Origin of the sequence: Arthrobacter sp. zg-Y895 (assembly GCF_020731025.1) — a bacterium.
Lineage (GTDB): Bacteria > Actinomycetota > Actinomycetes > Actinomycetales > Micrococcaceae > Arthrobacter_B.
Genome location: NZ_JAJFZY010000003.1, coordinates 913757 through 1019433, shown reverse-complemented (window position 1 = coordinate 1019433; position 105677 = coordinate 913757). Strand labels below are relative to the sequence as shown.

Sequence of the window (105677 nt, the reverse complement as noted above, 5' to 3'; positions counted from 1 at the left end):
CTAAATTCGAAACCGGCTAAAAAAACCGTCCCATACCCACGGGGTGGGCGGAAACGGCCTGTTCAACCAATCAAAATAAATTGGTATCAATAAACTTGGCACACTATTGAGTTCTCAAACAACAGACGCAATCCGAAAATACTCGGGAAAACAATGTTTTCCTTTTCTTCTTCGCTGCAATGTTTTATATCTTATTCCATTCCGGCGTTATTTGCAATTCGCGGTTTCCCTTGTCGGGAGCCCGTGAGAAGCGTTTTACGCCGTTCCGGACCCAGCATCCAACGGAGTCTTTTCCACCGGCCCTGCAAAGGGCGCGCACTGGTTGGACTCTGTTTTTTGTTGGGGTTTGGCCGCCATGCTCGGGCGCTTTTCCAGCGTCCCGGCCGCGGCGACTTAGAAAACTTTACACACGTTTGCCCCCAGCTGCAAATCGGATTCGGGGTGACTCCGGACACGCATTTCCCGCCCGATTCCGGCGTCGTTTCCGGCGCCTTCCCGCAGTGATCAAACGGCCGCCCGGCCCGGGTTCTCACGGCAGGCCCTGCCCTATCCGGGCGGCAGCAGGGTTTCCTCCAGCCCCGCCAGCCCGGAGGCAGCTGCCTCATCCGTGATGACAGTGACCCGCGGATGCAGCTGGAGGATGGAGGCCGGGCAATCAACACTCACCGGCCCGGTCAGCGCCCGCGCCAGGATTCCTGCCTTCTCCCCGCCACGGACCAACAGCAGCAGGTGCCTGGCACGGCGGATGGTCCCCAGCCCCTGGGTAATGCAGAACTGCGGAACCTCCCCCATAGAAGGGAAGAACCGGGCGTTGGCCCTGCGCGTGGTTTCGGACAAGCGCTGCACACGGGTACGCGAATCCAAGGATGAGCCGGGCTCATTGAAGGCCAAATGGCCGTTATGCCCAATCCCCAGCAGCTGAAGGTCCACTCCCCCGGCACTTTCCAGCCGGCGTTCGAAGGCTTCGGCCGCTTCGAAGGGGTCCTCCGCACTGCCATCCGGTACGGCCACACAGCGCGGGCTTAGTCCGAGCGGGCGCGTGACCTCCCTGTCTATGACGGCGGCATAGGACTGCTCACTGCCGGCCGGCAGCCCGACATACTCATCCAGGGCAAACGCCCGCACACGGGACAGGTCCGGTTCATGCTCCGCCAGCGCCCGGTACACCGGCAGGGGCGAGGACCCCGTGGCCAGCCCGAGCACGGCATCCGGGCGGTCCCGAACCAGCACCTCTATAAAGGAGGCACCAAGCGCGCCCAGCCCGGCGGCGTCGGGCACCGTATATAGGGCGAGACTCAATGCGGCACCCTGGGGACGTTGCCGACCCTATATAGGGCGGGAAAATCGGGACTCAATGAGGGTTCGCTTCGCAGGCACGGCAGCACGGGAAGCGCAGGGGATGCTGTCCGGGCTGCTGCCTTTACCTGCATAGCTGGGGAACGCTGCATGGGCACACTCCTGATCCGGCGGGTTTTCCAGTATGGCTCCGTACCCGGAATATGGCTCTACGCCCCGGAACTACACCCGGAATCCGCTGCGAGTCGAGGCCCGGAATTTTCGGGTAGACTGGTTCCCGGCCCCTCATGTGGTGTCATCCTGTGAACTCCCCCAGGACCGGAAGGTAGCAAGGGTAAGCGGGCTCTGGCAGGTGCATGGGGGGTCTTTAATTTTTTTTGAGGAAGTGGAGTTTCCACCGTGCCTGCCGCCGGAGGAAAAACCGTCAGTGCCAACCGATAGGCTTCTATCTGTGAGTACAGCCCTTTACCGCCGCTACCGTCCCGAGAGTTTCGCAGACGTGATCGGCCAGGAGCACGTCACGGAGCCGCTGATGGCGGCCCTGCAAAAGAACCGCGTGAACCACGCGTACCTCTTCTCCGGCCCGCGCGGCTGCGGCAAAACAACCTCTGCGCGCATCCTTGCCCGCTGCCTTAACTGTGCCGAGGGCCCCACCCCGGTCCCCTGCGGCAAGTGCGACAGCTGCGTTGAGCTGGCCCGCGACGGCTCCGGCAGCCTCGATGTCATTGAGATTGACGCGGCCAGCCACGGCGGCGTCGACGACGCCCGCGACCTCCGGGAGCGCGCCACCTTCGCCCCGGTCCGGGACCGCTACAAGATCTTCATCATCGACGAGGCCCATATGGTCACGTCCGCCGGCTTCAACGCCCTGCTGAAGATCGTGGAAGAGCCGCCGGAGCACATCAAGTTCATCTTCGCCACCACGGAGCCGGACAAGGTTATTGGAACCATCCGCTCCCGCACGCACCACTACCCCTTCCGCCTCGTTCCGCCGGAACCGCTGCTGGCTTACCTTGAGAAGCTCTGCGCGCAGGAGAACGTAGCGGTCGCCCCGGGCGTCCTTTCCCTGGTGATCCGCGCCGGCGGCGGGTCCGTGCGTGACACCCTTTCCGTCCTTGACCAGCTCATGGCCGGTGCCGGCCCCGACGGCCTGGACTACGAACTGGCCGTCTCGCTGCTGGGTTACACCCCGGTGTCGCTGCTCGACGACGTCGTCGACGCCGTTGCCGCCGCAGACGCAGCTACCGTATTCCGCGCCGTGGACCGTGTCATCCAGACCGGCCAGGATCCCCGCCGGTTTGTCGAAGACCTGCTGGAACGCTTCCGGGACCTGATTATCGTCAACGCCATGCCGGACAGCGCATCCACCGTGCTCCGCGGCATGCCGGAAGACCAGATCAACCGGATGCAGACCCAGGCCACCCAACTGGGCAGCAGCGAACTATCCCGCGCCGCAGACATCACCAACACTGCCTTGACCGAGATGACCGGCGCCACGTCGCCGCGGCTGCACCTCGAATTGCTCTGCGCCCGTATTCTGCTTCCGGCCGCAGACCAGGCCGAACGCGGGACGGCCGCACGGGTGGACCGATTGGAGCGCCGGCTCAGTTATGCAGGCGATCCCACCGAGGCAATGGGCCGCGCCGCAGCTGCAGCGTCTCCGGTGAACACCATTCCCGCGGCCGCACCCACGGCTTCGCAGGCGGCCGCTTCAGCTCCTGCCGTGGACGAAGCTCCGGCATCTCCCCGGGGAATCGACTTTGCGGCAACGCCCGCCCCGGATGCAGCAGCAGCAACTCCTGCCGCACCGGCAGCCTCCAGCCAGGACAACAAGCCCGCCGGAAGTTCCCTGGACTGGGGCGGTACGTGGTCCACTCCGGCGCAGACGCCTTCCCCGGCGGACGCCCCTGCCGCTTCAAGCGCCGCGCCCGCAGCGGGATCCAACGGTTCCCGCCCTGCCTCCGGCGGACCGTCGCAGCCCGCGCAGTCGCAGCAGCCGTCGTCCCAGCCAGCCCAGCAGGCACCGGCACAGCAGGCCGCCCAGCCCGCGCCGGCACAGCAGGCGCAGCAGGCACCGGCGCAGCCGGCCCAGCCGCAGCAGCGGCAGGCTCCGGCCGGCGGTCCCGCTTCGGCTCCAGCTGGCGGAAGCGGACAGATCGAAATGATCCGCCGTGCCTGGCCGGAAATCATGGATGCCCTGACCAGCATCCGCCGTGCCACCTGGCTGAACGTCAGCAAAAACTCCAGCCCGCGCGCCTTTGACGGCAAGGTGCTTGAACTTGCCTTCACCAACCCCGGCGCTGCCACCAACTTCAACCGCCCTGACCATTTGGAGAACCTGCGCAAGGCGATCCATCAGGTCCTGGCGCTGGACTGCCAGATCAATCCGATCCATGACAGCTCGGCGTCAGCGGGTGAGTCGGGCCCAAAAGCCGATAGCCGGCAAGCGCCGGCATCCGCACCGGCCGCCAAGGCACCGGTAGTTCAGGCACAACCGGTTCAGGCGCCTCCGGCGCAGGCGCCTGCCGCCCAAGGTCCGTCGGTGCAGGATGGCCGAAGCACCACGGCTGCTGTCGCTCCTTCCAGCGAAACCGCTAAGGTGACCGGCGTTGCTTCCGATGCCCCGGACTCGCGTGCAGCTTCGGCTTCGGCCCCGGGTTCGGCCCCGAAGGCACCTGTGGCAGCGGCAGCGGAGCCAGCGAACCGAGCAGTTCCGACGCAGCAGGCTCAGGCCGTTGCGGCACCGGTGGACGCACCCGCAGCTGTTACCCCGTCCGCGCCCGTTTCCCCCAACGAACCGGCGGCACCAGACGCACCGGTCAACGCGGCTTCGGCTGCCCTCCGGCGCCGCGCCGGCAATTCCAACGGCGGCGGAACTCCGTCCACCGGTCCGGGCCATGCCGCCCGCGGTACCTCCGGCCGGAACGGCAACGCCAGCGCCACTGCCGGCGCACGGACTGCAGGGCGATCAGCCGGAAACCGTCCTTCCGATGAGCCCTGGCCGGACGAGCCCAGCGATCCGTTCAACGATGCGCCCGAAAGCAACGCGTGGGAAACCGCCGAGGCACCCGTGGACGTGTACTCCGGCGGGCACCTCTCGGACTCCGAATGGGCAAGCACCGACTGGGCCGGCACCGGGTCCAGCACCCGACCGGCCGGCGGAAACTCCGCGGCGGATAGCCGGGCCGGCGGCGGACAGACCTCCCCGTCGTCAGCCGTACCCGCGGGTGCCCCGCGGGCTGCGGCACCGGCGTCGGCACCCGCGTCGACCGCCCCCACGGGCCTGACCGCCCGGCGCGGAACCACGACGGCGCCGGGTCAGGACCGGGGTGCAGCAGCACCAGGCGTCCGGACATCCGTTCCGCCGACGACGACGTCCCCCGCCGGCGGTGCTCCCAACCAGCCGCTGAGCCGTTACCAGAAGCTCCTCAATGAAGCTGCCCAGCGCGGCGGCGGAGCCCCCGTCCGGGGGAGCCGCCCAGTAGACTCGACCTACGTCGAAGATGTTCCCAGCGCGGATGACATCACGCTTGAGGATTCCGGTCTGGTGGGGCGTAAGGCGATCGAACGGATTCTGGGCGGGCGACTGATCGAGGAACGCAGCCTGGACGGCCGCTGACCAGCGCTGGTCCCCCGCAAGACGCCCGCTCCGGGGCCCGCAGCATGCGGAAAACCCCGGTAACAGCCAGCTATAAACGCAGTTCAACCCAGCAGAGAAGGTTACGTGTACGAAGGTGCCGTTCAGGAACTCATCGATGAACTAGGCCGTCTTCCCGGCGTCGGGCCCAAGTCCGCCCAGCGCATCGCGTTCCACATCCTCGAATCCGATCCCGATGACATGAAGAAGCTGGCCACGGCCATTGTCACGGTCAAGGACCGGGTGAAGTTCTGCAGTGTCTGCGGCAACGTCACGGAGCAGGAAACCTGCACCATCTGCAGGGACCCGCGGCGGGACCCGACGATGATCTGCGTGGTCGAAGAGTCCAAGGACGTGATTGCGGTGGAGCGTACGCGGTCCTTCCGCGGCCGCTACCACGTGCTGGGCGGCGCCATTAATCCGATTGCCGGCATCGGTCCGGACCAGCTGCGCATCCGGGAGCTGCTCAGCCGGCTGTCGGATGAGCAGATCTCGGAAATCATCATCGCCACCGACCCGAACCTCGAGGGTGAAGCCACGGCCACTTATTTGGTGCGGATGCTCAAGACCCTGGGCATCAAGGTCACGCGCCTGGCCTCCGGCCTGCCCGTCGGCGGAGACCTGGAATACGCGGACGAAATCACCCTCGGCCGCGCCTTTGAGGGTCGTCGGAGCATGTCCTAAGCGGGGACGCCCGCAGGACCCCTAGGCGAGTAGGGCCCTAGGCAATCCGCGTTCCGGCAGCGAGCTTGCGGACCGGCGTCCGCAGCCTGCGCCGGCCCAGGAAAACCAGCGCCGCAGCCAGCGCAGCCTGGAGTGTGAGCCCCAGCGGCCAGATCGGCGGCACGTCGGGTTCGCCGGCCTCCCGGACCTCGCCGTTGATGCACCGCATGCTGTAGTCCGGTCCGGCCTGGGCCAGGCGCACCACGGAGCTGATCCCCTCCATCACTCCGCTGGAGGTGTATCCGTTCTCGTCCCGTTCCGACGTGACGGGAATCGAATCGGCCACCACCACGAAGGGGTTGGCCGCAAGGATCCACGCAATTCGCTCCGTGTGTGCCACGGTCACATCCATTAACGGACCCGAACAGGTGTATTCGTCCATGCCGTCGCCGGTGTAGCCGTAATAGGTCTGGCTGTTGGCCTTGACGGTCTCCTCGGTCAGGAAGCCGCTCAACCCGAACGCGATCAGGGTGCCCAGCCCCAGCAGGGCCACCAGCATGTAGGTAACCACAATGGAGAACAGCGGACGGGCAGCCAGGGCGGAAACGCCAACCCCCACCGCGCAGACAATCCCCAGCTCCACGGCCAGCATAACGAGTGCCACCACGGCCGAGAGCGGCTGGACACCGCCCAGGGCCAGGGCCCACAGCAGGAAGGGAATGCTGGCCATGAGGAACCCCATGGACGCCAGCCAGGACGCCAGCCACTTTCCGGCTAGGATCTGGCCGGGGCGCAGTAGGGTGACCTGCAGGATGGCCAGTGTTCCGGCGGCACGGTCGCCGTTGACGGCATTGGCTGAGAGCGCCGGTGCCAGCAGCAGTCCGAAGAACAGGATGAAGCCAACCATCAGCTCGTAGAGCACCGGGCCCTGCGGCCCCAGGGTGGCGGAGGAACTCAGGGCCGTCAGGGTGGCCACCAGCCCGATCACCACAAACCAGACAACCAACAGCACATACCAGCTGCGGGAGCGCAGCCGCTGCTTCATCTCCAGTGCGAAAACGGAACGCACCCCGCGCCAATAGCCGAGCGCCGGGGCATCAGGGGTAAGGGTCTGCGTACTCATCCGCGATCAGCGTCCAAACTCATGTAGGTCTCCTCCAGGGCACCGCCGGCGGGCGCAAAGGCCGTAACGGCAACGTCGGCCAGCACCAGGGACCGCAGCAGCTCGGCCGCGGCGGCTTCCCCCGCCAACCGGACCTGGATCTCCGGCCGGCCGGCGCCGCCCTGCTGGCGATAAGGGATGCCGCGTTCGTCCACCTGCCGCAGCAGCGAACCGGTGTTCAGGGAGCGGATGGCGTACCAGCGTTCCTGCGCATCGGCGTCGGCAAGTGATTGGGTCTTCACCGTCTCGCCACGGGCCACGAAGACTGCCCGATCCACCATTTCGTCCAGTTCCGAGAGCACATGCGAAGACACCACCACGGTTTTGCCTTCGCCAGCGAGCCGGCGCAGCAGCACCCGAAGGTCCACCCGGGATCCCGGATCGAGCCCCGACGCCGGTTCATCCAACAACAGGACAGACGGGTCATGGATCAGTGCACGGGCCAGGCTCAGCCGCTGCTGCTGGCCGCGGGAAAACACGCGTGCCGGCTTGTCCGCGAAGTCGGTGAGATGAACGGTTTCCAGCAGCTCGGCCGCCCGCTGTCCGGCCAACGAGCGCTCCATGCCGTAGAGGCCGCCCACCGTCACCAGGATTTCCCGCGCCGTCAGGGACCCCCAGGTGCCCAGGGTGTCCGGCATCCAGCCGATCCCCGCACGCACCCGGCGCGGGTCCACCAATGGGTCGAATCCGTTGATCCGCACCGATCCGGCGTCGGGGGCCAGCAGGGAAGCCAGGATCAGCAGCAGGGTGGTCTTCCCGGAGCCGTTCGGACCGATCAACGCAGTGACCTCGCCGGCGGGCGCGGTGAAGTCCATGTTGCGGATCGCTGCGACATTTCCGAAGCTGCGCTGAATTCCTTCGGCGACCACGCCGGCGCCAGTGACGGCTCTCTTCCCCATGTCGCCCACCATAGGGGCCGGCGTCGCACACCGCGCCCGGACTCGCCGGTGGCGGTAGGTTACGCACCTGTATTTCGGGACTTCCCGACGGCGGCGATAGACTTTCTGGACGGACGAAAGTGAGTAGTGCCGCCCGCTTTTCCGGGGGAACAGTTCGAAGCCGCGTCGAAGATGCCGGGCACCGCAGCCACAATGAAACTTGAGAAAGTGTACGCATGAGCCTGATAGTGCAGAAATTCGGCGGTTCCTCCGTAGCGGACGCCGACGGTATCAAGCGCGTGGCCAAACGCGTGGTGGATACCCATGCCGCCGGAAACGAAGTGGTGGTTGTCGTCTCCGCCATGGGCGACAGCACCGACGAGCTGCTGGACCTGGCCGGCCAGATCACCTCGCTGAACAATGCCCGGGAAATGGACATGCTGCTCAGCGCCGGGGAGCGTATCTCGATGGCACTGCTGGCCATGGCCATTAACCAGCTCGGCGGCTCCGCGCAGTCCTTCACCGGCAGCCAAGCCGGCATGATCACCGATGCGATCCACGGCAAAGCCCGGATCATCGATGTATCCCCGCACCGCATCAAGACCGCCATCGAGCGCGGCGACATCGCCATCGTTGCCGGTTTCCAGGGTGTAAGCCAGGACAGTCACGACATCACGACCCTGGGCCGGGGCGGTTCGGACACCACTGCGGTGGCCCTGGCCGCGGCGCTCGAGGCCGACGTCTGCGAGATCTACACCGACGTTGACGGCGTGTACACCGCCGATCCGCGGGTGGTTTCAAGCGCCCAGAAGATCGAGAAGATTTCCAGCGAGGAAATGCTGGAGTTGGCCGCTTCCGGCGCCAAGATCCTGCACCTGCGCTGCGTGGAATATGCCCGCCGCTTCGGCGTTCCCCTGCACGTCCGCTCGTCCTTCAGCTCACACGAGGGAACCTGGGTTCTGCCCAGCCCCGATGACAAGATCAAGATTCAAGAGGGAGAACCCTTGGAACAGCCCATCATCTCCGGCGTTGCCCACGACCGTTCCGAAGCCAAGGTCACAGTGGTGGGTGTTCCGGACATCCCCGGCAAGGCCGCGGAAATCTTCGGCATCGTCGCCGGCGCCAACTCCAACATCGACATGATCGTGCAGAACGTGTCCACCCAGGGGTCGGGCCGGACGGACATCTCCTTCACGCTGCCCATCATTGACGGCAAGGAAGCCATCGATGCGCTGAACGCCGCGAAGGCCGAAGTCGGCTTCGACTCCATCGACTACGACGAGCAGATCGGCAAGCTCTCCCTCATCGGCGCCGGCATGCGCTCCAACCCGGGCGTCTCGCACCGCTTCTTCGAGGCCCTGCACCATGCCGGAGTGAACATCGACATGATCTCCACCTCCGAGATCCGCATCTCCGTGGTCACCAGCGCCAAGCTGCTGGACAGCGCAGTACGCGCGGTGCACGCTGCCTTCGGGCTCGACGGCGACAGCGAGGCCACGGTGTACGGCGGCACCGGGCGCTAGGGCCGCTTAGGCAAAATCGGGCAGCAAAGAGGCCGGCACCCACACGGTGCCGGCCTCTGGCGTATCCGGAGCTTATTCGGGGCCTATTCAGGCTTGCGCGAGACGATGTAGCTGCTGCCGTCGGCCCGGGTCACGGTTTCCCACATCGCCTTCTCCTGCGCCTGCTGCTCCTTGAGCAGCGCCTGGTTCTCCTCCGTCATCGGATGGTCCAGCGACCCCTGCTGCGCGGGTCCGAAGATCAGCCGCACCTTGCCCGTGGTCCGCATGAACCAGGTTACAAAGCTTTCCTTCTCAACCATGCTGCACCTTTCCGACGGGCATTGCTGCTCCTATCGTACTAACGATCAGCGCGCCAACCGTTGGCGGCGTTGGGCAGGGCGACGGCGGCACCGCCTAGGCGAACACCTCCCGTGCGGCGGCGATGACGGCGTCGGGCCGGTCGGCAGCCACAAAATGGTTGGCCCCGGACAGGTAGTCGACCTCCAAGTCGTCGCAGAACTGTTCGTAGCCGTGCACAAAGCCGGCCTGCATACCGGGATCGTCGTTGCCGATAAGGACGCGCGTCCGCGTGGCCAGCCGGGTGTTTCGGTAGGCCCCGCGCATGATCCGCACGCCTTCGGGATTGATGAACTGCCGGTACAGTGCCGATCCGGCGCGGGACCGGGCAGGGTCCGCATAACGGCCGGCGAATAGGTCGAGGTCCTGCTCCGTGAACGATCCCGCGGCCGAGAAGTCCGCAAGGACCCTCCGCACCAGAGCCGGGCGCAGCAGCGCGGCTCCGATAACCGGCACGGCCACCACGTTGTGCCGGACATGCCGAAGGATGGTCAGCACCATGCGGATGTCGAAGTCGAAGTACGGAGGGGGAATGCTCAGTGAAAGGTGTGCCGAAACCCGATCCGGGTTGCGGAGGCAGACCTGATAGGTGACCAACGAGCCCCAGTCATGCGAGAGAACGCCGACCTTCTCAAGACCCAGGGCATCCAGCAATCCCAGAAAGTCAGCGGCCAGCTGATCCCGCCCGTAACCAGTGCCGGGCGCATCCGTCCAGCCGGCCCCGCGCCCATCCGGGCAGATCACCCGGTGGTTCTCGGCGAGCGGGCCGATGATCCGGTGCCATTGCCACCAGTGCTCGGGAAAGCCGTGCAGGAGCACCAGGGGAGGGCCCTGCCCGGCCTCGGCGACATGGACGTTCAGGCCGCCGGCATTAACCGTGCGATGTGTCACCCCGTCGAGCCGGGGCTGGCTATCCAGTGTTGTTTTCATGCTCCGACGCTACTGCGGACATAGTGGAATGTCACTACGTTTCTAGTTTATTTTCACTATGTCTATAGTGAGGGTATGGAGTCACCCCGAAACCGCGCCCTCGATGCCGCCATTGATCTGGTGGGCACCCAGGGCCTGCGAGCCCTCACTCACGGCCGCGTGGATGCCGCTGCGGAACTTCCGCGCGGCTCGACATCGAACTATTTCCGCACCCGCGCACAGTTGCTGGCCGGAGTCCTGGGGCGTATCGCCGAGCGGGAAATGGGCGGCATCTCCGGCGCGTTCGCAGCCGGAACCCCGGCGGAACTGATCGATAGCCTGGGAACCCTGATCGAAACGACCACCGGTCCCCTGCGGGTGCTGACCACGGCCCGGCTGGCCGTTTTCCTCGAAGCCAGCCGCGACCCGCAGCTTCAGGAGGTGGCTTCCGGCGGGCGGCAGGCGATGCGCGCAGTCATCGCGGACGCCTTTGAACGGCTCGGCGCCGCCGAGCCCGGCCGGCTCAGCGACGCAGTAGTGGCCTGCTGCGAGGGCCTGATCCTGCATCGGATCACCCGGGGCGACACCACCGACCCACGTGCGGTCTTCGCAGCCATCCTGGCCGGGAAGTTTCCCGGCTCCGACTCCTGACAACTCCCGTGGAGTGCCGTTGCACGGCACCCGGAAAACAACCAGAGGACGTAGGCTGCGGCGCCGGCTGTCCGGGATAATGGAACGGTGATTGCTCCCGCCCACCCCACCGTCCTCAGCGAGGACCAATGGCTGCCGCGGCAGTCCGCGCACGAAGAACGCGTCCGGCCCTTCACCGAAGGATTCCTGGCGCGGCGCTCGGCCGGGCGGAAGCACCCGGTGGAGGACTTCCTCTTCACCTACTATTCCCAGAAACCCGGCCAGCTGCTGCGCTGGCACCCGGGCGCCGGCGTCGTTCTCACCGGCCCGTCCGCACTGGAACGCACCGGCTGGAAGTTCTACCGGACACTGACGGAAGCGGAACGGGACGCCGCGGGGATCGACGCCGAAACACCCGCTGTCACTGTGGATACCGAGGGGTTCGCGGCGGTGCGCGGTGACGCCCTGGGGTTCACCACCATGCTGCTTTCCCGCACTGCCGCGCGGAAGCCGGTGCTGGGATGCTTCGGCATGCACGAGTGGGCCATGGCCTACAAGTCGGAAGACAACGGCATCCGGCACGATTACCTGCAGCTGCGGCTCGGCGCCGACGGGACGGACGAGCTGGTGGAGCGCAGCCGGATCCGCTGCACCCACTTCGATGCCTTCCGGTTCTACACACCGGAAGCAGTGCCCCTGAACGAGCTCACGCCCACCCGCGAGAACCAGCGGGAGCTGGAACAGCCCGGTTGCCTGCACGCCAACATGGACCTGTACAAATGGGCCTACAAACTGGTGCCGCTGCTCCCCAGCGAGGTGGTTATGGACGCCTTCGAGCTGTCCTGGCGCATCCGGGAAATGGACATGTGTGCCTCCCCTTACGACCTGGCCGATTGGGGTTACACCCCGATTGCGGTGGAAACTCCGGCCGGCCGGGCGCAGTACGCAGCCGCACAACGCGGCTTCGCCGAGGAATCGCAGCAGTTGCGGGCGCACATCCTGAGCCTGCTGGAACCCTTTGGAGGTCAGCTATGCAACCAGAACCGACCGGCCGGGTTATCCGCACCGGACCCGAGTCCTACGACCTGATTCTTCACCGCAGCTTTCCCGAACCGGCTGCGGCCGTGTGGCCCAGTTTTACCAACCCCGGCCTGACAGCCCAGTGGTTCGGCCGCTGGGAAGGAACCCCTGGCAGGGGCGGCACCGTTGACCTGCAGCTGCTCTTCGAAGAGGGCCTGCCGTGGAGCCGGGTCCGGATAGCGGAGTGCGTCTCTCCGGAACTTCTGCGCCTGCTGGTCGAGGATGAATTCGGCAGCTGGGACCTGGAGATCCGCCTCCGGGACGAACCGGCCGGCACCGCACTGGATTTTATCCACCACTTGGAGGATCCGCAGGCCGCCTCAAGCATCGGCCCGGGCTGGGAATACTACCTGGACCACCTGATGGCCGCCCGCAGCGGCGGCCCGGCTCCGGACTTCGAGGACTACTTCCCAAGCCAGGAAGCCTACTTCGCGGCCTCCGCAGAGGCCGCCGCGGATTCGCCCGACCCTGCTTGACAGGGTTGGCTAGGCTGGTGGCTCCGCTACCAATGGAGGCCGTTCAGTGCGCAACATTCGAGGAATAGCATTAGTCCCCATGCTGCTGTGCACCGCTGTCCTGTTGGCAGCCTGCGGCGCCGATTCCGGCCGTTCGACGGATTCCCGGGAATCAACAGGCTCCCCCAGTGAGTCAACGACGGCACCGACCTCGCCCGTCGGCCCGCCCACACCGATCGGCTCCCCTACCCCGACCCCCGGGACCGGCGGGGCCTCGGCGGAGGCGCCGGTCTCGCTGACCGTGGAGTTCAGCGCGGACGGGACAACGCCGAGCAGCACGTGGACGCTGCAGTGCGACGGCGCCGAGCCGCGGGAAGGCTCGACCGTACCGGATCCTGCCGGTGCCTGTGCCGTGCTTGCCGAACAGGGGGCAGCCGCCCTCGCGGAGCCGGCAGCGGACTTGATGTGCACCCAGGAGATCCGCGGCATGCAGCGCGCACACGTCACCGGCATGGTTCGCGGCGAGGCCGTGGACACAACCTTCTCGCTGACTGACGGCTGCCAGATTTCGCGCTGGGAGCGGCTTACCGCCCTGCTGGGCCCGGCGGACGGCTCCCTCTAGCTACCGGCGCACGCTTTCCCGGCGGGTCAGGATCACCAACGTGCAAATGGGACCCAGCACGGGAAATATCAGGCAGAAGAGAAGCAGTCCAAGCCGCTCCCCGGCAGTGACTGCGCTCGAGCGGGCCAGGCGGATGACCGCCCACACCAGTAAAAGCAGCAGCACTGCGGCGATGCCGGAAACCAGGAGTGTATCGGCGGCCGGGATGGTCGGGTTGGCACCGTCATTCATGAGCTGCCCCCGCTCCGCTGGGCTCCTGCGCTGCCGGCCGGTCCCGTTTGCGCCGCACATGCACCTGCTTGCGTATCCGGGCAACCACGTCGCCGCTGCCGTCGGTCACGTCCACCGAAAACCATTCGAGGACCTTCTCCCCGCCCGCGGCCTGCTTGCGCAGCCGTTCGACGTCGGCCGGGTCCAGGACAAACTCGGCCCGCACCTCGCCCTTTCCCGGCTTCAGGAACTCAATCTCCGCTGCACGGTCCCAGACCACGTGGTCACGGCCGAGGTGGTGGAGCAGCATCATCATCCAGAACGGGTCCGTCATGGCGAACAGGGAGCCGCCGAAATGAACGCCGGCCACGTTCTTGTTCCACCAGTAGGACCGCAGCCGCACAGAGACACCCAGGTACTCAGGGTCCAGTCGGGTGATTCGAATGCCGGTAAAGGCAAAGGGCGGCCATACGTTCATTAGCCGGCGAACCGTGGCCGGGCTTGCTTGTAGGAGTCTCACGGCCCCACTCTAACCAGAGGTAATCCAGCTCACACAACGGCCGCAATCTGCACCTGATCCTGCACCCCATGGCCTATTATTGAATAAGCATGCTTAGTATTCTTCCGGACAACGGAGTTCCGGACCGACTGAAAGCGCAAAAATGTCTATAGAAGCAAAGGACCAATATCTCTGGGCACGCGGGATCCTCGAGTCCGACGACGCCGAGTACATGCACTGCGGCGAACCCATGCAGCCCCGGGACAGCCGGCAGCTGTCCATCTTCGAACCGATCACTGTGGAATCCATGCCGCAGGAACCGGTCGATGTACAGCTGGAAACCACCGTGCTCCGCTGCGTCTGCGGCTTCCAGCTGGAGATCCCGGCCTAGGCCCGGAGTCGTCACCGTAACGCAGGTAACGCGGCTAGAATGGCAAGTGCAAGCTCGCGGAGCGCTGAATCAGCGTGAGACGGCAAGGTCCGCGGCCACCCATCTCGTTTAGAGGAGCTGCCGGATGCCCCGGATCGTTGTTGACGTTATGCCCAAGCCTGAAATCCTTGATCCGCAGGGCAAAGCCATTGCAGGGGCACTCCCCCGCCTGGGACTGACCGGCTTCGCCGGAGTCCGCCAGGGCAAGCGCTTCGAGCTCACCGTAGACGGAGACGTCACCCCCGAAATCCTGGAGCAGGCCCGCACCGCCGCCGCCACACTGCTCTCCAACCCCGTGATCGAAGACGTCACCCGCGTTGAAGTAATCCCGGAGGCCTGATCTTGAGTACCCCCCTGATCGGCGACTTTTCCGTTGCCCCCGAGAACGACGCGCTCCGCGCGGTCCGGGTGGGTGTCATCACCTTCCCCGGCACCTTGGATGACCGCGACGCCGCCCGCGCCGTGACCATCGCCGGCGGCACCGCCGTCGGGCTCTGGCACGCCGAAGCCAATCTGCAGTCAGTGGACGCCGTAATCATCCCCGGCGGGTTCTCCTACGGGGACTACCTGCGCGCCGGCGCGATTGCCCGCTTCGCACCGCTCATGGACAAGGTAGTGGACGCCGCAGCCGGCGGCATGCCCGTACTGGGCATCTGCAACGGCTTCCAGATCCTCACCGAGGCGCACCTTCTGCCCGGTTCCATGATCAAGAACAACCACCTCCGGTTCTCCTGCGCGGACCAGCTGCTGCGGGTGGAAAACAGCAGCACCGCCTGGACCTCCGCCTACGAACCCGGTGCCGGCATGGTGGTTCCGCTGAAAAACCAGGACGGACAGTACGTCGCGGACGAGAAGACGCTGGACGAGCTGGAAGGTGAAGGCCGGGTGGTCTTCCGCTACGACGGCGGGAACCCCAACGGGTCCCGCCGCGGCATCGCCGGCATTTCCAACGCCGCAGGAAACGTCGTCGGGCTGATGCCCCACCCTGAACACGCCGTCGAACCCGGATTCGGCCCGGATTCCTCCGCCTACGGCGAGGTAGGCCTGGGCTACGGCACCGACGGGCTGCGCATCTTCAGCTCTGTACTCAACTCGCTCGTTGCCGGAGGCAAGTCATGACCGTTTCCCCCAGTGCTGCCGCTGAGCAGAAGAAGTTCCGCATCGACACCGTTGAGCACGCCGCTGCCACCCCGGACACGGAACTGCCCTGGGCCGAGCTCGGCCTGAAGGAAGACGAATTCCACCGCGTCGTGGAGATCCTGGGCCGCCGCCCCACCGCGGCGGAACTGGCCATGTACTCGGTGATGTGGTCCGAGCACTGCTCGTATAAGTCCTCCAAGGTGCATTTGAAGCAGTTCGGTGACAAGGTCACCGACAAAATGAAGGAACACCTGCTGGTGGGCATCGGCGAGAACGCCGGCGTCGTGGACATCGGTGAAGGCTGGGCCGTGACCTTCAAGGTCGAATCCCATAACCACCCGTCCTTCGTGGAGCCCTACCAGGGGGCGGCCACCGGCGTCGGCGGCATTGTCCGCGACATCATCTCCATGGGTGCCCGCCCGGTGGCCGTGATGGATCCGCTGCGCTTCGGTGCCATCGACCACCCGGACACTGCCCGCCTGGTGCACGGCATCGTCTCCGGCATCGGCGGCTACGGCAACTCCCTGGGCCTGCCGAACATCGGCGGGGAACTGGTCTTCGACTCCGTCTACCAGGGCAACCCGCTGGTCAACGCCCTGGCTGTGGGCGTAATGCGCCACGAGGACATCCGCCTGGCCAACGCCTCCGGCGCCGGCAACAAGGTGGTGCTCTTCGGCGCCCGTACCGGCGGCGACGGCATCGGCGGCGCGTCCGTGCTGGCCTCCGAATCCTTCGACGCGGACAAGCCTTCCAAGCGTCCCGCCGTCCAGGTGGGCGATCCGTTCGCGGAGAAGGTGCTCATCGAGTGCTGCCTGGAACTGTTCAAGTCCTCCGTGGTGGAAGGTATCCAGGACCTGGGCGCGGCCGGCATTTCCTGCGCGACGTCGGAACTTGCCTCCAACGGCGACGGCGGCATGCACGTGGAACTGACCAACGTGCTGCTGCGCGACCCCACCCTGACTCCGGGCGAGATCCTGATGTCCGAGTCCCAGGAACGCATGATGGCCGTGGTGACGCCGGAGAACGTGGAAGCGTTCGAGGCGATCATGGACAAGTGGAACGTGGAGTACTCCTGGCTCGGCGAGGTCACCGGCACCGGCCGGCTGATCATCGACTGGGACGGCGAGACCATTGTGGACGTGGATCCGCGCACGGTGGCGCATGAGGGACCGGTGTACCAGCGCCCCATGGCCCGCCCGGCCGCACAGGACAGCATCGAGGCCGACTCCTTCAATGCGGAACGGCCCTTCGGCAGCGCCGCGGTCAAGGACGCCATCCTGGAACTCATGGCCTCGCCGAACATGTGCGACAAGTCCTGGGTCACCAACCAGTACGACCGCTACGTGCAGGGCAACACCGCCCTGGCCATGCCGGACGACGCCGGCGTGGTCCGCGTGGATGAAACCACCGGACTGGGCGTCGCCATTTCCACCGATGCCAATGGCCGCTACTCCTACCTCAACCCGTACGAGGGCGCGAAGCTGGCCCTGGCCGAGTCCTACCGCAACGTGTCCACCGCCGGCGCAAAGCCGCTGGCGGTCACCGACTGCCTGAACTTCGGCTCCCCGGAGGACCCCGAGGTCATGTGGCAGTTCGCCGAGTCCGTACGCGGACTGGCCGACGGCTGCCGCGAACTCGGCGTGCCTGTCACCGGCGGCAACGTCTCGCTCTACAACCAGACCGGCGGCGTCGCCATCCATCCCACCCCCGTGGTGGGCGTGCTGGGCGTGTTCGACGACGTCGCCCGGCGCACGCCGTCGGGCTGGCGGCAGGACGGCCAGGCCATTTACCTGATGGGCACCACGCAGGACGAGCTGGACGGTTCCGAATACGCGAACCTGCGCGGCCACCTGGGCGGACAGCCGCCGAAGGTGGACCTGCAGGCGGAGAAACTGCTCGGGGAACTGCTGGTCAATGCCTCCCGCGACGGAATGATCGACGCCGCGCATGACCTCTCCGAGGGCGGCCTCGCCGCCGCACTGTCCGAAATGGCCCTGCGCTTCGGCGTCGGTGCTCGGATCGGCCTTGGCGAAGTCTGCGAACGCGACGGAGTGGACCTGTTCACCCTGCTGTTCTCCGAGTCCCAGGCCCGCGCCGTCGTCGCGGTGGCCCGCAGCGAAGAGGTCCGGTTCAAGGACATGTGCTCGGCGCGCGGCTTCGCTCATGCCCGGATCGGCGTGGTGGATACCGAGATCGGTGCCCTGGACTTCCAGAGCAACTTCACTCTGCCCCTCGATGAGCTGAAGGCTGCGCACGAAGGGACCCTGCCGAAGCACTTCGGGTAGTATCCCGCGGCTGCACGGGCCCGCGGATATTCCGCCGGGCCCGTGTAGGCTCCTCAGGCATGGACAAGATCTACCGAACGCAGCAGGTCCGCCAGGTTGGCGGAGTACTAAGCCTGGCGGCGGGCGCCGTCCCACTGATTTTGAACCTGCCGTATTTGTTCAGCGGGGATGACCGGCTGACGGCCGGCCTCACCGTCGCGGCCGGGCTGCTGGCAGCAGGCATCGGGGTGTGGTTGCTGGCGGGGGCCCGCAGCCGGGGCAAGGAACAGGTGCTGACTGCGGACCGGGGACGAGTCAAGTTCATGGCGGCGACCGCTGTGCTGTGCGCAGTACTGCTCATCATTTCGTTGCTGCTGCTCCAGCAGCCCACGACGTCCACCGGACTGTTCGGACTCCTCCTGGCGAACTCGTTTCGGATGCTCTTCGTACCTGTTGGCCGCCAAACCAGGTAGTCCCCCGCGCGTCCGGACCGCCGAATGAAGCAAAACCCGGAAGTACGTGCAAAATTAGCTCGTGAGCATAATCCCCGAGAACTTGGCAGCAGACGCCGGCATTCCCACGCAGCGCCTGACGCTGGACCTGATGACCGTGGCGGAAGTGGACGCCCTCATCATCCAGACGCGCCACCCGGACTGGGCGGAGGACTTCCCGCAGCCCACCGACTACGACGCCGCCCGCCAGTTCTTCGAGGCCGGATTGCTCGGTCCCGCTGCGGCAACGTTCGGCACCCGCCTGATCCGGGAAACATCCACCACGCTGGTGGTGGGAACCATCGGCTTCGCCGGCCTGCCCGATGAAGGCACGGTGGAAGTCAGCTACAACGTTGCGCCCTCCCGCCAGGGCCAGGGCTACGCCACTGAAGCGTTGCTGGCGTTGGCCCGGTTTGCGCTCACCCACCCGGAGGTGGACGCCATTATTGCCTACACGGAGCCGGGCAACGACGCGTCCCAATCCCTGCTCCTGAGCGCGGGCTTTATGCCGGAAGAGGAAAACGGCCTCACCCTGAAGTTCATCCTCCGGAGGGATCAGCTCCCGGAGGCCAGCCGGTAGGCAGCTGCGAAGTACCGGTTGGTGTAGAACTGCTGGACCCTCACGTTGACGGCGTTCGCTGCACCCACCAGCCGGTTGCCTGGACGGCTGTAGGCGGCGATCCGGAAATACAACCGGCCCTCCTCGTCGAGTTCGGCATAAAAGCCTTCTTCGCCTCGCTCCGGGTGTCCAGCCAAAGTCCCGTAGCCAAAACCGCAGCGCTGTCCGCGGACCGGTCCGCCGTCGTCGTCGACCACCGCTTCCGCTGCCCAGATCACCCGGCACGGCGCGTAGTAGCGCACCCGCCAGAACCCGACGCCGGACGCCATGTCGACACCGGGGACGGCGCGGGGCGTGCCGGGGGGCACATACAGCCCCGCCCGGCGATGCAGGTCCCAGTCCAGCAGCCCGTTGGTGAGGCGGAGGAACCCGGCCTGCGGGTCGGCCACCTCCAGTTCTTCCTTGCGCAGCACCAGCCGGTAACCCGCAGGCCAGCGGTCCGTCATCGGCGCCGGATACGGCCGCTCGGTAAACCCCTGCTCCGCGTAGGTGAAGCCGGTGTTGCCCCTCATCCGCCCGCCAGGCCCTTCCACTCGAGTGATTCCCGATCTTTTCGCGGCAGCGACGCCACCACCAGGTCATAGGAGTCCTCCACCAGGTCCCGGATCATTCCGTGCGGCAGGCCGGAGGCAACTTCCACCTGGTTCCAGTGCGTCTTGTTCATGTGCCAGGCGCCCGTGATTTCCGGATGGGCGGCTCGCAGCTGGAGCGCCAGTTCCGGTTCGCACTTCAGGCTGATCATCAGGGGCTCGCCGGCTAGGGCGGCAAGGGCAAACATTTTCGCTTTGCCGCCGGCCGCCCGCACCTTGAACACCGAGGACTCCGGACCGAAAGGGAAATCTTCAAACGCTCCGGGCAGGGACAGGCACAATCGTTTAAGCTCACCCGCATCCATGTGGACAGCCTAGCGCTGCCGTCCGTGCGGTGGCACTGCCGCCGCCCATGGGTGGCAGGATGGGAGGAACAGGTAGGAAAGCTGCGGGCATGCCGGCAGCGGAGCGAAGGACAAAACGGTTTGAACCACAACAACCGCAGTACCGGCACCGTCAGCCAGGCCGCCGAGCGCGCCGCCGATTCCACGGCCTTCGAGCGGTTCGCCCGGGTGGGCTACGTGGCAAGCGGGATCGTGCACATTGTCATCGGCGCGATCGCCCTGCAGATCAACGCCGGAGGATCCGGCAACGCGGACACCAGCGGAGCCGTAGCCGCTGTGGCCAAACAGCCCGCCGGGTACGTGCTCCTCTGGTTCTGCTTCCTCGGCTGCTACGCCCTGGCACTGTTCCAGCTCAGCCGCATCTTCCTTGCCGGACAGCAGCTGAAGGACACGGAGCTCTGGAAGGACCGGGCCAGCAACGCCGGACAGGTGCTCGTTTACGGGGCCATCGGAACCATTTTCGCTTCGTTCTCCCTGGGCCGCGGCAGCAACGACGGCAGCTCTTCCTCGGTCAGCTGGACCGCCCGCCTGCTGGCGGTACCAGCGGGCCAATGGATTCTGGGCCTCGCCGGACTGGTTGTGGTGGGTGTAGGCGGCTACTTCATTTTCAAGGGAGCCACCCGCCGCTTCCGCCGGAACCTCACCGGCGTCCCCGGCGGGCTCTGGTCAAAGGCCGTGGATATCACCGGCGTGGCCGGCTTTATCGCCAAGGGAGTGTCGCTTGGCATCCTGGGGGCACTGCTCACCCTGGCCGCCGTGCAGGCGGATCCGGAGGAGTCCACCGGCCTCGACGGTGCGCTGCATACGCTGCGGGACCAGCCCTTCGGCATGGTGGCGCTGGCCGCGGTGGGTGTCGGTCTGATGCTTTACGGGCTGTACATGGGAATCATCCGCGCCCGGTTCGCCAAACTCTAGAGCCCGAAGCGCGGTGCTTCAATCACCGGGCAGGCGTCCATAACGACGTCGAGCCCTGCCGCTGCTGCACGCGCGGCTGCCGCTTCGTCCACCACGCCGAGCTGCATCCAGACAGCCTTGGCGCCGACTTCGATGGCCTGGTCCACAATGTCACCCACGCGGGCGGAATTCACGAAACAATCGACCACGTCGATGCTTCCCGGGATTTCGCTGAGCCGGCGGTAACCCTTGTTGCCGTGCACGTCATCGCCCTTCAGGCTCACGGGAATGATCTCCATGCCCAGATGGTCCTGGACAAAGCGGGAGACGCCGACGGCGGGGCGGAGCGGGTTATTGGACAACCCCACGATCGCCCACCGGGCCGGCTTGTTCCGGAGCAACCGCTCGATTACCGCAGGGTCGTTGACGTGTGCGCTGCTGTCACCGTTGAACTGGAACATCTGCCGTCCTTTGCCGAGCCCGAAGATTGGGCTTCAGCTTACGCCCGGGGCGGCCTAGCTCAGGAAAGACTCGATGGCATCGGTCAGGGCCGCGTCGGGGACACCGCCGGTATCCGATTCCAGCAGCAGGAACTCCCCCGAGTCCAAGGCCTCGGCGGTCTGGCGTGCCAGGTCCTGGGTATCGTCGCCGCTGCCGCTGCCGGCCATCACGAGAACGGGGATGCGGACGCCGGCGAGGCCCTCAATCTCGGTCTGCAGGACCATCAGTTCGTCCTCCCCGTCAGCGAGGGACAGGGTGGGTTCCAGGGCCACCACCCGGCTGACCACCGTGGATTCCTCGGCGGCCCTCAGGGCCAGGAATGCCCCTTCATCAAACCCGTAAAGGTCGGTTGTTCCTCCCGCCACTTGGAGGACAGCCAGCAGGTCATCAACGTCCGACTCCGCGGTGTATTCCTCGCCCATGCCGCTTTCCCCGATACCCCGGCGGTCATAGGTGTAGACCGTGTGGTTTTTCGAGAGGGCGTCCGCCAGGACCACCGTCGCGGGGCTGCTGCGGTGCGCCAGCAAGGGTCCCACAATCGCCAGCGGCGGGCCGCTGCCCTGCCGGGACCACGCAATGGGTGTTCCATCGGCGGACATCACGATTCCGGAGGCACCCGAAGCTGATTCCATGGCCGGCTCCCTGCTGGTTGGGGGTAGGAAGATGCTGGAGAGCTGATGGGCCCGCCTTAACGCACCGTGTTCCAAAATTAGGAGCCGACGGCGCGCGAGGTCAATGCCCGCAGGCGGCAGGTGCACGGAAGTGCCGCAGACGGCAGGACCGGCGACGGCGCCGAACATTTCCTTATGTGAACGGGCGCACCTGCCCGGGCTTGTCGGATCCGCGGATCCGGCGTTTAGTAGTCCTTGACCATCCCGAGCGGCTGAGAGACCTGGATCGATGAAGCCGCAGCAACCCTGGTTGCCGCATTTCCTCCTTGAGAGGCGGCAATAACGAGGCTGGTGTCGCAGGAAGCCGTTATCCCGGCTCAGGACACTTTCCGTAGGGTGCTACTGCCAGGTTCGATGGAGCGTTCCTATGACTGCAGTATTGCCCTCTTCCACGTCCACCCCGCCTTCGCGCACCGGACGGCCCGCCCCCAACGGGGCAGCCCTGCCGGTGCGATTCGCCGGGCTCAGCCGCAGTTTCGGCACCGGCCCGGATGAACACGTTGTCCTTCGGGACATTACCTTTGACATCCATCCCGGCGAGGTGCTGGCCATCCTCGGCCCCAGCGGCTGCGGCAAGTCCACGCTGCTGCGTGCAGCTGCCGGCCTGGATCTTCCGACGTCCGGCAGTGTCCTGATTGACGGCAGTACCGTCAACGGAATCGATGACCGCTGCGCCGTCGCCTTCCAGGAACCGCGGCTGCTGCCGTGGCAGACCCTGCAGGCCAACATTGCGATCGGACTCCCGAAGTCCGCGAGCGCCAGCCGGGGGAAGGCCAAAGTTGCCGAGCTCCTGGACCTGGTGGGCCTGTCCGCCTTCGCCAAGCACCGGCCGCGGGCGGTTTCCGGAGGCATGGCCCAACGGACTTCCCTGGCCCGTGCCCTCGCCCGGGAACCCGGCGTTTTGCTGCTCGATGAACCCTTTGGCGCCCTGGACGCGCTGACCCGGCTGAAGATGCAGGACCTACTGCTCACCCTGCACCGGGCTGCGCCTGCCACCGTGCTGCTGGTTACCCACGACGTAGATGAAGCCCTGCAGCTGGCGGACCGCATCATTGTCCTCGGCCCCGAGGACACTGCTCCCGGCGCCACCATCACCGAGGTTGTCACCGTCCCCGGCCGTCGGCCCCGGGACCGCGCCTCGGCGGAGCTGGCCCGAATGCGCGGCGAGCTCCTCGCCCTGCTCGGCGTAGAGCGCCACTAGCCCTCCCACGCCTCCCAGGCCCTTCGCAACGGGCACCGCCCCGCCCCGTCAGGGCAGGCACCCCGCTGCCCTCTCCACACGCACACCCTAACTGCGCTTTTGCGCACCCTCCTCCCGTAAGGAACCATCATGAACAGCCGTTCCCACCTGTCCCGTCCGTCCCGCCTCCCCCGCCGGACGCCCCGCATGCTCGCCGCCGTCGCGGCTGCCGCCGCGCTCGCCCTCACCGGATGCGTTGCCGGGGAAGACACCACCGGCGCCTCCGCCGTAGAGGAGGCCGACGGCGGGACGCTCACGCTCGACTTCGCCACGTATAACCCGCTGAGCCTGATCATCAAGGACCAGGGCTGGCTGGAGGACGCTTTGGCCGATGACGGGGTCGCGGTGGAATGGGTCCAGTCCGCCGGCTCCAACAAGGCCAACGAGAACCTGCGTTCGGGTGCGATCGACGTCGGCTCCACCGCTGGTTCGGCCGCCTTGCTCAACCGGGCCAACGGCTCCCCGATCAAGGTGATTGACGTCTTCTCCCAGCCCGAATGGTCGGCCCTGGTGGTCGGTCCCGATTCCGACATCAGCTCGGTAGCCGATCTGGCAGGCAAATCCGTGGCCGCAACCAAGGGCACCGACCCCTACTTCTTCCTGGTCCAGGCGCTGGACGAGGCAGGGCTGAGCCTCTCCGACATCACCGTGGAGCAGTTGCAGCATGCCGACGGCCGCGCTGCACTGGAGAACGGGTCAGTGGATGCCTGGGCCGGACTGGATCCGATCATGGCCGGAGCCGAGCAGAACGGTTCCCGCCTGGCCTACCGCAACCTGGACTTCAATACCTACGGGCTCCTCGCAGCGAACGAGTCCTTCCTGTCGGAAGACCCCGAGCAGGCGCAGGCCGTGGTCAACGCGTACGAAAAGGCCCGTGCCTGGGCGGCAGCAAATCCCGGTGAAACCGCGCAGATCCTGGCCGACGTGGCCGGGCTGGACCCCGCCGTCGCCCAAACGGTGATCGGCGAGCGCAGCAACCTTGACGTAGATCCCGCACCCGGGGAAGCCCAGCGCAGCGTCCTGGCGAAGATCGGCCCCACGTTGGTGGAGACCGGTGACGTGGCCAGCCAGGAGCAGGTCGACGACGCCCTGGCCAGTCTCCTCGATGACTCCTATGTGCGGAACGCAGATCCGGATTCACTGGGAGCCTCCTCATGAGCACCCCGGCCACGTCCACGGCTCCGGCCCCAGCCCGCACCCACACCCGCAAAGCCTCCCTTCGAACACCGGCAGCTTCAAAGGCCACTTGGCCGGACCGACGGCTTCCCCGGCTCGGACTGGGCCTGTTCGTCCCGGTGCTGCTGCTCGCGGCCTGGCATCTCACCTCAACCACCGGCGTCTTCAGCGCCGTGCAGCTTCCCTCCCCCGCGGCGGTCTATTCCGCTGCCGCGGACCTGGTGCAGCGCGGCCAACTGGTTGGCCACATCGCCATCTCCACCCAGCGGGTGCTGACCGGCTTTGCCATCGGTTCCGCCCTGGGACTGATCCTTGGCGCCCTGCTGGGCCTGTCCCGGCTGGCCGATGCCCTGCTGGGCCCGGTCATCGGAGCCCTCCGGGCGGTTCCCTCCCTGGCATGGGTACCGCTGCTGATCCTCTGGATGAAAATCGGCGAGGATTCCAAGATCACGCTGATCACCATCGGCGCGTTCTTTCCGGTCTTCACCACCGTTGCGCTGGCCCTGCGCCACGTGGACCGGAACCTGGTGGAGGCAGCCCGCGCCTTCGGGCTCCGCGGCGTGAAGCTGCTGACCACCGTGCAGTTGCCGGCCGTGGTACCGGCCGTTTTCTCCGGCCTGCGGCTCGCACTCGCCCAGTCCTGGCTGTTCCTGGTTGCGGCGGAACTGATTGCGTCCTCGATGGGGCTCGGCTTCCTGCTGATGGACTCGCAGAACAACGGCCGGACCGACCGCATGTTCCTGGCCATCATCACACTGGCCGTCATCGGCAAAGCCACCGATGCCCTGCTGGGAATCGCGGAGAGGAAGGCGGTGCGGAAATGGGCCTGATCTCCGTACTGGCCGCCGCTGGGACCTCCCCGGACCCTGTCACCGAAACCGAACGTATTGCATTCTGGGAGTCTGCGGCCCGCCGCCTGCAGTGGGACGAGCCCTGGCATACCGCCCATTCCTTCCAAAGGCCGCAGCGTCTCAGCGGCACAGAGGTCCCGGAAGCAGAGGCGGAGTACACCGTTCCGAGTATCGAGTGGTTTGCCGGGGGCCGCCTGAATGCCGCCGTGAACTGCGTGGACCGGCACATGGCAGCCGGGCACGGCAGCCGGGTTGCCCTCCACTTCGAGGGCGAACCCGGAGACCGCCGCTCCGTCACCTACGCCGAACTGCTGCAGCAGGTCTGCCGTGCCGCCAACGCCCTGCAGGCCCTGGGCGTAGGCGCCGGTGACCGGGTGGTGATCTATCTGCCCGTCCTCGTCGAGACCATTGTCATCACCCTGGCCTGCGCACGGATCGGGGCAGTGCACTCGCTGGTGTTCGGCGGGTTCTCCGCCGAGGCGCTGAAGTTCCGCGTCCGGGACACCGGTGCGAAACTGCTGGTCACCACGGACGGCCAGTACCGACGCGGCAGTGCCGTACCAGTGAAGGACAATGCGGATGCAGCCGTCGCCGATGCCGCCTCCGTTGAGCACGTCCTGGTGATCCGGCGGACCGGATCTCCGGTTCGCTGGGTGCACGGCCGCGATGTGTGGTGGCACGAGAGCGTGGACACGGCGTCGGACGTCCATGAAGCCGGCACGTTCGACGCCGAGTCGCCGCTGTTCATCATTTACACCTCCGGCACCACCGGCCGGCCGAAGGGCCTGGTCCACACCACCGGCGGCTACCTGACCCAGGCCGCACAGAGCTACGACTACCTCTTCAGCCATCCGGACCCCGCCCAGCGGTCAGCCGACGTGCACTGGTGCACCGCGGACCTGGCGTGGGTCACTGCGCACACCTATGAGATCTACGGACCCCTCGCCAACGGCGCCACCCAGGTGATCTTCGAAGGCACCCCGGACACCCCGCACCCGGGCCGGCACCTTGAAATCATCGAACGCTACGGGGTCACCAGCTACTACACGGCCCCCACCCTGGTGCGTTCCCTGATGGGGTGGTTTCCCGACGGCGTCCCGCCGCGCTATGACCTCTCCTCGATCCGCCTGCTCGGCACCGTCGGCGAAGCGGTGAACCCGGAGGCCTGGCGCTGGTTCCGGGAGCAGTTCGGCCGGGGCGAGGTTCCGATGCTGGATACCTGGTGGCAGTCCGAAACGGGTGCCGCCATCCTCACCCCGCGGCCCACCGACCGCACGTTTAAACCCGGCTGCGCCTCGCGCCCCATGCCCGGAGTCGGCACCCGGGTAGTGGACGGCAACGGGTCCCCGGTCCCGCCGAATACCCAGGGCCTCATTGTCGTGGACCGGCCCGGACCCGGCATGGCCCGCACGGTATGGGGAGACCCGCAGCGCTATCTCGATTCCTACTGGCGGCAGTACGCACGGCAGGGATGGTTCCTGGCGGGCGACGGCGCCCGCTCCGACCCCGACGGCGACACCTGGATCCTGGGACGGGTGGACGACGTGCTGAATGTTTCCGGGCACCGGCTCTCCACCATCGAAATCGAATCTGCCCTGGTGTCCCACCCCTGGGTGGTCGAAGCCGGCGTCTGCCCGGTTACCGATTCCCGCACCGGGCACGCAGTCGTTGCCTTCGTGGTGCTCACGGAGGCAGCGGAGGCCGCACGCGCCGGCGACGTGCTGCGGGCCCACGTGGCCGGGGAGATCGGACCGATAGCCCGGCCCGCCGCCGTCGTTGTGGTTCCCGATGTGCCCAAGACGCGCTCCGGAAAGATCCTGCGCCGCCTGCTGGCCGAGCTGTTTGAGGGCGCACCGCTGGGCGACACCAGCAGCCTCCAGAACGAGCCGTGCATCGCGCCGATCAGGGCAATTTGCGCGGCTCGGCGCGAAGGGACGGCCTAATGCTTCCTGGTCAGCGTGATCCGGTCCATCACCACGGAACCGCCCATTTCCTCCTGGACCCGCAGGAATTCCGTGGGCGAGACTTCCAGGACCATGGTCCCGGGGCGGGGAACCAGCAGGTCCTCGTGTCCGCCGTCCATCAGTTCCAGCAGCAGCTGGGTGGCCTCGGCCTGGGACATCGCCTTAGTGAAAGCGATCGTGTGGGTGGCAGCGGCACGCCGGTAGCCGGTTTCAATCACGATTACGTACTCGTCCATCGCCCGCCACCCTCGCTTCGGTCCGCCGGCAGATCCGTGCGCCCAGCCGGCACCCGCCTGCTCCCCATTGTTTGCCTGCACTCACCAAGTTTTCAACGGTTCCCCCGTTTCCAGCCCTCTCCACTCCCAAGGAAGGAGCACTCAGCTTATGAGTGAACACCAATTCGGATTCCGCACGCGCGCCCTGCACGCCGGCGGGACCCCCGATGCCCTCCACGGTGCGCGCGCCGTTCCCATCTACCAGTCGACCTCGTTTGTCTTCAAGGACACGGACGACGCCGCCAATCTGTTCTCGCTGCAGAAGTACGGCAGCATCTACTCGCGGATCGGCAACCCCACGGTGGCTGCCTTCGAGGAGCGCATCGCATCGCTGGAGGGCGGGATCGGGGCGGTGGCGACGGCGTCGGGCATGTCCGCGGAATTCATCACCTTCGCCGCGCTCTGCTCCGCCGGGGACCACATCGTGGCGTCGGCCCAGCTGTACGGCGGCACCTTCACCCAGCTGGACGTGACCCTGCGCCGGTTCGGGATTGACACCACTTTCGTGGCCGGCACCGACCCGGCTGACTATGCCGCGGCCGTACAGGAAAACACCAAGGCCGTCTACGCCGAGGTGGTGGCCAATCCCAGCGGCGAAGTAACGGACATCGAGGCCCTGGCCCGGGTGGCGCACGACGCCGGGGTGCCGCTGATCCTCGACGCCACTCTCAGCACCCCCTATCTGGTGCAGCCCTTCACCCACGGCGCGGACATCGTCATCCATTCCGCCACCAAGTTCCTGGGCGGACACGGCACCACCCTGGGCGGCGTCGTCGTGGAGAGCGGCCGGTTTAACTGGGGCAACGGTAAATTTCCGGCCATGACGGAGCCGGTGCCCAGCTACGGAAACATTTCCTGGTGGGGGAATTTCGGCGAATACGGGTTCCTGACCAAACTGCGCTCCGAACAGCTGAGGGACATCGGCCCCTCCCTCAGCGCCACCTCGGCTTTTGCCCTCCTGCAGGGAGTGGAGACGCTGGCGCAGCGGCTGGATGAGCACCTGCGCAACGCCCAGGCGGTGGCCGAATGGCTGGAGGCGGATCCCCGGGTGTCCTGGGTCAGTTACGCAGGGCTGCCCTCACATCCGCATTACGCGCGGGCCCGGAAGTATCTGCCCAAGGGACCCGGATCGGTGTTCAGCTTCGGCGTCCGGGGCGGCCGTGCCGCGGGGCAGGCGTTCATTGAGGCGCTCCAGCTGGCCTCGCATCTGGCGAACGTGGGCGATTCCCGCACGTTGGTGATCCATCCCGGGTCCACCACGCACCAACAGCTCTCGCCGGAGCAGCTTCGCAGTGCAGGAGTACCCGAGGACCTGATCCGGATTTCCGTTGGCCTTGAGGACCTGGAGGACATTCTCTGGGACCTGGACCAGGCATTGTCGGTGGCCTGCGGGGACGCGGGCAGCCAGAGAGTTTCCGCCGCCGTACCCGTCCTCGAGGAGGCCGCCCATGTCCGCTGACACTGCTGCGCAGGTTCGTTCCTGGATTGGACCAACGGCGCCGGAACGGCTGGCGTTGCTGCGCTCGGCCGAATCCATCGCCATTGTCGGTGCGTCGGCCAAGGCCTCCCGGGCGTCCTACTTCGTTGCCACCTATCTGCTCTCCTCCTCGCGGTACCGGGTCTATTTCGTGAACCCGGCAGTGAAGGAGATCCTGGGCCGGCCGGTGTTTCCCTCGCTGGCGGACCTCCCGGAGGCGCCGGACATCGTGGACGTGTTCCGCCGCCACGAGGACCTGCCCTCAGTGCTGGCCGAGGCCCGGACGGCCGGCGCGAAAACGCTGTGGCTGCAACTGGGATCCTGGCACGAGGAGGTGGCCCGGGACGCCGAACAATCCGGATTAAAGGTGGTGATGGACCGCTGCGTAAAGATCGAGCATGCGCGCTTCCACGGCGGCTTGAACCTGGCCGGCTTTAATACCGGGGTGATCTCCTCAAAACGGCAGCTGACCGCGCAGTGACCGTGCCGGCGCTGAACGCCTAGCGGTCCCGGCCGGACTGGCCGCTGCCGTGGGAGTTGGCCCCGCCATTGCCCCGGCCGTTTCCCGGGCCCGAGTCCTGGCGTGATGATCCACGGTCACCGGCGGGATCCGCTCCGGCTCGCTTGGAGTCTTGTCCCCGGCCTGCGGCATTGGGGTTCCCGTGAAGGTCGTCGCCGCGAGGCGGGTCCGGAACAATTGCTTTGCCGCCCCCAATGCCCGGAAGCGGCGGGTTGCCCGGCTCCACGCCCGGAGCGGGGACGATAGCCGGGGTCGGCGCCGGTTCCGGCTCCGGAGCGGGGACGGGCACAGGTACCGGGACGGCTTCCACGATCGGCGCGGGCTCCGGTGCCGGAACGGCAGCAGGGGGCAGCGGATCCGTGACGGCCTCCGGGGCGGCGGGCTCGGCTCGTTCCAGCGTGGGCGTTTCCGGGGTGAAGGTGACCTCGGGAGTCGGATCCGCTCGGATCAGGAAGTCAGGGTTGGCCGCCACGCCGCCTGCACCGACGGCCATGGCCCCGATCAGGGCTGCACCGAGAATCATGCCGCGGCCGCGCCGAGCCCGGGGGCGAAGCGGCACGGGGTTGCCGGCAAAAAGGGCAGCCAGCTCTCCGTCCGGTTCCGGCGCGGGGACGCGGGACTGCATGCGCAGCGCGAGCAGCTGCTCAACCAGCTCGGGGGACTCCTCCACGCCGGCTTCCGCCAGGAGGCCGCGGACGTGGAGCGTGTCCTGCGCTTCAGGATGCTCGTTCATTGTCCGGTACCTCCTTCCGTTCGAGTTGGTTCTTGAGTACGCCCAGTGCGCGGCGCTGAAGCTGCTTGACCGCTCCGGCACTGCGTCCCATGATCTTCGCCGATTCTTCAATGGAAAGATCGGCCACTACACGCAGAAGCAGGACTTCCTGTTGCTGCGCCGTGAGCCCTTCCAGCAGTGCTGCGGCTCCGGCATCGGCGCCGAGCACGCTTTCCTCGGCGGATTCTGCTTCACGGCGGTCCAGCTCCGGATCAAACACGGCCATCACCGGCTCACGCTCGCGCCGTCGAACGTCGTCCACCATGCGGGCGTGGGCGACGGAGAAAGCGAAGGTCCGGGCGCCGCGGAGCCCTCCCTTAAGCGTGTCCAGCTTGGAGAACAGTGTCAGGAAGACTTCCTGCGTGAGCGCTTCGGGGTCGTCGCACCCCTTGGAGCGGAGGTAGCCGAGGATGCCGGGCGCGAAGTCGTCGTAGATTTCCCGCAAAGCCGCCGGTTTTCGGGCACGCGCATCACGGAGCGTTTGCTCAGTAAGCGGTGCAGGCACGGCGGATTCACTTTCCTGGGAAGCGGGAGTGGTCCAAATGCTACCGTGTCCGTCGCCGTTGACATGCGTGCAACGGCCGCACCGATGCTCGTTGGGGGGATAAGCCTCGGCGCGGCCGTTACAAACAGGTAATCGTGAACGGGTAGGAAAAGGTTACGCACCACGCGGAAAATCTTTTCAGCGCCGGTCTCCCGGACCTAGTGCGCCTCCACAATCCGCGCATTTCCGGCAAAACGGCGGTTCTTCAACACCGGGAGGAACTGGCGGACGTCGTCGATCCGCTGACGGGTGACGTCTGCCGTCACCACCGCCTCACGCTCGTCCTCCAGCGCCGCCTGCGGCACTCCCATGGGGTCCAAAATGACGGAGTGGCCCACGGTATGCCGGCTGGAGGTACCGGCCGCCGCGACCCACAGGGTGTTTTCGATGGCGCGGGCCTTGAGCAGGGTTTCCCAGTGGTCGATCTTGTGCTCGCCCTTGAACCAGGCCGCCGGCACAGCCAGCAGATCTGCGTCCAGGTCGGCGAGCGCCCGGGCCAGCTCCGGGAAGCGCAGGTCATAGCAGGTCATGACCCCCACCCGGAGGTCCCCTACCTGCATAACCTTCACGCCGCCGTCGCCCGGTTTGATCCGGGTCGATTCGGCGTAGGAGAACGCGTCGTAGAGGTGCAGCTTGCGGTACGTGTCCACAATCCGTCCGGTCGCATCGATGAGGACCAGGGTGTTGAAGGGCCGTTCCTCACCGCTGGACTCATAGCCGCCGGCGATCACCGCGATCTCCAGCTCGGCGGCGAGCAGGGACAGCTGGGAGACAAAAGTGGTCCAGGAGGCGTCGACGGCGGCGGCCAGGGTTCCTTCCACCTTCCCGATGCTGAACATGGATTCCTCGGGGAAAATGATCAGCTCCGATCCCTCGGCGCGTGCCTTGCCGGCCAGGGAGCGCATGGTGTCCAGGTTCTCCCGGACCCCACCGGCGGGGCTGAACTGACCGACGCTGACTTTCACGGGAAACCACCTTCACTTCGGGCTGGGTTGCTCCCAGCCTAGAGCAGGTCAGCGTTGTTCTGCAGGATCCTCCGTGAAGCGGGAGATCGGTGACGGGTGCCGCAGCCGCACCAATCCCGGCCGCTATCCGCCGTCCTGGGTGGCCCAGAACTGCAGTATGGTCCGGGTGACCTCCTTCGGAGCCACGAGCAGCGGCGCGACGTGTCCACCACCTGCCACAGGAACGAATTGACCGGCAGGCAACGAACGGGCCGCCTGTTCCGCCTCCCCGGCGTCGTTCATGGCATCATCCCGGCCGGCCATCAACAGTGTCGGCACCTGCAGCCGAGGCAGGACCGGGCGGAGGTCCGGACGGCGAAGCATCAGCGAGCGCATAGCCCAGTACTTGCCCCGCCTGTCGCCGCGTTGAAAGGCGGCGGCAACAATTGAAGCAGCTGAAGGCGCGCTCGCGGCGGCTCCTGGCCCAACCAGTGCTTCCACCACCGTTTTGCTAAACGGTCCCGGCCCCAGAATCCGGTACAGCCGGACGAGGAGTGCGGTCTTCCGGCGGTCGGCCGCTGGCAGCGGATAAGCCGGGGTGCCGATGGCCGTCAAGGTCCTGATGCGGGCGGGAAAACCATCCGCCAGGAGTATGCCCACGTGTCCGCCCCAGGCGTTGCCCACCCAATCGACCGGGGCGGCAACCTGCAGGGCGTCCATCACCTGCACCGCCGCTGTGGCGCAGTCCTGCAGGGAATAGAACCTTCGGGGACCTGGACTGTCTCCATGACCGGGACCGTCCACCAGGAACAGCTCGCGCCCGTCCCCCAGCTCTTGGGTGACGAGGTCAAAAGTCTCTGAATCAACGAACATGCTGTGCCACAGGAACACCGGCGGGCCCACGCCGATCCGGCGGATTTTGATGGGGGCCAACAGCCGTAGGGACCACGGTTGACGTTGTTTTCGTATCCACGCCCGCCTCCTAAGAACGGATCCTTGGAATGCTTCGGATTCCGAAGCTTGTGCCCTAGACTTTCCACCATGTCACTGCCGCCGTCAAGAGGTTCCGCTACCGAAAATCCGAACCGAAGGCGGCTCCCCGTCGGCCAGCTCCTGGTCCGCCTCCTGGCCGAATTCCGACGTGTTCTGCTGGAAGAGGCAGACCGGCACGGATACGGGGATCTCCGCCCCGCCCACCTGCAGATCACCGGCAATATAGGCACGAAGGGAATCCGTCTGACGGCCCTCGCAGCAAGGGCGCAGCTCAGCCTCGCCGCCACATCGGAACTGGTGAATGAGCTGCAGAGTCTCGGATACCTGATGCGCAAGCCCGACCCCGCGGACGCACGGGCAAAACTGATCCTGCCAACCCCGCGGGGGCTGCAGCTGCTCCGCGACGCGTCGGACAAGGTTCGTGAACTGGAACAACTGTGGGGAACATACGCCGGCGAGCAACACTTCGAAGCGGCGATGTGGACTCTCCAGGACATCCTGGACGCTACTAGACGGCGGGACGGGAACGGATAGACCGAGCGGCGGCGGGCGTCGAGGCGTATCCCCTCCGCTCCCCTAGACTTGGGCCGCATGGATGAAATCACTGCCCCCGTTGACCTCGGCTCGCCTGCCGGGGTGCTGAATCCGGCAGCCGTGGGCTTTGCCCGCAGCGCCCTGCACCGTCCCGTGGTTCCCTCCGGCGCCAAGGGCGGTTGGCGGACCAAGCGCTGGGAGTACTGGGGCATCCTCACGCCCGAACTTGCCGTCGGCCTGACCATTGCCCACCTGGATTACGCCTCCACCCTGCAGCTGTACGTGTTCGAACGCAGCACGGGCAAGGAGACCAGCCTTGAGCCGCTGAAGATCCTGCCCTCCTACGCGGATGTCTCCCTGCCGGATACGCTGCCGCCGCTCACTGCCTTCGGCGCCTTTGGCGGTGCCGGCCTGCGTTTCCACGACGCCGACGGCGGCACCCGCCTGCAGGCCTCGTCGCCGCGGATCACCGCAGACCTGTTCGCCGAAGCGGACGGGGATGTCCTCGGCGTGGTGGTGCCGTGGTCAGCGAGCCGGTACCAGTACACGCTGAAGGACGTCGCCCGCCGGGTTTCGGGCACCGTCACCGTGGACGGGCGCGAGTATCCTGTCGGCGGAGAAGACTCGTTTGCCGTGCTGGACCGCGGCCGCGGACGCTGGCCGTACTCGCAGCGCTGGAACTGGGGTGTCGGCTCGGGCACGGTGGACGGCACCCGGCTGGGACTGCAGGTCGGCGGAAAGTGGACCGCCAACACGCCGGCCACGGAGAACGCCCTGATCGTGGACGGGCAGCTGCACCATTACGACGGCGAACTGGAGTTTGAGTACGATCTCGCCGATCCGGCGTCGACCTGGCGGGTGCACGGACCGTGGGTCGATGCCACTCTCACCCCGTTCCACCGTCGCACCGCGGCAACGAACGCCGTCGTGATCAGCGCCCGGACCTGGCAGGCCTTCGGCACCTGGAGTGGAACGGCCCGCACCCCGGACGGCACCGAGTATTCCCTGAACGGGCTGGGCGGGTGGATCGAGGAGGCCCGGAACCGCTGGTAGACGCACGAAAGGCCCCCAGCCTCAAGGGCTGGGGGCCTTCCGTGCGTGGCGGCGTTACTCGTTGATGAGGTCCCGCACCACGATGGTCTGGTCGCGGTCCGGACCCACGCCGATGGCGGAGAACCGGGTGCCGGACATCTTTTCCAGCGCCAGCACGTAGTTCCGGGCGTTGTCCGGGAGGTCCTCAAGGGTCTTGGCCCCGGTGATGTCCTCGGTCCAGCCGTCAAAGTACTCGAAGATCGGCTTGGCGTGGTGGAAGTCGGTCTGCGTCATCGGCATCTCGTCGAACCGCACACCGTCGACGTCGTACGCCACGCACACCGGGATCTTCTCGATGCCGGTCAGCACATCCAGCTTGGTCACGAAGTAGTCCGTGAAGCCGTTGACGCGGGAAGCGTGGCGGGCCAGGACGGCGTCGTACCAGCCGCAGCGGCGCGGGCGGCCGGTGTTCACACCGAACTCGCCGCCGGTCTTCTGCAGGTACAGGCCCATGTCATCAAACAGTTCGGTGGGGAACGGGCCGGCACCGACGCGGGTGGTGTAGGCCTTGATGATGCCCACGGAGCGGGTGATCCGGGTGGGGCCGATACCCGAGCCCACGGACGCGCCGCCCGCGGTCGGATTGGAGGACGTGACAAACGGGTAGGTGCCGTGGTCCACGTCCAGGAACGTGGCCTGGCCGCCCTCCATGAGGATGACCTTGCCCTCGTCCAGGGCGGAGTTCAGCTCATAGGTGGAGTCGATGACCATGGGACGCAGCCGGTCCGCGTAGGAAAGGAAGTACTGGACCACCTCTTCGGCGTCGATATCGCGGCGGTTGTAGACCTTCAGCAGCAGCTGGTTCTTCTGCTTCAGTGAGCCTTCGACCTTCTGGCGCAGGATGGACTCGTCAAAGATGTCCTGGACACGGATACCCAGCCGGGCCACCTTGTCCATGTAGGCCGGGCCGATGCCGCGTCCGGTGGTGCCGATGGCACGCTTGCCCAGGAAGCGCTCGGTGACCTTGTCCATTACCTGGTGGAACGGGGCCACCAGGTGGGCGTTGGCGGAAATCCGGAGCTTGGACGTATCCGCACCGCGGGATTCGAGGCCGTCGATCTCGGCGAAGAGAGCCTCAAGGTTCACCACGCAGCCGTTGCCGATCACCGGAATCGCGTTGGGGCTGAGGATGCCTGCGGGCAGCAGCTTGAGTTCGTATTTTTCACCGCCGACGACGACGGTGTGGCCGGCATTGTTTCCGCCGTTGGGTTTGACGACGTAATCGACGCGGCCGCCGAGCAGGTCGGTGGCCTTACCTTTACCTTCGTCGCCCCACTGGGCGCCGACGATGACAATAGCTGGCATGGGATCCTCCCCCATTAGATACGGGACGGAGCTGCTTGGTTGCAGATCCGCTACCGTGCATGAGAACGCCCCTGAACTCGCGTCTCCTGCCTTACGGCGTACCTCGGCGCAAGTTGCGGGGCTCTTACCTGCCAAGTTTAGCCGATCATGCTGTTGCTCACTTGAAAATACGCTGCAGGGGCATCTATCTGCGGTGCTTCGCAGGTAGCGTAGCCAAATGGACCGATTACGCGGCTACATTGCAGGGCTGGGCACTGCCTCCGGCACAAGGCTGGTGGTTGGGCACTGGCTCGATTCCCCGCTGGGCGCTTTCACCGACGTGATGGCCGAGGACGACGCCGGCGTGCGGACGCTGCTGGCCCCGTCCGAGGCTGCGGCCCGGTATATCGGCGAAACCTACAATTTCGACCGGACCGTGGTGGCACCCGTGGACGCAGTCCTTTCTCCGGAGGCGCTCCGGGTGGCCGCAGGACCGCTGCGGCTGGAGGTCGTGTTGGGGCCGGTGACCTTCCTGGGCCGGGTATTGGAGCATGTGCCGGGTCCGCTGGCCGTGGCTCCGTGGTGGCTTCGGCTGATCAATCCCGTCGCCAAGCTGCTGGCTCCGGGCGTGCTGACCGCCGGATCGGCGGGCGGCGGGCGGCGGGAGTTCTACGGCGTCCGGTCCATCCGTTCGCTGGTGTCCGCTACCGCCGCGTGGGACGGCGCCGATCTGGGCGGGCTGCGTCCAGTCGAACCGCCCGTAAACTTCGGCTTCAGTTCCGTTCCGGCTGCCCCTCGGATTGTCGCCGTCACCACCACCATCCTGCCCTGAGTGCAGGTTTCCGACTTGGATTTCCGGATGCTTCCTGGAATCCCTGCGTTGGGGCTGCCTCCGCTCCCTCTGACCCTGCGCTTTGTCGGGGCTCCTGCGCTTTGTCCGGGACCCTGCGCTTTGTCCGGGACCCTGCGCTTTGTCCGGGTCCTGCGCTTTGTCCGGACTCCTGCACTTTGTCCGAATCCCCGCGCCGCGCAGCGAAGGGATCCGGACAAACCGAAGGGATTGGGACATAGCGGAGGGATTTGACGGGATTCGGCGCCATTCGATGCCAGCCCGGTCCATTTCTGTCCGACGAAGCTGTTGCATGCAGGCAACCTTTGCCCCGGCGAACTAATACGGGTTCGGCGGACCCAATTTCGTACGGAGGGGGAGCGTACCGATTCCGCGCTCCATACGCTTTCAAAGTCATCCAATACCTGGATGCCCTTCTTTACTCAGAAAGCAGGGAATCACATGAAAAAGACGACAACGGGCCTCGCTCTGACCGCCCTCACCGGATTCGGGCTCCTTTCGGCAACACCCGCGCTGGCCGCACAGCCACCGGTGCCGCCGCCTCCACCCATGCCGTACGCCAACTGCACCGAGGCAGCAGCGGACGGCGTCTACAACATCCCCTCCACGCACCCGCGCTACGGCGCCTGGCTGGACAACGACATGGACGGTATCGGATGTGAGGATTCCTCCCGGCCCATGCCCCAGCCGCAGGGTCATATGGACAGCAACGGGACCTGGATTCCGTCTTATGTGGAACCAATGCCCGCCCAGGTAGGCAGGGTGCCCGCCGGCGGCGCCAACACCGGCATCACGCAGGAGCCGGAGGAGTCCAGCGCCGGAGTCCTCGCCCTTGGCGGCGGCCTGGTGCTCGCGGCGGCAGCAGGCGGCACCTTCATGGTGCGGCGGCGGCTCGCCGGACAGGAATAAGCAGAAACAGGCAAGCAGGTAAACATGGGGAACACTCAGCGCGGCCGCCGCAGAAGCCTTGGTTTGGCTGCGGCGGCCGCACTTCTCTTTGCAGGGGCCGGCAGCGCCGGGCCCGTAGGCGTTCGCGACGCTGCAGCAACAACAGCACTTGCCCCGGCTCCCGTTCCCGGTGCCCTCAGCTCCCCGGCGCCAGGCGCGCCAGCACCAACCGGTACCGAAACAGCTGTCCCGGTGCCCGCTCCGTCGTCTGCGCCGACGACAATGCCCGCCGCGCCCGCGGCTCCAAGTGTGGGAATGCCGGAATCCGCACCGGCGACGTTGCGCATCCCATCCATCGGGGCATCGTCGAGACTTATCCGCCTGGGCCTGGACGACGACGGCGCGCTGCAGGTCCCTCCGGGCAAAGCGGGTTCACCTGCCGGCTGGTACGAGCATTCCCCGACCCCGGGTGAACCGGGTCCGGCCGTGCTGCTGGGCCATGTGAATGCCGAGGGAGGCGGGCCCGGGATTTTCGCCGACCTCCGCCGGCTCTCCCCCGGCGACCGGATTGAAGTTGTCCGGGAAGACGGCAGCACGGCCGTTTTCACGGTGCGCAGCGGCGAGCAGTATCCCAAGGACAACTTCCCCACGTCGCAGGTGTACGGCAACACTGCCGGGCCGGAACTCCGCCTGATTACCTGCGATGGCTACGATCCGAAAACCGGGCACTTTGATGACAATTTCGTGGTGTACGCCGCGATGGTTCCCTGAAGCTGCACTGCCTTCCCCCTGCACTGCCGTCCTCCTGCACTGCCTTCCTGCTGCACTAGGGTCGTGGGTAACAGCGGCTCCGTTAGCGGAACAGTCAGGACGGTGCAGAGTTTCAGGGGGAAATAATGGGTAAACCGGCTTTTCGTTTCGGCGGTGCCCAAGGAAGGCCAAAGAATAAGCGGAAAATTGCGCGGCGTGAGGCATCGTCTTTTTTGGCCGCACTGATCTGCCTGGTGCTGGGCGGCTTTTCCCTCCAATGGGACATCACCGATGTCCGGGATGACGAGCGCCTTCTTGCAGAGGGCCTGCAGGCTCAGGGCGTTGTTATGCGCACTTACGAGGAGCGGCGCGGAACAGCACGGTACGGGTACAACGAGACCGTGGCTTCGATCATTTATTCACCCTCCAATGGGAACGAAGTCCTAATCACCCATACGGTGCGGAAGGCACCAACCGAGGGCCTTGAGGACCAAGAGGTAACCCTGTTCTACAACCCGGCTGACCCGTCCGAAGCTGTTGTCGAAGAATGGCGTGACGGGTACGACTGGATGACCGCGGGGGCAGTCCTGTTTTTGGCCGGGGGTGCCTTCACCGTGGGGGCAGGTACGCGCTCGTATATCAGGGGGCGCCGGAAGCCGGCGGGCCAACCGCTCTAAATCAGGTTTCGGTGCTGCGGACCGGCTGGCGCAGCACCGTCCGCAGCTTCTCGGGAGCGGCCCGCCGCGGGTCGCTGAGGTACACCTCGTGGTGGTCGCCGTTGAACGTCAGTCCGCGCTCGGGCATCCAGGAGTCGTGCAGCCGGGCCAGGACCGGGCCCTCGGCGTCGTAGGGCCCGACAAAAAGGATCTGCGCCGCGAGACCCTCCGTGAGCGTCAGCAACCGGACATCTTCCAACCCGGGAACCTTCTTCTTGGCGGCAACCGAGGCAACAGCCGCGTCCACCATCTCCGGGGTGATCCACTCCGGCTGCGCAATGAGCATGGTCCAGTCCCAGGCGCTTTTGTCGCGGCGGACAAAGGCCGCCGGGTCCTCGGCACGCCACAGTCCTTCCAGCGGACCGACGGTAAAGTCCGCCTCCAGCTCATCCTTCGAGGCGAACTTCAGTGAATACGCCACCGGATAAAGGCATTCGAGGGCACGGGTGTATTCGGGCGAGGTGTTGGGGTCACCGTGTCCGTCTACGGCGAGGTAGTGCATGATCGGCACGTCCACCAGCGTGAAGTCCCGGCCGCCGGGCGAATAGAGCTCGGGGTAGGAGCGTTTCAGGTCGAACTTTTCCATGCGCTGTCCACCTTTCGAGCGGCTTTCCAGCGTAGGCGGATGCGCCCGGATACCGGGAGGCCCGGCCCCGCAAGGGCATCCCGGCAGGGCCAAAAAGCAACCGCAGGCACAAAGAACGGCGGCCCCCGGAACCCCGGGGAACCGCCGTCGTTGTGGTGAGTCCGGAAGCCTACAGGCTTTCGATAGCTGCCTTGGCCTGCGGATCGGAATCGTCCAGGAACTTCCGGATCCGGTCTACTTCCTCGGTCTCCCCGATGGCCGCCGCCGCCCGGCCCAGCGCGTACAGCGAGCGCAGGAACCCGCGGTTGGGCACGTGCGACCACGGGATGGGGCCAATGCCGCGCCAGCCGGCACGGCGCAGGGAATCCAGTCCGCGGTGGTAGCCCACCCGGGCGTAGGCGTAGGACTCGACATTCCGGCCCTCCTCGAACGCCTCATCCGCGAGCGCGGCCCACACCTGCGAGGAGGTGGGGAACTGCGCTGCGAGGTCCACCGGTTCGTCACCGGCATCGAGGCGGGCGACGACGTCGGTCTCCTCGGGCAGATAGGTGGCGTCGGGGCCGAGGAGGTTCTTGCGGAATTCGTCTGACATTAGAGTGCCTTACCTGCCGATCCAAGGTTCTGTGCTGCTTCCACCACGCGGGCGGCCATGCCCTTTTCGGCGGCGGCACCCCAGACGCGCGGGTCGTACTGCTTCTTGTTGCCTACTTCGCCGTCCACCTTCAGCACGCCGTCGTAGTTGCGCAGCATGTGGTCCGCCACCGGGCGGGTGTAGGCGTACTGGGTGTCGGTGTCGATGTTCATTTTGACGACGCCGTAGGACACTGCGTCGGCGATCTCCTGGGCGGAGGAACCCGAGCCGCCGTGGAAGACGAGGTCGAACGGGCGGTCCTTGCCGATGGACCCGCCCACCGCGTCCTGGATTTCCTTAAGGATTTCCGGGCGCAGCTTCACGCCGCCGGGCTTGTACACGCCGTGGACGTTGCCGAAGGTCAGGGCAGTGATGTAGCGGCCCTTGCTGCCGTCACCGAGGGCTTCGATGGTGGCCATGCCGTCCTGGACGGTGGTGTAGAGCTTGTCGTTGATGGCGTTTTCCACACCGTCTTCTTCACCGCCGACGGTGCCGATCTCTACCTCGAGGATGATCTTGGCGGCCGCCGTGCGGGCCAGCAGTTCCTGGGCGATGCGCAGGTTGTCTTCGAGGGTTTCAGCCGAGCCGTCCCACATGTGCGAGTTGAAGATCGGGTCCTCACCGCGCTTGACGGCGGCTTCGGAGGCGGCCAGCAGCGGCAGGACGAAGTCGTCCAGTTTGTCCTTGGGGCAGTGGTCGGTGTGCAGCGCAATGTTCACGTTGTAGCTCTTGGCCACTTCCTTAGCGTAGGCAGCGAACGCGAGGGAGCCGGCGACCATGTTCTTCACCGAAGCGCCGGACCAGTAGGCCGCACCGCCGGTGGATACCTGCACAATGCCGTCCGAACCTGCTTCGGCGAAACCTGCGAGCGCGGCGTTGAGCGTCTGCGAGGAGGTGACGTTGACTGCCGGATACGCGAAGCCCCCTGCCTTGGCTCGGTCGATCATCTCGGCATAAATCTCCGGGGTTGCAATAGGCATGCTGACTCCAAGGTCGATACGGCAGGGCCTTCAGCCCTCGTTGGCTCCTTACATCCTAGCCACAAGTGTCCCTGCGGCATCAGGTCCCGGCGCCGGATTACGACGCCGGTTTCCGGGGCGCGCTCCTAGCCCACCTTCTGGCCGAATACGTGCCGGCGGATCCAGCCGTGCATCGCGATGGCGGCAGCGGAGCCGGCGTTGATGGAACGGGTGGAGCCGAACTGGGCAATGGACAGGGTGGCGTCCGCTGCGGCGTGGACTTCCGGGCTCAGGCCGGGCCCCTCCTGGCCGAAGACCAGCACGCAGTTTTCCGGGAGTTCATAGGTTTCCAGCGGCACCGAGTCCGGGAAGTTGTCGATTCCAATGATGTGCAGGCCTTCGCTGCGGGCCCACTGCACAAAGTCCTCAACGGTGGGGTGGTTGCGGATGTGCTGGTAGCGGTCGGTGACCATGGCACCGCGGCGGTTCCACCGGCGTCGTCCGATGATGTGCACTTCCTTCGCCATAAAGGCGTTGGCCGTGCGCACCACTGTGCCGATGTTGAAATCGTGCTGCCAGTTCTCGATGGCCACGTGGAACGGATGCCGCCGGGTGTCCAGGTCCGCCACAATCGCGTCGTGCTTCCAGTAGCGGTATTCGTCCACCACGTTGCGCGCGTCGCCGTTGGCCAGCAGTTCAGGGTCCCAGTGATCCCCTTCCGGCAGCGGCCCCTCCCAGGGACCCACACCCACCTGGTGCAACGGTGCGGCGGCTTCATCTACGGTGTCATCGCTGACTTCTTCGGGGCTGTCTATCACCCTTCCAGCCTAAGGTGAAAGACTGGCAACGCCCGCTTCCGGCGCCTCCGGGACAGGTTCCCTGCCGTGCGGCGCGCTGTAAGTCGAGGCAGTAATGCAGTATGCGAGAAATGGGAGACCGTGGGCGAAAACGAGAACATTGAATGCTGGCTGACGGACATGGACGGGGTCCTGGTTCACGAAAACCACCCCATCCCCGGGGCCGCTGAGCTGATTGACCGCTGGGTCTCCACATCCAAGCGGTTCCTGGTGCTGACCAACAACTCCATCTACACCCCGCGGGACCTCGCCGCACGGCTGCGTGCCTCGGGGCTGGAGGTGCCCGAAGAAAACCTCTGGACCTCCGCGCTGGCCACGGCCGAGTTCCTCAAGGACCAGGTGAAGAACTCCGGCACTCCGGGACGCTGCTTCGTGGTCGGCGAGGCCGGACTGACGACGGCGCTGCACGAGGCAGGCATGATCCTCACCGACACCTCTCCGGACTATGTGGTGCTGGGCGAGACCCGCACCTATTCCTTTGGCACCATCACCAAGGCGATCCGGCTCATCCTGGACGGCGCCCGTTTCATTGCCACCAACCCGGACGTCACGGGCCCTTCGCAGGAGGGGCCGCTCCCGGCCACCGGCGCCATTGCCGCACTGATCACGGCGGCCACCAAGATGGAGCCCTACATTGTCGGCAAGCCGAATCCCATGATGTTCCGGTCCGCCATGCGCAAGATCGACGCCCACTCCGAAACCACGGCCATGATCGGCGACCGGATGGATACCGACATCGTGGCAGGCATCGAGGCGGGACTGCACACGGTGCTGGTGCTCAGCGGCATCACCCAGCGCGAGGACGTCAACCGGTATCCGTTCCGGCCCACGCAGATCATGAACTCCGTGGCGGACCTGATCAACACCATCTAGGGAAGCACGGTCTCGGGAAGCACGGTCCAACGAAGCCCGGATGCCCTATATTCGGAAGCTGTACATGTTCATGGGGGGAACTGCAGCATGAAGTGGAAGCAAGTGTCCGCCCTGATTCCTGCATTGGTCTTGGGGGTCGCGCTGCTTCTCCTCGGCGTTGCAGGAGTTGGCGTGGGTTTCTACACCGCATATTCGGATCATCGGCTAGTGGCGAACGGCACTGCGACGGTCGGCACGGTCACTGAGGTTGACTTCGGAAAATGCGGCCGGAGGCATTCACGGTGCGCTTTTCCGACGCTGACCTATGTCGATCACCTTGGAATGAAACACTCCAAGGTCGGCCCAAAATCGAATTACAGCACCAAACGGGACGGCGCCGAAGAGACTCTTGCCGAGAGTCTCCACGGAGAGGAATTCTCCGTATTTTATGATCCCTCCAATCCCGGCAAAGCAGTGGTGGAGGGTGAGGAGAGTTCCTACTTGGCCCCATTGATTGGGTTGGTCCCCGGAGCGGTTGGCGGCGTTATTACCTACGGCATCACGGTTGTGATGGTCCATATTCGCAAAAAGTCCCTGGCAACCGGGACGGCCGGTGGGAGAGGTTAGACATAGTCCGGGGCCCTGTCACTCCAGAGGTTTCAGGCCGGTGACCGGGCCCGGCGCCGGTTATTCCAGCAAATCCGGACCTTCCGCCGGCTCGGGCGGGTCGAAGAGCCGCAGAACCTCCAGCACTATGTCCTCATAGACCGCGGGGTTCCACTGCGGGCTGGCGTGGGCCGGACGGGCTCCTTCGGTGACCAGCGAGCTGGTCAGCAGGTTCTCCGGGAACGCTGCCTCCCAGCCGGCCCGGGCCGTGCCGTAGTCCACCGTCCCATCCTCCGGATTGCCGATGAATGCCAGCTTCGTCCCGCCCAGCGATCCCGAAAACCGGGGAGCCGTGAAGTGGTAGATGTAGGACGCCTGGGACTGGATGAGCCGGCTGGACGGGGCCAACGGCGAAAGCTGTTCCAGGGTTTGTTCCGCGACCGTCCGCCAGGACCGTTCATTCCTGTGCAGCATGCGCTCCCCCAGTTCGTAGCCCCCGCGCAGCCCGGTGGTGATCCGGTAGCCGTTGTCGTACAGGAACACCGCTCCCTTGAACATGGCCTGGTCACGGACGGCATTCCGGCCGGAGGGACTGGAGTCCAGGACAATCAGGTCGACGGCGACGCCGCGGCTGGCCAGCCCGGCGGCAACCTGCACCGCCAGCATCCCGCCGAAGCTGTGCCCGTAAAAGTAGATGCGCGTTAGCGAGTGTTCCCGGATGGAAGCATGCACCGCCTCCAGGATTTCCGGGACTTTCAGGCCTAGATTGGAATACCCGATCCCGGCCAGCTGTCCCCGCGTGGCCAAAGCCGGGCGCAGGGAGCGCAGGAGCCAGCCGGTTTCCTCCCAGCTGGTCTTGTAGCCGGGGAACAGGAACCACATGGCATGCGGAAACCGGCGTTCGGCGTCGTCGTCGGGCACCCGCAGGATTTCCAGCTCTTCCCGGTAACGCTGGACGCGGTCGGTGACCACGAGATCGGCGCTGAGCACGATCCCCGCAAGCGAACCGGCCAGGAAGCGGCGCCGGGAGACCCGGTGCAGGTCTGCCGTGGTCCGAAGGAGATCCCCCGGAGCGGGAGGTTCCGATTCCATCGAACCGGCGCCGCGGCGGTTGCTGCGGCTATCCGAGGCCGAGCTCATCCTTGCCGAACGCAAACAGATAGGGAACGCCGGCCTCGGCCTCGATGCGTTCCTTCGCTCCGGTGTCCCGGTCCACGATCACTGCCACGGCCACCACGTTGCCTCCGGCGTTGCGTACGCCCTCGATGGCGGTCAGCGCCGACCCGCCGGTAGTGGAAGTGTCTTCCAGGACCACCACGTTGCGGCCGGCGACGTCGGGCCCTTCCACCTGGCGGCCCATGCCGTAGGACTTCTGTGCCTTGCGGACAACAAAGGCGTCCACGGCGCGGCCGGCGCGGGTGGCCGCGTGCATTACGGCGGTGCCCACGGGATCAGCACCCATGGTCAGTCCGCCCGCGTTGGTGAACTCAATGCCCGCGCTGTCCAGCAGTTCCAGCATCACGTCGCCGACCAGCACCGATGCTTCGTGCTGAAGTGTGACGCGGCGCAGGTCAATGTAGTAATCCGCCTCGGCACCGGAGGAAAGCACCACTTTGCCGCGCACCACCGCCAGCTCCATGATCAGTTCGAGCAGCCGGGCGCGGGACGGGGCGATTGCGGGCGAAGTCATGGCTCAATCCTAGCTACGGGCACGGGGAGGACAGGGCTTTGGTCCCTTATGCGTCGTGACGCCGGTCGATTCGCGCCACCCGAGCCTGCGACGGCCCAACTCGCGCGGCTTTTCCCGGGCAGGGCACGGGCGTCGGATATAGGCTGTGACCCATGCGGAAACTACAAGCGGAAATCATTGCCGAACTAGGAGTTCAGCCCACCATTGATGCGGCCGCGGAAATCCGCCGCCGGGTGGACTTCCTCAAGGACTATCTGCACGCCTCACACTCCAAGGGATACGTTCTGGGCATCAGCGGCGGCGTGGATTCCACGCTCGCGGGCAAGCTTGCCCAGCTGGCCGTGGACGAGCTGAAAGCCGAGGGCACCGACGCGGAGTTCATTGCCCTCCGGCTGCCGTATCGGGTCCAGCATGACGAGGCGGACGCCCAGGCAGCCCTCGAGTTCATCGCACCGTCCAAGTCCCTGGTCTACAACGTCGGACCGGCAGTGGACGGCTTCGAAGACGAATACGTGAAGATGACCGGCGAGAAAATCACCGACTTCAACAAGGGCAACATCAAGGCCCGGGTACGCATGACCGCGCAGTACGCAGTGGCCGGCCAGCACAACATGCTGGTGATCGGCACCGACCACGCCGCCGAGTCCGTCACGGGTTTCTTCACGAAGTTCGGCGACGGCGGCGCGGACCTCCTGCCCCTCTCCGGCCTGAACAAACGCCAGAACCGGGCCCTGCTGGCCGAGCTGGGCGCCCCGGAAAAGCTCATTGCCAAGGCACCCACCGCCGATCTGCTGGACGACTTGCCCGGTCAGACCGACGAAACCGAGCTGGGCCTGAGCTACGACACCATCGACGGCTACCTGGAAGGCGGGGACACTCCCGCCGAAGACGCCGAAAAGATCGAGGCACGCTTTGTGATGACCCGGCACAAACGCACCGTACCGGTCACCGTTTCCGACACCTGGTGGAAATAGCCTGAGGTTCCCGAGCCCGCACCGGCCTAAGCGGGCGGTCCGTCCAGACCGCCCGCGTACCCCGTGTGGCGCGGGGCGCAGTGTGGAGCCGGACGGGATTCGGTAACGTAGCAGTGTGAAGATAGCTACCTGGAACGTGAACTCCATCCGCGCCCGAGCCGACCGCATTGAGGCCTGGCTGCAGCGCTCCGACGTCGACGTCCTTGCCATTCAGGAAACCAAGGCGAAGGACGACAATTTCCCCTGGGAGCTGTTCGAAAAGAACGGTTACGAGGTGGCGCACTTCGGGCTGAGCCAGTGGAACGGCGTGGCGATCGCGTCCCGGGTGGGGCTCGACGACGTCGAACGCACCTTCCCGGACCAGCCGATGTTCGGCAAGACCGAAGAAACCACTGTGGCCGAGGCCCGCGCCATCGGTGCCACCTGCGGCGGCGTACGGGTGTGGAGCCTGTACGTCCCCAACGGCCGGGCCGTGGATGATCCGCACATGCCCTACAAGCTGCAGTGGCTCAAGACGCTCAAGAACCACGCGGCGGAGTGGATCACCAAGGATCCGTCCCTGGAACTGGCCCTGATGGGTGACTGGAACATTGCCCCGCAGGATGACGATGTCTGGGACATCGACTGGTTCCGCGCCCAGAACGCCACGCACGTCACCGAACCCGAGCGGCAGGCCTTCAACGAGTTCCTCGACGCCGGGTTCACCGACGTCGTCCGGCCCTTCCATCCCGGCCCCGGCGTCTACACCTACTGGGACTACACCCAGCTGCGGTTCCCCAAGCGCCAGGGCATGCGCATCGATTTCGTCCTGGGCTCCCCGGCCCTGGCCAAGCGCGTGACCGGAGCCGTGATCGACCGGGAAGAACGCAAGGGCAAGGGCGCTTCGGACCACGCACCCGTGATTGTGGAACTGGACTAGCCGTGGCGCGGCATCCGCAGCAGTCGCTGTACCGCACCTTCCCGTTTGTTTCCTACCTCCGCGTCTACGAGCCGCTGGACGCCTTTGATGATCACCAGCAGTTGGCAATCATGGAGCAGCGTGCCCGCGGACGCCACGAAACCGAGGTCCTGGAACGCACCGACGCCGTCCGCCGGCTGGTCCGGGTGGTCTCGGACCCCTTCCCGCACAACGCCACGGACTTGGTCCGGGTTCTGCATTATCCGGCGCAGGAAGGGGTCACCAACCGGTTGTACTGCCCCAACCAGCTGGCCGTGCGCACCTCCCTGGCGGCGGAATCCCTGGGCGAGTCCATCCGCGGCCCCCTGGTGGACGTGCTGGTCCCGGAAGTAGCCCGCGAGGCCCACGCCGCGCGGCTGGATCCGGATTCCTTTGCCGACTCGCTGGCGAAGCTCCACACCCGCTCCGCCACCTGGGGCGTGCCCTTCGGCTGGTTCGTCCTGCTGCACGAGGAGGACCACACCGAGGTGGTGGAGGATGACGGGCATGTCCAGACCGTCCGCCTCTCCGCACCGGTGCTGCAGTGCATTGACCGGGCGCGTGCAGCCTCGGCAGCCTTGGCGATGGCCGCTCCGGAACTTGACCTGCTGGACGAGCTGGCCGAGCTGACCGCCTGGCTGGAAGTCTTTGACCCGGACGCCGTGCTGGAACTGGACTACGGCCCGGTGGCGGACCTCGTCTTCCCGGACGATTCCCCCTCCGACGTGCGGCTGGGGATCGAGTCCCTGGCCGACGGCGATATGACCGGCGCTGCCGCCGCGTACCGCCGGCTGGCGTCGCGGTGGATTCCCATCCGGCAGCTGGCCCGGGCCTCCTAGGCAGTCCTAGCGGACCCGGTCCTCCCGGCCGAAGCGCAGCCGGCGTCCGGCCTCCAGGCTCAGTAGCACCGGTGTCTGGTGTCCGAGGACGGTGTCCAGGGTTTCCACCAGTGCGGTGGCGTCGGCGGCAATCAGGTGCGGAGCGGCCCCCTGCCGCGGGGTAATCCGCACCCGCAGGGCACTGCGCCCCTTCACCGAGTAAGTGCTGACGGCGGAGGCAGCAACATCGGGGTTCTCGGAAAGGGCGCTGCGAAGGGCCTGCTCGGCCACGGTTCCGCTGATCTCGACCCGGCCGGGGGCGCCGTCGTCGTCGTATTCGGAGACAAGTGTTCCCGTCCGGCCGCCGCCCTGGCCGGCCATCCACACCGTCATCAGCACTATGCCCAGGAAGCTCAGCAGGGCTAGCGCCACCCAGATCCAGCTGCCGCCTCCCGGCAGCGCCGTGGCGGAGAGCGCGGAAGCCATGGACTGCCCGGCGTCGGCTGCGAACGCGTGCCAGCCCTGCGCGGCGGCAGGCCAGGCGGAAATGAGCACCAGCCCTCCGCCGATGCACATCAGCACGAACCCAAGAAGCCCAAGCAGGAAACGGTTCAGTGCCCGGGGTGTGGCGTTCACTGTCCAATCACCCCGGTTTCGGCAACCCGTACACGGACCGCCGGCTGCGGGTCCAGCTTGGTCAGCAGCAACTCGTCCTCCACTGCGCCCCGCACCGCCTCGGCATCCACGGGAGTGCCCGACGTCGGGCGGATCTGCACCTCCACCAGGGTCCTTCCCACCGTTACGAGCACCTGCTGCGGAGTGACGTCAGCGCGCATCCGGGCGCACCGGGCCAGCGATGCGGCCAGGACTTCACCGTCCACAACGACGGCGGCACGCGGGTTGGGGAGCGCATAGCGGGCGCGGCGTCCGGGCAGCACGGCCGGCAGGAAGAACAGCAGGCCGGCAAGGAAAATCAGCGCGCCGGACAATCCGAGGATCACCGGGTCCGTGCCTGCGGGAAGATCCGCCAGCCACTGCCAGAAGGTAGGCGGATCGATCAGCCACGCCTCCTGGCCCAGCGCCTGGAGCACCGATTCCAGCAGGACATACGCGAAAAAGAGAATGCCAAGGACGGCTGCAAGGGCCGACGCGGCGGTGCGGGCCGAATGGGTTTCCCGTCGAAGGATTCTGTTGGTTACGTCCAGGTCCGCCTGCTTCACTGCACCCGCCTTCCTTCCACCGGCAGCGCGCCGGTGATGCGGATGTCAACGCGGGATAGCCGGGAGCCGGTAAGGTCAGCCACCCGTCGGAGCAAAACGGGTTTGGCGGCGTGTGCCCGCTGCCAGACCGTCCCGCCGGCGCGCTGCAGCATGGCGGGAGTGAGATCCTGCAGCGGGGGCAGCGCAATGGGCAGGGATACCGAGAGCGCAAGCAGCCCGCGGTCATCGGTCCACTGCACGCGCACCTGCTGTGCCGGCACGCCGAAGTATTCGGACGCGGCCGCCTTGGCGGTGCTGGTCAGCGCCTGGGTGCTGATCCGGTTGTGTCCGGCCAGGCCCGCCCCGGTTTCCATCGCCGGAGGCGCTGTCATTCCGGCGGTGCTCACGAAGAGGAGCGGCGGCCGGTCAGCGCGTCGGTTACGCTGCGGAAGTCGATCTTTCCTTCCGCAGCGCGGCCCAGCAGCGCTCCGACTGCAATGAACAGGGCGGTCAGCAGAAAGCCCCAAAAATCGAATATCAGTGCGGCGAAAGCCAGTACGGCCCCGATTGCCATTCCCACGACTGTTGGTTTCATTTCCCCTGCCTTAATACCTGCTCCACATAACCCGGTGCGTCCTGCGAGGAACGTGCTTTGAAGCCTATACCGCTTTCGCGCCGCCGACCGGTGCGGAACCGGTTGGCTCGGTGGGAAGCTGTACGTCCGAAATTTCCACGTTAACCTCCACCACGCGAAGGCCCACGAGTTTTTCCACGGCACCGTAGACCGCGGCACGGACATTGTTCGCAACGACCGTCAGGGCATTGCCGTAGACGGCGATCAAGCTGATATCGACGGCGACTTCGCGTTCGCCGACCTCCACGTGCACACCGGAGGTGGCGCTTGTGCCGCCGACGGCGTCGCGCACGGCACCGAGCGCCCTCCCCGAACTGTTGCCGAGGTTGAAGACGCCGGGAACCGCCCGTGCAGCAATTGCGGCAACCTTGGCCACTGCCTGCTCGCTGATGGAGTTGCGGCCGCCGATCACGGCGGCATCGCCGGTACCCGTTACGGCGTGCGCCGGGGCTGCCGGTACGGGGGCGGTTGGTGCCGCAGTGACGGGAGCGTTCGCTGATGTGTTCCGGGGCTCATCCATGGGTTCAGCGTATCCCGGGAGCGGAACGTTTTGCAGGGCGCAGCAGCCGCCGATCCGTGCTGTGTGCGGGCAGCTTCCGGCGGGCAACTTCCGGCGGGCAAAAAGAAAAACCCCGTCCTGTCTCCTGCGAGACAGCTACGGGGTTTTAGCTGGTGGCTCCGACCGGCGTCGATCCGGTGACCTTTCGATTTTCAGTCGAACGCTCTACCAACTGAGCTACAGAGCCTGGCATCATCAACCGATGATCACCGAGATCTTCCAAATCGCTTCAGAAAATCTGAGCGACCCTGACGGGACTTGAACCCGCGACCTCCGCCGTGACAGGGCGGCGCGCTAACCAGCTGCGCTACAGGGCCTTGCATTTCACGAGTGTAAACTCTACCAGATTCTCACCGGCTCATTTACCACTCCTGAGTACCCCCAACGGGATTCGAACCCGTGCCGCCGCCGTGAAAGGGCGGTGTCCTAGGCCGCTAGACGATGGGGGCCAACAGAACACACATGGATTGAAGCGGCTGGTGAACCAGTCGTTTCGCTCCCTTGTGGACTCTAAAACTATAGGGCTTATTTCCGGAATATCCAAAACGGTTCCGGTGAGGGCTGCGCCACTACAGTGGAGGGGTGCCAATCGAGATGAACCCGGACGAGTTTGACGCCTGTGTGGAAGCAGCCCTCGACTCCATTCCTGCGGACCTGTCCCGCGCCATGAACAACGTGGCGGTCTTCATCGAGGATGAGTATGAGCCGGGCCCGCACGAAGATCCGGACACGGAACTGCTGGGGGTCTATGAAGGGACCCCGCTGACCGAGCGGGATTCCTGGTGGGATGCGGGTTCCCTGCCGGACCGGATTGTGGTGTTCCGCGGGCCCTTGCTTCGGATGTGCGACAGCCGGGAGGAAGTGGTGGACGAGGTCCGCATCACCGTCATCCATGAGGTGGCCCACCACTTCGGCATCAACGACGAACGGCTGCACGAACTGGGCTGGGGCTAGCCTTTAACCATGAGTGAACATCACGGGCACAGTCACGGGCTGGGCACAGTCACCGCTACCGGTAAGCACCGGCGGCGCCTCCTGATCGTTTTCCTCATCACCATCTCGGTGGTCCTGATTCAGGTTGCCGGCGCCCTGCTTTCCGGTTCCTTGGCCCTGCTTGCAGACGCGGGCCACATGCTCTCCGACGCGGCCGGGGTTTCCATTGCGCTGTTCGCGGCATGGATTGCCGCCCGCCCGGCCACGTCGCGGCGGACCTACGGCTACCAGCGGGCCGAAGTACTGGCCGCCCTGGCCAATGCCGTGCTGCTGATTGTGATTGCCGTAGTGATCTTCGTCGAGGCGGTCCGCCGCCTGGGCAGCGAAACCGACGTCGACACCGGGCTGATGCTGCCGTTCGCCGTCGTGGGCGGCCTGGCGAACCTCATTTCCCTGCTGGTGCTGCATGCCGGACGCAAGGAATCCCTGAATGTGCGCGGCGCCTACCTGGAGGTCCTGGGGGACCTGCTGGGCTCGGCCGCCGTGGTGGTGTCCGCCGTCGTCATCATGACCACCGGCTATCAGCAGGCAGATACCTGGGCCTCGATCCTGATTGCCCTGATGATTGCCCCGCGGGCCTGGTCGCTGCTGCGCGAAGTGATCGACGTGCTGCTGGAGGCCACCCCGCAGGGCGTGGACGTGGGCATGATCCGCGACCACATTGTGTCGGTGGACGGGGTCTCGGACGCGCACGACATCCACATCTGGACCATCACCTCCGGGGTTCCGGTGTTCTCCGCGCACGTGGTGCTGGAAGAGGAACACCTCACTCCGGACGGCCTGGACACCGTCCTGGACCGGCTGACCCGATGCCTGAGCAGCCACTTCGACACCGAGCACTGCACCTTCCAGCTCGAGCCGGCCAGCCACGCCGTGCACGAAGGCCAGCAGCACGCCTGATCGCGTGCGGCCGGTTATTCGGCGATCATCGGGCCGAAGTTCGGCCGGTCCAGCAGCCGGGGATCGTCATGGTCCGGCACCACCATCAGCGGTCCCTTTGCGTGATGCAGCACGCTCTGGCTGGTGGACCCCATCAGCATGCCGGCAAAGCCGCCGCGGCCGCGGGTGCCCAGCACCAGGAGCTCAACCTTTGCGGTGCGTTCAATCAGGATCTCGCCCGGCGCCCCGTCCACCAGTTCAACGGTCATTTCCAGTCCCGGGAAGTGGCTCTGCAGCCAGTCCCGGCCGGCGTCGAGCTGTTCATGCAGCTCCGCATGCAGCGCCTCGATGTCCAGCGGGGCAGGCACCCAGGCCAGCGAGCCGGTGAACGGCGGCAACGCGCACAGAATACGCAGCGGCAGCCCCATGTTCTGCGCCTGTTCGGCCGCAACCAGTGATGCGGCACGGCCCTGTTCCGAGCCGTCCACGCCGACGACGACGGCGCGGTGCACGGCGTCCGGATCCGGCGAGTTTGCCGGGGGCCGTACTCCCGAGTCGGGAAGCCGTCCGGCGGTCCGCAGGGGCACCACCACCGTGGGGCACTTCGCGTGTGCCGGGAGGGCGCTGGAGACCGAACCCAACAGGCGCCCGACAAAACCGCCGCGGCCGCGTGATCCCACCACCATGAGGTCCGCGTCTTCGGAGAGCTCCAGCAGGACGGCTGCCGCATCTCCGGTCTCCACCCGCGGGATTACTTCCAGCCCGTAGTGGCTGATCCGTTCCACGGCCTCGTCCAGCACCTGCCGGGCGCCGTCGCGGATCATTGCGTCATCGACAGTGGTGTAGCCGGCGTCCATGGAGGAAGCGGCGAAAATGGGCACGGTGTACGCCGTCACGACGTGCAGCGGACACTGCCGCCGCCGCGCCTCCCGGGCAGCCCAGAACAATGCGCAGATGCTCTGGTCGGATCCATCCACGCCGACGACGATGCCCGCAGGCCCGTCAGCACCGGCCCCTGCGCCCCAGGTCGAATCAGTCATCTGCCGCTCCCTCTGGTCCCCAACCGGCGTCATCCTCCGGCTGTCCTTGGCAGTAGCGTACCGCGCCGGGCGGCGGGCTACGCTACCGCTGCCGGGCAAGTGCCTATATGGTTCCGCCTCAGGACCGCAGCCTGTGGGGAGGTTCCCAAACCGTCGGAAGGAACGACTGCGTGGATTCTTTCCAGAACGCGCAAACCGGTTCCGCTGGGCAGAAGGAAACAAAGCACGAGGAAACGGCAACGGAGCTAACCGAGGCCGTGGTGATCGGCTGCGGACTCAGCGGGTTGGCGGTGGCCACCGAACTATGCCGGCAGGGGGTGGACTCGATAGTGGTCCACGGCCCGGCACCGGCCGCAGCCACCATCCGGGAGGCGGCGTCTGAGCCGGAGGTGTTCCCGGAACGGCTGGAACTGCTGCGCGTGCTGCACGCCTATGCTGCCAGCCACCGGCTGGACGTCCGGGAGGATTCCGCAGCGCAGGAAATGACTTTGGCTGCGTCCGCCGGCCTGCTTCCCTCGCCGGCGGCCGCTTCCGGCAAATGGGCCATCCGCACCGGCAGGAACCTGCTCCTGGCCGACTATGTGGTGCTCACCAGTTGCTCCAGATCGGATCTGCGGAAGCTGGCCCGGGCGCTGGGCGTGGGCGCCGGACCGGAAGCAGTGGAGGCGTTGCGGGGAATCGGCGTTTACCTCGTCGGCGTGGGCGAGAACCTGCTGCCGTCCCTCCGCGGCCTCATGCGCCAAGCCAAGGCAGCCGGCGAGGCCATTGCGGACGCGGGGACACCTACCCCGCATGGCCCTGCCCAGGGGTGAGTGCTAGTCCTCTCGCAGCCGCCGACGCACGATCAGGGCAATCAGCACTGCGACGGCAAGAAGCACCACCGCTGCCGGCACAACCACCGGCCACGGGGATCCGGCATCGGCGGACTGGTTCAGCACCGGGCTTTGGCTCGCTGCGGGCGGCAGGGGCGCAGCAGTAGACGGAGCGGCGGTGCCGGTGCCGGTATCGGTCGCGGTGCCGCCGCCGCCTGCCACCGTAAACCCGAATGTCCCCTCGATCGGGTGGGCATCAGAGGACACCACGCGCCACTGAACCGTGTAGCTGCCGGCAGGCGCTCCGGGGCGGAGCTGCTGGGTGGCGGTGTTGTCCAGGATCCGCACCTGGCCCTCGGCCCAGTCCGTTCCTTCCTCATCCAAAACCCGCACCTCGGAGCCGATGGCCGCCGGAACGTTTGAGAAGGTCAGCTCCACGGATTCCGGTGCCGTGTCCACCACTGCACCGTTGCCCGGGGTGCTGCCCGTGAGTTCATCGTGTGCAGCAGCGGGCGGGGCGGAGACCAGCAGCCCCGCGCAGAGGGCCAGCAGGAAGGCAGCAGCCACAGCGGCGAAACGGGACTTGGGAAGGTAATTGCGCACAAGGTTCGTCACCGTTTCAGCCTAACCGCCAGTTCTTCGCGGTACTGCCGCGTGCCCGCGATAAGATCTAAATGCTGGATTCCCTCACCATCCCCACCACTGGTCAGTTCAGAGGACGCGTCATGCTCAAACAAGGTTCAAAGCTGGACCGTTACTTCGAAATCACCAAGCGTGGTTCCTCCGTATCAGCCGAAGTACGCGGCGGTTTGGCCACGTTTTTCGCCATGAGCTACATCGTGGTTCTCAACCCGCTGATTCTCGGCGGCGAGGACTCGATGGGCAACACCATGCCCGGCCCTGCAATTGCGGCGGGCACTGCCCTGGTGGCAGGCATCCTGACCCTGATTATGGGCATCTGGGCCAAGCACCCGTTCGCAATCGCCACGGGATTGGGCGTCAACGCCTTCGTGGCCGTGACGGTTGCCTCCAACGAGGGATTGACCTGGCCTGACGTGATGGGCCTGGTAGTCATCGCAGGCCTGGCAATGGTGATCCTGGTCCTCACCGGATTCCGTACCGCCGTTTTCCGGGCAGTTCCGCCCAGCCTGAAAACCGCGATCGTGGTCGGCATCGGCTTGTTCGTAGCGCTGGTCGGCCTGGTCAACGCGGGCTTTGTACGGCGTAACCCGGATGCGGCCGGCACCACTGTGCCGCTGGGCCTGGGCAACGGCGGCCAGTTGCTGGGGTGGCCCACGCTGGTGTTTGTCTTCGGCCTGCTGCTGACCATTGTGCTGATTTCCCGCAAGGTCCGGGGCGCGATCCTCATCGGCATCGTCGCCTCGACCGCTTTCGCCGTCATCGTCGAATGGCTGGCCGAGCCGGGCAGCCAGGGCGCCGGAGTGGCTACCGGCTGGTCGCTGGTGACCCCGAGCATGCCCCAATGGGCTGCTCCGGATCTCTCCCTGATCGGCGATGTCAGCCTTGTAGGGCCCTTCCAGACCCTGGGCGGAGTGGCCGCCTCGCTGCTGGTCTTCGTGATCCTGCTCAGCATCTTCTTCGATGCGATGGGCACCATGGTTGGCCTCGCCACCGAGGCCGGCAGCATCGACAAGGACGGCAACATCCCCCGCGTGGAGCGCGTCCTGCTGGTGGATGCCGCGGGTGCGGTGGCCGGCGGCGGTGCCGGTGTTTCCTCCAACCAGATTTTCGTGGAGTCCGGCGCCGGCATCGGCGAAGGCGCGCGCACCGGGCTCGCCTCCGTGGTCACCGGCCTGCTGTTCATCGTGGCCATGTTCCTGACACCGCTGATCTACCTGGTGCCGTTCGAAGCCGTCGCCCCTGCCCTGGTGGTCGTGGGCTACCTGATGGTCTCCCAGGTGGGCAAGATCGACTGGAGCGACATCGGGCTGGCCCTGCCGTCCTTCCTCACCTTCACGCTGATGCCGTTCACCTACTCGATCGCTGACGGCCTTGGTGCCGGGTTCATCTCCTTCACCATCATCCGCGTCTTCCAGGGCCGGGGCCGTGAGGTCCACCCCCTGATGTACGTGGTGGCAGCGGCATTCGCCCTGTTCTTCGGCATCGGTCCCATCAGGGAGCTGGCGGGAATCTAGACAGGGAGCAATTCCGCCCGGTACTGCCAAACACGAAGGGATCCGCAGCCGCGGATCCCTTCGTGTTTTAACCGGTTTCGGCACCGGCAACCGCATCAGCTATGCAGCAGGAAAACGCTCCCACACCCGGTGGTTCGCCAGGAGCGCGGTAACGCCGGACGCAACCTCGGCGGCTCCGCCTACAACAACGCCGGCTGTTTCAGCGGGGATGCCGGCGGCCGCAAGGACCGAAGCGCCGTCCCCCCAGGCCCCGATGGCCTTGGCATGGCGGAAGGCTTCCGTCAGGAGCAGGGTGACCCTCGGGTCGAGGGAGGGGTGCCCGCCGGGGTTGCCCGCCTTGGCATCCAGGCTATCCACCGCATCCGGTGCCGCGGCACCCGAAGCCGCTGCTACAACCACGGCATCGAATTCGGTGGAGCGGGCCGTCAGGTAGGTCCGCTGGACCGTGATTTCAGCGCCCAGCTTGCCGCCGTGCGGTGCAATGACCAGCGGGACCATGCCCTCTGCATGGACAGCTGCCAGGACCTCGGCAACCGAGGCCAGGTCGGATGTTTCATCGGCAACAACACCGACCACCCGGCCGGCTACCGGCCAGGAGCCGCCGAGCTGGCTGAGTGCAGGGCTGGGGGCAGTGTCGGCAACGTCGAGGGCGGGAGCCGGGGCCGTCAGGCCCAGGCCGGCAGCCACGTCCTCGGCAAGGCGCTTGTCGATATTGGCAAGCGACTGGAGCTGGCGCAGCCGGATGTTCTCCTCATAGCACTTGCCCAGTTCAAACGTGTAGGCCTGAACCACATGGTCCTGTTCCACCGGCGTCAGGGAACGGAAGAACATCCGTGCCTGGCTGTAGTGGTCATCAAACGTCGCCGGATTCTCGCGCACCTTGCGGGCCGCGGGCACCTCGACAGGAACGTCGATGAAGGCACCCATGTCTGCTCCGGCCATAAAGGGGCAGCCGCCGTCGAGGGAGTTGGGCTGGTACGGCGCCACGCCGGAATGGTCCGCACTCTGGTGGAACCCGTCCCGGAGCATGTCGTTGACGGGTGCATGCGGGCGGTTGATGGGAATCTGGCTGAAGTTCGGGCCGCCCAGCCGGGTCAGCTGCGTATCGATGTAGGAGAACAACCGGCCCTGCAGCAGCGGGTCATTGGTGACGTCGATGCCCGGCACCAGGTGTCCGGGGTGGAAGGCGACCTGTTCGGTTTCCGCGAAGTAGTTCGTGGGGTTCGCGTTGAGCGTCATGGTGCCGATGACCTGGACGGGAGCCAGTTCCTCAGGGACGAGCTTCGTCGGGTCCAGCAGGTCGATGCCCTCGAACATTTCGTCTTCGGTGTCGGGGAAGACCTGGATGCCCAGATCCCACTGCGGGAACGCGCCGGCTTCAATCGCGTCTGCGAGGTCGCGCCGGTGGAAGTCCGGATCCATGCCGTTAATGATCTGTGCTTCTTCCCAGACCAGGGAGTGCACACCCTGCTTGGGCTTCCAGTGGAACTTCACCAGGGTGGTTTGGCCCGCGGCGTTGACCAGGCGGAAGGTGTGGACGCCAAAGCCTTCCATGGTGCGGTAGGACCGCGGGATACCGCGGTCTGACATGTTCCACATGGTGTGATGCTGCGCTTCGGTGTGGAGCGAGACGAAGTCCCAGAAGGTGTCGTGGGCGCTCTGGGCCTGCGGAATCTCCCGGTCCGGGTGCGGCTTCCCTGCGTGGATCACGTCGGGGAACTTGATGGCATCCTGGATAAAGAACACCGGAATGTTGTTGCCGACCAGGTCATAGTTGCCCTCGGCGGTGTAGAACTTGGTGCTGAAACCGCGGGTGTCCCGGACCGTGTCCGCAGAACCGCGGGAGCCGAGCACGGTGGAGAAGCGAACAAAGACGGGAGTTTCCACGCCCTTGGCCAGGAAACCGGCCTGCGTGACTCCTTCGGCCGCGCCGTTGGCGGTAAACACGCCGTGGGCGGCAGCGCCGCGGGCGTGGACCACGCGCTCGGGAATGCGCTCGTGGTCGAAGTGGGTGATCTTTTCCCGCAGGTGGTGGTCCTGCAGAAGCACCGGGCCCCGGGGGCCGGCCTTCAGGGAATGATCGGTGTCCCGCAACCGCGCACCCTGGGCAGTTGTGAGGAATTGTCCGCTCTGCGAGGTGGAGGCCTTCGGTGCCCCGGTGGCCACACCTGTGGCAGTAACGGTCTCCGGTCCATCCTGGTCAGGCTTGGGCGGCAGCGGTTCGCGCGGCTGCGTCGGTTCGGCCAGTTCCGGGGCCTGCGGCGCCGGGGCGCCCGGGACGGGCTGGTCGGGTTCGGATGTGCTCTTGCTGAACATGTAGCCTCCATCGTGGTTGTCCAACCGCCGCCCGAAAGCCGCGGCCGTTTCCACCACCCTACTAAGTAAGCATGCTGACTGTTAAGCGGAGGCTGCCGGTCCGGCGCCCTTCGGCGCCCGCGGCGCGCTACTGGCGGGGGGCCGCGACCGACTGTTCCGCGGGCACCTCCCGGACAGGGTCGTCATGCAGTGGCCGGGAACCGGCCGCGAAGCTACGCACTTTTTCGTCCGCCCACAGATGGGCCGGCACCGCTCCCCCCAGCAGGGTGCGGGGCAGGGACGGATCCTCCGCAAACGGGGTGTCGCTGCCGGCCAGGATGATATTGCCGTAACGACGGCCCTTCAGCATGGCCGGATCGGCTATCGCCGCGGTGTACTCAAACGCCGCACAGATGGTGGCGGCTTCGGCGCGGGCACCGCGCAGGTCCGGGGTGTCGCCGCAGTTCACCACGTAGACGCCGCCGGGAGCGAGCACCCGGACCACCTGCGCGGTGAATTCCGCCGTCGTCAGCGGCACCGGTGTCTTGGCACCGGCGAAGACATCGCGGATCACCAGGTCGCGGCTGTCCTCGTGCAGGGTTTCGGTGACGGCACGCGCCTCCCCCACCCGCAGCCGCAGCAGGGGTGCCCGGGGCAGGTCAAACCACCCGCGGACCAGCTCAGCCAGCCTGCCGTCCAGTTCCACGGCAACCTGCCGTGCACCGGGATAGACGGCAGCCAGGTACCGGGCCAGCGAACACGCCGCCGCACCCAGGTGCAGGGCACGCAGCGAGGCATCCGGACGCCAGCGGGATTCCACCAGGGCGGCGATCCAGCGCATGTATTCGAAGTCCAGGTGCCGCGGGTCGGCAAGGTCGATATGCGAACTGTGCACTCCGTTCACCATCAGGATCCAGCCGTCGGGGCTGAAGGAATCCGGAACCAGTTCACACGTTCCCGTGTCGATCGGATAGGTGCCGGCCACCGGGCCGGTGCCGGCCACGGCGTCCACCGGGTCCTTGCCGGGGCGCTTGCGCCCCATCAGTGCCTCACCATCCGGATTTCCACCATGCCGGTGCCGGCCCAGACCTGCGGCAGGTCCTTTGACGTTCCGTCTGCCACAAAGCCGTTGCGCCGGTAAAACGCCTGGGCACGCGCATTGTCCTCGAGCACCCAGACGTAAGCGGGTTCCTTTTCCACGGCCTGCTCCAGCAAGGCCTGTCCAACACCCTTTCCGTACGCTTCGGCCAGGATGTAAATGGACCAAAGTTCCAGCGGAACATCCGCGTCGCTGTCCCGTGCGGGGCCGGCGGACGCGAAACCAAGGAGCCGGCCGTCTTCCGAGTGGGCCAGCCAGTTTCGAATGGCCGGCTCCATTGCCTGTTCGGCCAGAGCTGCCCGCCGGTGTTCGACGGCGGCGCTGCGGTCCGCTTCCCGGCGCCGGAACACCTCATCCCCCAGTACATGGGCGTAACTCTCCCGCCAGGACTGCAGATGGACGGACACGAAGTCCTCGGCGTCGCCGGGGAGGGCGCGCCGGATACTAAAGCTCATATCTCCAGCTTAAGTCGGCTCCGGCTACGTCCCTGACCGGGGAGAGTCACGCCACCACCGCCAGCGCAAACCCGTCCCACCCCTTGCTCCCCACTGTCTGCAGGGCGGTGGCATCCAGCCGCGGATGCGAGCCCAGGATGTCCACCGCCGCGCGGGTGCCCTGCACCGCTTCGTCGCCGCCGGGGTCCAGGACGCTGCCGCCGCGGACCACGTTGTCCAGCACAATCACGCTCCCCGGCCGGGACAGTTTCACCGCCCACTCCAGGTAGGCGGGGTTGTTGACCTTGTCCGCGTCAATGAAGAACAGATCGAACGGCTCTGCCTCGGCCAGATCCGGCAGGGTGTCCAAGGCTGCGCCCACCCGAATGGTCACGCGGTCCAGAAGCCCGGCCGCGGCCAGATTGGCGCGGGCCACCTCCGCATGGCGGGGTTCGTATTCGCACGTGATGAGTTCGCCGTCGTCGGGCAGCGCCCGGGCGAGCCAGGCCGTGCTGAACCCGCCCAGGGTGCCGATCTCCAGGATCCGCCGGGCACCGGAGATGCGGGCCAGCAGCATCAGGAACTTCCCCTGCGCGGCGGTTACCTCGATTGCCGGCAGCCCTGCGGCCCCGGTCGCAGCAATGATGGCTTTCAGCTGGTCATCCGGCCGCACCACGCGGCTGCTGAGGTACTCCTCGACCTGCTCCCACTGCGACATCCCCTGCTCCCGTTCCGCCGGTGCGTCCGGCCGCTGCGTGCCTAGGCGTGCCCGCTGTACTCGTCCAGGTCGCCGAGTGCCTTTTCCAGCCGTTCCACCTTGCCGGTCAATTCGCCGGTGTGCCCCGGCCGGATATCCGCCTTGAGCACCAGCGAAACCCGGCTGCCGTACTGGCCAACCGCTTCCGTGGCCCGGCGGATGACATCCATGACTTCGTCCCACTCGCCCTCAAGGGTGGTGAACATGGCGTCCGTGGAATTCGGCAGGCCGGATTCCCGGACAATTCGAACGGCGGCGGCCACGGCGTCGTGCACCGAGGCCGACGGACCGCCGGCGGGTGTCTGTGGGCCGGTACCGGACGGAGCGACGGAAAAGGCTACAAGCATCTGCCCAGTGTGCCACTGCAGGCACCAAAAAACCCGCGCAGGCCGCTCGGAGCAGCCTGCGCGGGTTTAGGGGTTTGCTGGCGGACCGTTCGGCCCGCCGGGCTCAGACTGCCGCGTCCCGGCTTTCACCGGCGGCGGCCACGTCATGGAATTTCTCGTTGAGACGCGAATGCCGCTGCCCGTAGGCGAAGTACAGCAGGAAGCCAACGACCAGCCAGCCCGCGAAGTAGATCCAGGTCTCAACAGCCAGGTTGGTCATCAGGTACAGGCACAGCACCGCGGAAAGGACCGGGATCACCGGACCGAAGGGCACCCGGAAGGCCGGGCGCAGGTCCGGACGCTTCTTCCGCAGCACCAGGATGCCCAGGCTAACCACCACGAACGCGGAGAGCGTGCCGATGTTGATCATTTCCTCGAGAACGTCCACCCGCGTGAACCCTGCCACCACGGCCACCAGGACACCGAGGATAATCTGCAGCCGGGCCGGCGTGGAGTGCTTGTCGCTGGTCCGGGAGAGCGAGCGGGGCAGCAGGCCGTCCCGGGACATCGCCAGCACCACGCGGGCCAGGCCCATCAGCAGCACCATGATCACCGTGGTCAGGCCAATCAGGGATCCGACGGCGATGACCGATGCCGCACCGGTGTTTCCCACAAGGGCAAAGGCCGTTGCGAGGTTGGGGTCTTCGGCTGCGGCCAGGTCGGTGTAGGGGACCATGCCGGTCAGCGCCAGGGAGACGCCGATGTAAAGCAGCGTGACCACGGCCAGGCCGGCGAAGATGCCCCGCGGAAGGGTCTTGCCCGGGTCCTTGACCTCTTCGGCAGAGGTTGCCACCACGTCGAATCCGATGAACGCGAAGAAAACGATGGCGGCGCCGGCAAAGACACCGAACAATCCGTACTGCGCAGGGGCGGCACCGGTCAGGAAGGAGAACAGGGACTGCTTCAGGACCCCCGAGCTTCCATCAGTGGCGGTGGAGACCGGGTCCGGAATAAACGGCGTGTAGTTCTCCGCCTTGACGTAGAAGAAACCGGCGACAATCACGAAGAGCACCACGCCCACCTTGATGATGGTGAAAACGTTGCTCACCTGGGCGGAAAGCTTGGTACCCATGACCAGGAGGAAGGTAAAGACTGCGACGATCAGGAACGGCCCCCAGGTCAGCGAAATCACACCCAGTTCCAGCGTTGCCGGTATGTCCCAGCCAATAAGTGCAAAGACCTCGCTGAGGTAGATGCCCCAGTACTTCGCAATAACTGCCGCTGCGGTGAACAGCTCCAGGATGAGGTTCCAGCCGATGATCCAGGCAGCCAGCTCGCCCATCGTGGCGTAGGTGAACACGTAGGCGGAGCCTGCCACCGGAATGGCCGTGGCGAACTCGGCGTAACACATGATGGCGAGCGCGCAGGTGATCGCCGCCAGGACGAACGAAAGGGTTACGGCCGGGCCGGAGAACTGCCCCGCGGCCCGGGCGCCTACCGAGAAGATACCGGCGCCGACGGCAACCGCGACGCCCATAATCATGAGGTCCCAGGTGGTGAGTGAGCGCTTTAGCCGACGGCCGGGCTCGTCGGCGTCCGCAAGGGAACTCTCGATGGGTTTGGTACGGAAGAGACTCACGTGGATCCTCGCCTTATCTGAGGGAAATCTAACCGATCAATCTTAGGCTGGGCGCCATGCGGCTTTTATTTTAGTCTCACATTCTGAGACGCCGGAGTCCAAGAAGCACCTCCTGCGGAACCGGCACCGGGGCGCTGGCTGGCAAGTGCCGCGGCCTTTTGGGAGGATGGATATGACGTACGCCACTCGCTTGTCAGGGGCGGCTAACTCAGGTTTCATCCCGGCAACGAACGGACAAGCAGCTATGGCCCGCGGAATCTATGTAAGCGCCATGACGCCCGGATCCGGCAAATCCCTGATCAGCCTGGGGCTGGCGGACATGCTCGGCCGGCACGCAGACCGGGTGGGCTTTTTCCGGCCGATCGTCGAGGGCGACAATCCGGCACAGGATCCCATGGTGGAGCTGATGCAGCGCCGCTTCAACCTGGGCCCGGCCACCTGCCGCGGCGGCCTGACCCGGACCCAGCTGCGTGCATTGCTGGTTGCCGGGGAGCGTGGCGAAGTTGATGCCCGCTGCCTGGCCGTTTACAGCGAAATTGCCGCAAACTGCGACGTCGTCATTGTCGAAGGCACCGATCTCTCCGGGCACGACGTCGCCCTGGAGTTCGATCTCAACGCCCGGCTGGCCAATGACCTGGGCACTGTCGTGCTCGCCGTCGTCAACGCCCAGGACACCACTGCGGCGGAGACGGCCGACGCCGTCGACGTGGCCCGCCGCCAATTGGCCGACGCGAAGTGCGACCTGCTGGCCGTGATGGTCAACCGGGCAGCACCGTCCGACGTCGAGGCCATCACCAGCGCCATCCGGCCCGGACAGAGCGGCCGGCCGGTCTACGTCATTCCCGAACAGAGTGAAATCTCCCAGCCGTCGATCGCCGAAGTGCAGACGGCGCTGCGGGCCCGCCAAGTGGCAGGCAGCGCCAACCTTGAACGCGACGTTTCCGCAGTCAAGGTTGCCGCCATGACCGTTGGGAACTTCATCCCGCAGCTTTCGGACGGGACCCTGGTGATTGTCCCGGCCGACCGCGCCGACGTTATGGTCGCCACCCTGGCGTCCTCCTTCTCCTCGGACTTTCCCGTGGCCAGCGGCATGATCCTCACCGGCGGCATCGAGGTGGAACCGGCCATCCTGGGACTGCTGGCTTCGGCACCCTTCCCAGTCTTCGAAGTCGAAACGGACACCTATATCACCGCGCGCAGGGTCAGCAGGGTCCGGGGCGAGATTTCCAGCGGCAACCGGCGGAAGGTCGCCGCAGCCCTGGGCACCTGGTCCCGGCATGTGGATGAGGCCGAAATGCTGGAACGCCTGGCACTGCCCCGCCCTGCCACCACCACACCGCTGCGGTTCCTCAATGAGCTGATCGTGCGGGCCCGTACCAGCCGGCAGCGGATCGTGCTGCCGGAAGGGTTGGACCTGCGGGTGCTGCAGGCCGCAGAGATCCTCAGCCGGCGGGACGTGTGTGCCCTGACGGTGCTGGGCCCGGAGGGCCAGATCCGTGAACTGGCAGCAAGCGAGGGCATTGACCTGTCCAACATCAACCTCATCAACCCGGCAACCAGTGCCCTGCGGGAGGAATTTGCCCGCGAATACGCCACTCTCCGTAAACACAAGGGCGTATCCCTGGAAGACGCCAGCGAACGTATGCTCCACGGGGCATATTTCGGCACCATGATGGTGCAGCTGGGCAGGATGGACGGCATGGTCTCCGGCGCGGCCCACACCACCGCCAACACCATCCGGCCTGCCCTGGAGTTCATCCGGACCCGCGAGGGCGTCAAGATCGTCTCCTCGGTGTTCCTGATGCTGCTGGAAGACCGCGTCCTTGTCTACGGGGACTGTGCAGTGAATCCGGACCCGGACGCCGAGCAGTTGGCGGACATCGCCCTCGCCTCCGCCGCCACCGCCGAGCAGTTCGGAGTCACGCCGCGGGTCGCCATGCTCTCCTACTCCACCGGCTCCTCTGGAACGGGCGGCTCGGTGGAACGCGTCCGGCAGGCCACCGAGCTGGTGCGCCGCGCCCGCCCGGATCTCCCGGTGGAAGGACCCATCCAGTACGACGCCGCCGTCGATGCCTCCGTAGCCGCTTCCAAGGCACCCGGTTCCTCGGTGGCGGGACAGGCCACGGTGTTCATCTTCCCTGACCTGAATACCGGAAATAACACCTACAAGGCCGTGCAGCAGTCCGCCGGAGCCGTGGCCGTGGGCCCGATCCTGCAGGGCCTGCGCAAACCAGTCAACGACCTCAGCCGGGGCTGCACCGTTGAGGACATCGTGAACACCGTGGCCATCACCGCGGTGCAGGCACAGGAGGACTAAATGCTGGTTCTTGTCATCAATTCCGGATCCTCTTCGCTGAAGTACCAGGTCCGGGAGACCGATACCCAGGAGCTGCTGGCCAAGGGAATCATCGACCGGATCGGCGACGTGGTTCCGGACCACGCGTCCGCGCTGGAAGAACTCAGCAGCAGGCTCCGCGACGAGCTGGACGGACGCACTATCGACGCCGTGGGGCACCGGGTGGTGCACGGCGGGGAACGCTTCAGCGAACCCGTACTGGTCAACAACGAAATTGTCCGCTCGATTGAACGGCTCAGCCCGCTGGCCCCGCTGCACAACCCCGCGAGCGCCATGGGCATCCGCGCCGTCCATGACAAGTGGCCGAAGATCCCGCAGGTGGCCGTCTTCGACACCGCTTTCCACCGCACCCTGCCCGAACACGCCTGGCGCTATGCACTGCCCGACAGCCTGTACCGGCGTCACGGCATCCGCCGCTACGGCTTCCACGGCACCAGCTACGCCTACGTCGCACCGGCCGCTGCACGCTTCCTGGGCATTGAGCCGTCAGAGTTCAACGGCGTGATCGCCCATTTGGGCAACGGTGCCTCGGTGGCGGCCATCAAGGACGGCAGGAGCATCGACACATCCATGGGATTCACCCCCCTGGAGGGCCTGGTAATGGGCACCCGCAGCGGAGATGTTGACCCGTCGATCCTCATTTTCCTGGCCCGGCAGGGGTACGACGCCGATGCCCTGGACAACCTGCTCAACCGGGAGTCGGGGCTGCGGGCCCTAGCCGGCGAGTCGGACATGCGCGGCATCGAGGAAGCGGCCGACAACGGCAATGAGCAGGCTCGACTGGCCCTGACCGTGGCCGCCTACCGGCTGGCCAAGTACATCGGCGCCTACCACGTGGCCGTGGGCGGCGCGCAGGCGGTGGTTTTCACTGCGGGGATCGGCGAAAACGGCTGGAGTTTCCGCCAGCTGGTGGTGGACCAGCTGGGTCCCCTCGGCATCCGGCTCGACTCCGAAGCCAATCTGGCACCCGGCAAGCAGGCCCGGCGCATCAGTACGCCCGACTCTGCCATTGCCGTCCTCGTGGTGCCCACCGACGAAGAGGAGGCCATTGCGGAGGCGACCGCCGCCGTCGTCGGACACCACAAGGAATCCGCAGCTACGTTCTGAGCGTTTGCAACCGAAATCCGCTAAAAGGGAAAGAACGGCAGACAGCAGGACATCTGCGTTGATACGGTTGCAGACCCGGTTAAGCAGCGGCCGGGGATACCTGTCGGCGTGGAGAAGACATGGAAAAGCCGCTGCGTGTCCTGGTCCAGATAGATACGCGGAATTCAGCCGCCTCGATTGAAGTCCGCGGAGCACTCACGGGCGCCAGCTGCGAGACCCTGCTGAACATCCTCCAGCACACCGCCAAGCTGGGCGCCGACATCTGCGTGAACCTCACGCGCACCGTCCGGATTGAAGCCGCCGCCCTGGAGGTGCTCGCCGGGGTCGCGGACGACGTCGAACGCTCAGCGCCTGCCAACCTGCAGCTGCGCGTCCACATCCAGCTTCCACCGGATGCCCTGCCCGGCCATCCGGCCGCCGGCAGCCTTCCCCCGGGGAGCCGGGAAGCACTGGATAACGACACTGCACTGGCGATGATCCTGCGCCGGAATACCCGGGTGCTTGCCGGGCCGTATGAGCCCGGACCCGGGGACGCCGCGATACCCGCCGGAACCGCTCCTCGGTGGCGTGTCCTGCCGGGCCGCCGCTCCTAACCTCCCCGCCGCGAACCCCTCCCGCCCCGCTGGAGACGCATTCTGCCCGAACAAACACCTGTTTTGTCAGTACGCTTATGAATTGACACAATGGGAGTCAGTTCTTTCAACGCACTCAGAATGCAACTAGCAGGAGGTTCGCACGTGAAAGCAGTTACATGGCAGGGAAAAGAGTCCGTCAGCGTAGAGGTGGTCCCGGATCCGGTGATCCAGGAACCGACCGACGCCATCATCCGCGTCACTTCCACCGCCGTCTGCGGTTCGGACCTCCACCTGTACGCCGTCCTGATGCCGTACATGAAGCCGGGTGACATCCTCGGCCACGAGTCCATGGGCATCGTGGAAGAGGTCGGCTCGGCCGTCACCAACCTCAAGAAGGGTGACCGCGTGGTCATTCCCTTCCAGATTGCCTGCGGCAGCTGCTTCATGTGCCGCCAGGGCCTGCAGACCCAGTGCGAGGTGACCCAGGTGCGTGAAAAGGGAATGGGCGCCCAGCTGTTCGGCTTCTCGGAGCTCTACGGTTCCGTCCCGGGCGGCCAGGCTGAATACCTGCGCGTGCCGCATGCCGACTACGGCCCCATCAAGGTCGGCTCGGAACTGCCGGACCACCGCTACCTGTTCCTCTCCGACATCCTGCCCACCGCCTGGCAGGGCGTTCAGTACGCCAACGTGCCCGACGGCGGCACGCTCGCCGTCTACGGCCTGGGACCGGTGGGCCAGTTCGCTGCCCGCATCGGCACCCACCTCGGCTACCGCGTTATCGGCGTCGACCCCGTGGAGGAGCGCCGCAAGCTCGCCGGCCAGTACGGCGTCGAGGTCCTGGACCTGCATAAGGACATTGCCGACGAACTGCGCGAAATGACCGACGGCCGCGGCCCCGACTCGGTGGTGGACGCCGTCGGCATGGAAGCCCACGGCTCTCCGGTCGGCAAGGCCGCCCAGACTGCGGTTGGCCTGCTGCCGGACAAGCTGGCCCAGAAGGCCATGGAAACCGCCGGAACGGACCGGCTCTCCGCCCTGCACGGCGCACTCGACGCGGTGCGACGCGGCGGAACTGTCTCACTCAGCGGCGTGTACGGCGGCACGGCCAGCCCGATGCCGCTGATGAACATGTTCGACAAGCAGCTGAACCTGCGGATGGGCCAGTGCAACGTCAAGCGCTGGGTTGATGACCTGATTCCGCTGGTCGAGGATTCCGCCGATCCGCTGGGCGTGACCAACCTGGTGACCCACCAGGCCAGCCTTGAGGACGCACCGGAGCTGTACGAGAAGTTCCAGAAGAAGGAAGACGGCTGCATCAAGGTCGTTTTCCAGCCCGGCATCCAGAACTAACCGACACCGGATCTGCCGCAAAAAGCCAGGACCCGCCGCAAGGCCGCGGGTCCTGGCTTTTTGCGGTTAACCGCCCGGGCAGCCCTCCGGGAACGGTGCACAGATGTAATTCGCACCACACACCCCTGTGGCCCTACACTCATTGAGGTTCTTTAAACGAACACACGTTCGGCATGCGTACAGCGTGGCCGGTCCCCCCGCCCCAAGAGCAAGTTAGGTAAGGCCCATGGAAATCAAGGAACGCATCGAAGCGGCTCCTATGAAGCGCATGCAGGTCGGCATTGTCGCCATCTGCGTCGCCCTGAACATGATCGACGGCTTTGACGTCCTGGTCATGGCTTTCAGCGCCAATTCGATCAGCGAGCACTGGGACCTCAGCGGTGCCGAGCTGGGCATGCTGCTCTCCTCGGCCCTCTTCGGCATGGCCGTGGGATCCATCCTGGTGGCCCAGGTGGCCGACATCATCGGCCGGCAGAAGACCATCCTGATCTGTGCGCTGGTGATTTCGGCGGGGATGTTCGCCTCCGCGTTCGCTCCGACCTATGAAGTCCTCTTTGTGCTGCGCTTCATCACCGGACTGGCCATCGGCACCATGCAGGCGAGCCTCAACGTCTTCGTCTCCGAGTACTCCTCGGCCAAACGGCGTTCCACCGCGATCAGCTTCTACAGCGCCGGGCAGCCTATCGGCGGCATGCTGGGCGGCATCATTGCGGGCATCCTCATCGCGGCCTACAGCTGGCACGCGGCGTTCATTTTCGGCGGCATCATCACGCTGGCCATGATTCCGTTCATCCTCAAGCTGCTGCCCGAATCCCTGGACTACCTCATGACCCGGCGCCCGGCCGGCGCGCTGGACAAGACCAACCGCATCCTGGCCCGCCTGGACCAGCCGGCGATCACCGAACTGCCCGTCATTCCCAAGGGCACGGCGCTGACTATCGGCTCACGCTGGAAGTCCCTGTTCTCCGGCAAATACGCGGCGACCACCGTCTTCCTGTCCATCGCATTCATGATGCTGATGGCCAGCTTCTACTTCGCGAACTCCTGGACGCCCAAGCTGGTCGCTTCCAGCGGCTTCACGGCGCAGGACGGCATCGACGCCGGCGTGCTCTTCAGCCTCGGCGCGATCATCGGTTCCATCGTCTTCGGACTCATCGCCGCCCGATTCGCCGTCAAGTGGGTCCTGGTCACGTTCTTCGTCCTTGCCGCAGGCGGCTTCGGCGTGTACGCAGTCTCCACCGGCGCGCTGCCCACGGCCCTGCTGGCGGCGGCCCTGCTGGGCTTCCTGGTGAACGCCGGCATCGCCGGCATGTTCTCCATCGGTCCCGTGTACTACTCCTCGGACGTACGCGCCACGGCGGTCGGGTTCATCACGGGCATGGGCCGGGTGGGTGCCATCATCTCCCCGATCGTGGCCGGTTCCCTGATCGACGGCGGCTGGGAACCCGGCAACCTTTACTTCCTCTTCATCGTTCCGATGCTTGTGGGCGGCGGAGCGATCGCCTGCCTGCGCACCGGCCGGCCCAAGGTGGCCGAACCGGCGGCCCTGCGCAAGGACACCGTCCCGGCCTGACCGGGCATGGCGGTGCCGCGCCGCAAGGCGCGCCCGGAACGTCCCTAGGAACGCCCGATCCCCCGCGGTGGAAGCCGCTGGAGATCGGGCGTTACTGTTTTCCCGTCAATTTCCAGCCGCAGGTAGGTGCAGAACGGCTGCCGCCGCCGGTCCGTGGGGGACCCGGGGTTCAGCAGGCGCATCCCCGCAGGTGTCACGGAGTCCCACGGGATGTGGCTGTGGCCGAAGACCAGCAGGTCCGTGTCCGGAAACTTGGCGTCCATCCGCTCTCCGCGCTTAGCGGCGGGACCTGTCTCATGCACGACGGCGAGCCGCACCTCTTCAACCACCGCCCGGGCCACCAGCGGCAGCCGGTTCCGCAGCTCGGCGCCGTCGTTGTTGCCGTAACAGGCGATCAGCCGCCGCGAGCGGGACTGGAGCTGGTCGAGCAGCTCCTCGTTCACCCAGTCTCCGGCGTGCACCACAATGTCGGCGGCTTCAATGTCGGCCCAGAGGACCTCGGGAAGCACCTTCGCCCGCTTGGGCAGATGGGTATCCGAAAGCAGGAGGAGCTTCGAAGACATCCGCTATTTCCGCAGGTTCCATGCCCAGAGGATCAACGGCAGCTGGAGCGGGAGGCGGACACTGTGGATCAGTTTCTCTTTGTCCCCGCCGCGGGGGCCGAAGGCGCGCTGCAGGGCGGAGATGTGCCCCGCAATGAAGGCAACGTACATGGCCGCCGTCCCCGTCGCCGCCAGCCGCCGCGTAGCCGGCAGCAGCAGTCCGGCGGCGGCCGCGAACTCAATGACTCCGCTGACGTGCGTCCACTGGCGCCGGGTCAGCACACCGAACTTCCCCTCGGTATCGGTGCTGATGCTGCGCGGAACCACCGCGTTGTAGAAGCGCGGGTTGCGGAAGTGGTTGACGGCGCTGGTGGTCAGCAGGGCCGCCATGGCAGCTGCTGAGAGCGTCTGTCGGTTCATCGGGTTCCTTCGGTTGTGGGGACGGCCGCCCGCCGGGGAGCCGGCACTTGTGCAGCGACGGCGACGGCAATCGCATCGGCTGCGCGGACCAGGGCCAGGTGGGAAAACGCCTGCGGAAAGTTCCCGGCCATGGTGTTGTTTTCTGCATCATATTCCTCACTGAGCAGACCAAGCTCGTTGGCGTACCCCACCAACTGGTCCATCAGCCGCCGGGCCTGGGGGAGCCGGCCCGAGTGGGCGTACTGTTCCACCAGCCAGAAGCTGCACGCCAGGAAGGGGTTCTCCCCCGCCGCCAGTCCGTCCACCCCGGTATCGGTGGCGTAGCGCAGCAGGAGTCCGGAGCCGTTGACCAGCTCCGACTCCAGCCGGGAAACCGTGCCCAGCATTTTTTCGTCGTCGTAGGCAACGAAACCCACGTGCGGCAGCTGGAGCAGGGCAGCGTCCACGGTGCCGCTGCCGTAGAACTGGGTGAAGGAGTTCAGGGCGGGGTCCCAGCCGCGTTCCATCACTTCGTCGCGAAGTCCGTCCCGCAGCCCTTCCCAGACCTCCACCGGCCCGTCGAGCCCATAGGTCCTGGCCGCCTTGGCCGCCCGGTCGAAGGCTGCCCACATCATGACCCGTGAGTGGGTGAAATGCCGGGGCGTCCCGCGCATCTCCCAGATGCCGCGGTCCGGTTCCTCCAAGTGCTTTTCCAGGAAGGTCAGCAGCGCCCGCTGCAGGGGCCAGGAAAAGTGGTCCTCCGGCACGCCCCGGTCCCGCAGCCGGTCAAGGGCCACCATCACTTCGCCCACCACGTCGGCCTGGTACTGCCCTACGGCCCCGTTGCCGATGCGCACGGGTGCAGCTCCCGCATAACCGGGAAACTGCGGGAGGATCTGCTCCGGCAGTTCCCGTCCGCCGTCGACGGCGTACATTATCTGCAGGTCCTCGGGATCTCCGGCGACGGCGCGCAGCAGCCAGCTGCGCCATTCCAAGGCCTCCTCCTCGTAGCCGTGGGTCAGCATGGCTTCGAGCGTCAGGGCGGCGTCCCGCAGCCAGCAGTACCGGTAGTCCCAGTTGCGGTCCCCGCCGGCTTCTTCGGGCAGCGAGGTGGTGGGCGCGGCAACAATGCCGCCGGTGTCCTCATGGGTCAGGGCGCGCAGGACCAGCAGCGAGCGGCGTACCGCGTGTTCATAGGGGACGTTTTGAGGGCACTGCCGGCCCCAGTCCTGCCAGTAGCCGACGGTCCTCTCCAAGGCGGCGTCAACGTTCTGCCGGGGCGGTACCGGCCGGTGCGAGGGGTACCACGTGAGTTCCAGGTCAACGCATTCCCCGGCCCGGACTTCGAAGCGCCCCACGTGGCGGTGATCCTGGGCCGCCGGCAGATTGGCGCCGCGGAGCACCAGCGCGCCGGGTCCGGCAATGGCGGAAAGGTGCTCACCGTCGTCGTCCCGTCCCCGGAAAACCCAGGGAATGACCGTGCCGTAGCCGAAGCGGATCTGCAGTTCCTGCCGCATGTCCACACTGCCGCTCATGCCTTCGATCCGCCGGATCAGGGACGCCCGCCGGTCCTTCACCGGCATGAAGTCCGTGACCCGGACCGCTCCGGAGGGCGTCTGCCAATGTGTGCGCAGCACGAACGTGGACTCAACATACCCCCGGTGCGTTACGGTCGCTGCGGGATGTTCCGGTGCCAGCAGCCACCGGCCGTGGTCGCTGCTCCCGAGCAGCGCACCGAACACCGACGGCGAATCGAACCGCGGCAGGCAGAGCCAGTCCATACTGCCGGCCCGCGATATGAGGGCTCCGGTGTGCAGGTCCGAAACCAGCGCATAATCCTCTATGGGGGATGCCATGGCACTACTCAACCACACGGCGCCGAATCCTCGGTTCGTAGCGCATCTGCGGCAATCACTGATTAGATTGGGGTGGTCCCGCGCAGAAGTTCCTTACAGCGGATCGGCAGCGGGACCGGCACTGGATTAGGGAGCGGTATTGAAACACGCGTCAACCTCGAAGATGTCCTTCTCCGTGAAGGAGGTACACGCGTGAGCGTGGTTGCCCAGCCCACCGACGAGCAGCGCGCCTATGCCCTGCGGCGCATGAAAATGCTGGCCACGGGCCTGCTGATCCTCCTGGCCGTCATCTTCCTCTTTTCCTTCGCCCTGCAGGACAGGTACCCGTGGCTGGAATACGTCCGCGCTGCGGCAGAGGGCGGCATGGTAGGCGCCCTTGCCGACTGGTTCGCGGTCACCGCGCTGTTCAAGCATCCGATGGGGGTGAAGATCCCCCACACGGCCATCATCCCCGAGAAGAAGGACCAGATCGGGGCGTCCCTGGGCCAGTTCGTGGAACAGAACTTCCTGGCCGAAGACATCATCCGGGCCAAGCTCGATTCCATGCAGGTCGCTGCGAAGGCAGGCACCTGGCTGGCCCGGCCCGAGGGAGCCGAACGCGTCGCCACCGAAGGTGCCGCAGCCATCCGCGGGGCCCTGAGGGTACTCGACGACGACGCCGTCCGCGACGTGCTGGAATCCATGTTCCGCCGCCACGTAGTGAATCCGCAGTGGGGGCCGCCGGCCGGAAAAATGGCCCAGCGGATCTTCGAGGAGGGCCACCACCACCAGCTGGTTAACCTGATTGTGGACAGCCTGTCCGACTGGGTGCTGGCCAACCCCGAAGTGATCGGCCGGCTGGTAACCGAGCGTTCGCCGTCGTGGGTTCCCGCCTTCGTGGATGACCTGGTCGGCGAGCGCGTGCAGATCCAGGCCGAACGGTTCCTGATCGACGTGCAGGAAAACCCCAACCACCAGCTGCGCGTGGCATTGGACAACTACCTCACCGGAGTGGCCCGGGACCTGCAGGAGGACCCCAAGACCATGGCCAAGGCCGATGCGGTGAAGGAGCAGGTGCTGGATGACCCGCGCGTGCGCGAGTTGATGACTTCCACCTGGACCACCATCAAGAACGCGCTGATGACGGCCGCCGATGACCCGGACAGTGAACTCACCCGGAACTTCAAGTCCGCACTGCAGGACTTCGGTACGCGCCTGATCAACGAGCCGGAGCTCGCGGCCAAGGTGAACGGTTACGTGGCGGACGCTGCGGGCTACTTGGTCCGCACGTACAGCAACGACATTGCCGCCGTCATTACCGAGACGGTGGAGAACTGGGATGCGCAGGAGACCTCGGAGAAGATCGAACTGCAGGTCGGCAAGGACCTGCAGTTCATCCGAATCAACGGCACAGTGGTTGGTTCGCTGGCCGGGCTGGCGATCTTCACCATCGCCACGGCTGTGTTCGGCTGATCCCGGGTTCGGCTAAAAGGCACGCTTAGGACAAAAAGGCCCGCCGGCAAATGCCGGCGGGCCTTTTTCCGTTGAGGGACCGCTGCCCTAAGCGGACTTCTCCAGCTGGTCCAGTTCTCCTGCCAGCTGTCCGGGGATCGACGTCGGCGGTTCGCCGAAGGCTGCCCGGGTCGCCTTGATAACGCCCTTGCCCATGGCACGGTTGCCCACGCCGCCGACGATGGCACCCACACCCAGCGGCAGGGCACGTCCGAGCAGGGCGGTGCCCTGCTTGGCCATAACCCGCTTGAGGAACTGCTTGCGGATGCTGCCGCCCACCGAGCCCATCAGGCCGGAGGGCATGCTGCCCATGCTGCTGCCCCAGGCCTGAGCGGTTCCGCGTCCGGACAGGGACTGCATCATGGAGGTCCCTTCCTCGCCCAGCATGATGGCCATGACCATGGTCCGTGACTTCTCCGGATCGGCCAGCCGGACTCCGTGCAGTTCAGCCACGGACTGCGCGTACAGGGCTGTCGCCTCGAGGAAACCGACCGTCGCTGCGGCTGACAGGCCAAGTGCCGCGACGGTTCCCACGCCCGGAACCACGGCAGTGGCGCCGATGGCAGCGCCGCCGCCGGTCACTGCGTTGATGTAGTGCCGGTCCAGGATGCTGATCAGCTCGGCGGCATCGGCGGACGGGTTCTTGCGCTGCATCCTGCGGATGTTCGCCAGCACCAGTGGCCGCTGGACTTCCACGGCACGCTCGATGGCCTTCACAACGTGCGGCTTGGGCTTGCCGTCCGCGCCCATAGTGGCTCGTCCGGCCAGTTTGGCTGCGGGATTGAACTTACGTCGCTTCACAGAACTCTCCTCGGGGAAATCCGGTACAGGCTTCACACCTACGGTATTACTCCAACACCAGCGGGTTTTACCTAAAGCAAAGGGCGGGGTCCGGCGGAATATTCCGCCGGGGCCCCGCCCTCTAAATCAACGCCGCGTCAGCGGCGCGTACGCACTAATTAGGCGCGGTTGCTGCTCTTGCGGGTTACGAAGCCGTAGATCACCAGAACGATGAGGGCACCGACGATTGCAACGAGCCACGTCTGGATGGACCAGAAGTTCTCCAGCGGAACGTTGAACAGAAGCCCGCCGAGCCAGCCGCCCAGAAGGGCGCCGATGACACCCAGAACCAGGGTGGCGATCCAGCCGCCGCCCTGACGACCCGGGAGGATCATCTTTGCAATTGCACCTGCGATGAGACCAAGAATAAGGAACGCAATGAAACCCATGAGATTCTCCTTGCTGTGTGAGTGACAGTGATTTGAAGCATGACCTTGTGAGCCACGCTTTCCTCCAGACTACTTGATCAGCAACCTTACGTCACAGTCCGGAGGGAATTCCCATTCAGCTGGGTGTGTGTTAGGTACCGCGGGCGTGTCCCCATTTCCGCCCATTTCCCCTACGGCGTGTCATTCTCCCCTACGGCGTGTCGGGGGCAAGGTACCGGCGGAGGAAAACCGCTACATCCGTGATTTCACGAGTACCTATGGAATGCCCCATTTCCGAATAGGTCCGTGCCGTCAGCGCCACATTCTCGTCAAGCCACTGCGCGGTGTAATCCACTGCGTCTGCATTAATGACCCAGTCCTCCCGGTCCCGCCCCCAAAAGAACGGCACCCTCACGGGCAGCGGTTCCGCGGCAGCGAGGAGTTCGTTGCGGGCAATGAAACCGGAAAGGCCGACGACGGCGCGGAAATCCTGCGGCCTCAACCGCAGCAGCGTGCCGGCCATGGCCATGCCCTGGGAGAATCCCACCAGCGAGATTCCGGTGAACCCGTATTCCGTACGGGTCCGGTCCAGCCAGGCCAGCAGCGAGAGCGAGGATTCCAGGACCTCGGCGGTGTCCGAGTTCAGGAGCGGATCCAGCAGGAACCACCCGCTGGCTCCCCCCACATCCAACGGCCCCCGCACGGCGGCTCCGACAGCAGAAGCCGGCAGGGCGATGAAGAGCCGCTCCATTGCCTGCTCGCCGGATCCGTAGCCGTGCAGAAAGACCACCAGTTCGCGCCCACGGCGTCGCTCCGCCGGCTCGGACCACGTTACGTTTTCCATCGGTTCAGCGTAGCGCTGCACGCCGTTTGCAGGCCGTCGGCGCGGCGCCGCCCAAGGGCCATTGCCACGGGTGGTGCGGCAAAAGTAAAGTCGCACTCAGCGCATAAACGTGGCTGTTGCCACAGATCGCGGGCGTGCATGTATCCGAGCAGAAGCCACCAAAAGCACCGGGAACCGCACCGGCACGCCGTTCCCCTCCCAACAGCGGCCGGCCCTGGCAGGCACGGCCTGGACGGATCCCCTTTATGATCCTCACCCTTACTGCCAATCCCAGCCTGGACCGCACCGTTTCGCTCCCCGGGGCACTGGAGCGGGGAGCCGTCCAGCGTGCCGTTGCCGCGGGAGAAGAGCCGGGCGGCAAAGGCGTAAACGTCTCCCGGGCCCTGACTGTCTCGGGTATCCGGTCCGTTGCCGTCCTTCCCGGCGCCGACGCCGATCCCGTCATGGCCGGATTGCGGCAGGCGGGAGTCGAGTACTTGAACCTGCCCATCGCGGCGCCGCTGCGCAGCAACATCACGCTCACGGAGCCGGACGGCACCACCACTAAGATCAATGCTCCCGGTCCGCCGCTGAAGCCGGTGGAGCAGGAGGCACTGATCTCCCTGCTGGTAGGGGCCTGCACCGCCGGCGACAGCGGCCCGGGTTCCTGGCTGGTGCTGGCCGGCTCGCTCCCCCCGGAAGTGCCGCCGGACTTTTACGCATCGGTGGCCCATACCGTGAGGGACCGGCTGGGGGCCAAGGCGCCGCGCATAGCCATCGACTCCTCCGGACCGCCCCTCATGGGCGCGTTGCTGCACGGAGCGGAGCCGGACCTGCTTAAACCCAATGCCGAGGAACTCTCCGAAGCCACGGGGTTTTCCTCCGAAGCGGAACTGGAAGCCGACCCCCTGCTGGCGGCGCGGGCGGCGGGGATGCTGATTGAACGCGGCGTCGGTGCCGTCCTCGCCACCCTGGGTGCCAGGGGCGCACTGCTGGTCACTGCGCACGGAAGCTGGCTGGCCACCCGACCACCCGTGCAGGCCCGCTCGACGGTTGGCGCAGGGGATTCGGCCCTGGCCGGGTACCTGCTTGCCGACGTCTCCGGTGCGGCACCTCCGGACTGCCTACGGCAGGCAGTAGCCCACGGTGCCGCCGCTGCCTCCCTTCCCGGAACCACTGTCCCAGCCGTTACAGCTACTGATCCAGGAGCGGTAACGGTCACCACCCTCAACGGCACCCGGGGCACCCCTCGGGGAGCTGCCGCCGGGAGCGCCACCGCTTCGCCGTCGTCGTCTTCGAAGGAGGAAAGCTGATGTCGGACCTCATTACGCCGGACCTGGTCACATTGGACGAGAACCTGGGCACGGACAAGACCACTGTTATCGGCCATTTGGCCCGGGGTGTAGTGGCCGCGGGCCGGGCGACCAATTACGAAGACCTCTACGCGGATGCGATGGCCCGTGAATCGAAGACCGCCACCGGCGTGCCCGGCGGCATTGCGATTCCGCACTGCCGGTCCGCGGCGGTCACCAAACCGACGCTCGCCATGGCGCGGATTCGTCCCGCAGTGGACTGGGGAGCGAAGGACGGCCCCGCCGACATCGTCTTTTTCATTGCTGCTCCGGAAGGAGCGGACCAGGAACACCTCCAACTGCTCGCAAAGCTGGCCCGATCGCTCATCCGTAAGGACTTCACCGCCTCCCTGCGTTCGGCTACCTCGCCGGTGCAGATCGTGGAACTGGTTGACGGAGCCCTCGGGCTCGGCCCCGCACCGGACAGCGCCGGAAGCGCCGCCGGTGCGGGCGGCGCCGCTGCGGGCGGCGCCGCTGCGGCGGGTGCGGCCACCGGCGCCACTGCCGTGGGCAGCGACGCCGGCTCCCGCGACGGGGGCTCCCGCGACGGGGGCCAAACGGGCGGGGGCCAAGCGGACGGAACCGGCGACGGCGGACACGGAGCCGACGCTCCTGCTTCCGCGGGCGGTACCGGAGCAACCCACACGGACACCTCGAGGTCACGGCATCTGGTCGCCGTCACCGCATGCCCCACCGGTATTGCGCACACCTACATGGCCGCTGATTCCCTCGCCGCGGCAGCTGCCGAGCGCGGCGTCGACCTGCAGGTGGAAACGCAGGGTTCCGCCAAATCCACTCCCCTGGACCCCTCGGTGATCCGCAACGCGGAAGCGGTGATCTTTGCCGTCGACGTCGATGTCCGGGACAAGGGGCGCTTCGCCGGGAAACCGCTGATCAGCGGACCCGTGAAACGCGGCATCGACGAACCGGGCGTGATGATCGACGAAGCCCTCAACGCAGTCAATGACCCGAATGCCCGGCGCGTGTCCGGAGGCGGCGGCGGGGAGGAGAACGAAGGCGGCTCCGGCTCCGGCGGGGAAGGCTTCGGCGGACAGCTCAAGCGGGCGCTGCTGACCGGCGTCAGCTACATGATTCCGTTTGTTGCCGGCGGCGGTCTGCTGATTGCCCTCGGCTTCCTCCTGGGCGGCTACGAGCTCGCCCTGTCGGTCGACGACGTCGCCAACGGAGACCGGATGCTGGACGGCACGTCGATCCTTAATCCGCCGCCTGAAGGGGTGATCCCCTATCTCGGAGCCGTGTTCTGGAAGATCGGCTCCCTGTCCATGGGCTTCCTGGTGCCTGCCCTGGCCGGTTACATTGCCTATGCCCTGGCCGACCGGCCGGGCATCGCACCGGGCTTCACCGCAGGCGCCGTGGCGGTGTTTATGGATGCCGGCTTCATCGGCGGCATCATCGGCGGCCTGCTGGCCGGTTACGCGGCCCGCTGGATCGGCGGCTGGAACGTTCCGTCGTGGATGCGGGGGCTGATGCCGGTGGTCATCATTCCGCTTTTGGCGTCGATCATAGCCTCCGGCCTGATGATGCTGGTCCTGGGCGGACCCATTGCCGCCTTGACCCTGGGACTGAATGACTGGCTGACCGGCCTCACCGGTGTGGCGGCCATCGGCCTGGGCATCATTCTTGGCCTGATGATGGGTTCCGATCTGGGTGGTCCGATCAACAAGGTGGCGTACGCGTTTGCCGTTGCCGGGCTTGGAGAAGGCAGCTTCGAGAACCAGGTGCCGTGGGAAATCATGGCAGCGGTCATGGCAGCCGGCATGGTCCCGCCGCTGGGCATGGCTTTTGCCTCCACGGTGCTGGCAAAGAACCAGTTCAGCATGGCCCTGCGCGAGAACGGAAAGGCGGCGTGGCTGCTGGGTGCGGCCTTCATTTCGGAGGGCGCCATCCCGTTTGCCGCTTCCGATTTCTTCCGGGTCATTCCCTCCACCATGCTGGGCGGTGCGGTGGCCGGTGCGATCTGCCTGGGCACCGGGGTAACCTCACAGGCACCGCACGGCGGTATCTTCGTGTTCTTCGCCATCGGCAACCTGCTGATGTTCATCGTCGCCATACTGGCCGGAGCAGCTGTTACCGGGTTCGTTTACGTGGCTTTGAAACGGTTCGTGAAGCCCCGGAAAAAGGTGGAGGAACCAGCAATTGCCTAAAGCACAGTCGATGAAGAGGAAGGCTTAGATGATGCGGACCATCCAGGGAATCGGAGTCAGTGCCGGACGCGTCCTCGGCCCCTCGCGCCGGATGCCGCCTCCGGTGCCCGAGCCTGATGCCGAGGCGAAACCAGCCCCGGGCAGCACGGTGGACGGGGAGAAAAGCCGCCTCAAGGATGCCGCTGAAGCAGTCCGGGGGGACCTCAAGCACCGGGCGGAAACCGCCTCGGGAGATGCAAAAGCCGTGTTGGACGCCACCGCCATGATGGCTTCCGATCCCATGCTGCTCAAAGCGGCGGGCAAACACATCAACGCAGGCATGGCTACGGACCGGGCCATCTGGGAAGCGGGCATGGAGGTAGCCGCCATGCTCCAGAGCCTCGGCGGCTACATGGCTGAACGGACCCAGGACGTGCTGGATGTCCGCGCCCGGATTGTCGCCGAACTCAACGGACTGCCGGCACCCGGGATTCCGGCTTCCGATGTTCCCTTTATCCTCACGGCCGTGGAGCTGGCACCGGCCGACACGGCAACGCTGGACCCGGCAATGGTGATCGGACTGGTCACCAGCGAGGGCGGCCCGCAGTCCCACACGGCAATCCTCGCCCGCTCCCTGGGCCTGCCCGCCGTGGTCGGAGCCCCCGGCGCGGACGAAGTTCCTGATGGAGCCGAAATCTATCTCGACGGCGCGGCCGGCACCGTGGTGGTGGAACCCGGGGAAGAGGAACGGGAGGCTGCGCACAAATACGCGGCCCGCTCCGCACTCCCGGCATTCAACGGCACGGGCTCAACCTCGGACGGGTACCTGGTGCCGTTGTTGGCCAACGTGGGATCAGGGAAGGACGCCCGGGCCGCGGCGGAGGCAGGTGCCGAAGGAATCGGGCTGCTCCGCACGGAGTTCTGTTTCCTCGGCAGGGATACCGAACCCACCATCGAGGAACAGGTTGCCGCCTACGGTGCGGTGTTCGAAGCATTCCCCGGCCGGAAGGTAGTGATCCGGACCCTCGACGCCGGCGCGGACAAGCCGCTCCCGTTCCTGACGGACGCAACGGAGCCCAACCCGGCGCTGGGGGTACGCGGATTCCGGACCGACCGTTCCACGCCTGGTGTCCTCGCCCGCCAACTCGAGGCTATTGCCGCTGCCGCCGGGGCCTCCACGGCGGATGTCTGGGTAATGGCACCGATGGTCTCCACCGCGGAGGAGGCCGCCGACTTCGCGGTGATGTGCGCCGGAGCCGGACTCGGCATGCCCGGGGTGATGGTGGAGGTGCCGTCGGCGGCCATCATGTCCGAAGCCATCCTTTCGCGGGTGAGGTTTGCCAGCCTGGGCACCAATGACCTGACGCAGTACACCATGGCCTCGGACCGGCAACTGGGTTCACTGGCGTCGCTGAACGACCCGTGGCAGCCGGCTGTCCTGCAGTTGATTTCCGCCACCGTGGCCGGTGCGGCAAGAGCCACGGCCCTGGACCCGGCGGCCGGCGCCAGGACCGTGGGTGTTTGTGGTGAGGCAGCCGCCGACCCCGCACTCGCCGTCGTCCTGGCCGGCATGGGAGTGAACACGCTGTCGATGACCCCCCGGGCACTGTCCACCGTGGGGACGGTCCTGGCTTCCGTGACCCATGACCAGGCGAAAGAGTTGTCCGCGAGGGCCCTGGCGGCACACTCCGCGGCCGAAGCGCGCACCATTGTCCGCAGCCGGCTGCCCATCCTCGAACAGCTCGGACTGTAGGCGGGCAAGGCGGAACAAAAGCCAGCAGCTTAACCACGGAAGGAACGAAAAATGGCAGAACGCAAAGCCACAGTGGCCAGCAGGGTGGGACTCCATGCCCGGCCGGCATCGATCTTCGCGGAAGCGGCAGCGGCCCAGCCCGTCGACGTGACCATAGCGATGGAAGGGGAACCGGCCGAAGAGGCAATGGATGCCTCGAGCATGCTGTCCCTGATGAGCCTTGGCGCATCGCACGGAGATGTGGTGGTGCTGCGCTCGGACGGGGAGGGTGCGGAAACGGCCCTGGAGGAACTGGCCAAGATTCTCGAGACGGATCTGGATGCGACCTAGGCAGCCCGGGCAAGAGGCGGGGCACTCATCCGTTCTATGAATGTCCCGCCTTTTGCTTTCAGTACCGGCTATTCCCGGAAATGACGAAGCCAACGGCAGTGCCGCTGGCTTCGTTGCAACTTCACGCTGACCCCCCACAGGCAGCGGACGTTACATATTCATTATTCTGGCATACAAACATGAAATCGTGAACAACTTTACCTAATTGTCACCTTGCGTAGCTATGCGTCAGCAGGCTTTGCTTTTCTTTCTTTTTTGCGGCGATACCGTAGACGGCTACGGCAGCGAGCCCAGCCGTGAGGATAATGACCGAGGAATGCGGCAGGATGTAGTCCCAAACACCGGTCTGCTGTCCGGTCACCCACAGCGCCGACCAGATCACGATCTCGGCAAGGGCAACGCCTACCAGCGCCGATCCGACCCGCAGCAGGGCAGGCCGCCTCCCGGTCGCAGCGACACGGAAAGCGGGAACGATCAGGCAGGCGGCTATATAGGCGGGATAGATCCGTCCCAGCACGGCGTAGGCCCAGACGGGTTCCTGGTTTATATAGCCGTTGAGGCCCGGGGAAGAGACCGGCATGTCGCACATGCTGAACAACACGGTGGTGGCAATGGCTGTTGCGGCCAGTACTACGAGTCCGGGGAGCCCCAAAATGATTCGGCGTACTTTGGGAGCCTGGAACGCCGCAGCGGCACTGCCGCCAATGAGCGCCACGACTCCGTAGGTCGCATAACGGAGAACCAGGTTGGCGTGATTTGCTCCGCCCAGCAAAGCATCCGCGGGAAGGTAAATCGACGGAATGCTCAGCGCGACTCCTATGGTGGCAGCGGCAAGCCCCCAAAAGAGCATTGGATTGCGGCCCTGGATAGCCAGCGGCAGCCGAACCAGGGTAAAGACAGCCACAACGGCCAGCGCGCCAAACTGAATGGCAGAGGCTATATTCATCCCAGGTTCTCCAAGAGCGTTAGATCATTCTCCACATCGTGTTCATACTTCCTTAGTTGCTTTCCCACCCCGTCTAAACGGTCCCGGGCCAGGAACATGAGTTCGGAATCGCTGAGTGCAGCCAATGCCTCCTGCTGGCCCTTCTGCGGCCAGCCGGCCTCTCCCGGCGTGACCAGCCCGGTGGCCACCAAACCGCCCGGGAGTGAAGCACCCGCAATCCGCGCCGCTTCCACGGCCAATTCGGGCGCCAGCCGGCCCGCTGAAAGCTGCGCCGAAATATTCTGCGGTGCAACTCCGGTCTTGGCACTAAGCTGCTGGCGCAGGTCCCCCGGGTCTACCGCCTCGAACCAGGAACGGATCGCGTTCCGGTGCGGATATTTGGCAAGGTCAGGGCATTCCGGGGGTCCGGACTGGGTGGCCCGGGCCAGGATCACCTGCAGGATGCAGACGTAGGAAACCTGGCTGATGAGTTCCGCGGGCGTGGGCCGCCAGGGCCCGCCGAGCAGGTCGGAGTATTCCTCGAAATCCGACAGTGCCTCAACCGGGTTTTTTCCGTACGCCCTGGCCACCCGGACCACGGTAATTTCCGATACTTTGCCCCGGACAATCTGCTGGGTCAGGGTGGAGCGCTTGATGCCCGTCCGGCGGCAAACGTCTGCGTTGGATTCGCCCGGGGCCACTGCGCTGCGCCAATTCTGGAAAGACCTGGCAGACACCGCCATCTTCGGCCCCCTCGATTGGATTTACCCGGACAAATGGAATTATACTGTTGGAACTGGCTTCCCCTTCTGCGTTCCCCCCATATGCAGAGCGGGAAGCCAGCTTCAATTAACGGCTAGTCCTGCGGCCAGGACACGTGGTGGCTGTATTCCGGATGCTTGCCAAGGTATGCGGCCATGTAGGAGCAGTACGGCTTGATCCGTCGCCCGCCGCTCACAATGTCCTCCACGGCGTATCGGGCCAGGCGCGATGAGTAGCCCTGATGCCGGAACGCCGGCTCCATTTCCGTATGGGTCAAAGCAACGCCGTCCGGCTCCACCTGGTAATCGGCCATACCCACGAGGGTGCCGTCCAGCCGCAGTTCGTACCGGTTCAGCGCTTCATTGCGCGTGACACTGATGTCTTTGCTAGTCATGGCCCGAGACTGCCACGCATTCCCACCACGGTCCAGTCCCCGCCGTCAGGCCGCCTGCCCGCCGTCAGCGGTCGCTTCCGCGCGGCGCAGCGAGTCTTCCAGCGTGGTGACGGCTTCGGCGTAGGCAGCGGCCTCCGCCGCGGTTCCCGCTTCGGGGCGCAGTTGCTCGGCAACCTTCAGCGCCCGGATAAAGGTCCGCGTTTCCGGGGTGCGTACGTCCAGCAGCTGCGGGTTTTCCGCCGCGAGCCAGGGGTCCAGTTCATAGGCACTCCAGCGAGCCAGGACTTCCCGGTGCCGGGCGGCAGCGGCATTTACTGCGGCCTCCAGCTGTTGGCGTTCGCGGTTCCGGCGACGACGGCGGTCCCGCCGCCCCACCCAAAGCGCCGCCGCGATACTGCCCGCCACCACAACGGCTCCGACTGCGGCAGATGCGGCCGACGTGGCAGCCAACACCCACGCAGCGGTCAGGAGCACTCCCAGGAACGCGGAGAACCCGACCCAGAAGAGGTTTTCCCCGTCCCGGGTACCGAGCGCACGGTCCACACCGGCAGACCCAGCCACCAGCACTGCCGCCAGCAGCAGCAGCGGCAGAACCGTTGAAGGATCCATACCGGGCATATCCACCCTCCTGCGCATTGTCGTCTTTGCCTCCATTGCACCGAACCCCGCGGCAAAGGTCAATGCCGGCCCCGGCCGCCCGGCAAAACAGGCCCCTCCGGGCTACACCAAGTATGCTGACGGTTGGATTCGTTCCAACCACCCCATGAAACCCGCCGGAAAAGCACTTTGTAGTGCGTTGTAAGGAAAGCAATGAAGATTCCCGCCCCGAGAGGCCCCGTCAGCGCCACCTTGATTGACCTCCTCCAGAACCGCGGCGGAACAGGTCATGCCAACGCCTACGGTTCCTTGAACCTGCTGGTGGACGAAGCACTGGCTGCCACCGCGGATCTGTTCCGTGACGAAGACCTCCAGCTGGCCCTGTTCTGCCTGTACGAGCTGCATTACAGCGGACTGGACGGAGTTGACGACGCGGCAGAGTGGGATCCCGAGCTGATCCGCGTCCGGGCACGGCTGGAGGCGGCATTCGAGGATGTGCTGCGCCGCACGGTGCCCGTCCCCGAGCTGCCCGCACCGAATAGCGAAGCCGTCGCGGAGACCCTCTTCCGCCTGGCAGCCGACGACGACGGCCCCAGCGTCTCCCGGTTCATTGCCAGCAAGGCCAGCGTGGAACAGCTTCGCGAGTTCCTGATCCTGCGCTCGGTCTACCAACTGAAGGAAGCGGATCCGCACAGCTGGGCGATCCCGCGCCTGCCGGTGGGCCGCGCAAAGGCAGCGTTGGTCGAAATCCAGGCCGATGAGTACGGCGGCGGTCGGGTGGAGCGGATGCACTCGAAGCTGTTCGGCACCACCATGGAGGGCCTGGACCTGGAATCCGGCTACGGGTACTACATTGACCAGGTTCCCGCCCTGACCCTGGCCTCCTCCAATGCCATGTCGCTCTTCGGACTGAACCGCCGGCTGCGCGGCGCCATTGCCGGGCACCTGGCGGCGTTCGAGATGACGTCCTCGATCCCCAACTCGTTCTACGCCCGCGGGTTCCGCCGGCACGGGTTCAGCGACGATGTCACCTACTACTTCGACGAGCATGTGGAAGCCGATGCCGTGCACGAACAGATTGCCGCCCGGGACCTGGCCGGCGGCCTGGCCGAGGCTGAACCCGATCTGCTCGCCGACGTCATCTTCGGCGCCGCGACTGTCCTGGCCATCGATGCGATGCTCGGCGAAGACCAGCTGAAGGCCTGGCAGGCGGGCGAGTCAGCACTGCTTCGTCCCCTGGTGAACGACGGCGGCCCGGCGGCGCTGGCCGCAACTGCGGCCGCCGGAGTAACCCCGTGACGGCTCCGGCGGCCGGCCCCGTAGATGAGAAGGACGCCGCGCAGGACGCGCTGACGGAGGCGAACGCCGAACAAGCGGACGTCCAGGCGGAGCAGGCCGGCGCCGGAACCTGGGAGACACGGGAAGGAGCCGCGCCCGCTTCCATCGTGGCCTGCCCCAACGGTCCCCTGCTGGTCCGCGGCGACTTTGAAATTGTCACGCCTGACGGCATTCCGGTACCCCGTGACCGGGAAACCGTTGCCCTGTGCCGGTGCGGCGGTTCGGCCATCAAGCCGTACTGCGACGGCACCCACAAGTTGATGAAGTTCGATACCACTCGCCGTCGTCCGGTTCCGGCACCGGCACGCAAGGCGGCGGAAGACGCCTCGGAATAACGGCGGTGCCGGACACAGAAATGGCTTGCCTTCACTGAAGGCAAGCCATTCTTGTTCGGTGCGCCCAGCAGGGCTCGAACCTGCGACCCACGACTTAAAAGGACGTTGCTCTACCAACTGAGCTATAGGCGCTCCACCGGCCCCGGCTTTTGACAGCTTGCGGACCGACTGTCCCACTTTATCGCACACCACACAGATCGTGGAAAACTCCGGTCTGGAGCACGGCAGGGCGCCCCTGGGACCGCCTCGATTCCGCGTAAAGGCCGGAGTATTCTTCGAAGTATGAGTGAGTCCAATTCAACGCCGCGCCATCACAAGCCAAAGCCTCTTGCACCTGTGGACTTCGCCAACTTCCCCGGCGGTGCCGATCCGGCACGCGTTTCGGAGGCGGCCCATCTTGCCGCCCAGGCGCTGGTCCACCACGGCCGCGAGAGCACCGATCCGGAAGTCACCCGCCGGCTCGTGGAACTGACCGACCAGCAGGGGGTGGAAGCGGTGGCCGAGATGTGGGCTGAAAGCCCCGCCCGGTCCCTGCCCGGCGCCCTCTGGCGCCTCTATGCCCTCCGCGCATCCATCCAGCGGAACCCGGAACGGATCGCCGCCTACTACGCCGCCGGCAAAGACGTTGCACAGGTATCCAAGGTAGTCGCCGGAGTAGCCGAGCCCCTCGGAGCGGACGAAGTGCGGGCCATGGCGGACACCATTCTTTCCGGTGCCTTCGAAGGTGAGTTCGACGTCGCGCTGGAGCGTTTCGCCGCATTCTGCCGCGTAGTGGCCCTCGGCCAGGCCAACCATGCCGATTCCTCGGAGGCCTCCAACGGGGACCGGGCCACCCTGTTGACCCGCAACGCGCGCCAACTGGTACATACGGCCGAGGATTTGGAGCACTCGGCAGCCGCCTGGCGGCGCGGAGAGCTCGACTAGCCGTGCCGTGGCGCACACAGTGCCAAGCCCCACAGTGGCGCTCCTCACAGTGCCGCCCCGGGCCGCATGGCCGTGTTGACATCACCGGCCGAGCGTAGAAAACTGAAATCGGTGTCGGACTGCGGAACCCCCGGGCTTCAACTCTGAGCCGCTTCGAGCGGCCTTCCGCCGAGAGGCGCTCCCGGTCCGGCACCGTTACTTTTCCCCAGCTGGTTCCCAGCGGATTCTTTCGCGGGCTTTCCCGTAATTCCAGCCCCTCCATCGGATATTCTTGGGGCTGTGAGCACCCTTACTTCCCCGGCAGACGTGCGTCCAGCGTGAAGCTTCAACTCTTCCCCCAAGAGAATGCAGGCCTTGAGCTGCTCTCCCGCATGGCATCCCAACTGCTGCGCGGCACCAGCATACTGGCGGAGATCCTCGGAGCAGAACCGGAGGAATTCGACCGGCTCACCGAGCAGCTGCATCAGATCGATGCCGAAACCACCGATCTGCACTTTGCACTGATGACGCAGATGCGGACCAGCTTCATCAACCCGCTCCCCCGTGAAGACCTCTACGAGCTTTCCCTGCTCCTGATGTCCGCCATGGAGTGCCTGGACGCCTCTGCGGAAACCATTTCCCTCTACAAGCTCACAGGGGTGTCCCGCCGGGCTTCCGAGCAGCTGGAAGTCATCGGCCGGCAGGCTGAGCTGACCGCCGCCGCCATGCGCCGGCTCGCTTCGCTGGAGGACCTGGAAGAGTACTGGATCGAAATGCTCCGGCTGGCCCGGCGGGCCGAGCGGTCCCGGCGGATCTGGGTGGCTGAGCTGATGCATGAGTACAAGCCCATGGCCTATGCCCGGCACCGGGACCTTGCCGATCAGCTTTCGGGAACCTCGGCGCAGCTGCGCCTGGCGGCAACGTTCGTGGGCGGCGTCCTCGTCCGGGAATCCTAGGGTGGCCACCCTCCTCCTGGCCGGCGTCGTCCTGCTCGCCGGAGCCTATGCCTTCCTCAACGGCTTCCATGACGCCTCCAACTCGGTGGCCACCTCCGTCCGGACCCGGGCACTGACCCCCACTGTGGCGATCCTGCTGGCCGCCGGCTTCAACCTCCTGGGTGCACTCGTGAGCACCGCACTGGCCGTTGCCCTGACCGTCCGGTTTGTGGATCTCCCGGCCGGCCCAGAGGGCCTCGGCATCCTGATTGCCGGGCTGCTGGCGGCCTGCGGATGGGGGGTGTGGACCTGGTGGCGACGGATGCCGTCGTCATCCACTTCCGCCCTGGTGGGCGGGCTGGTGGGTTCCGGCGCGGCCTCGACCCTGGTGGGCGGGCACAACATAGCCGAGTCCTACCGGCTGATCTGGGAGCAGATAGCCCTGCCGCTGCTGCTGTCCCCCGTGATCGCCTTTGTACTGGCTTACCTGCTGGTTTTCCCGGCCACATGGCTGATGCGTTACAGCTCTCCGCGCCGCGGGGACGCCGGAAACCGGATAGCGCAGTCCGTCTTCACCTCCGCCTTCTCCCTGGGGCACGGGATCCAGGACGGGCAACGGACCATGGCTGTGGTGGTGCTTGCCCTGCTGGCCGCGGGGCAAACTTCCGAAACCGGCATTCCCCTCTGGGTGCAGCTCTTTGCGGCGCTGGCCCTGGCCGCCGGCACGCTCTTCGGCGGCTGGCGGATCACGCACACACTGGGGTACCGGCTGGTCCGGATGGACCCGCTGCGGGGCATGAGCGCCCAGGCGGTCAGCTCCGCCATGCTGTTCCTTGGTGCGCTCTGGCTGCACATTCCGCTCTCCAGCACCCAGACCATGACGTCGGCCATCGTCGGCGCCGGCACCAATCAGCGCTTTTCCACCGTCCGCTTCATTCCGCTGCGGGAAATCCTCGTCACCTGGCTGGTCACGGCACCCGTAACCGCGCTGCTCGGCGGGATCCTGCTGCTGGCCCTCAGTCCGCTCCTGTAACCGCCTATCCGAAACGTCCGGAGACGTAGTCTTCCGTGGCCTGCTCGGCGGGGTTGCTGAAGATGACCGGAGTGTCGGCGTACTCGATCAGCCGGCCGGGCTTCCCGGTGCCGGCGATGTTGAAGAACGCCGTCTTGTCCGACACCCGCGCTGCCTGCTGCATGTTGTGCGTAACGATAACCACCGTGTAGTCACTCTTGAGTTCCTCGATGAGGTCCTCGATGGCCAGCGTCGAGATGGGGTCCAGGGCGGAGCAGGGCTCGTCCATCAGGATCACCTCCGGCGACACCGCTATGGCGCGGGCTATGCACAGGCGCTGCTGCTGGCCGCCGGAAAGCCCGGAGCCCGGCTTGTCCAGGCGGTCACGGACCTCTTTCCAGAGGTTGGCGCCGGTCAGGGACTTTTCCACCAGGTCATCGGCGTCGGCCTTCGAGATGCGCTTGTTGTTCAGCTTCACGCCTGCCAGCACATTGTCCCTGATGGACATGGTGGGGAACGGGTTGGGCCGCTGGAACACCATGCCCACGTGGCTGCGGACGGTGACCGGGTCAACGCCCGGTCCGTAGAGGTTCTCCCCGTCCAGCAGCACTTCACCTTCGACACGTGCGCCGGGAAGTACCTCGTGCATCCGGTTCAGGGTCCGCAGGAAGGTGGACTTGCCGCAGCCCGAGGGGCCGATGAAGGCGGTCACGGAGCGGGGTTCAATGTTGATGTTGACGTCCTGGACGGCGAGGAAATTGCCGTAGTAGACATTCAAGTCTTTGACGTCGATGCGCTTGGACATGGTTTCCTTCTCGGTAAATCGCTTTACAGGGCTAGCGGGAGGTCCGGGGGGCGAAGATCCGGGCAATCAGGCGGGCGCCCAGGTTCAGCAGCATCACCATGATGATCAGGATCAGGGCGGCCGCCCAGGCCCGCTGGGTACTCGGATCTGTGTTGGTCGGGGAGGTGGGGCTCATCAGCTGCCGGTAGATGAAGGTGGGCAGCGTGCTCATCCAGCCCGCAAACGCGTTGAAGTTGATGGTGTTGACGAAGCCGGCGGTGACCAGCAGTGGTGCCGTTTCCCCGATCACGCGGGCGATTGCCAGAGTGACGCCGGAGGCAATGCCGGAAATCGCGGTGGGGACCACAACCTTCAGGATGGTCCGCCACTTACGCACGCCCAGGGCATAGGAAGCTTCCCGGAGTTCGTTGGGCACGATCTTGAGCATTTCCTCGGTGGAGCGGACCACCACCGGGATCATCAGCACGGAGAGGGCGACGGCGGCGACGAATCCGGTGCGCGTGCCCGGCCCGAAGACGAGCCCGAAGAACGCGGCGGCGAACAGGCCGGCCACAATCGAGGGGATACCGGTCATTACATCTACGAAGAACGTGATGGCCCGCGAAAGTGTTCCGCCCCGGCTGTATTCCACCAGGTAGACGGCGGCGAGCAGGCCCACGGGCACCGAAATGACCGTGGCCCAGAAGGTGATCAGCAGGGTGCCGACAATGCCGTGGTAGGCGCCGCCCAGCACCGCGGTCCCGTTCTCCATCGTGGCGTTGTCAACGGCGCCGGTCATGCCGCCCATGGAGGTGAGCAGGAAGTCCGGGCTGAGGCCGGGCAGTCCGCGGACCAGGACGGTGAAGATCACCGATACCAGGGGCAGCAGCGCCAGCAGGAAGGCACCGCAGACCAGGTTCGTGGCGAGGCGGTCCACTGCATGCCGCTTGCCCTCCACGATCCAGGTGACAACCGTGCCCCCGATGACGAAAAGCACGGCGGTGAAGATTGCGAAGGACGTGACGGAGAAGCCGATGAGGGCGGACAGTGCCGCACCCAGGATCAAGGCAGCGGCCAGCACGATCCAGGGCGTATAGCGGGGCAGCCTGTTCTTGGTCAGCAGGGACCCGGGACGGCCGAGGGCGGAGGTTGTATCGAGCATCAGTTGGCTCCCGAGAATTCTTTGTGGCGGCTGATGATCCAACGGGCAATTATGTTGACCGCCAGGGTGATCAGGAACAGCACGAGTCCTGCAGCGATCAGTTCCGAGAGCCGGAGCCCGAATGCTTCAGGGAAGTTCAGGGCGATCTCGGCGGCGATGGTCTGGTTGCCGGGCCGGATCAGGCTGGCGATCAGACCGCCGGAGGAGAGCACGAGCGCCACGGCCATGGTTTCGCCCAGCGCACGGCCCAGCCCCAGCATGACGGCACTGACGACGCCGGGACGGGCGAAGGGGAAAACAGCCATCCGGATCATTTCCCAGCGCGTGGCACCCATGGCCAGTGCCGCTTCCTCGTGCAGCTTGGGCGTCTGCAGGAAGATCTCCCGGGTAAGGGAGGTAATGATCGGCAGCACCATCACGGAAAGCACAATGCCTGCCGTGAGCATGGTTTTGCCGGTCTGGCTGGCGGGACCGGCAAAAATCGGAATCCACCCGGCGTTTTCGGCCAGCCAGTTATACGGACCCACCAGCGCCGGGGCCAGCACTGTCATGCCCCAGGCACCGTAGACCACCGACGGGATGGCCGCGAGCAGGTCCACCAGATAGCCCAGTCCCTGCGCGAGCCGCCGCGGGGCATAGTGGGAAATGAACAGGGCCACGCCGATTCCCACCGGTGTGGCGATCAGCAGCGCGATGAGTGCGGCAATGACCGTGCCGATGACCAGCGGCAGGATGTACTGCCCGAACCCGCCGCCGCCGGAGATGTCCGCCGGATCGGCCATGAACGTGGGCAGCGCCTGCCACATCAGGAAAACCGCCACGCAGAACAGGACGAACAGGATCAGGCACCCGGCTGTCACCGTAATGCCGGAGAAAATCTTGTCTCCGGCGCGGCCCGCGCCGCTTTCTCCCGTTATGGACTTGCTGGACACTACTCACCCTTCGAAATGCGTTGCGTGCAGACTCTTTTATCAGTGTAGGTACTCCGCCATGGAGCGGACCCTGCCCTCCCCGTGCTGAGACCCGGGGAGGGCAGGATGGTGGTCGGGTTAGGAACGCACCTGGATGGAATCCAATGCAGTTTCGGCCCGGCTCCGCAGGCTCTCGGAGAGCGGGGCACTGCCCGCGGCGTCGGACGCGGCAGCCTGGCCCTCGTCGCTGACCACATAGTTACCGAACGCACGGACCAGGTCCACAGTCTGCTGGTCCTCATAGCTGGTGCAGAACACGTGGTAGCTCACGAGCACCACGGGGTAAGCACCCGATGCTGCCGTGTCGCGGTCCAGGTCCATGGCCATATCCGCTTCCGGACGGCCTTCCCCAGTCACCGCGGTGGAGGATTCGACGGCGAGTGCGGCGGCGTCGGCGCTGAACGGTACGTAGGTATCGCCCACCTTGACGCTGACCTTGCCCAGGGAGCCGGCTGCCGACGCGTCGGCATAGGTGATGCCGCCCTCAGTGGAGGTCACCGTGGAAATAACGCCGCCGGTGCCGGAGGCGCTTTCCCCGTTCGGCAGCCCGGCCGGCCATTCGCCTGATGCCTTATCCGTCCACTTTTCGGGTGCCGCTTCGGCCAGGTATTCGGTGAAGTTCTTGGTGGTGCCCGATTCGTCGCCGCGGTGTACCGCCGTGATGGCGGTGTCCGGCAGCTCAACTGCTTCGTTCTGCGCGGCGATGGCCGGGTCATTCCATGTGGTGATCTCGCCGCGGAAGACCGCTGCAATGGTCTCTGCGTCGAGGTTCAGGTCCGTTATGCCGGGAAGGTTGAAGGCCACGGCGATCGGTGAGATGTAGACGGGAACGTGGATGGCGCCGTCGGGTCCGCAGACCTCCGCGGCCGCAGCGGTTTCCTCTTCATCAAGGTAGGCGTCGGACCCGGCGAACTGGACGCCGCCGGCCAGCAGCGCTTCCCTGCCGGCGCCCGAGCCGTCCGGTGAATACTGCACCGACGCTTCCGGATTGGCTGCACCGAAGCCCGCGATCCAGGCCTGCATGGCCGCATCCTGGGAGGAGGCGCCGGCACCGGAAAGGGTGCCCGTGACGGAGCTTTCCGAACTCCCCGCAGTCGGGGCCGCGGAGGGTGCAGCGCTGTCCGTGCCGCAGGCGGCCAGGCCGAGTGCGGCAACAAGTGAAACTGAAAGTACGGATGCAGCGCGGTTCAAAACCTTCACTATCGTGTCCCTTTCGAAGGGTTCATTCGGCGCGGGTGCGCCGGGAAGCTGATTGCGGAAAAGCAGTCGAGCACGCGGAACCTCCAACACGTTCCTGTCCAAGGGTGGCGAAGCAAGGTGAACGGAAAGTTAACGCCCGCCGGGCAGCCGAAGAACATCCGTGGCCGCCGAATGTAACGCCGGATACATGTTGCCCCCGGCTCCCCCTAGACTGGTTTCATGCCCCAACGCAGCTCCTTCGCCAAAAGCCGGGGTTTCCTGCAGAACCGGGCCCGCGTAGGGCTGCAGCGCAGCCGCAATTCCGTGGTGCCGGCCCTGCAGATGACCATCTGCGCCGTCGGAGCGTATGCCTTTGCCGAGTACGTGCTCGGGCACGAGGGCCCACTGTTCGCCGCGACGGCCGCCCTGATTTCCCTGGGGTTCTCCCGGGAACCGCGGACCCGCCGGGTGCTCGAGGTGGGAATCGGCTGCACGCTGGGCATCACCATTGGCGAAATCCTGCTCACCCTGCTGGGCAACGGCCTGGCCCAGGCCGCCGTCGTCCTTTTTCTCTCGGTGATGCTGGCCCGCTTTTTGGACCGCGGTGTCATTTTCACTACCCAGCTGGGGCTGCAGTCCCTGCTGGTGGTGCTCCTGCCCGCCCCGGACGGCGGTGTGTTCACCCGCAGCGTTGACGCCATAGTGGGCGGCGTTTTTGCCCTGGTGGTGACCATGCTGGCGCCGCGGGATCCGCGCCGGGAACCGAAGTCCAACATCCGCGAGCTCCTGCACGAACTGTCTGCCGTGCTGCGCCAGTGTTCCGAAGCCATCGCCAAGAGCGATTCCACCATTGCCTGGCATGCGCTGGTCCGGGCCCGCAACACCCAGCCCCAGCTGGACACCCTGGCCCGCAGCGTCCGGGATGCACGGGAAGTCGCCCGGATTTCGCCCGCCTACCGGCGGTACCTGGCGGAACTGGGAGATCTGCGCGGCTCCATCGGTTATCTGGACCTGGCGGTCCGCAACAGCCGGGTTTTCGCCCGCCGGACGACGTCGGTCATTAACCATGCGTCGCTGGGTGACGAGGCCATCGAGAACGTGTCGGAGGTGCTGAACGAGACGGCCGATGCCGTGGATGTCCTGGCCCGCGCGCTGGGCGGCGGGGAAGGCCCGGACACCCGGCTCCGACACCTTCGCCAGGCCCGGAACGAGCTGGCCGCGGTGGGGACGCGCCTGCATCCGAAGTCGCTGGGCATCACGGATCTGCAGGGCGACGCGCTCATCATGCTTTTCCGCCCCCTCGTGGTGGACCTGCTGGAATCCACCGGACTCACCCACGAAGAGGCGGTTACCTACCTCTCGGAGGTCTGAGCCTGCCGGAAAAAAGTGTCAGTGCCGCGGGATAGCCTGATTCCATGGCAACAAAGACTGCACGGCCCAAGACCGCCAACTTCCGCTGCTCGGAGTGCGGCTGGACGACAGCCAAATGGGTTGGACGCTGTGGCGAGTGCCAGGCCTGGGGAACGGTGGAGGAATCCGGCGAAGTCCTGGCCCGGACCACCGCAGCCGCCGTGGTTGCCCGCCCGGCCCTGCGGATCGGCGAGGTAGACGCCACCACTGCCGCCTACCAGGCCACCGGGGTAGGTGAACTGGACCGCGTCCTGGGTGGAGGCCTGGTTCCCGGTGCGGTGATCCTGCTGGCCGGGGAGCCCGGCGTGGGTAAGTCCACTCTGCTCCTCGACGTCGCCGCCCGTGTCGCCGGCCTGGGCCGCGACGTCCTGTACGTCACCGGAGAGGAATCCACGGCACAGGTGAAACTGCGTGCCGAGCGCATCGGCGCCGTGTCGGAGAACCTCTATCTCAGTGCGGAAACGGACCTCAGCCAGGCCCTGGGCCAGGTGGAGCAGGTCTCCCCCGGGCTGCTCATTGTCGACTCCGTCCAGACCCTGAGCAGTACCGCCGTGGACGGCAGCGCCGGCGGCGTCAGCCAGGTCCGCGAGGTGGCCGCGTCTTTGATCAATGCGGCGAAGACCCGGAACATGACCACCCTGCTGGTCGGCCACGTCACCAAGGACGGCTCCATCGCCGGCCCCCGGCTGCTGGAGCACCTGGTGGACGTGGTGTGCCAGTTCGACGGCGACAGGCATTCGAGGCTTCGGCTGCTGCGTGCGGTCAAGAACCGCTACGGACCCACGGACGAGGTGGGCTGCTTCGACCTGACCGAAGACGGCATCGAAGGGCTCGCCGACCCCAGCGGGCTCTTCGTCTCGCGGACCAAGGACCCGGTCTCGGGCACCTGCATCACCGTCACACTGGAGGGCAAGCGGCCGTTGGTCGCCGAGGTCCAGTCCCTGGTCGCCGAAACCGGAAATGCCCAGGCCCGCCGTGCAACCAGCGGCGTTGACGCGTCCCGCGTCGCCATGCTCCTGGCCGTTCTGCAGCAGCGGGCCTCCATGAGCCTGGCCAAGGATGACAGTTACGTCTCCACCGTCGGCGGCGTGAAGCTTGGCGAGCCGGCCACGGACCTGGCAGTGGCGCTGGCTGTGGCGTCGGCGAAGATGAACAAACCGCTGCCGGCCCAGCTCATAGCCTTCGGCGAGGTTGGACTGGCCGGGGAGGTGCGTCCGGTACCGGGTATCGCGCGGCGGATCAACGAGGCCGAACGGCTCGGTTTCACGCACGCCGTCGTTCCGGCTTCCCCGAACGGACCGGGAAACGTCCCCTCCGGTTTCAAGGTCCGGGAGGTCTCCACGTTGGCCGAGGCGCTGGAGCTGCTCTTCTAGCACTGCCGTATTCGAAGATCCCGGGGAGCCGCCGGTGAGCGGCATCGCACAAGCTGCCTCAAGCGGCCCCTGCCAGCGGGCCCGGCCGGGGACGTGCCGTGGTTCACGAGTTGGATGGTCTGCCCGGATCTCCCACTAGTATAGGGACGGGCAAGCCTCAGCCCAGATCATCCAGGCCCCCGTGCCGGAAGGAAGTGACCATGGCCCGCAGTCCCGAAGACGCGCTTAAAGCAACCCTGGCGCGGGTCGCACCCGGGACCGAGCTCCGCGACGGACTCGAGCGCATTCTGCGTGGCCGCACCGGCGCCCTGATCGTCCTCGGTTTTGACCGAGCGGTGGACAGCATCTGCTCCGGCGGGTTCGATATCGGCATCGACTTCTCCCCCACCAGGCTGCGGGAGCTGGCCAAAATGGACGGCGCGATCGTCTGCGACCGCGACGCCGGGAACATCCTGCGCGCGGCGGTGCAGCTGGTCCCCGACCACACCATCGAAACGCATGAATCCGGCACCCGGCACAGGACCGCCGAACGCGTGGCCATCCAGACCGGTTTCCCCGTGATTTCGGTCAGCCAGTCCATGCGGATCATCCAGCTCTACGTAGGCGGACTCCGCCACGTCCTGGAAGGATCCGAGCCGGTGCTGGCACGTGCCAACCAGGCATTGGCAACCCTCGAGCGCTACCGCGCCCGCTTGGACCAGGTCACTAACTCCCTCTCCGCATTGGAAATCGAAGCAATGGTGACGGTCCGCGACGTCGCGGTCACGCTGCAGCGCCAGGAGATGGTCCGCCGCATTTCCGAGGAAATTTCACAGTATGTCCTCGAACTCGGCGTCGACGGCCGCCTGCTGTCCCTCCAGTTGGAGGAACTGACCACCGGCCTCGGCCCGGGCAGCGAAATGATCCTGCGAGACTACGCGGACCTGAATGACGGAAAGCGCAACATCGAGGAACAGATCTCCACGCTGCAGAACATGAGCTCGTCCGAAATGGTGGACCTGGGCAAGATCGCCTCGGTGGTCGGTTTCCAGCCGGGCCAGGATTCGCTCGAAGCCGTGGTGCAGCCGCGCGGCTACCGGCTCCTGAGCAATATCAAGTCGGTTCCCCCCGCAGTATCCAACCGGTTGGTGGACCACTTCGGCGGCCTGCAGAACCTGATGGCCGCCAACATCGATGACCTGATGACCGTTGACGGCATCGGCGAGCAGCGCGCCCGGACCGTGCGGGAAGGTCTCTCCCGGATCGCGGAGACCAGCCTCCTCGACCGGTTCATGTAGGCCTATTCCAGTTCGAAAACAGCCGTTTCGCTGGTGACTTCCCCGAGCTTGGCAGTGAACACGTAGTAGCCGGGGTTCGGGTTGGAAGCCACGGCGGCGCAGCCCGGTGCCGACCGGTTCCGGTCCCAGGTGAAGTTCGCCGTCTCGGATGCGCCCGGTTCCACCTTCTTGAGGTAGTCCTCGCCGCCGTCCTGGCAGTCGGTGGAAGAGAAGATCCGGTCGGAGCCGCTGGCTACCGAAAACTCCATCTGCGACGTGCCCACGTTGATCTCGCAGGCGGATTCCCCGGTGTTCGTGACCGTCAGCGCCAAGATCGGCGTCGCACCGGCCGGGTAGACCTGGGCATCGGTGGCAGCCGTAACCAAGACGGACTCTGCGGGGCAGGCGGATTCCGACGGAGTCGCCGCGGGTTTCGGAGCCTTCGGAGCTTTCGTCTCGGCCGCAGGCGTTGCGGCCGGGGCGGTAAGTACCGGAGAGGGGACAGTGGCGTCCGCTACGGCCTGCTTTTCCGGTGTTAAAGCGCCAATCACGCCGGCAACCGCGAACCCAAGTCCCACCAGGAGCAGCACCGCGAGGATGCCTGCAACCAGCCGCCGACGGCGGTAGACGGCGGGGCTCGGACGGCGCGGACCGGGGCGCGGTCCGGCCAGCTGCTGTCTTCCCATCCCATCCATGGTTCAAGGCTAGGGATCAAGACCGCGATTACGAGGCGCACCACGCCGGTTAGTAGAGTATTGCTGGTCATATGCAAGGAGTGCAGCATGGATTCACAGGTCGAAGACCTGCACCGCCGGATTACCGGGTGGTTCGCCGGTAATGCCCGCGAGCTGCCCTGGCGGGACGCCGAACGCTCGCCCTGGGGTGTTCTGGTCAGCGAAATCATGCTCCAGCAGACGCCGGTGGTACGGGTGCTGCCCGTCTGGACGCAATGGCTGCAGCGCTGGCCGACGCCGGCCGGGTTGGCTGCGGAGTCCAGCGGGGAAGCCGTACGGGCCTGGGGCAGGCTGGGCTATCCCCGGCGGGCCCTGCGGCTGCACTCAGCAGCGAAGGCAATCGTCGAGGAGTTCGACGGCGAGGTGCCCTCCACTTATCCGGAGCTGCTGCGGCTGCCGGGAGTCGGTGACTACACCGCCGCCGCTGTGGCTGCATTTGCCTTCGGGCAGCGGGAAACAGTGGTGGACACCAATATCCGCCGGGTTCACGCCCGGGCAGTAACCGGGAACGCCTTGCCCTCACCGTCCCTTACCGCTGCCGAGATGCGGCTGGCCGCTTCCCTGCTGCCCCTCGACACCAGCGACTCCGTGGCCTGGAATGCCTCCGTCATGGAACTCGGCGCACTGGTCTGCACGGCCCGCAGCCCTCGATGCCGGGAGTGTCCGATATTGGACCGCTGCGCCTGGGTGGCAGCGGGCAGGCCGGAACCCCATTACACGGCGAAGGGCCAGGCCTGGGCCGGAACGGACCGGCAGGTCCGCGGGGCCATGATGGCGGTGCTGCGCTCCGCGGACGGCCCGGTCCGCCGGGAACTGCTCCTGCACGCGCCGGTGGACCTGGCCGGCCCCAGGCTGACGGCCGAACTGGATCCCCTCGGCGCCCTGCACCGATTGCAGGCGCCGCAGGAACAAATGGAGCGCGCTTTGGCCGGCCTGATCGCGGACCGGCTGGCGGCAGAAGACGCCAACGGAGTGTCGCTGCCGCTTTGATCCGCGGCGGGCTCAGATTTCTCCGAACCCGTTGCGCACCTGCTCGGCCACGAGTTCCACCGCCCGGGCCGCGTCGGGACCTGTGGCGGTGGCACTGAGCGTTTCGCCGGGCCGCAGGCCCAGCGTCATAAGCATCATGACCGATTTGCCGTCCACGCCGTTGATGGTGATCTCGGCGTCCAGGTCCGCCAGCAGTTGCGCCACCACTGAGGCCGGACGCGCATGCAGGCCCATCGGGTTTATCAGCGTCCATGCCCCGCTGGCGGAGTCCGCCGCGTCCTGCGCCGGCTCCCCGGGGGCAGGCGGGCCGCCGGAGGCTTCGGCGGAGGCTGCGCTGTCCGGGGTGTAGGACGCCCCCGCCGACTCCGCGGCGGCCGAAACCTCGGCAACGTTCCTTCCGGTCTGTGCCGCTACGGCTGCGGCCACCGTGCCCTCGACCAACGGCGCATTGGCCATGAGTACCCGCTGCTGCTGCTCCGGCTCCAGGAACTCCAGCGCCGATTCCGCCGTCATCACTGCGGATCCAAGGTCCGTCAGCAGGACCGCGCCCTCACCGGAGTCCGTCGCAGCAATACCGGACATGATTTTTTCCAGGCTGGTGCCGATCCCGTCGTCGTCGGTGCCTCCTGCCGGAACTATCCGAACGTCTGCGGCCATCTGCGCCGCCAGCTCGCAGACGCCCTCGGCCAGCTTCCGGCTGTGCGAAACAACCACCAGGCCGACGCTCACGCTGCCGTCTCCGCCGCCGAAACCGCTGCCTGCAGGATCAATGCCGTGGACGCGGCCCCGGGATCCAGGTGCCCCGCACTGCGCTCCCCCAGGTAGCTGGCCCGGCCCTTGCGGGCGACGAGCGGCTCAGTGCCGGCCAGCCCGGCGTCGGCGGCGTTCGCGGCCGCCGTCAGGATCTCCACCGGACCGGAACCCGCTGCCTGGGCAGTAACAGCGGCATCCACCGCGGGAGTCCAGGCATCGATCATGGTCTTATCGCCGGGTTCGGCCTTGCCGCGGGCTACTATTCCGTCCCGGGCAGCCGTCAGGACGGTCACCAGCTCGGCCGGTCCGAGGGCGGGCGCACTGCCGGCCGCGGTGGAGGCACGCAGGAAGGCCGTCCCGTAGAGCGGTCCGGCGGCGCCGCCCACCTTCGACATCAGGGTCATGGCGACCGTTTTGAACACCGCCCCGGGTGTCTCCGGCACGCCGTCGGCGTCCATTTTCTCCACCACCGCACTGAATCCGCGCTCCATGTTCTCGCCGTGGTCGGCGTCGCCGATCTCCCGGTCCAGGGTGGTCAGCCGCTGGCGGTTCTCGCTCAGGGCAGCGGCGCTTAGGCGCATCCATCGATCCGCCCAGGCTGCGTCCAGTTCCATGCCTATACTCCCCACCGCAGGGCCGGGGTGTTCACCGGCGAGTCCCAGAGTTCCGTAAGTTCATCGTCAAGCCGCAGGAGGGTCACTGATGCCCCTTCCATTTCCAGGGCGGTGATGTAATTGCCCACCAGGGAACGCTCCACCCGGGCACCTCTGTCTGCCAGGATCTGGGCCGCCCGGCGGTAGACAATGTACAGCTCGCTCAGCGGGGTGCCGCCCATGCCGTTCACGAAGAGCAGCACCCGTTCCCCGGAGGTTACCCCTAGGTCGCTGAGCACCGGTTCCATCAACTGGTCCGTAATGGAATCCGCCGTTGTCATGGCCACCCGGTGCCGCCCGGGTTCACCGTGGATCCCCACACCCATTTCAATCTCGTCTTCGGCCAGGGTGAAGCTCGGCTCACCGGCATGCGGCACCGTACAGGGTGCCAGGGCAACACCCATGGACCGTACGTTCGCGTTTACGCGTTCGGCGATCTCCGCCACCTTGGCAAGGTCATCCCCGCGCTCCGTGGCGCCGCCGGCGATCCGCTCCAGCAGCACGGTCCCCGCCACGCCGCGCCTTCCTGCGGTGTACGTCGAGTCTTCCACCGCGACGTCGTCGTTCACTACGACTGTGCGGATGTCGATGCCTTCGACGCCGGCAAGTTCGGCAGCGGTCTCGAAGTTCAGGATGTCGCCGGTGTAGTTCTTCACCACGAGCAGGACGCCGGAGCCCGAGTCGCTCTTCACGATGGCGGGCAGGATCTGGTCCGGGGTGGGAGACGTGAAAACGGCCCCGGGAACGGCTGCGGTGAGCATGCCCTGCCCCACATAGCCGCTGTGCAGCGGCTCATGGCCGCTGCCGCCGCCGGAGACCAGGCCTACCTTGCCCTGTACCGGAACGTCGCGCCGGAGGACGTAGTCCGGGTCCAAATGGATCTGGACCAGGTCGTGGTGGGCCAACCCGAAGCCTTCGAGTGATTCTGCCACCACCGAGCGGGGATTGTTGATGAGTTTCTTCATGACGCCGGGCTCCTTAGCGGTCGCACTGCTGAGCCCCGCGAGCACGCCAAGGCTCCCTCTCCCCCACCGACCCTACCCGGGCCGGAAGCAGTGCAACAGGGTGCCGGCATGCCAGCCGCACCGGCAGCGCTTTAGAGTTCGGAAAGCCGCCCGGGCAGCAAAAAGCGGGAGGGGCGAAACCCTCCCGCTTTTGAATAAAGCCTTACTTGCCCTTGAAAGCGTCCTTGACGTTCTCGCCGGCGTCCTTCAGGCTCGACTTGGCCTGGTCGCCGTGGCCCTCGGCCTCCATGCGCTCGTTGCCGGTGGCCTTGCCTACGCCTTCCTTGACCTTGCCGCCAAGATTTTCGGCCTTGTTCTGCATCTTGTCATCTGCGCCCATTGCTGAACCCGCTTTCTGATCGTGGCCCGTGTAAACGCGAAACCGCTGCTGGTTCGCAACTGTTTCCTGCTGCACTCCACGGGACCGTTGATGATGCTAAGTATCCTGAGCTTATCCAGCTTCGAAGACAAAAGGCCAGCACAGCCCTCCCGGTTACTCTCTCTGCGAACGCGCCCCGGCCGGCCGCCGGATCAGAACGAGCGGATCATCCGGGTGTTTCCCAGGGTGTTCGGCTTTACCCGGGCGAGGTCCAGGAACTCGGCAACACCTTCATCGGAGGAACGCAGCAGCTCGGAATAGACCTCCGGATCCACGGCGGATTGGTTAGCCATGACGGCGAATCCGTGCCGCCGGAAAAACTCCACTTCAAAGGTCAGGCAGAACACCCGCCGCACACCGATTTCCACCGCATCAGCGAGCAGCTGTTCCAGCAGGAGATGGCCGATTCCACTGCCCCGCAGGGCGGGGTCAGTAGCCAGGGTGCGCACTTCGGCTAGGTCTTCCCACATCACGTGCAGTGCACCGCAGCCGACAATCCGCCCGTCAGCGTCCTCTGCGACCCGGAATTCCTGCAGTGCCTCGTAGTAGGCAACAGCCTCCTTGGCCACCAGGATCCGTTCCTCGGCCAGCGGCGCCACCAGGGCGCGGATGGCGGGAACATCGGAAGTGCGGGCGCGGCGGATGGTCATGGCGGATACGGAAGTCACCGGCCCAGTCTAGGACTGTCAGGGCAGCCGCACCCAAACTTCGTTTCGGCGTTCGACGCCGGATGGCCGGCATCCGAACGCCAAAGGACCCGGCGGGCTGCCTGCCCGCCGGGTCCTTTACCCGTGCATTGGTTGTACTGAGCGGCTGTTAGTCGCTGACGCCGGCTTCGATTGCCGGGGAAGCTTCCTCAATTGCCTTCGGAACGCCGCTGCCGACGAAGGTGAACTTCGCTTCGTCGCCTTCGCCCTCGACATCCACCGAGATGACTTCGCCGGGCTTCAGCTCGCCGAAGAGGATCTTCTCGGACAGCTGGTCCTCGATTTCGCGCTGGATGGTCCGGCGCAGCGGCCGGGCACCCATCGCGGGATCGTAGCCGCGCGTTGCCAGCAGCACCTTGGCAGCCGGGGTGAGCTCGATGCTCATCCCCTTCTCGGCCAGGCGCTCACTCAGCCGGTTCAGGAACAGGTCCACAATCTGGACAATCTCGTCCTGGGTCAGCTGCGGGAAGACCACGGTGTCATCAACACGGTTGAGGAACTCGGGGCGGAAGTGCTGCTTCAGCTCTTCCGTCACTCGAGCCCGCATCCGGTCATAGCCGGTCTTGGTGTCCGTGCCGGACTGGAAGCCCGTCATAACGCCCTTGGAGATGTCCCGGGTACCAAGGTTGGTCGTCATGATGATGATGGTGTTCTTGAAGTCCACCATCCGGCCCTGGGCGTCGGTCAGGCGGCCGTCTTCGAGGATCTGCAGCAGCGAGTTGAAGAGGTCCGAGTGGGCCTTCTCCACTTCGTCGAACAGCACCACGGAGAACGGACGGCGGCGGACCTTTTCGGTCAGCTGCCCGCCTTCTTCGTAGCCCACGTATCCGGGAGGAGCACCAAACAGGCGCGATACCGTGTGCTTCTCGGCGTACTCGGACATGTCCAGCGTGATGAGGGCGTCCTCGTCACCGAACAGGAACTCCGCAAGGGCCTTGGCAAGCTCGGTCTTACCGACGCCGGTGGGGCCGGCGAAGATGAACGAGCCGCCCGGACGCTTGGGGTCCTTCAGCCCGGCCCGCGTACGGCGCATGGCCTGCGAGATGGACTTGATGGCCTGGTCCTGACCGATGACGCGCTTGTGCAGTTCGTCTTCCATCCGCAGCAGGCGGGTGGACTCTTCCTCGTTCAGCTTGACCACGGGGATGCCGGTGGAGTTGGCAAGCACCTCGGCGATGAGTTCCTCATCCACCTCGGCAATGTCATCCAGGCCGCCGGACTTCCACTGGCGTTCCTTCTCCGCGCGCTGATCCTGGAGCTTCTGCTCCTTGTCGCGCAGGGAGGCGGCACCTTCGAAGTCCTGGGAGTCGATTGCGGACTCCTTTTCCATCTTCAGCGCCGAGATCCGCTCGTCGATTTCCTTCAGCTCCGGCGGAGCCGTCATCCGGCGGATCCGCAGGCGGGCGCCGGCCTCGTCAATCAGGTCGATTGCCTTGTCCGGCAGGAACCGGTCACTGATGTACCGCTCCGCCAGCGTGGCTGCAGAAGCAAGTGCGGCATCGGTGATGGAGACGCGGTGGTGCGCTTCGTAGCGGTCACGCAGGCCCTTGAGGATCTCGATGGCGTGTGCCACCGAGGGCTCGGCAACCTGGATCGGCTGGAAGCGGCGCTCCAGCGCGGCGTCCTTCTCGATGTGCTTGCGGTACTCGTCCAGCGTGGTGGCACCAATGGTCTGCAGCTCGCCCCGGGCCAGCATCGGCTTCAGGATCGATGCGGCATCAATGGCGCCTTCGGCGGCACCCGCACCCACAAGGGTGTGGATCTCGTCGATGAACAGGATGATGTCGCCGCGGGTGCGGATTTCCTTGAGGACCTTCTTCAGGCGTTCCTCAAAGTCGCCGCGGTAGCGCGAACCGGCAACCAGTGAACCGAGGTCCAAGGTGTAAAGCTGCTTGTCCTTCAGGGTCTCGGGCACGTCGCCGCGCACGATCGCCTGGGCCAGCCCCTCTACGACGGCGGTCTTGCCGACGCCGGGCTCGCCGATCAGGACAGGGTTGTTCTTGGTCCGGCGTGACAGCACCTGCATCACGCGTTCCATTTCATGCTCGCGCCCGATAACCGGGTCGAGCTTGGATTCACGCGCGGCCTGTGTGAGGTTGCGGCCGAATTGGTCCAGCACCACGGATCCGGCGGGCTGGCCTTCCTGCTGCTGGCCACCGGTGGAGACGGGCTCTTTGCCCTGGTAGCCGGAAAGCAGCTGGATGACCTGCTGGCGGACACGGTTCAGGTCAGCACCGAGCTTGACCAAAACCTGCGCGGCGACGCCTTCACCTTCACGGATCAGGCCGAGCAGGATGTGTTCGGTGCCGATGTAGTTATGGCCGAGCTGCAGGGCTTCACGGAGCGAAAGCTCCAGCACCTTCTTGGCGCGGGGGGTGAAGGGGATGTGGCCGGTCGGGGCCTGCTGGCCCTGACCGATGATCTCCTGCACCTGCTCGCGGACAGCACCAAGCGAGATGCCCAGGGATTCAAGGGCCTTAGCAGCGACACCTTCACCCTCATGAATGAGCCCAAGCAGAATATGCTCGGTGCCGATGTAGTTGTGGTTGAGCATGCGGGCCTCTTCTTGGGCAAGCACGACAACGCGACGGGCACGGTCGGTAAATCTTTCAAACATGAGGCACACTCCTAGCTAACGCGTAATTCGATGCTACGTGCCCCAGGGGTGCTTAAGGAGCTTGTTCGCCATGGGCGTGAGAGGCGGGCGGTATGCCTAGCCCTGCGCGGCCCGGTAGGCGTCGATGATCTCGCTGTTCACGCGGCCGCGTTCCGAAACGGTGTAGCCGTTCTTGCGGGCCCATTCGCGGATCTGCGCTGCTTCATTGCTGCGGGCCGAGCCGGCGCCGCGCGGACGTCCGGTGCGGCCTCCGACCTTGCGGCCGGCATCTACATAAGGCTTCAGTGCATCGCGGAGAGTTTTCGCATTGTCTTTCGACAGATCAATCTCGTACTGTGACCCGTCCAAGGCAAACCGTACGGTCTCATCCGCACTTCCTCCGTCGACGTCATCCACGAGAATGATTTTTACCTTTTGCGCCATGACAGGCTCCTAAGCAGCTAAAAATGGGAAGACTAATTATGAGACCACTTAGAGTATGACGCAATTGGTAAAGCCCCGTCAAAGTACTTGGCTATTTATTCTCTTCTTCACTCGGTTTTTTCAAAGCTTCATGGTCTACACTCTGGTCAGCTTCCCGTTCTGCCTCGGCAAGGGCCTGCCGCTCCGACCGGTCCGAGTTAAGCAGGGCCCTCATCACGAAATAAAAGAGAGCTGCAACACAAATTGACGGCAGGAGGACTTCTACATATTCCATGGCTAACCCATTTCCGGCTTAAGGAGGGGAAACAGAATTGTTTCCCTGATTCCCGTATTCGTGAAAAGCATCACAAGGCGGTCAATTCCCAGACCGATGCCGCCCATGGGCGGGGCACCGTATTCCAATGCCCGCAGGAAGTCCTCGTCGAGGGCCATGGCCTCGTCATCGCCGCCGGCCGCCAGCAGGGACTGCTCGGTGAGGCGTTCACGCTGGATAACCGGGTCAATCAGTTCCGAGAAAGCCGTGCCGCGTTCCATGCCGCCGATGATGAGGTCCCAGGCTTCGATCAGGCGGGGGTCCTCGCGGTTCGGACGGGCGAGCGGCTGCGCCGACGGCGGGTAGTCGTACACGAAGGTCGGCTGCAGCAGCGTCGGCTCCACAATTTCGCCGAATAGTTCAATAACCAGCTTTTCCGCGTCCCACTTCGGATCCACCTTCACACCGTGCTTTTCCGCAATATCGCGGAGCACGGCGGCGTCGGTGTCCGGGGTGATCTGCG

At 65.9% G+C, this 105677-nt stretch carries 114 protein-coding genes, 4 tRNA genes and 1 other RNA gene (1 of these 119 cut by a window edge); 55 read left to right on the top strand and 64 right to left on the bottom strand.

The window, feature by feature from the left end; translation table 11 throughout:
• Positions 1-546: 546 nt before the first annotated feature.
• Entirely contained in the window at positions 547-1299 is a 753-nt protein-coding gene (locus tag LJ760_RS06665; protein WP_227920866.1) for a glucosamine-6-phosphate deaminase, read from the bottom strand.
• A gap of 273 nt (positions 1300-1572) precedes the next feature.
• On the opposite strand from LJ760_RS06665, the gene ffs reads away from it, so the two are divergent.
• From ffs to recR, 3 genes are all read left to right on the top strand, one after another.
• Positions 1573-1668: signal recognition particle sRNA small type (gene ffs, locus LJ760_RS06660), an RNA gene on the top strand.
• Positions 1669-1747: 79 nt separating this feature from the next.
• A complete protein-coding gene (locus tag LJ760_RS06655; RefSeq protein WP_227920865.1) occupies positions 1748-4915 on the top strand; it encodes a DNA polymerase III subunit gamma and tau in 3168 nt (1055 codons plus the stop codon).
• Between the two features lie 105 nt (positions 4916-5020).
• Positions 5021-5617 carry a recombination mediator RecR gene (gene recR, locus LJ760_RS06650; RefSeq protein ID WP_227920863.1) on the top strand — a complete coding sequence of 199 codons (597 nt, stop codon included), beginning with the start codon at positions 5021-5023 and terminating at the stop codon, positions 5615-5617.
• Between the two features lie 37 nt (positions 5618-5654).
• Here the strand turns inward: recR and LJ760_RS06645 are convergent, their stop codons facing one another.
• Positions 5655-6719 carry an ABC transporter permease gene (locus LJ760_RS06645; protein ID WP_227920861.1) on the bottom strand — a complete coding sequence of 355 codons (1065 nt, stop codon included), beginning with the start codon at positions 6717-6719 and terminating at the stop codon, positions 5655-5657.
• A complete protein-coding gene (locus tag LJ760_RS06640) occupies positions 6716-7657 on the bottom strand; it encodes an ABC transporter ATP-binding protein (protein WP_227920859.1) in 942 nt (313 codons plus the stop codon). The genes LJ760_RS06645 and LJ760_RS06640 overlap by 4 nt, the downstream gene beginning before the upstream one ends.
• Before the next feature lie 215 nt (positions 7658-7872).
• Between LJ760_RS06640 and LJ760_RS06635 the strand changes: the two genes are divergently transcribed.
• On the top strand, positions 7873-9159 hold the full coding sequence (locus LJ760_RS06635) for an aspartate kinase (RefSeq protein WP_227920858.1): 1287 nt from the start codon (positions 7873-7875) through the stop codon (positions 9157-9159).
• An 83-nt stretch (positions 9160-9242) separates the two neighbouring features.
• Here the strand turns inward: LJ760_RS06635 and LJ760_RS06630 are convergent, their stop codons facing one another.
• Together LJ760_RS06630 and LJ760_RS06625 are read right to left on the bottom strand one after the other, a co-directional pair.
• A complete protein-coding gene (locus LJ760_RS06630; protein ID WP_227920857.1) occupies positions 9243-9458 on the bottom strand; it encodes a hypothetical protein in 216 nt (71 codons plus the stop codon).
• 94 nt (positions 9459-9552) lie between these two features.
• Entirely contained in the window at positions 9553-10425 is an 873-nt protein-coding gene (locus LJ760_RS06625; protein ID WP_227920856.1) for an alpha/beta fold hydrolase, read from the bottom strand.
• 75 nt (positions 10426-10500) lie between these two features.
• Here LJ760_RS06625 and LJ760_RS06620 point away from each other — a divergent pair, with 75 nt between their 5' ends.
• The 4 genes from LJ760_RS06620 to LJ760_RS06605 all read left to right on the top strand — a co-directional run bounded on the left by LJ760_RS06620 (position 10501) and on the right by LJ760_RS06605 (position 13191).
• Positions 10501-11055: a TetR/AcrR family transcriptional regulator gene (locus tag LJ760_RS06620; protein ID WP_227920855.1), complete on the top strand. Its 555-nt coding sequence runs from the start codon at positions 10501-10503 to the stop codon at positions 11053-11055.
• A gap of 90 nt (positions 11056-11145) precedes the next feature.
• Positions 11146-12123 carry a 3-methyladenine DNA glycosylase gene (locus tag LJ760_RS06615; RefSeq protein WP_442860642.1) on the top strand — a complete coding sequence of 326 codons (978 nt, stop codon included), beginning with the start codon at positions 11146-11148 and terminating at the stop codon, positions 12121-12123.
• Entirely contained in the window at positions 12066-12590 is a 525-nt protein-coding gene (locus LJ760_RS06610; protein ID WP_227920850.1) for an SRPBCC domain-containing protein, read from the top strand. Before LJ760_RS06615 ends, LJ760_RS06610 begins: the two co-directional genes overlap by 58 nt.
• A 79-nt stretch (positions 12591-12669) precedes the next feature.
• Complete coding sequence (locus tag LJ760_RS06605; protein ID WP_227920848.1) at positions 12670-13191, top strand: hypothetical protein; 522 nt, start codon at positions 12670-12672, stop codon at positions 13189-13191.
• Here LJ760_RS06605 and LJ760_RS06600 read toward each other — a convergent pair whose 3' ends face one another.
• Together LJ760_RS06600 and LJ760_RS06595 are read right to left on the bottom strand one after the other, a co-directional pair.
• Complete coding sequence (locus LJ760_RS06600) at positions 13192-13422, bottom strand: hypothetical protein (RefSeq protein WP_227920846.1); 231 nt, start codon at positions 13420-13422, stop codon at positions 13192-13194. It lies immediately after the preceding gene.
• Positions 13415-13921: a DUF4442 domain-containing protein gene (locus LJ760_RS06595; protein WP_227920843.1), complete on the bottom strand. Its 507-nt coding sequence runs from the start codon at positions 13919-13921 to the stop codon at positions 13415-13417. The genes LJ760_RS06600 and LJ760_RS06595 overlap by 8 nt, the downstream gene beginning before the upstream one ends.
• Before the next feature lie 142 nt (positions 13922-14063).
• Between LJ760_RS06595 and LJ760_RS06590 the strand changes: the two genes are divergently transcribed.
• The 6 genes from LJ760_RS06590 to LJ760_RS06565 all read left to right on the top strand — a co-directional run bounded on the left by LJ760_RS06590 (position 14064) and on the right by LJ760_RS06565 (position 18805).
• Complete coding sequence (locus LJ760_RS06590; RefSeq protein WP_227920841.1) at positions 14064-14291, top strand: hypothetical protein; 228 nt, start codon at positions 14064-14066, stop codon at positions 14289-14291.
• Between the two features lie 124 nt (positions 14292-14415).
• Positions 14416-14670 (top strand): phosphoribosylformylglycinamidine synthase subunit PurS, encoded by a 255-nt coding sequence (gene purS, locus LJ760_RS06585; protein WP_227920839.1) that lies wholly within the window; start codon positions 14416-14418, stop codon positions 14668-14670.
• Positions 14670-15449 (top strand): phosphoribosylformylglycinamidine synthase subunit PurQ, encoded by a 780-nt coding sequence (gene purQ, locus LJ760_RS06580; protein ID WP_442860641.1) that lies wholly within the window; start codon positions 14670-14672, stop codon positions 15447-15449. Before purS ends, purQ begins: the two co-directional genes overlap by 1 nt.
• Positions 15446-17755: a phosphoribosylformylglycinamidine synthase subunit PurL gene (purL, locus tag LJ760_RS06575; protein WP_227920837.1), complete on the top strand. Its 2310-nt coding sequence runs from the start codon at positions 15446-15448 to the stop codon at positions 17753-17755. The genes purQ and purL overlap by 4 nt, the downstream gene beginning before the upstream one ends.
• Before the next feature lie 59 nt (positions 17756-17814).
• Positions 17815-18207 carry a hypothetical protein gene (locus tag LJ760_RS06570; RefSeq protein ID WP_227920834.1) on the top strand — a complete coding sequence of 131 codons (393 nt, stop codon included), beginning with the start codon at positions 17815-17817 and terminating at the stop codon, positions 18205-18207.
• Between the two features lie 61 nt (positions 18208-18268).
• Complete coding sequence (locus LJ760_RS06565) at positions 18269-18805, top strand: GNAT family N-acetyltransferase (RefSeq protein ID WP_227920832.1); 537 nt, start codon at positions 18269-18271, stop codon at positions 18803-18805.
• On the opposite strand, the gene LJ760_RS06560 is transcribed toward LJ760_RS06565, so the two are convergent.
• A complete protein-coding gene (locus LJ760_RS06560) occupies positions 18781-19356 on the bottom strand; it encodes a DUF1990 family protein (RefSeq protein WP_227920831.1) in 576 nt (191 codons plus the stop codon). The two genes, LJ760_RS06565 and LJ760_RS06560, sit on opposite strands and share 25 nt — an antisense overlap.
• The gene (locus LJ760_RS06555; RefSeq protein WP_227920830.1) at positions 19353-19739 is read right to left on the bottom strand and encodes an MmcQ/YjbR family DNA-binding protein; all 387 of its coding nucleotides are present in this window, start codon (positions 19737-19739) and stop codon (positions 19353-19355) included. Before LJ760_RS06555 ends, LJ760_RS06560 begins: the two co-directional genes overlap by 4 nt.
• 120 nt (positions 19740-19859) lie before the next feature.
• On the opposite strand from LJ760_RS06555, the gene LJ760_RS06550 reads away from it, so the two are divergent.
• Positions 19860-20693, top strand: coding sequence for a DUF1206 domain-containing protein (locus LJ760_RS06550; protein WP_227920828.1), 834 nt, complete (start codon positions 19860-19862; stop codon positions 20691-20693).
• Here LJ760_RS06550 and LJ760_RS06545 read toward each other — a convergent pair.
• Both LJ760_RS06545 and LJ760_RS06540 read right to left on the bottom strand, forming a co-directional pair.
• Entirely contained in the window at positions 20690-21133 is a 444-nt protein-coding gene (locus LJ760_RS06545) for a CoA-binding protein (protein ID WP_227920826.1), read from the bottom strand. The two genes, LJ760_RS06550 and LJ760_RS06545, sit on opposite strands and share 4 nt — an antisense overlap.
• Positions 21134-21187: 54 nt before the next feature.
• Positions 21188-21805: an alpha/beta fold hydrolase gene (locus tag LJ760_RS06540; RefSeq protein ID WP_227920824.1), complete on the bottom strand. Its 618-nt coding sequence runs from the start codon at positions 21803-21805 to the stop codon at positions 21188-21190.
• 406 nt (positions 21806-22211) lie between these two features.
• On the opposite strand from LJ760_RS06540, the gene LJ760_RS06535 reads away from it, so the two are divergent.
• The 4 genes from LJ760_RS06535 to acs all read left to right on the top strand — a co-directional run bounded on the left by LJ760_RS06535 (position 22212) and on the right by acs (position 27054).
• Entirely contained in the window at positions 22212-23045 is an 834-nt protein-coding gene (locus LJ760_RS06535) for an ABC transporter ATP-binding protein (RefSeq protein WP_227920822.1), read from the top strand.
• A gap of 129 nt (positions 23046-23174) precedes the next feature.
• Positions 23175-24242 (top strand): aliphatic sulfonate ABC transporter substrate-binding protein, encoded by a 1068-nt coding sequence (locus LJ760_RS06530; RefSeq protein ID WP_227920820.1) that lies wholly within the window; start codon positions 23175-23177, stop codon positions 24240-24242.
• Positions 24239-25090 (top strand): ABC transporter permease, encoded by an 852-nt coding sequence (locus tag LJ760_RS06525; RefSeq protein ID WP_227920818.1) that lies wholly within the window; start codon positions 24239-24241, stop codon positions 25088-25090. Before LJ760_RS06530 ends, LJ760_RS06525 begins: the two co-directional genes overlap by 4 nt.
• A complete protein-coding gene (gene acs / locus LJ760_RS06520; RefSeq protein WP_227920816.1) occupies positions 25081-27054 on the top strand; it encodes an acetate--CoA ligase in 1974 nt (657 codons plus the stop codon). Before LJ760_RS06525 ends, acs begins: the two co-directional genes overlap by 10 nt.
• Here acs and LJ760_RS06515 read toward each other — a convergent pair.
• On the bottom strand, positions 27051-27392 hold the full coding sequence (locus LJ760_RS06515) for a hypothetical protein (RefSeq protein ID WP_227920814.1): 342 nt from the start codon (positions 27390-27392) through the stop codon (positions 27051-27053). The genes acs and LJ760_RS06515 overlap by 4 nt on opposite strands.
• A 67-nt stretch (positions 27393-27459) precedes the next feature.
• Between LJ760_RS06515 and LJ760_RS06510 the strand changes: the two genes are divergently transcribed.
• Together LJ760_RS06510 and LJ760_RS06505 are read left to right on the top strand one after the other, a co-directional pair.
• Positions 27460-28809, top strand: coding sequence for an O-acetylhomoserine aminocarboxypropyltransferase/cysteine synthase family protein (locus LJ760_RS06510; protein ID WP_227920812.1), 1350 nt, complete (start codon positions 27460-27462; stop codon positions 28807-28809).
• Positions 28799-29308, top strand: coding sequence for a CoA-binding protein (locus LJ760_RS06505; RefSeq protein ID WP_227920810.1), 510 nt, complete (start codon positions 28799-28801; stop codon positions 29306-29308). Before LJ760_RS06510 ends, LJ760_RS06505 begins: the two co-directional genes overlap by 11 nt.
• A gap of 19 nt (positions 29309-29327) precedes the next feature.
• Here LJ760_RS06505 and LJ760_RS06500 read toward each other — a convergent pair whose 3' ends face one another.
• From LJ760_RS06500 to LJ760_RS06485, 4 genes are all read right to left on the bottom strand, one after another.
• Positions 29328-30080: a hypothetical protein gene (locus LJ760_RS06500; RefSeq protein ID WP_227920808.1), complete on the bottom strand. Its 753-nt coding sequence runs from the start codon at positions 30078-30080 to the stop codon at positions 29328-29330.
• Entirely contained in the window at positions 30064-30624 is a 561-nt protein-coding gene (locus LJ760_RS06495) for an RNA polymerase sigma factor (protein WP_227920801.1), read from the bottom strand. The genes LJ760_RS06500 and LJ760_RS06495 overlap by 17 nt, the downstream gene beginning before the upstream one ends.
• 197 nt (positions 30625-30821) lie before the next feature.
• Positions 30822-31628, bottom strand: coding sequence for a carbon-nitrogen hydrolase family protein (locus tag LJ760_RS06490; RefSeq protein ID WP_227920798.1), 807 nt, complete (start codon positions 31626-31628; stop codon positions 30822-30824).
• Between the two features lie 123 nt (positions 31629-31751).
• On the bottom strand, positions 31752-32540 hold the full coding sequence (locus tag LJ760_RS06485; RefSeq protein WP_227920796.1) for an alpha/beta fold hydrolase: 789 nt from the start codon (positions 32538-32540) through the stop codon (positions 31752-31754).
• A 108-nt stretch (positions 32541-32648) separates the two neighbouring features.
• Here LJ760_RS06485 and LJ760_RS06480 point away from each other — a divergent pair, with 108 nt between their 5' ends.
• Together LJ760_RS06480 and LJ760_RS06475 are read left to right on the top strand one after the other, a co-directional pair.
• Positions 32649-33134 (top strand): MarR family winged helix-turn-helix transcriptional regulator, encoded by a 486-nt coding sequence (locus LJ760_RS06480; protein ID WP_227920793.1) that lies wholly within the window; start codon positions 32649-32651, stop codon positions 33132-33134.
• Between the two features lie 57 nt (positions 33135-33191).
• Positions 33192-34187 carry a DUF2804 domain-containing protein gene (locus LJ760_RS06475; protein ID WP_227920789.1) on the top strand — a complete coding sequence of 332 codons (996 nt, stop codon included), beginning with the start codon at positions 33192-33194 and terminating at the stop codon, positions 34185-34187.
• 54 nt (positions 34188-34241) lie between these two features.
• On the opposite strand, the gene LJ760_RS06470 is transcribed toward LJ760_RS06475, so the two are convergent.
• Positions 34242-35531: an adenylosuccinate synthase gene (locus LJ760_RS06470; protein ID WP_227920787.1), complete on the bottom strand. Its 1290-nt coding sequence runs from the start codon at positions 35529-35531 to the stop codon at positions 34242-34244.
• A gap of 217 nt (positions 35532-35748) precedes the next feature.
• Here LJ760_RS06470 and LJ760_RS06465 point away from each other — a divergent pair, with 217 nt between their 5' ends.
• The 4 genes from LJ760_RS06465 to LJ760_RS06450 all read left to right on the top strand — a co-directional run bounded on the left by LJ760_RS06465 (position 35749) and on the right by LJ760_RS06450 (position 38675).
• Positions 35749-36342: a hypothetical protein gene (locus tag LJ760_RS06465; protein WP_227920785.1), complete on the top strand. Its 594-nt coding sequence runs from the start codon at positions 35749-35751 to the stop codon at positions 36340-36342.
• A gap of 459 nt (positions 36343-36801) precedes the next feature.
• Positions 36802-37269 (top strand): excalibur calcium-binding domain-containing protein, encoded by a 468-nt coding sequence (locus LJ760_RS06460; protein WP_227920783.1) that lies wholly within the window; start codon positions 36802-36804, stop codon positions 37267-37269.
• Between the two features lie 294 nt (positions 37270-37563).
• Positions 37564-38019 (top strand): class F sortase, encoded by a 456-nt coding sequence (locus tag LJ760_RS06455; RefSeq protein ID WP_227932603.1) that lies wholly within the window; start codon positions 37564-37566, stop codon positions 38017-38019.
• A 212-nt stretch (positions 38020-38231) separates the two neighbouring features.
• On the top strand, positions 38232-38675 hold the full coding sequence (locus LJ760_RS06450; protein ID WP_227920778.1) for a DUF3592 domain-containing protein: 444 nt from the start codon (positions 38232-38234) through the stop codon (positions 38673-38675).
• 1 nt (position 38676) lies between these two features.
• Here LJ760_RS06450 and LJ760_RS06445 read toward each other — a convergent pair whose 3' ends face one another.
• From LJ760_RS06445 to LJ760_RS06430, 4 genes are all read right to left on the bottom strand, one after another.
• Positions 38677-39300: a GyrI-like domain-containing protein gene (locus tag LJ760_RS06445; RefSeq protein WP_227920776.1), complete on the bottom strand. Its 624-nt coding sequence runs from the start codon at positions 39298-39300 to the stop codon at positions 38677-38679.
• Between the two features lie 169 nt (positions 39301-39469).
• The gene (locus LJ760_RS06440; RefSeq protein ID WP_227920763.1) at positions 39470-39892 is read right to left on the bottom strand and encodes a DUF3151 domain-containing protein; all 423 of its coding nucleotides are present in this window, start codon (positions 39890-39892) and stop codon (positions 39470-39472) included.
• Complete coding sequence (gene fbaA / locus LJ760_RS06435; protein ID WP_227920761.1) at positions 39892-40911, bottom strand: class II fructose-bisphosphate aldolase; 1020 nt, start codon at positions 40909-40911, stop codon at positions 39892-39894. The genes LJ760_RS06440 and fbaA overlap by 1 nt, the downstream gene beginning before the upstream one ends.
• A gap of 125 nt (positions 40912-41036) precedes the next feature.
• Positions 41037-41705: a TrmH family RNA methyltransferase gene (locus tag LJ760_RS06430; RefSeq protein WP_227920975.1), complete on the bottom strand. Its 669-nt coding sequence runs from the start codon at positions 41703-41705 to the stop codon at positions 41037-41039.
• Between the two features lie 162 nt (positions 41706-41867).
• Between LJ760_RS06430 and LJ760_RS06425 the strand changes: the two genes are divergently transcribed.
• Together LJ760_RS06425 and LJ760_RS06420 are read left to right on the top strand one after the other, a co-directional pair.
• Entirely contained in the window at positions 41868-42620 is a 753-nt protein-coding gene (locus LJ760_RS06425; protein WP_227920974.1) for an HAD-IIA family hydrolase, read from the top strand.
• An 87-nt stretch (positions 42621-42707) separates the two neighbouring features.
• Positions 42708-43226 (top strand): DUF3592 domain-containing protein, encoded by a 519-nt coding sequence (locus tag LJ760_RS06420; protein ID WP_227920758.1) that lies wholly within the window; start codon positions 42708-42710, stop codon positions 43224-43226.
• Between the two features lie 60 nt (positions 43227-43286).
• On the opposite strand, the gene LJ760_RS06415 is transcribed toward LJ760_RS06420, so the two are convergent.
• Both LJ760_RS06415 and pyrE read right to left on the bottom strand, forming a co-directional pair.
• On the bottom strand, positions 43287-44297 hold the full coding sequence (locus LJ760_RS06415) for an alpha/beta fold hydrolase (RefSeq protein ID WP_227920755.1): 1011 nt from the start codon (positions 44295-44297) through the stop codon (positions 43287-43289).
• Between the two features lie 28 nt (positions 44298-44325).
• Positions 44326-44895 carry an orotate phosphoribosyltransferase gene (pyrE, locus tag LJ760_RS06410; RefSeq protein ID WP_227920753.1) on the bottom strand — a complete coding sequence of 190 codons (570 nt, stop codon included), beginning with the start codon at positions 44893-44895 and terminating at the stop codon, positions 44326-44328.
• Between the two features lie 152 nt (positions 44896-45047).
• Here pyrE and nadE point away from each other — a divergent pair, with 152 nt between their 5' ends.
• The 3 genes from nadE (at position 45048) to LJ760_RS06395 (ending at position 47645) form a co-directional block, all read left to right on the top strand.
• Positions 45048-45869, top strand: coding sequence for an ammonia-dependent NAD(+) synthetase (nadE, locus tag LJ760_RS06405; RefSeq protein ID WP_227920750.1), 822 nt, complete (start codon positions 45048-45050; stop codon positions 45867-45869).
• A gap of 115 nt (positions 45870-45984) precedes the next feature.
• A complete protein-coding gene (locus tag LJ760_RS06400) occupies positions 45985-46788 on the top strand; it encodes an exodeoxyribonuclease III (protein WP_227920748.1) in 804 nt (267 codons plus the stop codon).
• Positions 46789-46790: 2 nt separating this feature from the next.
• Positions 46791-47645: a hypothetical protein gene (locus tag LJ760_RS06395; protein WP_227920746.1), complete on the top strand. Its 855-nt coding sequence runs from the start codon at positions 46791-46793 to the stop codon at positions 47643-47645.
• A gap of 6 nt (positions 47646-47651) precedes the next feature.
• On the opposite strand, the gene LJ760_RS06390 is transcribed toward LJ760_RS06395, so the two are convergent.
• The 8 genes from LJ760_RS06390 to LJ760_RS06355 form a co-directional block, all read right to left on the bottom strand.
• Complete coding sequence (locus tag LJ760_RS06390) at positions 47652-48260, bottom strand: hypothetical protein (RefSeq protein ID WP_227920743.1); 609 nt, start codon at positions 48258-48260, stop codon at positions 47652-47654.
• Positions 48257-48844, bottom strand: a complete 588-nt coding sequence (locus tag LJ760_RS06385) for a DUF6286 domain-containing protein (RefSeq protein WP_227920740.1) — start codon at positions 48842-48844, stop codon at positions 48257-48259. Before LJ760_RS06385 ends, LJ760_RS06390 begins: the two co-directional genes overlap by 4 nt.
• Positions 48841-49215: a hypothetical protein gene (locus tag LJ760_RS06380; RefSeq protein WP_227920737.1), complete on the bottom strand. Its 375-nt coding sequence runs from the start codon at positions 49213-49215 to the stop codon at positions 48841-48843. The genes LJ760_RS06385 and LJ760_RS06380 overlap by 4 nt, the downstream gene beginning before the upstream one ends.
• Before the next feature lie 11 nt (positions 49216-49226).
• The gene (locus LJ760_RS06375; protein ID WP_227920735.1) at positions 49227-49418 is read right to left on the bottom strand and encodes a DUF2273 domain-containing protein; all 192 of its coding nucleotides are present in this window, start codon (positions 49416-49418) and stop codon (positions 49227-49229) included.
• 64 nt (positions 49419-49482) lie between these two features.
• Complete coding sequence (locus LJ760_RS06370; protein ID WP_227920733.1) at positions 49483-49977, bottom strand: Asp23/Gls24 family envelope stress response protein; 495 nt, start codon at positions 49975-49977, stop codon at positions 49483-49485.
• A 150-nt stretch (positions 49978-50127) separates the two neighbouring features.
• Positions 50128-50203: transfer RNA gene (locus LJ760_RS06365), tRNA-Phe, on the bottom strand.
• A gap of 56 nt (positions 50204-50259) precedes the next feature.
• Positions 50260-50333: transfer RNA gene (locus LJ760_RS06360), tRNA-Asp, on the bottom strand.
• Positions 50334-50392: 59 nt separating this feature from the next.
• Positions 50393-50465 (bottom strand) — tRNA-Glu (locus LJ760_RS06355).
• A 145-nt stretch (positions 50466-50610) separates the two neighbouring features.
• Here LJ760_RS06355 and LJ760_RS06350 point away from each other — a divergent pair.
• Together LJ760_RS06350 and LJ760_RS06345 are read left to right on the top strand one after the other, a co-directional pair.
• The gene (locus LJ760_RS06350) at positions 50611-50970 is read left to right on the top strand and encodes a metallopeptidase family protein (RefSeq protein WP_227920973.1); all 360 of its coding nucleotides are present in this window, start codon (positions 50611-50613) and stop codon (positions 50968-50970) included.
• A 9-nt stretch (positions 50971-50979) separates the two neighbouring features.
• Positions 50980-51909 carry a cation diffusion facilitator family transporter gene (locus tag LJ760_RS06345; RefSeq protein ID WP_227920732.1) on the top strand — a complete coding sequence of 310 codons (930 nt, stop codon included), beginning with the start codon at positions 50980-50982 and terminating at the stop codon, positions 51907-51909.
• A gap of 14 nt (positions 51910-51923) precedes the next feature.
• On the opposite strand, the gene LJ760_RS06340 is transcribed toward LJ760_RS06345, so the two are convergent.
• Positions 51924-52928 (bottom strand): universal stress protein, encoded by a 1005-nt coding sequence (locus LJ760_RS06340; protein WP_227920731.1) that lies wholly within the window; start codon positions 52926-52928, stop codon positions 51924-51926.
• A 170-nt stretch (positions 52929-53098) separates the two neighbouring features.
• On the opposite strand from LJ760_RS06340, the gene LJ760_RS06335 reads away from it, so the two are divergent.
• Positions 53099-53740, top strand: a complete 642-nt coding sequence (locus tag LJ760_RS06335) for an FAD-binding protein (protein WP_227920730.1) — start codon at positions 53099-53101, stop codon at positions 53738-53740.
• Between the two features lie 3 nt (positions 53741-53743).
• Here LJ760_RS06335 and LJ760_RS06330 read toward each other — a convergent pair whose 3' ends face one another.
• The gene (locus LJ760_RS06330; RefSeq protein WP_227920729.1) at positions 53744-54355 is read right to left on the bottom strand and encodes a copper resistance CopC family protein; all 612 of its coding nucleotides are present in this window, start codon (positions 54353-54355) and stop codon (positions 53744-53746) included.
• 110 nt (positions 54356-54465) lie between these two features.
• Here LJ760_RS06330 and LJ760_RS06325 point away from each other — a divergent pair, with 110 nt between their 5' ends.
• Positions 54466-55896: an NCS2 family permease gene (locus tag LJ760_RS06325; RefSeq protein ID WP_227920727.1), complete on the top strand. Its 1431-nt coding sequence runs from the start codon at positions 54466-54468 to the stop codon at positions 55894-55896.
• A 99-nt stretch (positions 55897-55995) separates the two neighbouring features.
• Here LJ760_RS06325 and LJ760_RS06320 read toward each other — a convergent pair whose 3' ends face one another.
• The 6 genes from LJ760_RS06320 to LJ760_RS06295 form a co-directional block, all read right to left on the bottom strand.
• Positions 55996-58212, bottom strand: a complete 2217-nt coding sequence (locus LJ760_RS06320) for a catalase (protein ID WP_227920725.1) — start codon at positions 58210-58212, stop codon at positions 55996-55998.
• Between the two features lie 127 nt (positions 58213-58339).
• Positions 58340-59233: a spermidine synthase gene (locus tag LJ760_RS06315; RefSeq protein WP_227920723.1), complete on the bottom strand. Its 894-nt coding sequence runs from the start codon at positions 59231-59233 to the stop codon at positions 58340-58342.
• Positions 59233-59745, bottom strand: coding sequence for a GNAT family N-acetyltransferase (locus tag LJ760_RS06310; RefSeq protein ID WP_227920721.1), 513 nt, complete (start codon positions 59743-59745; stop codon positions 59233-59235). The genes LJ760_RS06315 and LJ760_RS06310 overlap by 1 nt, the downstream gene beginning before the upstream one ends.
• Positions 59746-59791: 46 nt before the next feature.
• On the bottom strand, positions 59792-60442 hold the full coding sequence (locus tag LJ760_RS06305) for an O-methyltransferase (RefSeq protein WP_227920719.1): 651 nt from the start codon (positions 60440-60442) through the stop codon (positions 59792-59794).
• Between the two features lie 41 nt (positions 60443-60483).
• Positions 60484-60828, bottom strand: coding sequence for a thiamine-binding protein (locus LJ760_RS06300; RefSeq protein WP_227920717.1), 345 nt, complete (start codon positions 60826-60828; stop codon positions 60484-60486).
• A gap of 103 nt (positions 60829-60931) precedes the next feature.
• Positions 60932-62446, bottom strand: a complete 1515-nt coding sequence (locus tag LJ760_RS06295) for an APC family permease (protein ID WP_227920715.1) — start codon at positions 62444-62446, stop codon at positions 60932-60934.
• A gap of 244 nt (positions 62447-62690) precedes the next feature.
• Here LJ760_RS06295 and pta point away from each other — a divergent pair, with 244 nt between their 5' ends.
• The 5 genes from pta (at position 62691) to LJ760_RS06270 (ending at position 69407) form a co-directional block, all read left to right on the top strand.
• Entirely contained in the window at positions 62691-64763 is a 2073-nt protein-coding gene (gene pta / locus LJ760_RS06290) for a phosphate acetyltransferase (RefSeq protein ID WP_227920713.1), read from the top strand.
• Positions 64764-65909, top strand: a complete 1146-nt coding sequence (locus LJ760_RS06285) for an acetate/propionate family kinase (protein WP_227920711.1) — start codon at positions 64764-64766, stop codon at positions 65907-65909.
• A gap of 119 nt (positions 65910-66028) precedes the next feature.
• A complete protein-coding gene (locus LJ760_RS06280; protein WP_227920709.1) occupies positions 66029-66502 on the top strand; it encodes a hypothetical protein in 474 nt (157 codons plus the stop codon).
• Positions 66503-66646: 144 nt separating this feature from the next.
• On the top strand, positions 66647-67834 hold the full coding sequence (locus LJ760_RS06275) for a zinc-dependent alcohol dehydrogenase (protein ID WP_227920707.1): 1188 nt from the start codon (positions 66647-66649) through the stop codon (positions 67832-67834).
• A 226-nt stretch (positions 67835-68060) separates the two neighbouring features.
• Positions 68061-69407 (top strand): MFS transporter, encoded by a 1347-nt coding sequence (locus tag LJ760_RS06270; protein ID WP_227920704.1) that lies wholly within the window; start codon positions 68061-68063, stop codon positions 69405-69407.
• A gap of 44 nt (positions 69408-69451) precedes the next feature.
• Here LJ760_RS06270 and LJ760_RS06265 read toward each other — a convergent pair whose 3' ends face one another.
• The 3 genes from LJ760_RS06265 to LJ760_RS06255 are packed head-to-tail and all read right to left on the bottom strand — an operon-like array spanning position 69452 to position 72222.
• A complete protein-coding gene (locus tag LJ760_RS06265; RefSeq protein WP_227920702.1) occupies positions 69452-69970 on the bottom strand; it encodes a metallophosphoesterase family protein in 519 nt (172 codons plus the stop codon).
• A gap of 3 nt (positions 69971-69973) precedes the next feature.
• Positions 69974-70369, bottom strand: a complete 396-nt coding sequence (locus LJ760_RS06260; protein WP_227920692.1) for a DoxX family protein — start codon at positions 70367-70369, stop codon at positions 69974-69976.
• On the bottom strand, positions 70366-72222 hold the full coding sequence (locus tag LJ760_RS06255) for a glycoside hydrolase family 15 protein (RefSeq protein ID WP_331460710.1): 1857 nt from the start codon (positions 72220-72222) through the stop codon (positions 70366-70368). Before LJ760_RS06255 ends, LJ760_RS06260 begins: the two co-directional genes overlap by 4 nt.
• Before the next feature lie 228 nt (positions 72223-72450).
• On the opposite strand from LJ760_RS06255, the gene LJ760_RS06250 reads away from it, so the two are divergent.
• On the top strand, positions 72451-73656 hold the full coding sequence (locus LJ760_RS06250; RefSeq protein WP_227920971.1) for a DUF445 domain-containing protein: 1206 nt from the start codon (positions 72451-72453) through the stop codon (positions 73654-73656).
• A gap of 87 nt (positions 73657-73743) precedes the next feature.
• On the opposite strand, the gene LJ760_RS06245 is transcribed toward LJ760_RS06250, so the two are convergent.
• The 3 genes from LJ760_RS06245 to LJ760_RS06235 form a co-directional block, all read right to left on the bottom strand.
• Positions 73744-74496 (bottom strand): hypothetical protein, encoded by a 753-nt coding sequence (locus tag LJ760_RS06245; RefSeq protein WP_442860639.1) that lies wholly within the window; start codon positions 74494-74496, stop codon positions 73744-73746.
• 158 nt (positions 74497-74654) lie between these two features.
• Entirely contained in the window at positions 74655-74924 is a 270-nt protein-coding gene (locus LJ760_RS06240; protein ID WP_227920681.1) for a GlsB/YeaQ/YmgE family stress response membrane protein, read from the bottom strand.
• A 190-nt stretch (positions 74925-75114) separates the two neighbouring features.
• The gene (locus LJ760_RS06235) at positions 75115-75747 is read right to left on the bottom strand and encodes an alpha/beta hydrolase (protein WP_227920678.1); all 633 of its coding nucleotides are present in this window, start codon (positions 75745-75747) and stop codon (positions 75115-75117) included.
• 245 nt (positions 75748-75992) lie between these two features.
• On the opposite strand from LJ760_RS06235, the gene LJ760_RS06230 reads away from it, so the two are divergent.
• The 4 genes from LJ760_RS06230 to LJ760_RS06215 are packed head-to-tail and all read left to right on the top strand — an operon-like array spanning position 75993 to position 81305.
• Positions 75993-77039 carry a 1-phosphofructokinase family hexose kinase gene (locus tag LJ760_RS06230; RefSeq protein WP_227920676.1) on the top strand — a complete coding sequence of 349 codons (1047 nt, stop codon included), beginning with the start codon at positions 75993-75995 and terminating at the stop codon, positions 77037-77039.
• Positions 77039-79243 carry a PTS fructose transporter subunit IIABC gene (locus tag LJ760_RS06225; protein WP_227920674.1) on the top strand — a complete coding sequence of 735 codons (2205 nt, stop codon included), beginning with the start codon at positions 77039-77041 and terminating at the stop codon, positions 79241-79243. Before LJ760_RS06230 ends, LJ760_RS06225 begins: the two co-directional genes overlap by 1 nt.
• Positions 79244-79274: 31 nt before the next feature.
• A complete protein-coding gene (ptsP, locus tag LJ760_RS06220; protein WP_227920967.1) occupies positions 79275-80975 on the top strand; it encodes a phosphoenolpyruvate--protein phosphotransferase in 1701 nt (566 codons plus the stop codon).
• A 51-nt stretch (positions 80976-81026) separates the two neighbouring features.
• Positions 81027-81305, top strand: a complete 279-nt coding sequence (locus tag LJ760_RS06215; protein WP_227920671.1) for an HPr family phosphocarrier protein — start codon at positions 81027-81029, stop codon at positions 81303-81305.
• Between the two features lie 208 nt (positions 81306-81513).
• On the opposite strand, the gene LJ760_RS06210 is transcribed toward LJ760_RS06215, so the two are convergent.
• From LJ760_RS06210 to LJ760_RS06195, 4 genes are all read right to left on the bottom strand, one after another.
• Positions 81514-82251: a hypothetical protein gene (locus LJ760_RS06210; protein ID WP_227920669.1), complete on the bottom strand. Its 738-nt coding sequence runs from the start codon at positions 82249-82251 to the stop codon at positions 81514-81516.
• A complete protein-coding gene (locus LJ760_RS06205) occupies positions 82248-82931 on the bottom strand; it encodes a hypothetical protein (RefSeq protein WP_331460709.1) in 684 nt (227 codons plus the stop codon). Before LJ760_RS06205 ends, LJ760_RS06210 begins: the two co-directional genes overlap by 4 nt.
• Positions 82932-83086: 155 nt before the next feature.
• Complete coding sequence (locus tag LJ760_RS06200) at positions 83087-83386, bottom strand: GNAT family N-acetyltransferase (protein ID WP_227920665.1); 300 nt, start codon at positions 83384-83386, stop codon at positions 83087-83089.
• A gap of 45 nt (positions 83387-83431) precedes the next feature.
• Complete coding sequence (locus tag LJ760_RS06195) at positions 83432-83995, bottom strand: hypothetical protein (protein WP_227920663.1); 564 nt, start codon at positions 83993-83995, stop codon at positions 83432-83434.
• Between the two features lie 201 nt (positions 83996-84196).
• Between LJ760_RS06195 and LJ760_RS06190 the strand changes: the two genes are divergently transcribed.
• A complete protein-coding gene (locus tag LJ760_RS06190) occupies positions 84197-85282 on the top strand; it encodes an iron-containing redox enzyme family protein (RefSeq protein WP_227920660.1) in 1086 nt (361 codons plus the stop codon).
• The gene (locus LJ760_RS17565) at positions 85279-85656 is read left to right on the top strand and encodes a CDGSH iron-sulfur domain-containing protein (protein ID WP_442860638.1); all 378 of its coding nucleotides are present in this window, start codon (positions 85279-85281) and stop codon (positions 85654-85656) included. The genes LJ760_RS06190 and LJ760_RS17565 overlap by 4 nt, the downstream gene beginning before the upstream one ends.
• Before the next feature lie 59 nt (positions 85657-85715).
• On the opposite strand, the gene LJ760_RS06180 is transcribed toward LJ760_RS17565, so the two are convergent.
• Positions 85716-85788 (bottom strand) — tRNA-Lys (locus LJ760_RS06180).
• 150 nt (positions 85789-85938) lie between these two features.
• On the opposite strand from LJ760_RS06180, the gene LJ760_RS06175 reads away from it, so the two are divergent.
• The 3 genes from LJ760_RS06175 (at position 85939) to LJ760_RS06165 (ending at position 88527) form a co-directional block, all read left to right on the top strand.
• Positions 85939-86580, top strand: a complete 642-nt coding sequence (locus tag LJ760_RS06175) for a hypothetical protein (protein WP_227920658.1) — start codon at positions 85939-85941, stop codon at positions 86578-86580.
• A 371-nt stretch (positions 86581-86951) separates the two neighbouring features.
• Entirely contained in the window at positions 86952-87515 is a 564-nt protein-coding gene (locus LJ760_RS06170) for a DUF47 domain-containing protein (protein ID WP_227920657.1), read from the top strand.
• A 1-nt stretch (position 87516) separates the two neighbouring features.
• Positions 87517-88527 (top strand): inorganic phosphate transporter, encoded by a 1011-nt coding sequence (locus LJ760_RS06165; protein ID WP_227920656.1) that lies wholly within the window; start codon positions 87517-87519, stop codon positions 88525-88527.
• A 4-nt stretch (positions 88528-88531) separates the two neighbouring features.
• Here LJ760_RS06165 and pstB read toward each other — a convergent pair whose 3' ends face one another.
• The 4 genes from pstB to pstS all read right to left on the bottom strand — a co-directional run bounded on the left by pstB (position 88532) and on the right by pstS (position 92623).
• Complete coding sequence (gene pstB, locus LJ760_RS06160) at positions 88532-89311, bottom strand: phosphate ABC transporter ATP-binding protein PstB (protein ID WP_227920655.1); 780 nt, start codon at positions 89309-89311, stop codon at positions 88532-88534.
• Between the two features lie 31 nt (positions 89312-89342).
• Positions 89343-90452 carry a phosphate ABC transporter permease PstA gene (gene pstA / locus LJ760_RS06155; protein WP_227920653.1) on the bottom strand — a complete coding sequence of 370 codons (1110 nt, stop codon included), beginning with the start codon at positions 90450-90452 and terminating at the stop codon, positions 89343-89345.
• On the bottom strand, positions 90452-91384 hold the full coding sequence (pstC, locus tag LJ760_RS06150) for a phosphate ABC transporter permease subunit PstC (protein ID WP_227920651.1): 933 nt from the start codon (positions 91382-91384) through the stop codon (positions 90452-90454). Before pstC ends, pstA begins: the two co-directional genes overlap by 1 nt.
• Before the next feature lie 117 nt (positions 91385-91501).
• Positions 91502-92623, bottom strand: coding sequence for a phosphate ABC transporter substrate-binding protein PstS (gene pstS / locus LJ760_RS06145; RefSeq protein WP_227920649.1), 1122 nt, complete (start codon positions 92621-92623; stop codon positions 91502-91504).
• A 219-nt stretch (positions 92624-92842) separates the two neighbouring features.
• Here pstS and LJ760_RS06140 point away from each other — a divergent pair, with 219 nt between their 5' ends.
• The 3 genes from LJ760_RS06140 to disA all read left to right on the top strand — a co-directional run bounded on the left by LJ760_RS06140 (position 92843) and on the right by disA (position 96662).
• A complete protein-coding gene (locus LJ760_RS06140; RefSeq protein ID WP_227920646.1) occupies positions 92843-93973 on the top strand; it encodes an FUSC family protein in 1131 nt (376 codons plus the stop codon).
• 44 nt (positions 93974-94017) lie between these two features.
• On the top strand, positions 94018-95385 hold the full coding sequence (radA, locus tag LJ760_RS06135) for a DNA repair protein RadA (protein ID WP_227920644.1): 1368 nt from the start codon (positions 94018-94020) through the stop codon (positions 95383-95385).
• A gap of 200 nt (positions 95386-95585) precedes the next feature.
• Complete coding sequence (gene disA, locus LJ760_RS06130) at positions 95586-96662, top strand: DNA integrity scanning diadenylate cyclase DisA (RefSeq protein ID WP_227920642.1); 1077 nt, start codon at positions 95586-95588, stop codon at positions 96660-96662.
• Between the two features lie 2 nt (positions 96663-96664).
• On the opposite strand, the gene LJ760_RS06125 is transcribed toward disA, so the two are convergent.
• Entirely contained in the window at positions 96665-97327 is a 663-nt protein-coding gene (locus LJ760_RS06125) for a hypothetical protein (RefSeq protein ID WP_227920640.1), read from the bottom strand.
• Positions 97328-97423: 96 nt separating this feature from the next.
• Between LJ760_RS06125 and LJ760_RS06120 the strand changes: the two genes are divergently transcribed.
• The gene (locus tag LJ760_RS06120; protein ID WP_227920638.1) at positions 97424-98365 is read left to right on the top strand and encodes an A/G-specific adenine glycosylase; all 942 of its coding nucleotides are present in this window, start codon (positions 97424-97426) and stop codon (positions 98363-98365) included.
• A gap of 12 nt (positions 98366-98377) precedes the next feature.
• On the opposite strand, the gene dhaM is transcribed toward LJ760_RS06120, so the two are convergent.
• From dhaM to lysS, 9 genes are all read right to left on the bottom strand, one after another.
• Complete coding sequence (gene dhaM / locus LJ760_RS06115) at positions 98378-99094, bottom strand: dihydroxyacetone kinase phosphoryl donor subunit DhaM (RefSeq protein ID WP_227920635.1); 717 nt, start codon at positions 99092-99094, stop codon at positions 98378-98380.
• Positions 99091-99732 (bottom strand): dihydroxyacetone kinase subunit DhaL, encoded by a 642-nt coding sequence (gene dhaL / locus LJ760_RS06110; RefSeq protein ID WP_227920632.1) that lies wholly within the window; start codon positions 99730-99732, stop codon positions 99091-99093. The genes dhaM and dhaL overlap by 4 nt, the downstream gene beginning before the upstream one ends.
• Positions 99733-99734: 2 nt before the next feature.
• Positions 99735-100736, bottom strand: a complete 1002-nt coding sequence (dhaK, locus tag LJ760_RS06105) for a dihydroxyacetone kinase subunit DhaK (RefSeq protein ID WP_227920631.1) — start codon at positions 100734-100736, stop codon at positions 99735-99737.
• 202 nt (positions 100737-100938) lie between these two features.
• Positions 100939-101115: a CsbD family protein gene (locus LJ760_RS06100; protein ID WP_227920630.1), complete on the bottom strand. Its 177-nt coding sequence runs from the start codon at positions 101113-101115 to the stop codon at positions 100939-100941.
• Positions 101116-101306: 191 nt separating this feature from the next.
• Positions 101307-101804, bottom strand: coding sequence for an amino-acid N-acetyltransferase (locus LJ760_RS06095; RefSeq protein WP_227920960.1), 498 nt, complete (start codon positions 101802-101804; stop codon positions 101307-101309).
• 166 nt (positions 101805-101970) lie between these two features.
• The gene (locus tag LJ760_RS06090; RefSeq protein WP_227920628.1) at positions 101971-104478 is read right to left on the bottom strand and encodes an ATP-dependent Clp protease ATP-binding subunit; all 2508 of its coding nucleotides are present in this window, start codon (positions 104476-104478) and stop codon (positions 101971-101973) included.
• A 96-nt stretch (positions 104479-104574) separates the two neighbouring features.
• Positions 104575-104901 carry a histone-like nucleoid-structuring protein Lsr2 gene (locus tag LJ760_RS06085; RefSeq protein WP_227920626.1) on the bottom strand — a complete coding sequence of 109 codons (327 nt, stop codon included), beginning with the start codon at positions 104899-104901 and terminating at the stop codon, positions 104575-104577.
• Between the two features lie 91 nt (positions 104902-104992).
• Entirely contained in the window at positions 104993-105175 is a 183-nt protein-coding gene (locus tag LJ760_RS06080) for a hypothetical protein (RefSeq protein ID WP_227920624.1), read from the bottom strand.
• Between the two features lie 2 nt (positions 105176-105177).
• Positions 105178-105677, bottom strand: partial view of a lysine--tRNA ligase gene (lysS, locus tag LJ760_RS06075; RefSeq protein WP_227920958.1) — the end only. Its footprint extends 955 nt past the window's final position; 500 of the gene's 1455 nt are visible here — the last part of the coding sequence; its start codon lies beyond the right edge, outside the window; its stop codon occupies positions 105178-105180.

Excerpts from the sequence above, each read along its gene's own strand:
- LJ760_RS06260 (WP_227920692.1), bottom strand. The coding sequence starts at position 70,369 with ATGAACCGACAGACGCTCTCAGCAGCTGCCATGGCGGCCCTGCTGACC.
- ptsP (WP_227920967.1), top strand. The coding sequence starts at position 79,275 with ATGCGGACCATCCAGGGAATCGGAGTCAGTGCCGGACGCGTCCTCGGC.
- LJ760_RS06465 (WP_227920785.1), top strand. The coding sequence starts at position 35,749 with ATGGACCGATTACGCGGCTACATTGCAGGGCTGGGCACTGCCTCCGGC.
- LJ760_RS06475 (WP_227920789.1), top strand. The coding sequence starts at position 33,192 with ATGGATGAAATCACTGCCCCCGTTGACCTCGGCTCGCCTGCCGGGGTG.
- disA (WP_227920642.1), top strand. The coding sequence starts at position 95,586 with ATGGCCCGCAGTCCCGAAGACGCGCTTAAAGCAACCCTGGCGCGGGTC.
- LJ760_RS06270 (WP_227920704.1), top strand. The coding sequence starts at position 68,061 with ATGGAAATCAAGGAACGCATCGAAGCGGCTCCTATGAAGCGCATGCAG.
- LJ760_RS06235 (WP_227920678.1), bottom strand. The coding sequence starts at position 75,747 with ATGGAAAACGTAACGTGGTCCGAGCCGGCGGAGCGACGCCGTGGGCGC.
- fbaA (WP_227920761.1), bottom strand. The coding sequence starts at position 40,911 with ATGCCTATTGCAACCCCGGAGATTTATGCCGAGATGATCGACCGAGCC.
- LJ760_RS06610 (WP_227920850.1), top strand. The coding sequence starts at position 12,066 with ATGCAACCAGAACCGACCGGCCGGGTTATCCGCACCGGACCCGAGTCC.
- LJ760_RS06090 (WP_227920628.1), bottom strand. The coding sequence starts at position 104,478 with ATGTTTGAAAGATTTACCGACCGTGCCCGTCGCGTTGTCGTGCTTGCC.
- LJ760_RS06480 (WP_227920793.1), top strand. The coding sequence starts at position 32,649 with ATGTCACTGCCGCCGTCAAGAGGTTCCGCTACCGAAAATCCGAACCGA.
- pstA (WP_227920653.1), bottom strand. The coding sequence starts at position 90,452 with ATGCTCGATACAACCTCCGCCCTCGGCCGTCCCGGGTCCCTGCTGACC.
- LJ760_RS06445 (WP_227920776.1), bottom strand. The coding sequence starts at position 39,300 with ATGGAAAAGTTCGACCTGAAACGCTCCTACCCCGAGCTCTATTCGCCC.
- LJ760_RS06590 (WP_227920841.1), top strand. The coding sequence starts at position 14,064 with ATGTCTATAGAAGCAAAGGACCAATATCTCTGGGCACGCGGGATCCTC.
- LJ760_RS06120 (WP_227920638.1), top strand. The coding sequence starts at position 97,424 with ATGGATTCACAGGTCGAAGACCTGCACCGCCGGATTACCGGGTGGTTC.
- LJ760_RS06380 (WP_227920737.1), bottom strand. The coding sequence starts at position 49,215 with ATGACAGCGCCTCCGGCGATGGAAACCGGGGCGGGCCTGGCCGGACAC.
- LJ760_RS06315 (WP_227920723.1), bottom strand. The coding sequence starts at position 59,233 with ATGGGGCGCAAGCGCCCCGGCAAGGACCCGGTGGACGCCGTGGCCGGC.
- LJ760_RS06540 (WP_227920824.1), bottom strand. The coding sequence starts at position 21,805 with ATGGAATCAGCTTCGGGTGCCTCCGGAATCGTGATGTCCGCCGATGGA.
- pyrE (WP_227920753.1), bottom strand. The coding sequence starts at position 44,895 with ATGACTTCGCCCGCAATCGCCCCGTCCCGCGCCCGGCTGCTCGAACTG.
- LJ760_RS06350 (WP_227920973.1), top strand. The coding sequence starts at position 50,611 with ATGAACCCGGACGAGTTTGACGCCTGTGTGGAAGCAGCCCTCGACTCC.
- LJ760_RS06095 (WP_227920960.1), bottom strand. The coding sequence starts at position 101,804 with ATGACCATCCGCCGCGCCCGCACTTCCGATGTTCCCGCCATCCGCGCC.
- pta (WP_227920713.1), top strand. The coding sequence starts at position 62,691 with ATGGCCCGCGGAATCTATGTAAGCGCCATGACGCCCGGATCCGGCAAA.
- LJ760_RS06215 (WP_227920671.1), top strand. The coding sequence starts at position 81,027 with ATGGCAGAACGCAAAGCCACAGTGGCCAGCAGGGTGGGACTCCATGCC.
- LJ760_RS06100 (WP_227920630.1), bottom strand. The coding sequence starts at position 101,115 with ATGGGCGCAGATGACAAGATGCAGAACAAGGCCGAAAATCTTGGCGGC.
- LJ760_RS06370 (WP_227920733.1), bottom strand. The coding sequence starts at position 49,977 with ATGGATGAGCCCCGGAACACATCAGCGAACGCTCCCGTCACTGCGGCA.
- LJ760_RS06525 (WP_227920818.1), top strand. The coding sequence starts at position 24,239 with ATGAGCACCCCGGCCACGTCCACGGCTCCGGCCCCAGCCCGCACCCAC.
- LJ760_RS06250 (WP_227920971.1), top strand. The coding sequence starts at position 72,451 with ATGAAAATGCTGGCCACGGGCCTGCTGATCCTCCTGGCCGTCATCTTC.
- acs (WP_227920816.1), top strand. The coding sequence starts at position 25,081 with ATGGGCCTGATCTCCGTACTGGCCGCCGCTGGGACCTCCCCGGACCCT.
- LJ760_RS06305 (WP_227920719.1), bottom strand. The coding sequence starts at position 60,442 with ATGTCGCAGTGGGAGCAGGTCGAGGAGTACCTCAGCAGCCGCGTGGTG.
- purL (WP_227920837.1), top strand. The coding sequence starts at position 15,446 with ATGACCGTTTCCCCCAGTGCTGCCGCTGAGCAGAAGAAGTTCCGCATC.
- LJ760_RS06195 (WP_227920663.1), bottom strand. The coding sequence starts at position 83,995 with ATGGATCCTTCAACGGTTCTGCCGCTGCTGCTGCTGGCGGCAGTGCTG.
- LJ760_RS06340 (WP_227920731.1), bottom strand. The coding sequence starts at position 52,928 with ATGACTGATTCGACCTGGGGCGCAGGGGCCGGTGCTGACGGGCCTGCG.
- LJ760_RS06240 (WP_227920681.1), bottom strand. The coding sequence starts at position 74,924 with ATGGGTTTCATTGCGTTCCTTATTCTTGGTCTCATCGCAGGTGCAATT.
- LJ760_RS06325 (WP_227920727.1), top strand. The coding sequence starts at position 54,466 with ATGCTCAAACAAGGTTCAAAGCTGGACCGTTACTTCGAAATCACCAAG.
- LJ760_RS06455 (WP_227932603.1), top strand. The coding sequence starts at position 37,564 with ATGCCGGAATCCGCACCGGCGACGTTGCGCATCCCATCCATCGGGGCA.
- LJ760_RS06600 (WP_227920846.1), bottom strand. The coding sequence starts at position 13,422 with ATGAATGACGGTGCCAACCCGACCATCCCGGCCGCCGATACACTCCTG.
- LJ760_RS06625 (WP_227920856.1), bottom strand. The coding sequence starts at position 10,425 with ATGAAAACAACACTGGATAGCCAGCCCCGGCTCGACGGGGTGACACAT.
- LJ760_RS06265 (WP_227920702.1), bottom strand. The coding sequence starts at position 69,970 with ATGTCTTCGAAGCTCCTCCTGCTTTCGGATACCCATCTGCCCAAGCGG.
- LJ760_RS06210 (WP_227920669.1), bottom strand. The coding sequence starts at position 82,251 with ATGAATATAGCCTCTGCCATTCAGTTTGGCGCGCTGGCCGTTGTGGCT.
- LJ760_RS06605 (WP_227920848.1), top strand. The coding sequence starts at position 12,670 with ATGCTGCTGTGCACCGCTGTCCTGTTGGCAGCCTGCGGCGCCGATTCC.
- LJ760_RS06140 (WP_227920646.1), top strand. The coding sequence starts at position 92,843 with ATGCCCCAACGCAGCTCCTTCGCCAAAAGCCGGGGTTTCCTGCAGAAC.
- LJ760_RS06080 (WP_227920624.1), bottom strand. The coding sequence starts at position 105,175 with ATGGAATATGTAGAAGTCCTCCTGCCGTCAATTTGTGTTGCAGCTCTC.
- LJ760_RS06175 (WP_227920658.1), top strand. The coding sequence starts at position 85,939 with ATGAGTGAGTCCAATTCAACGCCGCGCCATCACAAGCCAAAGCCTCTT.
- radA (WP_227920644.1), top strand. The coding sequence starts at position 94,018 with ATGGCAACAAAGACTGCACGGCCCAAGACCGCCAACTTCCGCTGCTCG.
- LJ760_RS06310 (WP_227920721.1), bottom strand. The coding sequence starts at position 59,745 with ATGAGCTTTAGTATCCGGCGCGCCCTCCCCGGCGACGCCGAGGACTTC.
- LJ760_RS06560 (WP_227920831.1), bottom strand. The coding sequence starts at position 19,356 with ATGAGGGGCAACACCGGCTTCACCTACGCGGAGCAGGGGTTTACCGAG.
- LJ760_RS06535 (WP_227920822.1), top strand. The coding sequence starts at position 22,212 with ATGACTGCAGTATTGCCCTCTTCCACGTCCACCCCGCCTTCGCGCACC.
- LJ760_RS06510 (WP_227920812.1), top strand. The coding sequence starts at position 27,460 with ATGAGTGAACACCAATTCGGATTCCGCACGCGCGCCCTGCACGCCGGC.
- LJ760_RS06440 (WP_227920763.1), bottom strand. The coding sequence starts at position 39,892 with ATGTCAGACGAATTCCGCAAGAACCTCCTCGGCCCCGACGCCACCTAT.
- LJ760_RS06530 (WP_227920820.1), top strand. The coding sequence starts at position 23,175 with ATGAACAGCCGTTCCCACCTGTCCCGTCCGTCCCGCCTCCCCCGCCGG.
- LJ760_RS06190 (WP_227920660.1), top strand. The coding sequence starts at position 84,197 with ATGAAGATTCCCGCCCCGAGAGGCCCCGTCAGCGCCACCTTGATTGAC.
- dhaL (WP_227920632.1), bottom strand. The coding sequence starts at position 99,732 with ATGGAACTGGACGCAGCCTGGGCGGATCGATGGATGCGCCTAAGCGCC.
- LJ760_RS06570 (WP_227920834.1), top strand. The coding sequence starts at position 17,815 with ATGGACAAGATCTACCGAACGCAGCAGGTCCGCCAGGTTGGCGGAGTA.
- LJ760_RS06640 (WP_227920859.1), bottom strand. The coding sequence starts at position 7,657 with ATGGGGAAGAGAGCCGTCACTGGCGCCGGCGTGGTCGCCGAAGGAATT.
- LJ760_RS06630 (WP_227920857.1), bottom strand. The coding sequence starts at position 9,458 with ATGGTTGAGAAGGAAAGCTTTGTAACCTGGTTCATGCGGACCACGGGC.
- LJ760_RS06415 (WP_227920755.1), bottom strand. The coding sequence starts at position 44,297 with ATGGAATCGGAACCTCCCGCTCCGGGGGATCTCCTTCGGACCACGGCA.
- LJ760_RS06555 (WP_227920830.1), bottom strand. The coding sequence starts at position 19,739 with ATGGATGCGGGTGAGCTTAAACGATTGTGCCTGTCCCTGCCCGGAGCG.
- LJ760_RS06375 (WP_227920735.1), bottom strand. The coding sequence starts at position 49,418 with ATGAAACCAACAGTCGTGGGAATGGCAATCGGGGCCGTACTGGCTTTC.
- LJ760_RS06345 (WP_227920732.1), top strand. The coding sequence starts at position 50,980 with ATGAGTGAACATCACGGGCACAGTCACGGGCTGGGCACAGTCACCGCT.
- LJ760_RS06420 (WP_227920758.1), top strand. The coding sequence starts at position 42,708 with ATGAAGTGGAAGCAAGTGTCCGCCCTGATTCCTGCATTGGTCTTGGGG.
- LJ760_RS06300 (WP_227920717.1), bottom strand. The coding sequence starts at position 60,828 with ATGCTTGTAGCCTTTTCCGTCGCTCCGTCCGGTACCGGCCCACAGACA.
- nadE (WP_227920750.1), top strand. The coding sequence starts at position 45,048 with ATGCGGAAACTACAAGCGGAAATCATTGCCGAACTAGGAGTTCAGCCC.
- LJ760_RS06125 (WP_227920640.1), bottom strand. The coding sequence starts at position 97,327 with ATGGGAAGACAGCAGCTGGCCGGACCGCGCCCCGGTCCGCGCCGTCCG.
- LJ760_RS06170 (WP_227920657.1), top strand. The coding sequence starts at position 86,952 with ATGGCATCCCAACTGCTGCGCGGCACCAGCATACTGGCGGAGATCCTC.
- pstB (WP_227920655.1), bottom strand. The coding sequence starts at position 89,311 with ATGTCCAAGCGCATCGACGTCAAAGACTTGAATGTCTACTACGGCAAT.
- LJ760_RS06635 (WP_227920858.1), top strand. The coding sequence starts at position 7,873 with ATGAGCCTGATAGTGCAGAAATTCGGCGGTTCCTCCGTAGCGGACGCC.
- purS (WP_227920839.1), top strand. The coding sequence starts at position 14,416 with ATGCCCCGGATCGTTGTTGACGTTATGCCCAAGCCTGAAATCCTTGAT.
- LJ760_RS06620 (WP_227920855.1), top strand. The coding sequence starts at position 10,501 with ATGGAGTCACCCCGAAACCGCGCCCTCGATGCCGCCATTGATCTGGTG.
- LJ760_RS06285 (WP_227920711.1), top strand. The coding sequence starts at position 64,764 with ATGCTGGTTCTTGTCATCAATTCCGGATCCTCTTCGCTGAAGTACCAG.
- LJ760_RS06500 (WP_227920808.1), bottom strand. The coding sequence starts at position 30,080 with ATGAACGAGCATCCTGAAGCGCAGGACACGCTCCACGTCCGCGGCCTC.
- LJ760_RS06280 (WP_227920709.1), top strand. The coding sequence starts at position 66,029 with ATGGAAAAGCCGCTGCGTGTCCTGGTCCAGATAGATACGCGGAATTCA.
- LJ760_RS06425 (WP_227920974.1), top strand. The coding sequence starts at position 41,868 with ATGGACGGGGTCCTGGTTCACGAAAACCACCCCATCCCCGGGGCCGCT.
- dhaK (WP_227920631.1), bottom strand. The coding sequence starts at position 100,736 with ATGAAGAAACTCATCAACAATCCCCGCTCGGTGGTGGCAGAATCACTC.
- LJ760_RS06320 (WP_227920725.1), bottom strand. The coding sequence starts at position 58,212 with ATGTTCAGCAAGAGCACATCCGAACCCGACCAGCCCGTCCCGGGCGCC.
- LJ760_RS06645 (WP_227920861.1), bottom strand. The coding sequence starts at position 6,719 with ATGAGTACGCAGACCCTTACCCCTGATGCCCCGGCGCTCGGCTATTGG.
- LJ760_RS06470 (WP_227920787.1), bottom strand. The coding sequence starts at position 35,531 with ATGCCAGCTATTGTCATCGTCGGCGCCCAGTGGGGCGACGAAGGTAAA.
- LJ760_RS06505 (WP_227920810.1), top strand. The coding sequence starts at position 28,799 with ATGTCCGCTGACACTGCTGCGCAGGTTCGTTCCTGGATTGGACCAACG.
- LJ760_RS06545 (WP_227920826.1), bottom strand. The coding sequence starts at position 21,133 with ATGTTCCAGTTCAACGGTGACAGCAGCGCACACGTCAACGACCCTGCG.
- LJ760_RS06230 (WP_227920676.1), top strand. The coding sequence starts at position 75,993 with ATGATCCTCACCCTTACTGCCAATCCCAGCCTGGACCGCACCGTTTCG.
- LJ760_RS06085 (WP_227920626.1), bottom strand. The coding sequence starts at position 104,901 with ATGGCGCAAAAGGTAAAAATCATTCTCGTGGATGACGTCGACGGAGGA.
- LJ760_RS06460 (WP_227920783.1), top strand. The coding sequence starts at position 36,802 with ATGAAAAAGACGACAACGGGCCTCGCTCTGACCGCCCTCACCGGATTC.
- LJ760_RS06200 (WP_227920665.1), bottom strand. The coding sequence starts at position 83,386 with ATGACTAGCAAAGACATCAGTGTCACGCGCAATGAAGCGCTGAACCGG.
- LJ760_RS06225 (WP_227920674.1), top strand. The coding sequence starts at position 77,039 with ATGTCGGACCTCATTACGCCGGACCTGGTCACATTGGACGAGAACCTG.